Consider the following 111,263-nt stretch of genomic DNA (forward strand, 5'->3'; position numbering starts at 1 on the left):
CCAGAGCCCCCGGGCGGCCCCAACCCACCCCCCCCTGGGGCGCCCCCCCCGCTCCCCCCCGGCGCCGCCCCCCCCGGGGGCCCCCCCCCCCCCCGGGGGGCGCCCCACCGGCTTCCATCGCCGAGAGGTGCGAGCTGCGGCGGCAGGTTTGCGCAGCCATTCCCGAGAGGGTTCCCCGCCAAGGAAGCGCAGCGGCCCCCTGGGGCAGGTACGAACAGTGACATCATTGTCACGGAGCGGCCCCAGTGCTGGTCAGCCAGGAGCCCGTCTGTGACGCGATGCTCCGGGGGCTCAATCCGCCCAAACGGGGGCGCTGCGAGGGGAGGGGGCTGGATGCGGCAGGCGGGTGTGCTCGATGTCGGCTGCCACAGCGCTTATCTCACTGTGGTGCGGTGGCGACCAGGTGCCCCGTTGGAGCCCGTCTTCTCGCACAAGGTGCGGCTGAGACTGCACAAGGCACTGGACGAGAAGGGGCGCCTGAGAAGGGCCGGCGTTGAGAGCGTGTTCTGCGAGAGTTCGGCGATTCTCGTCGTGTTTGTGAGCGGGTTGTCCGATTCCGGGCTTCACGGCCGACGGAGGGTGCGGTCTGCTGGGAGGCGTGGGCGGACGTCAGCCGTACCCGAGTGATCTGCCGGATGAGGCATGGGAGTTGATCCGGCCGGTCATTACGGCGTGGAAGGCGAGGGATCCCTCGGTCAGCGGGCACGAGGGCCAGTACGAGATGCGGGAGATCGTCAACACGATCCTCTACCAGGCCCGCACCGGCTGCCAGTGGCGCTACCTGCCGCCGAAGAGCGCGGTGTACTACTACTTCGCCCTGTGGCGCGACGACGGCACCACCGAGACCATCCACGACCTGCTGCGCTGGCAGGCCCGCGAAATGCGCAAGCGGCACGAGGACCCCACCGGCGTCGTCCTGGACTCCCAGACCGTGCGGGCCTCGGCGAACGCACCGAAGGACACGACCGGGCTGGATCCGGGCAAGAAGAGCCCGGGCCGCAAGCGGGGCATCGCCACCGACGTCCTCGGCCTGATCATCGCGGTGGTCGTGACCGCCACGAGCGTGCACGACAACGCGATCGGGATCGCTCTGCTGGACAAGGTCGCCGCCGCGGCACCCACGGTGACGAAGCGCTGGGTGGATGCCGGGTTCAAGCAGGCCGTGGTCGAACACGGAGCCGACCTCGGCAACGACGTGGAGATCGTCCAACGTGAGCCAGGGGCAAGAGGGTTCACCCCGGAACCGAAGCGGTGGGTGGTGGAGCAGACGTTCGGCACCCTCATGCTCCACCGCAGACTCGTGCGGGACTACGAGACACTGCCGGCCAGCTCGGTGGCGATGATCCACTGGTCCATGACCGACGTCATGCTCCGCCGCCTCACCCGCACCGCCACCCCGACCTGGCGCGATGCACCCCAGGCGAGCGGGAGCGGGCGGTGAGACAGCTCCTGGACAAGATCGAGACCCGGCAGCAACTGGTGCGCGAGACCATCGAACGACTGCGCGCGCAGCTCACCGAGCTCACCGAGCAACTCGCCACTGCCGAGCACACCTTGGAGCGGCTGGAGATCACCCGCGAGACCGTCCTGGAACTGGCCACCGAGGACGGCACCCCTGCCCCTGAGTCGCTGCCGCCCGGCTACCGCGACATCCTGACTCTCTTCGAGCAGAACGGGGACGGGCTCCGCGCCAAGGACGTCTGCCACACGCTCGGCCTCGGCATCGAGCCGCGGCACACCGAGGGCATGAGGGCCAAGCTGAAACGCCTGGTCAACCGCGACCTCCTCACCGAGCCCGAACCCCGGCCTGTTCACCCTGACCCAGTCGGCACCGGCCGCCCCAGAGACCAACTCAATCTGAAATCAGACGAACACCCACAGAACACCCTCTCAGTCCCGCGTCATCGCTACTGACGTAGCGACAACACAAGTCAACCCGGCTCAGGCCGACTCAGGCCGACTCAATCCAACGCAACACAACTCAACACAACGCCCACTACTGCGGCTTGAAGGACCGGATCTGGTAGTTGCCCTGTAGGTTGCCGCCCGATCCGGCCCGGGTGGATCCGACCCGGCCGTGGTAGTTGGTCTGTGTGTAGTACTGCACCCGGTGGCCGGTCCCGTTCCACACGGAGCGCACCCGTTGGCCCCGCCGGATGAAGGAACAGTCATCGGCGGTGTTCGCCTTGCTGCGCTGCGACCACTGGCAACGGGTGCCGCCACCGTTCCAGTTGCTGTAGATGCAGAAGTAGCCGGGGGTGCAGCGGTAGGACGCCCGGTGGGTGGGCGCCGCGTGGGCGGCGGTTGCGGTGGGCGCGAGGCCGAACACGACCGCCAGGGCGGCCGAAGCGACGGCGAACGCACGCATACGACGCATGGCAATGCTCCTTGGTGTAGGCGGGATGGGGCCGTTGCCGCCGGCGACGCCGGACAGCCAGTCAAGGCACCGTCGTCAGTATCAGTCGGAGCCTCGGGCACCCGTCGGCGTTTCTCCGGACTCACAGCCCGTCATTGAGGCACGGCGGCGCACAGGCCGGTTGCGCCCCGGCGCCTGCGCCCTGATGTGCCTCCGCACGCCCGCCGACGGTCCGCCCCCGGCGCCACCTACGCTGGACGGGCAGCACACCCGCCGCCCCGTCACCCCGTCACCCCGTCACCCTGGTCGCACGGCCGCCGAGACCTCGGCGATCAGGGTCGCCACGTCGGCGCCCCAGCGGGAGCTGATGACGAGGTCGCGGGCCGGGTCGACCCACAGCAGGTGGCTGCCGCCGTTTCCCCGCGCACAGCGTCCGGTCGTCGGGGCCGTGGGCCAGACCGTCCGGTCGTCGTTCAACCACCATGACAGCCCGTAGTTCGGCTTGACACGGCAGGGGGTCCACAGGGCGTCGATCCAACGGCGGGAGATGACTTGGCGGTCTGCGTGGCGTCCACCTCGCAGGCAGAGGTGGCCGACCCGGGCGAAGTCGAGGGCGCTGATCCACAGGCCGCCGCCCCAGTGCGCCCCGCCGGAGACGACCGGTACCCGGCCGCCGTCGAGTTCGGCGTAGGAGGCGCGGTAGCCGTGCCACGACCAGGAGGAGGAGCTTCCGATCGGGTCCAGCACACGGGTGCGCAGGACGTCCGGGAGGGAGCGCCCGAACAGGACGGTGAGCGCCAGAGCGGTGAGGTTGACCCGAACGTCGTTGTAGGCCCACCCCTCCCCCGGCGGCCCGCCCGGTGACTCCGTCCCCTCGCGGGTGCTCTGTGCGTCAACGCGCGTGGGTTTTCCCCACAGCGCCCCTTCCCACTGGCTCGTCTGGTCCAGCAGGTGCCGCCAGGTGATCCCGCGCCCGTGCGGGTCGGCGAACTGCGGCAGCCGGACGGACCGGTACACCGGCTCGTCCAGCGCCATCACCCCGTCGTCGAAGGCCACCCCCGCCACCAGCGACAGCACGCTCTTGGTGGCGCTGAACGCCATCTCCACGCGGGTCGGGTCGCCCCAGGACGCCACGATCCGGCCCCGGCGGACGATCACACCGCTGGGCCCTCCGCCGTTCAACAGTGGTCCGACCACCTCGCGGTGGGAGGTGTCCGCCACCTGCTCCGCGAGGTACGTCGCCATGTCCTCGACGCCCAACACCGGCCGCCCTGCCTGCCCTCGGACGGCCCGCGCCAAAGCGTCGGCGTCCACCCCCGCCCACGGATCGCCACCCGGAGCCTCGTCCACCTGTGCCTGCATCACGGCCTTCCCCACCTCCACAGTCCGGGCTGTCCAATATCAACTCCCCACCCTAGAACGTGGGATGGCCGCATCAGCGGGAGAGCCTGGTGGTCCGGGCGCCGGGGAGTCGACGGTCGTCCGGTGTCGCGGTCCCCAGGGGAGTCTCCTGCCGGGGCGGGGATGCCTGGCGCACGCCGTCCGGGGTCTGCCGCCCGGCCGTTCCGCCGTCCAGTCGTCCTCGTTCGTTCGCCCCGGCGCCACCACGCCCTCGCCGGAACACCGCACGGGAACGAACGGGAGTGACTGGCCGGGCCCTGGACCGGCAGGACGGCAGGCGGCAGGCGGCAGGCGGCAGGCGGCACAACCATCTTCAACCATTCACCCGAATGGCGGCCCCGAGATGTCTGCGAAAGCACCCGAGTGGCGTACTGGCAGGAGCAGCTGCCAGCAGGAGGGAGACCGCTGTGAACTGGACGATGGCGGCAGGTACGGCTTCCAGCACACCACTGGCCATCGCGCCACTCGGGTTCAAGCCCGAGGCATATGTGGGGTTATTCCTGATCATCTGCGGCACTCTGGCGGGTGCCTGGTCGGCGCGGCGCTGGCGGCGCCATGGCACGGTGCTCCTGCCGGCGGCCTGCGGGGTGCTGCTGGCGCTGGCGGTGATCGACATCCTGCCGCGCGCGATCGATGACGCCGGGGAGTCCGGGCTGCCTGGATGGGCGGTGCCGGTCTCCGCCGTCGCCGGATTCACCGTGCTTCCCGGGTGCGGTGTCCTCCTGGCCCGATGCGGCGGGCGCGGGCAGTCCTACGGCAACGGGACCGCCGCCGCCCTCGTACTCCACCGGGTCGTCGAAGGCATGACGGTGGCGCTGTTGCCGACCTTCCCGGTCGTCGCCGCGTTGGCGCTGCACTCCGGCAGCGAGGGCCTGGCCCTGACCACCATGTTGGAGACCGACGGTCGCCGCCGGTTGTTCCCCTGGCTGGTGTTGGCCTGTCTGAGCCCGCTGCTGGGCGGGCTGGTCACCGAGGTCGCCCCACTGCCGGACGGTGTGCACGCCGTACTGATGGCCGTCGTCGCCGGCGTCCTGCTGCACGGTGCGGTGGCCGGCCTGGCCTTGCTCAGACGTCGGTCCGCGACGCCACAACGGACCGTCTGGCGGCTTGCCTGCCTGGCCATGGGTTCGGCGCTGGCCGTCACGACGATGGCCGTCATGGTCCTGCACTGACGGCACGGATCGGGTCCCCAGACAGGCACGCGGGCCGCCCCTCGTAGAGCGTCCGCCCCGACGCGCGTAACTCCACAGGTCCCACCCTCCCCGGTCCGGTCCGGCTCACCACGGACGTGCGTCGGACACCTGCCACAACCACCAGTTCCACAACCACGAGCACCAACCACCAGTTCCACAAGCACGAGCACGAACGCAACCACGAACACAACCACGCGCACAACGACAGGAATTGGAGCGTTCCCGTGAACGACGACATGAACGCCAACACGAACGCCAACCCGACCTACCGCATGCGTCGCGACGTCTCGACGATGGCGAGCGACCCGGAGAACTGGCACCCGGACATCCTCTGGTACGCCTACGCCGTCGGGGCCATGATGAACGGCTACGACGAGGACCCCCGCAGTTGGCGCTGGCAGGCGAACGTCCACGGTTCCGGCAGCCCGAACCCCGACGCACCGCCCGTCGGCGGCGGGAACCCGGAGTGGAACCAGTGTCCGCACGGCGGGTGGTTCTTCCTGCCGTGGCACCGCGCGTACCTGTACTACTTCGAGCAGATCGTGGGCCAGGTGGTCAAGAAACTGGGTGGCCCGGACAACTGGGCACTGCCGTACTGGAACTACACCCGGGTGGCGAACAACGACCCGGCGAGCAAGGAGTCGATGGAGTTCCGCAGGCTTCCGGCAGCGTTCCGGCAGCCCAGGATCCCGGATCTGATCCAGCACACCGGCGGGCCGAAGCAGTACATCGACAACCCGCTGTACGACTGCATCAAGCGGAGCGAGGGGGCCAGCAAGGGCTACGCCGTGGCCTGGGAACTGGTCGACCCGACCATGGCCATGGGGGCCAAGGTGTTCCCAGGGGTGCTCCCGAAGTACTTCGGCAGCAAGGACACGGGAACGCAACTTCCGCATGACGAAGCGGACTTCGGCGCCCTGGAATCGATCCCGCACAACAAGATCCACCTGTTCGTGGGTGGCTGGATGGGCATCTTCGTCTCGCCCCGCGACCCGATCTTCTGGCTGCACCACGCCAACATCGACCGGCTGTGGCCGGCCTGGCTCGCCCGCGGCGACGGCCGCAAGAACCCCGAGAGCACGGACTGGCTCGACAAGCCCCTCACCTTCCGCGACAAGGACGGCAACAAGGCCAGCAAGCGGGCCCGGGACATGCTCACCACCGAGCAACTCGGCTACCAGTACGACTCGTTGGAGGTCTGGACCAAACCGACGGTCGGCGTCCAGCGTCGCAGTCTGCAACTGACGGCCGCCGTGCCGGGGAACCCTGACCGGGTGCTCTGCCGCGCGGAGACGGGCGCGGTACTGGGCCCGCAGCCGCAGGCCGTGCCCTTGGAGGCCGAATTCAGCGCGATCGACACCCTCAGCACCGCCGCGCGCAGCGACACCCCGCAGCGGGTCCTCCTCACCATCGGCGACGTACGTGCCGACGAGTCGCCCGGGACCACGTACCGGGTGCTGCTCGGCGCCAACGAACAGGACACCGATCTTGGTCCGGACAGCCCCTACTTCGTCGGGTACATCGACTTCTTCGGCGCGGTCGGCGGCGACATCCACCACCACGGCGGCACCGGCCTGACGTTCCGCTTCGACGTCACAGACCAACTGGCCCACCTGCGCGAGGAGGGCAGGTGGGACGGCAGCAGCGTCCCGCCGGTCGTGCTGGCTCCCGTGCCGCTGGAACCCTCCAGTGAGGACGTGAGCCTGCCCACGGTCCCGCCGGCCAGCTCCCGTCCGCGGTACGGCAGTGTGCACCTCAGCGCCACCTGAGAGGGGTTGACCGACTGGCCCCGGTGACGACGGCCAGAACTCCGGGGCAGAAGGGAACGGCGGCAGCCAACGGTGGTCGAGAGGCCACCGGCGGCTGCCGCTCGTGCCTGGAGCCGCAGTCACGCCAGGGACACCGGCTACCCGATGTGCACCGCAACCCTGGCCAGGGAACCGGTCTCCAGGGCGCACCACAGTGCACCGCGGTGTTGGACGATGCCGTGCGGTTCGCAGGCGGGGCGGGGCAGGTCGTAGCCGGTGATCTTGCCGTCGGTGTCGATGCGTCCGATCCGGTTGCCGCCCCACTCCGTGAACCACAGGGCCCCGTCGGGGCCGGTGGTGAGGGCGTGCGGCCGCGCCTGGCGGTCGGGCAGCGGGTACTCGGTGACGGTGCCGTCCACGGTGATGCGGCCGATCTGCCCCGCGCCGATCTCGGTGAACCACAGCGCGCCGTCCGGTCCGGCGGTGATGCCGACGGGGGCGGCGGACGGCGTCGGCAGCGGGTACGCGGTGGTCCGCCCGTCCGTGGTGATCCGGCCGATCGCATGGTCCTGGTTGAGGGTGAACCACAGGGCGCCGTCGGGCCCGGCGGTGAGGGCGGAGGGGAAGGCGCCGGGTGACGGGTACTCGGTGATCTCGCCGTCCATGGTGATCCGGCCGATGCGGTCGGCGCCGGACAGCGTGAACCACATCGCCCCGTCCGGGCCCGCCGCGATACCGAACGGCCCGCCGTCGGCGGTCGGTGGCGCGAACGAGGTGACTTCGCCGTCCATGGTGATCCGGCCGATCCGGTGGCTGCCGTACTCGGTGAACCACAGGGCGCCGTCGGGCCCTTGGGCGAGCACGGTCGGGCCCGCGCCGACCGGGTGGACGGTGATCCGGCCGTCCGCGTCCCGCCGGCCGATCGCACCCTGGTGGACCAGGGTGAACCACAGCGCCCCGTCCGGACCGTCCGCGAGGGCGTACGGCCCGGCCTCCGGACCGCTGACGGTGAACTCCCGGACCGGGTCGGCCAGCCACCGGCCGAGCCGTTCGAGGAGTACCTCGCCGGGCTCGGAGAGGTGGAAGGCGTGCGGCATGTCCTCGTACTCGTCCAGGCGCACGCTCACTCCGGCGGCGTCGGCGGCCTCGGCGAAGCGGCGGGCGTCGTCCAACAGCACCTCGTCGGTGCCGACGGCGACCAGCAGCGGTGGCAATCCGCGCGGATCGCCGTACAGCGGCGACTGCGGCGCCTCCTTCGCGTGGGCGCCGGCCAGGTACTGGCTGGTGATGGCATCGAGGACGGCGTGACTGAGCACGTCCTTACCGTCGTTGGCGGTCAGTGACGCGCCGGTCAGGGCGAAGTCGGTGACCGGCGAGATCACGACCGCGGCGCCGGGTTGCGGGCCCCCGGTCCGCTTGAGCTCCAGCAGGGCGGACAGCACCAGCGTGGCGCCGGCCGACTCGCCGACGAAGACGACCTCGGGAGCGGCGATGCCCTCGGCCAACACGGCCTGCCAGGCGGCGAGCAGGTCCTCCAGCGCCGCGGGGTAGGGGTGGGCGGGCGCCAGGCGGTAGTCCACCCGCAGGGTCGGCCGGCCGGTTGCCTGTGACAGCCGGTAGGCCATGACGCGCTCGGCCTCGGGCATGGTGTGGGCGAATCCACCACCGTGTACGTAGATCACCGCACCGCCCCGGGCGCCCGGCGCGCGGACCCAGTCGCCGTGCACCTCGGCATCGGCCGGGAGCGGGGCGGCGATCAGTGCGCCGGCGCGGTCGCGGGCGGCCTGGGCATGCCCGGGCGCCGCGGGAACAGCAGTGACGTTCAGCAATGGTCCTCCGTCATGGGTGGTGGGCGTCTCGCGAGGTGGGAGGGCCGCGGAGTGTAGGCGTACTGCCGTGAACGCGCCTGCCCCGGGCGGGACTTGGGCATCGGATCGACGCCGAGCACCGTCGCGACTCCCCCAAAGAAATTACGACGGGCATAAATTTACTCCCCGCGCAAGCTGAGCGTCAACATCATTCGGTCGGTCGGAGCAAGGTGCCGTAGCGCCACAGCCAAAGGACCACACACAGCCAGCGAGTGCCACCACATACAGCCGCGCCCCCCTCACCGCTACCCGGTTTGTGGGAAACGGAGTTGCGCACGCCGCACGTCGAGCGGAGGCCGCGTTCCAGGCAAACAGACAAACAGACAAGCGGGCTCAGCACCCGTAACGCGACTGCGGCCACCCGGCAGGTAGCCTGCTGCACCGGCCAGCTCCCGCCGACCTCCGTCTCTACTCTCCACCGTCACACCTGGGGGATCCGCACCATGTCCGCACCGCCGCCCTATCAGAATCAGAACCAACCTCCGCAGCAGCCGTACGGGCATCCGCAACAGCCCTATTCCGGTCCCCCACAGCAGCCCTACGCCGGGCCTCCGCAGCAGCCGTACACCGGGCCTCCCCAGGGGCCGTACACCGGGCCGCCGCAGTCGCCTTACGGTCACCCGCAACAGCAGCCCGCGCCCGTTCAGCGGCAGCAGCCCCAGCGCAGTCCGATGCGCGGGCTGATCACCACGGTGATCCTCCTGGCCATCTTCGGCGGCGGCGCCTGGTACGTGTGGGACTACAACACCAACCCCAACGGCGGCAAGGCCAAGCAGGAGGCCGCACGGGACGCACGGAACGCGGAGCGCAAGACGCACGATCCGCAGGTCGGTGACTGCGTCAAGGTCGACCACCCGACCGGCGAACCGCTGCCGACGATCGTCGACTGCAACTCCCCCGGCGCGCAGTACAAGTTGGGCGAACGACTCTTGGGCGCGGGCAAGAAGTGCGCCTCCTCCTACGACTACAGCATCCAATTCACCAGCAACCGCAGGACCGACTACACCATGTGCTTCACCAAGGTCTGAGCCGTCCCGCCTCCCCGCCGCCACTCGCCCGCCGCGGGTGGCGGCCGCGCGCCTCTCCGTACCCGACATAATGCGCCCATGAATCACACGACCGCACACACGTTCGTCGACTCTTGGGTGACCGCCTGGAATGCACACGACCTGGACGCACTACTGGCGCACTTCACCGACGACGTGACGTTCCGTTCCCCGGTAGCCGCGCAACTGCTCGGCGGCGACGGCGTCATCCGGGGCAAGCAAGCCCTGCGGACCTACTGGGCGGAGGGCCTGCGGCTCATCCCCGACCTGCGGTTCGAGGTGCTCGGCAGCTACGTCGGCGTGGACTGCCTGGTCATCAACTACCGCAACCAGAAGGGCGGCCTGGTCAACGAGGTGCTGGTCTTCGACGGCCCCCTGGTGGCCGAGGGCTACGGCACGTACCTCGGCGCGGACACCAATCCGGCGGGGGCTCGCGACGCGCAGCGCTGAGCGACGTTCCGGCTGACAGCGACCTGACCTGCACCGGGCACCCCCTCCTCACCGCAGCACGATCTTCGCCCGGAGCACCGGCGACCGCGCGCCCTTCACCCGCCACGCCCCGCGCGCCAACTGGTGCCACCCGGCCCCACCGAGCACCGGCTCCACCGCCCCACCCTGCATGAAAACTCGGTGAACTCGCCCTCCGGATCGGCCAGCCCTGCGTCACCTATCGGACCGGCCCCACCGACCACAGCACGACTACGTCCACGTGCCACTCACCCGCTTTGTGCGCCTTTTCACCGAGCCCGTGGCGATGCCGCACCGCAGTTCAGGCGGCCGGTCCTCGGAGGCCGGATCGTATGACGCCCTGTTGACGGTTCGGGGGTGGGCGGACAGGGTGGGGCGAACGCGGAGCGTGTGGAAATGGACACATGCAGGCAGCGAGGGGAGGGCGAGGTGCTGACGGTCTTTGCTGGTCAGCGAGTTGAGGTGGAAACGGGACGATCGGTGGAGAGCACTCGGGGGCTCTATGGCTGAAGCACGCGGGGATGCACTGTCAGTGGCAACCCCTAGCATGTCTCACATGTCCCCAACTCCTTCTTCCCATGCGGGTACGCCCGTTCCTGCCTCCGAGGCCAACGATTCGATCCGGCGTTTTGTCCGCGCCCGGCACGGTCTGGCCTGGACGGCGCAGGACATGGCGGAGTATGCGGTGCTGCTGGAGGTCTGGACGGTGGCGGTGCGCGCCGAGGTCACGGAGGTCGTCGAGGCCGCCTAGTAGGGCACCCACGCACGGACGAGTGCACATGCGCAACGGCCCCGGCATCCCGTCTCCGACGCCCCGTCTCAGACGGGCAGCCGGGGCCTTCCCACAGCCCTGACGGACCTCCGAGCTCCCGCCCGCGAGCATGTCCGATCCGGGCCTACACCGCCGGCTCGCCCCCACGCCCTTCTCATCCTCCACGCCGTGGTTCTCGGCTTCACGCCGCCCGGCCCAGCTCGCCTCGCCACCGCACCGATCGAGCCCTGGCCGGCGTCATCCGACCACCTCACCCCGCTCCCGCGCCCAGCCGGACCACCACGTCCGATTCCCGCCAGTCTCGGCGTCCTCAAACCGGCACACTCAGAGAAACCCCAGCTAACAGCACACTCCCGAGGACGCGCCATGAACACCCAGAGCACCCCCACCGCCACACCCACTCCTGCCACCACCACCTACTGCACCACTCTCGACAGCCCGCTGGGCGAGCTGCTGCTCGTAGGCATGGACTCACCCCTCACGCCCGGCAGTATCGCCCTGGCCTCGGTCTCCATGCCCGGACAGCGCAGCGCACCGACCGTACGGGCACCCTGGCAGCGCGACGCCCGCCCGTTCTCCGAGGCCATCCAGCAGTTGGGGGCCTACTTCGCCGGCCAACTGACCCGCTTCGACCTGGAGTTCCGGACCACTGGTACGGACTTCCAAGAGCGCGTCTGGCAGGCTCTGGACGACGTCCCCTACGGCACCACGACCACGTACGGTCGGCTGGCCGACACCCTCGGCGTACCCCGTACCGAAGTGCGAGCCCTGGGAGCTGCGATCGGGGCGAACCCGCTGCTGCTCGTACGCCCGTGCCACCGAGTGATCGGTGCGGACGGCACCATGCGCGGGTACGCGGCCGGCGTGGAACGCAAAACCGCGCTGCTGACGCACGAAGGCGCCCTCCAGCCCACCCTCATCTGACCGCCGTGCACGACACCCCACCCGCCTCCATGAGAGACCTCTCTCCGACGCCCGCCGGCCACGCGCCCTCTCCTCTCATCCCCCAGCACGAGGCGAACGCATACGGCCCGCTCCCCACCCCCGCCCCGCACACCGACACCGAACTGGCCACCCTGCTGCGTCTCTTGGCCACCCCGACCACCCTCACCATCGGCCACAGCCGGGACGCAGCGTCCGTCACGGCCGCAGCGTCGCTCGCGGAGGCATGGCGAGCAGCCGGCCGGACCGTCCTGGCCCTGGTCGACTGGCCGGAACACGCCGCGTCCTGGCTGCGCCCGGCACAACGCTTCACGGCCGGTCGACCGGACGCCTGGGTGGTCGCCGCCGCACCGCTGGGCTGGGCCCAGATGAGCCGCCGGCTCCGCCACAGCACCGATTGGGAGCCGACCCGCACCTACGGTTTCGCCTCCGTCGGTGACTCCCGCCTCGTCGCTCTCGCCGGGCCGGATGTCCTTCACGGCATGCGCGGCGCCACCGCGGACGGCGGCACCTGGCTCATCGACCGGGGCTGGGTCACTCGGCACACCCCGCATAACGCCCCCGGCAGCCCCTGAGCGCACCACCCTGCACACCCACCACCGGCACACCCTGCGACCCACCCATCACGGACCGACAATCACGGATCGAGATCGACACCCCACCCCATGGCACGCTGAAAGAAGGAGCTCACCGCAACCAGCCGCCACTTCGTCACCCCCGACCCCGCCCGTTCCCTGTCCCCCTCCCTCCCCCTTGCTCCCTCCCACCGCATATAGGCAGGTCACAAGCTCATGAGCACCCCACTCCCCGGCTTCGAGGACGTCGGGCAGCTCCAAGGACCCGATGGACCGAGCAGCCGCAACGGACTCGCCCGCCAGCCCGGGACGGCCGCCGGCCTCGAAGGCCGCACTCGCCGCGAGCTGGCGCCCGGGGCGGTTCACGTCCCCGATTGGCTGTCCCTGGCCGAGCAGCGCGAACTGGTCACCGCCTGCCGGGACTGGGCGCGCGGCCCGGTCCCGATCCGGCACACCAAGCTCCCGCGCGGGGGCGTGATGTCCGTCCAGACCGTGTGCATCGGCTGGCACTGGCAGCCTTACGCGTACCGACGTACCGCCGACGACGTGAACGGTGCCCGGGTCGCCGAATTCCCGGACTGGATGGTCGCGTTGGGCCGCCGCGCGCTGGTCGACGCGTATCAGGACGCCACCGCGGGCGACGATTACACCCCGGACAGCGCGCTGATCAATTTTTACGACAGCGAGGCCAAGCTCGGCATGCACCAGGACAAGGAAGAGCACTCCAGCGCGCCGGTCGTCTCCCTCAGCATCGGTGACACCTGTGTCTTCCGCTTCGGCAATACGGAAACCCGCACCAAGCCGTACACCGACATCGAGCTGGTCTCGGGCGATCTCTTCGTCTTCGGTGGTCCGTCGCGGTTCGTCTACCACGGCGTGCCGAAGGTCTACCCGGGCACCGGCGACTCCGCCACCGGTATGTCCGCCGGCCGCCTCAACATCACCATGCGGGTCACCGGCCTCAGCTGAAGTGGCCCCGCGGGCTTTCCCAGGGGGCAGACTGGACGCATGTGCCGCAGGACATCCGCGCCGCGGCCCTGCAGTACGTCCGCAAGGTCTCCGGATTCCGCGCCCCGGCCGCCCATAACCGCGAGGTGTTCGACCAGACCGTCGACGCCGTCGCGGCAGCCACCCAGGACCTCCTCGACGGCCTTCAGGTCCGCGGTTCCACACCCGCCCGCCGCCAGTAGGACGACTCCGTCGACCGTTACCGAAATCCGGGCCGTAAGCGCCTCACCAGTCGACCAGCGCCTGTACCGGAAGGTGATCGCTCGGGAATTGTCCGCCCATGGAATAGGTATTGATCGACGCGTATCGGGTCCGCACCGCCGGTGAGGTGAGGATCCAGTCGATACGATCCCCGTCCGGCACCAGCGGCCGATATCCGTGGAAGGTCCCGTACTGCGCGCTGCGCCCGTCGGCCGCGTCCCAGCTGTCGACGAGCCTGCCGCCTCCGAGCATGGCCTCGTACACGGGATTCCTGTGCGCCGCGACGTTGAAGTCACCGGTCACGATCCGCGGTAGCGCGGGATCGAGGGCGCCCAACCGATCGTTGATCAGCGCCACAGAACGCTCCCGCGAATACTGCACAGCGTGATCAAGATGCGTGTTCAACACATAGAATTCCCCACGCCCCCGACTTCCTCCACTCTCTTCGCTCCCTCCACTCCCCCCACTCTCTTCGCTTTGTCGAAGATCCCGGAAACGCACCCAGGTAGCCATCCGAATAACGGTGTTTCCCCAGGTCGTCGACCCGATCAGATACGGCGTGTCGGAAAGCCAGAAGTGTTCGCACTCCACGGGGGCGAGGCGTCGCACATCATAGAAAATCGCCGCGAATTCGTCCCGACTTCCGCCGCCGCGTCCGGTTCCCACCCAGCCGTAATGAGGACCGAGATCCGCCGCGATATCACGCAGCTGTCCGTAGAGCCCCTCCTGCGTCCCGAGCAGGTGCGGGGCCTCCCGGCGCAGCAGGTTCCGCATCACCGGTCGGCGTTCGCCCCAGGAATGCGGGCGGGTGTCCGACGCATAGCGCAAGTTGAACGTCATCACCCGCAAGGACCGCCCGCTGTCGTCAGCGACGGCGGCGTCAGCGGCGTACGCGGTCTCACTCCCGTACGCCGCCGCTGCCGCTGCCGCTGCCACAGCAGATCCGGCTACCGCCGTGGCGGCCGCTCCGCGCAACACAGCCCGCCGGCTGAACGCCGTGCCGGAAGCCCGCTCGCGGAAGTCTCCGGAGTCCGCAGATTTCCCGAATTCCCCTGGGGTTTCGCAGGCCCCGGCGGAACCACAAAACGGAGGTAATTCGCGCCCGGGAGCGGCATCATCCCCGCCGGACACATAGTGCCCGGCAAGTGAACCCGGTCCGGATTCCGTCCGTCCAGCAGCCCAACCGTCCACCAGTCACTCCCGACTCGCGACCGCCGATTACCGGCTGCCTTCTTCAGCAGTCGCCCTCGACCGCCCCGGACAACCGTCGCGGACCACGCTCCCGCATCCTCCGAAGCTCCGGAACTCCCCCGAAATGAACTGACGCGAAACCCTCGCCCGCGCCTCCCCGAGCACCGGGTTACTCCCTACCGGCGAGCAGGTCTCGGCTAACGGTCGGCCGCAGGACCCTGCCAGTCCTCGTGCCGGATGCGAGCGAGGTCGCGAACGCCGCTGACCGTCCCCCACTCGTTCTTCCCGAGCCGCGACAGCGGGCGCAGCTTGCTGATCTCCGGGTGCCCGTCGACCAGGACGTCGTCCGAAACCACGGCATGCACGACGCGCCCGAACACCACGGTCCCGTCACCGATCCGCAACGTGCTGTGCAGTTCACACTCCAATGCCACAGGCGAGGCGGCGACCCTCGGCGGCTTCACCCGGAGGCTCGGCTCGGATTCGATCGCGGCCGCCTCGAACTCGCTCACCCCACGCGGAAAGTCCGTAGCCGTGTCATTGATCTGCTCAAAAAGCTCCTCCGGCGTGAAGTTGACCACGAATTCGCCGGTGGCCTCGATGTTCCGCAGGGTGTCCTTGCGGCCGACGGAACTGAATTGCACCACGGGCGGCTTCACGCTGGCGATGCTGAAGAAGGAATGCGGGGCAAGATTCGCCGTCCCCTCCTGGGTCACGGTCGACACCCAGGCGATGGGCCGCGGCACGACCGTGGCAGTCAACAGCTTGTAGAAGTCATTGCGGGGCATCTCGGCAGGATTGAAGTCAACTCGCATGGTGATCAGTATCCATCTGAGGGGGCGCGGATTCTACGGGGGATCCGCGGCATCGCCCAGTCGCGGGGTTCGACGGACAGTGCCCGGTATCGGAGCCATCGAGCACCAGGAGCCGACACCACGCCAGCAACCGCCCTCAGCGCCGCCTGGGAGGACTTCGAAGTCCCCGCACACGCCCGCGGCGGACAGATCACCCTGAACCTCCACGACCACCTGGCCTCGTACGTTCCGAAGCGACCCGGCGCCTATCTCCGCATCTCCTCCGACCGCTTCGGCCTCGAAGCCGGCATCGACCGACAGCTTAAAGACGCCGAAGACGGCCGCACCCGCCTACGCTGGGGCCCCTTCGCGAAGATCTACCGGGAGAACAACACCTCGGCGTTCAAAAAGCGCAAGGTCATCAAGCTCGACGGTTCCATCGACTGGATCGTCCTGCGACCACAGTTTCACCAACTCCTCGCCGACCTCGCACACGGCGTCATCGACGGAGTCACCTTCTACGACCTCGCCCGGCTCGTCCGACAGCCGCGGGACCTCGAAGACCTCATCGACATCGTCGAATACGTCAAACGTCCCGCCACCGGCGCCACCGGAGGCCGCATGAACCTCATCAACGACAGCGACCGCCACATGGCCCGCATGATGTGCGTGATGGCGCTCAAGTCCTCCGAGGACACCGCCCGCCGCGTCGCCCGCCAGCACCTCTCCGCCGCGCAGAACGGACTCACCCAGGGCCCCATCGCCTGCAGCTGGGTCCGCAAAGGCGAGAACAAAGGGCGGCTTGTCTCGGAAGAGGCCGAAGCCGTCGTCCGAATCTTCCAGAAATTCCTGTCGGGTGAATCGGCTTACAGCATCGCCAAGGCATTCGACTCCGAGGGGATCGAGCCTCCTGCCGCCCGCACACGGTCGTCCACGATGCTGTGCAATCCACGCTATACGGGCATGGTCTCCTACGCCGGAAGGCACCGAGTGGAGACTGCCACGGCCGGGGACGGCTGGCCCCTCGTTCTCTTCGACGACGAAGGACGCCCTCTGCTGGGGACATGGGAGCCCCTCGTCACCCCCAAACTCTGGTCACAGGTCCAGTTCGAATGGCAGCACCGCCGCCAGAATGCCGGAATCAAACCCGGCGAATCAGGCACCGCACCAGTCAACAAATACCTTCTCTCCTGAATCCTTCGATGCCACAAATGCCAGCGCGGACTCGTCGGACACAAGTACAAGCAACGCAGGTCAGGAAAAATAATCCGCAACTACATATGCCCCCACCCGATCGAGACGGCTGCGGAGGAACAGCCATCGCGGAACCCACCGCTGACACGGCGGTCGACAGTGACGAATCGCTCGTTTCGTCGCTGGCATCCGCCTCCCACTGTTGGATGCGCTGGGCAGCCAAACACGGTCTCACTGGCCGCATGCCTCAGTCACGAGCAAGCGGCGCGCTCTGCGCTGGGTCACGATGCGGTGAGTGTCATCCGTTGGCCTCCGCGGATCCGTCTGACTCCCGCCATTCGTGATCGAGGATTGAGTACGTGATCGAGTCCCTCCACGCTCCTCGTACGAATACGTGCTCCCGGATGCGGCCTTCCTCCGTCATGCCGGCGCGTAGCAGGGTCTTGGCGGAGGCAGCGTTCAGCGGAGCGCGGGCGGCCCAGACGCGGTGCAGGCCAAGGTGGTTGAAGCCGAGGGCGCACATCAGGTGCACGGTTTCGGTGCCAAGGCCCGCTCCCCAGGTGTCCGGGTGCAGGGCAAAGCCGATGGTGGCGGCCTTTTGGGCGTGCGGGTCGAGTGCCAGGCGGGCGTAGCCCACCAGGCTCGCTTGCTCCTGGCGGGCCACAGCGAGGGCATATTCGGTGCGGGGTTGCTCGCCGGCGGATTGATTGCCCCGAGAAGACCTTCGCCGTATTGGCGAGCGGCTGGTGGAAGTCCCGAAGGCCCCGGGCCTCTGGGAGTTCGGCCGGTCATCACGCCGGTCGGTGCGATGGAGGGCACACGAGGGACGGTGTGCTGGGCGCTGCCCGCTCCGGCGCGGTGGCTGTTTCAGGCCGGGATTGCGAAGCCGAGCGAGCTGAGCGCGGTTTCTGCGGCCTGCTGGTCCTGCTCGTAGCTGCCGCCGGAGATGCCGAGACCGCCGATGACCTTGCCGTCCTCGATCACCGGGTAGCCACCGCCGACGGCCATCAGCCTGGGGTGGTGCATGAGAGGGGCGACCTGGGGGTTGGCGACGTAGGAGTTCCAGACGTGGGTCGCGATGCGGTAGGAGGCTGCCGTCCACGCCTTGTCGACGGCGACCTCGGCAGCCAGGAAGGGTGCGTCGTCGGCACGCTCGAACGCCTTCAAGTGGCCGCCGGCGTCTGCGACCGCGACGGCCACCTCGAACCCGATCTCCTCGGCGGCCGTGCGCACCGCATCGATGAGGGCGGTGGCGGCGGAGAGGGTGATCGAGGCTGCGGGCAGGGACTTCGCTTGCGTTGCGGTATTCATCAGGACCTTCTCTGGTGAGGGGGTTGTTTGTTGGGGTGAGTACCGGTTCTGCGGTGGAGCACGGGGCGGGTCCTGGTGTCAGCGGAGCACGGAAAGTGCTGTCGGGACCGCGCGGGTGATCACGGACTTCTCCGGGATCAGCAGTTGCTGCACGACGGGGCGGATCTCGTCTCGCCAGCGGTCGCTTTCGTAGACGGCGGCATACAGTTCCTCGCGCCGTGCCTCGTCGTCGAACCGACGGATCCAGAGGTAACCGTCCTGGTCCTCCTCGTCGATGAGGGAGGCGGTGACTATCATCCCCTTCGTCGTCTGGAACGGGATGACGACTTCTTCCATGTAGCGGACCCATTCGTCCCGGCGGCCGAGCCGGGTCTGGTAGCGCCGAAGCTCGTAGAACATGGCGGATTCCCTCACATCGTGGGATCGGTGGTGCTCGGTGGCCGGTCTTTGCGGCTGTGTGTGGTGCACCCTGACCGTGTCTGCCCTGCGACCAGGTCGGTGTGGTGGTCGGGTAGCCGGGTCCGACGTGTACCAGTCACCTGCTGCGGCCAGATGGTGTGGGCGGCGAGTGAACCGGGTCAGGAGGCGACGCGCAGGACGAGCTTGCCGCGGGTGCGGTCGCTCTCACCGCGGGTGTGGGCCTGGGCGGCCTGCTCCAGCGGGTAGACCTCCTCGACCTCCACGCTCACCTCGCCGGCGTCGATGAGTTCGGCGATGCGGGTCAGGGCCGGGCCGTCGGGTTCGACCAGGAAGGGACTGGTGCGCAGCCCGCGGGACTGGGCCGCGTGGAGGAGTTCGGGCGAGACGCCGGTGGGGATCGCGACGATCAGTCCGCCGGGGCGCAGCACGTCGAGCGAGCGGATGCTGGTGTTGTCGTGTGCGTCGCCGACGAGGTCGAGGACCACGTCGATGTCCTTGGCGGCGTCCTCGAAGCGGACGGTGGTGTAGTCGACGAGTTCGTCGGCGCCGAGTGCGGTGAGCCAGTCGTGGCGGGGGCTGCTGGCGGTGCCGGTGACGTGGGCGCCCAGGTGCTTGGCGAACTGGACGGCGAAGTGTCCGACGCCTCCGGCGGCGGCGTGGATCAGCACGCGCTGGCCGGGCCGGACGTCGGCGGTGTCCACCAGGACCTGCCAGGCGGTGAGCGCTGCCAGCGGTACGGCGGCGGCCTGCTCGTGGCTGAGGCTCGCAGGCTTGCGGGCGAACTGGCGGGCGGGGGCGGTGACGTACTCGGCGTAGCCGCCGGCCGCGCGGGGGAACCACGGCATCCCGTAGACCTCGTCGCCGGCCTTGAGGGTGGTCACGCCGAAGCCGACCTCCTCCACGACGCCGGAGACGTCCCAGCCCAGGGTGAACGGCGGCTCGCCGAGCACCCCGGCCATGGCGCCGCCGCCCCGGGTCTTCCAGTCGACCGGGTTGATCCCTGCGGCGTGCACCCGTACCAGGACCTCGGTCGGAAGCGGCACGGGCCGAGGCACCTCCTCCACCCGCAGGACGTCCGGGCCGCCGAAGGCATGCTGCACCACCGCGCGCATCGAGGACATGAGTCAACTCCCTTGAATCACATACATGAAACCTGCCGAAATGCCGTGTATCGGCCCTCGGCTCAACGGGGTTGACCGTATCCCCAGGGAGGTAGTTACCATCAAGGGAACCTACTTCCCGATGGGAAGCATGCTGTTGAGGAGCGTTCCACGTGACCACGGACTGCCACACCGGGCAGCACGCCCACCACGACGTCTACGCGGCCCAGTGCCCCTGCCGCGCCATGCTGGACCTGCTGGCCAACAAGTGGTCAGCCCTGGCCATCGGAGCCCTGGAAGACGGCCCACAGCGTTTCGGCGCTCTGCAACGCCTCCTGCAAGGGGTAAGCCCCAAGGTGCTCACCCAGACCCTGCGACGCCTGGAGGACGCGGGGCTCGTCGACCGCACCGTCTATCCCGCCGTCCCCCTGCACGTGGAGTACGCCCTGACCGCCCTCGGCCACAGCGCAGCCGTGCCGCTGCGCTCCCTGCGCACCTGGGTCGAGGACAACATCGACAACGCCGCAAGCGTGCCGGGCTACCAGGAGACGGGCCCGCCGCCGGCGAAGTAGCCGCCGGACGGGCCACCGGGGCCAGTCCAGTCATGGCCAGGCACACGACGCATCCGTGCCCTCCTGGACTCACGTGGAATAGGGGTACCGTCCATAGAACAGCCGGCCGTGACCGGGAGGTCGGCGGCTGGCCCTTCGTCCGTCGAAGGAGGTCACACCGGCCGCGTGGAGCGGGCCGCCTGGGCCGGTCCTGCGGTGGTCCAGGCGGGCCGGTGGGATACAGGGGTTCACCACGTTCCAGCCATCTGCCGCTGCTGAGCCGCATTCTTGCATCCAGCACGAGTGGGGGATGGTGCGACAGCTGAACCGTTGTACCGGGCTCACGCCGAAGCGTGGAACCGAGCCTCGCCCAGCGCGCGCATCACTTTGATCTGCGCTTCGTCGCGTTCGGCTGCCAGCGTGTCGATCGGCTCGTCGCTGACGGCCTGCTGGGAGAGGAGTTTGACGGTGGGGTCGTCGAAGGTGGGGGTGCCGAGGTCGTCCCACAGGCTCTGCAGGCTGGAGCCGAGGTGTTCCAGGAAGTGCGGCAGGCCGCCGGGGCCGCCGCCGAGGGCGAAGGTGCGGAAGGGGCCTTCGACGGCCCAGCGCAGGCCGATGGAGGAGGTGACGATGTCATCGAGTTGCGACTCGGTCACCACTCCTTGGGTGACGAGGTTGATTGCCTCGCGGAAGAGTGCCGCCTGCAATCGGTTGGCGACGAATCCTGGCACCTCTTTGCGCAGGACCTGTGGCTTCTTGCCGAGTGCGGCGTAGAAGGCGACGGCTCGCTCGACGGCGGCCGGATCGGTCTTCTCGCCGGGGACGACCTCTACGAGCGGGACGAGGTGCGGCGGGTTGAAGGGGTGGCCGACGACGAGCCGTCCGGCTGTTTCATCGCTTCGGCGATGTCGGTGGCGCGGATGCCCGAGGTCGAGGTGAGCAGCAGCGTGTCGGGGCGGGTGGCTTGCTCGATGCGGGCAAAGAGGTCCTGTTTCAAGTCGAGGCGTTCGGGGCCGTTTTCCTGGACGACGTCGGTGTTGGCGACGGTTGTGCGGAGGTCGGGTTCGAAGCGCAGGTTGCGGGTGAGGCCCGTGGTGGGCAGGCCGAGCGCGCTCAGTGCCGGGGTGATGTCGCGCAGTTGGTCTCGTACTTGCCTCTCGGCGTCGGGGAGTGGGTCGTTGACGGTGACGGGGTCAGTGGTTGAGGTAGTCGTGGACGACCTCGGGGGGTGCGAGGGTGAGGTCGGTGAGGACGTGGCGGGCCGAGAGGATTTCCAGGACGGGCAGGTCGGCCAGAGGGGCCAGGGCGTGCTGGAAGAGCTGGAGTGGGGCGGGGCCGGTCCAGGCGCCTTTGACGGTGATGTCGGTGATCTGGGTGCGGACGAGTTCGCAGATGCGTGGTCTGCCGTCGTATCCGGGCAGGAGTTTCAGCATGAAGGTGGGGGCGCAGATCTCGTCGCGTGCTTGGTTCGCGTCCAGTGGGGCGTGCTTGTAGCCCATGATGGCGGTGGCCACTCGTAGTGAGCCGTAGTCGAGGGTGCCGACCAGGGTGTCGGAGTCGATGGTGAGCGACGGGGCGCCGAGTTTCTTGGGGAAGGCGCTGATCTCGCGGCCGCTGGCGATGGCGGGGAAGCCGTTCACGTACATCGCGAGGTTGTATTCGCCTCGCTCGCCTTCGTAGTCGACGGAGAGCACCTGGCCGGCCTCGGTGTAGTCGCCCAGCCCGGTGGTGTCGGGCATCCGCATGACCTCGAAGCGCACGGTCGGTTCGGCGACGTGAAGGGGCTCGGGGACCAGGCACTCCAGGGGCCTGGGGTCGGTGCGGTAGGTGATGGTGAGGTACTCCCGGTCGGTGAAGCGGTAGGGACCGGGAGGGAAGGCTGGGGCGTCCAGCGGGGTGGTCAGTTGTTGTCGCACGTCTTGGATGCGCATGGTCGGACCTGAGTTCTGCGTGGTGTGCGGATCGGTGGCCCCGGTCGGCCGTGGAACGAGTCGGCTGGGGGGCTGCGGCGGGCGCGCGCCACGAGGGCCCACCGGGGGCCGGTTCAGCGGCCTTCCCAGTGAGGCGAGCGCTTTTCGGCGAAGGCGTACGCTCCTTCCTGTGCGTCGTGGGAGGCGAGGACCGGTGCGACGAGCTGGTCCTGCTGGCGGAAGGCGTCCTGGTCGCGGTAGGCGGTCCGCTCGTTGACCGCGCGTTTGACGGCGGCGATGGACAGCGGGGCGTTGCGCGCGATTCGGTGCGCGAGTTCCAGGGCCTTGTCGAGGGCCTGGCCGGGTGGGGTGAGGTGGTTGACGAGGCCGAGCTGTTCGGCTCGTGCGGCGGGCAGGGGTTCGCCGGTGAGGAGGATTTCCAGGGCGATGTTGCGGGGGATGCGTTCGGGCAGGCGCACGATGCCCCCTTCAGGGGGGACGAGGCCGAAGGTGACCTCGGTGAGGCCGAAGGTGGCGTTCTGGGCGGCCACGATCAGGTCGCAGGCGAGTGCCATCTCGGTGCCGCCGCCCAGGGCCCAGCCCTCGACGGCCGCGATGAGCGGGGTGCGGGGTTGGGAGCGGGTGAGGCCCGCGAAGCCACGCCCGGGTATGACGGGGGTGTCTCCGGCCGCGTACGCCTTGAGGTCCATGCCTGCGCTGAAGGTGCCGCCGGCGCCGGTGAGCACGCCGACTACCAGGTCATCGCGGGCGTCGAGTTGGTCGAACGCGTCAGCCAACGCCCGTGCGGTGGCGCCGTCGACGGCGTTGGGTACCTTCGGCCGGTCGATGGTGATCACGAGGATGCCGTCGTGTTCTCCGGTATGCACGGTGGGGGCGTCGATGGTGGGCATGGTGGTGATTCCTTGTCTTCCCTGTGCAAGGTGGGACGTTGACCGCTGAGGGCACAGGGCTCTTCGTCCGCGGTGCCGAGGTGCTCGTCGCGTGGTGTCGGTGCTGTCGGTTTCGGTTCATCGCTAGTGCGGGATCGCTTCGGCGGTCCGCAGGGACTCGATGTCGTCGGCGTCGAAGCCGAGTTCCATGAGGACAGCTTCGGTGTGTTCACCCAGGTCGGGTGCCGGGCATGGGGGGACCTTCTGCTCCTGGTCCAGGTGCACGGGGCTGTTGACGGTCAGGTGTGGCTCGCTGCTGCCGTCGTCGATCGGCACGAGGATCTGGTTGGCCAGGAGTTGGGGGTCGTGGGCGCATTCTTGGAGTGTCTGGACGACTCCGTAGGTGAGGCCGGCGGCGTCGAGTACCTCGCGCCATTCGGCCAGCGGACGGGTGGCGAACCGCTTGTCCAGCAGGTCGACGATCTCGGAGGCGTGGGCGCGCCGGCTGGCGGTGTCGTGGAAGCGGGGGTCCTCGGCGGCCTCGGGGTGGCCGATGGCCTTGAGGAAGAGGGGGACTTGCTTGTCTTCGTTGGCGAATGCGAGCAGGATCCAGCGGTCGTCCGCGGTGCGGTACGCGTTGGCCAGGGCGTTTGGTGGGTCGGAGCGGTCGAGGGGGTGGGGGGTTTTCGCGCCGAGCAGGACGGCCTGCAGCCACATGCTGGCCGCCCAGGCGCCTTCGGCGATCAGGGACGCGGTGACGCGTGCGCCCTGACCGGTCTTCTCGCGCCGGTAGAGGGCGGTCATGATGCCGGCGAACAGGCTGATCGCGGTGGGGTGGTCGCCGGAGCCGAACGCGTTCATGGTCGGGGGTGCGCCGCGTTGGCGGGTGACGTCCATCAGGCCGCTGCGTGCCCAGAACGCTGTGACGTCGAAGCCGGGCAGGTGGGCTTCAGGGCCCTGCTCGCCGAAGCCGGTGACGTCGGCGTAGATCAGCCGGGGGTTGAGGGGGGCCAGATCGTCGTATTCCAGGCCCAGCTCGGCCCGGGTGTGGGGCGGGAAGTTGGTGACCAGGACGTCGGCCCACCTCACCAGCCGCTCAAGTACGGGCCGGGCGCCGGGCGACTTCAGGTTGAGCTCGATGCTGCGCTTGTTGCGGCTGTCCAGTTGCCAGGGGTAGTTGACCCCGTCGACGTGGGGGTTGGGGGGTACTCGGCTGAGGGCACGGTAGCTGTCGCCGGTGTGTGGCGGTTCGACCTTGACGACGTCGGCCCCGAAGTCACCGAGCACGGTGGCTGCGGCTGGTCCGGCGATGAAGCTGGCCAGATCGACGACGTGCAGTCCCTCCAGCAAGGGCGTGTTCTCCATGGCTGGTTCCTCTTCCGCCGGATGTCCGTCCGGGTGTCGTTGCCCTCCTTCGCGGCGCTGTCTGCCTGTGGGCCGCCCAGGGAGCCGGGCGGCGCGGATATCACTGGCCGGGAGGCGTGGGGACGAAGGCGCTGAGTCCGGTGATGTCGCGGCCGACGATCAGTGCCTGCACCGTGTCGGTGCCCTCGTAGGTGTCGATGGCCTCGATGTCGCACAGATGCCGAGCCACGTTGTAGTCGAGCAGGATGCCGTTGCCGCCGAGCATGTCGCGGGCGTCGGCGAGGATGGCTCGTGCGCGTTCCGTGTAGTGCATCTTGGCCAGCGCGACCCGCGGCATCGAGAACTTGCCCTCGTCCATCAACTGGCTGAGCCGGTACTGCATGCACACCATGTCGGTGATGTCCGCCAGCATCCGCGCCAGCCGGTACTGGATGAGCTGGAAGGCCGCCAGCGGCGTCCCGAACTGCTTGCGCTGCTTGGCGTAGGCGAGGGCGGTCTCGTAGCCGGCCATCGCGGCGCCGATGGATTCCCAGGCCACACAGAATCGTGAGGCCATCAGGACCTTCTCGGTGTCGCGGAAAGTGTGGGACTCGGCCAGCCTGTTCTCGGCGGGCACACGGACGTCTTCGAGGGAGATCTGCGCGTTCTGCACACAGCGCAGGGCCGTCTTGCCCGCGATGAACTGGGCGTCGAACCCCGGCGTGCCCTTCTCGACCACGTACCCGCCGACATGCCCGTCGTCGCCGCGAGCCCAGACGATCACGTAGTCCGCGAACGTCGCGTTGCCGATCCACCGCTTGTGGCCGTTGAGCACGTACGACCCGCCGTCCTGGTGCGCGGTCGTCTCCAGCTTGACCACGTCCGTTCCGTGAGCGGGTTCGGTCAGACCGAAGGCGCCGATCTTCTCCAGGCGCGCCATCGGCGGCAGGAAGCGTTGCCTCTGCTCCTCTGAGCCGAGTAGCGCGATCGACATCATGGCCAGCGCCGAGTGCACACCGGAGAAGGTGGAGATACTCAGATCGCCGCGGGCGAGTTCGAGTATCACGATCCCGGCCGTCACATTGCTCATCCCCGGACAGCCGTAGCCCGGGATCTGGAAACCCGTGATACCCAGCTGCGCCAGCTTGGGGACCAGTTCGTGGGGGAACTCCGCACGCTCCCAGTAGGGGTTGATGATCGGGATGACTTCCCGGTCCATGAAGTCACGTACCCGGCGACGCAGTGCCTGCTGCTCGTCCGTGAGCAGATCGTTCAGCAGGTAGTAGTCCGTGTACTCGGGGCCACCCAGCACGGGGGGCTGGACGACCGGATGCCCGTTCCCGGGGCCGACGGTGATGATGTCGACGGGCATCATCGTGTCCTGGCGTTTCGCGTTCATCCGTCCGACGCTCCTTTTCGGATTTCGCTTCGTACCCTTCCGTAGCCCCCTCGACCCAGGCTAGGAGAAAGTGAAAAAGGAGCCATCAGGCGCAGAATACGAACTTTCTCAAGGGATTTGTGCGCACAACCCAATACACGCGTGGTGACCGTCCTGGCACAGAAAGGAGCGGGCCATGGAAAGGCCGCGCGTCCACTGCCAAGCGCCTGTCCGCCCTGGCGCACACTGCCAATGCCTCCACTGAGAAACACCGTTGAGGACCTTTGCCCGGGAGTGCCGGATGGCAGCGGTCCACACCAGCACTTAGGGTGGTGACATGGCCGGGGGCAGCCGCGTTGTCACGAAACGCCTATCGGTCGTGGCGTCGAACGTTGCGGCGCACATCTCGGAAGTCAGCCGAGACGCGTGGGAGCGCATTCTCGCCGAAATCCCACAGCTAAGAGGCGACGAGATAATCCTCAACATTCTCAAAGCGGGTGTCGAGGAAAACATCTCCACAATGCTGCACGTCTTTGAGAACGACATGCCGCTGGAGAATGTTGAGGGGCCGGCGTCGGCATTGGATTATGCGCGACGGCTGGCCCAGCGCAATGTTCCCATCAGCGCGCTCATCAGGGCCTACCGAATCGGTCACTGCCGATACTTGCAGTGGTGCCTCGACGAACTCCACCGCCAAGAACCCGATGCCGAAGAGGCCATGGGGCACCCACTCCATGAACGCCGCACCGACTTGGAAGTAGCACTGCTCGCAGTTCAGTACCTCGGCTCGCCTCTCCTTCTGCCGGCGGTCCCGTAATGATGTGACCGCTGACAAAGACCGTCTTGTCGGCTCACGTCCAGCAGCACTGCGATGCCGTCGCCAGCGTCGACCAGACGGCCGGCCGACACCGCAACGTCATCGAACGCCGCTTCAACCGGCTCAAGCACAGCAAGGCCCCGCCCACCCGCTACGACCAACACGCCCGCCACCACCGAGACCTGGTCACCATCGCCCGCCTCAGGCTCCGACTGCCCTGACAATGCGGATGGCCCAGGCCCTCGGTCAAGCCCGCCGCCGCCCCTTCCGGACCGGCGGGCCGGAGGACGGGGCGGGGAAGCGGTGGGGGGCCTGGTCGGCCACAAGGAGCTGGTACAGGCGGGCAAGGGCTGCTGTGAGGGCAGCCCGCTCGTCCTCGTCCGCAGCGGCGAGGGCCGCGGTGAGGGTCCTGTCGGCGCGCGAGGCCCGGCGTTTGCCGCCGGTGGCGCGGACGTCGTCGGTGAGGTCGACGAGGGTCTTGCGGCCGTCGTCGGGATCGGCCGAGGTAGCGGCCCAGCCCCGTTCGGTGAAGGTGCGGACGCTGGTGGAGACGCGGCTCTGGGCCAAGCCGGTGCGCTGCGCGATGTCCTTGATGGCGCTGCGGCCGTTGAGGAAGAGGTCTTGCAGGACGAGGAACTCACCTGGGGCCAAGCCGAGTTCGTTGGCGCCCATGTCTTCGAGGGCGATCTCGGCGAGGCGTCGGCCGAGCTGGTACAGGTCGCTCATCTCCATCCCGCCAAGATACATCTCGGCATATGCATCTCGATGAATCCATCTTGACAGATACATTCCATTGGATGCATCTTCGGAGATGTAGATGAGCGGTCACTCTTCCTGGAGGACACCATGAGCGTCAGCGACTACCTGCTCTACACCGGTCTGTTCGTCGCGATCCTCGCCACCCAGCTCGGCACCCGCCGCCCCGACGCCAAGCGGCTGTTGCTGCCCGTCGCGATCGTTGCGGGCGTCGGCTTCAAGTACCTGCGCGACATCCCCTCCGGGAGCACGGCCCGGCTGATCGAGGCGGGTGGGCTCGCCGCCGGGCTGCTGTTCGGGCTGGCCTCGGTCGCACTCATCAAGGTCCACCAGGACCCAGCCGACTCGCGCCTGGTGACCGTGGCCGGCTGGCCGTACGCCGCGCTCTGGACACTCGCGATGGTGCTGCGCCTCGGCTTCGCCTACGGCTCCACCCACTGGTTCACCCACGCCCTGGCGACGTTCTCGATCCAGCACCACATCCCCGCGGCCGCCTACGGCACCGCGTTCGTCCTCATGGTCCTGGCCATGATCACCGTGCGGACCGTGGGCGTCCTGGTCCGTGCCCGCGCCCAGGGCGCCACTGTGAACGTCGGGTCCCTGCGCGTCGCCCGCCGCCTCGTCCACTGAATGACGCGCCGGTACAGAACGAGGCGGTATGCCTGCGAATGCCCTTACGGGCAGATGGGCAGCACCGGCCAGACCGCTCGATCCCCCTGGTCCACCCGCCGCGCACCACTCCACCCGGGCCCCTCATCGGTGAGCGCGGGGCCAACCCACTTCCGTCGGGGAGCTCCCGTACGCTCTCCGCTGCGTAGGACAGGAGTCCTCATGCGTACCGTGTTCGCTTCGCGCGCCGCCGCCGTCGCGGCCACCGTCTTCCTCTCCATGGGCGCGGTCTCGGCCGCCGCCTGCCCCGGGCGCGGGGTGCCGCTGCCCCCGCACAACCCGTACGCGGGCCCGGACGGCACCGCCACCATGCACGCCGACACCGGCTCCTCGGACAGCACCCGCCTGCCCGGTCCCGGCACCGGCCCCCTCACCGCACACCTCGCCACACTGTCCGCCGCCTGCCCGACCGTGCTCGACGGAGCCGACGGCCACCCCGTCGCCCTGTGCACGACGCACGCCGGCCAGATCCCCACGGTGCACCTCCTGGACCCGTACACCGGTGACTCACTCGCCCAACTTCCCCTGACCAAAGGCTCGTTGCTCGGCAGCGTCTACGCATACCTCGACAACCGCGACCGCCTCGTGGTCGTCGACGGCAACCACGACCTGTTGCGCATCGCCCACCGCAAGAACGCGGACGGCTCCTGGCATCTGTACGTGGACCACTCACTGTCCCTGGCCGGAGCCGTCCCGGCGGGCGACGGGGTGGTGGGCTTGTCCCCGGACTGGCACGGGCGGGTGTGGTTCGCCACCGGAAACGGCGTCATCGGAACCGCCGACGACCGCACCGGGGTGGTCAAGGCCCTTGCCCTGCCGGCCGGTGAGCAGATCGCCAACAGCATCTCCACCGCCCCGCAAGGGACGTTGGTCTCCACGACGTACGCGACGTATCTGCTGGCCGCCTCTGCCGACGGCACCCCGCACGTGCGCTGGCGGCAAGCCTACGATCGCGGGCCGGGCCGCAAGCCGGGGCAGCTGAGCTGGGGCACCGGATCCACACCGACCTTCTTTGGCCCGCGCACCGGCACCGACTACGTCACCCTCGTCGACAACGCCGCCCCCACCGTGAACCTCCTCGTCTACCGCACCGGCGACGGCCGGCAGGTCTGCAAGATCCCGGTGTTGAAGGCAGGCGGCAGCGGCAGCGAGAACTCGCCCATCGGCGCGGGGCGTTCGGTGTACGTGGCCAGTACGTACGGCTACCGCTACCCCGCGCTACCACCGGGCTCCGGGCCGAGCGTGCCACCGTCGGCCGACTTCACCGGCGGCATGAGCCGGGTCGACGTCCGGAACGACGGGAAGGACTGCGACCTGAAGTGGGACAACACCGTCCGCTCAGCCGCCATGCCCCGGCTCTCCCTGGGCGACCACCGCATCCACACTGTGCTGCGCGAACCGGCTGCCCCGGGCTCGAAGACTCCCTCACCCCAAGACCGGTTCGCCTACGCCCAGATCGACCCCGGCACCGGCAAGGTCACCCGCACCGTGCCCCTGGGAGCAGGTGAGCCCTACGACACCCTCCAGCAGGTGGGCACCATCGCCCCCGGAGGCGTCGTCTACGAAGGCACCATCACCGGCATCCTGCGCATTGCCCCGCGCTGACGTGCCGCAACGGCCCCGACGGCGGCCGGCCGCGCACATACCGGGGCGGAGCGTCAGGCGCCGCCCCAGGGCATGACGTGTCCGTGACGACCTCAGAGTGTTCGCCGTACCGCAGACGACGCCATACGGTCACTCCTGCACGGCCCACGGCCTGACCGCGCATGTCCCGCGCGGACATGGTGAGCTTCCTGGACGCCTACGAGACCGAGTGCTTCGCCTTCAGCCCGGGCGGGCATCGGGTGGCCATGTCCCACCGCGACCGCCTGGCCAAGGACTTGCTGCCCCTACTGCCGCTTGCCGGCTCACGTACACCGTTCGACCCCCCGCTCCCGAGCACGTCCGGGCACCGCTCGCACTGCCAAGGCCCCACCCGGCCGCACACGCCGCCGTCGAGGTGATACTCCGATCGCGAGCGATCGCCGTACGCGCGCTGCCTCCCCGCAGCACGCCTCTGTCCGTCATCGATCCGGCCGCCAAACGCAGTTACCCGAACGGATACAAGATCGCCGAGGTCGGCCCCGTCGGGCGCCCGGTGCGGACGGGCGGTTGCCCGTACCTCGCCGCACCGCCGACCGACGCCTGGTGGAGAGGTCGTGTGACAGAGCACGAATGAACCGGGTGCCCAAGTCACAGCGCCGAGAGATGCCGGCGGTCGCACGCTCGTGGCGGCGTCGCCGGTCCGCGCGTCGAGCTCGCGTACCCGGTCGGTTCGGTCAGGCCCGCCGACGCTGATGACCACCCCGTCCAGCCACTTGAAGGCATCGCGGAACGCATGGCCTACAACATCGCCTTCTGGGGTTGCGTGGGCACCACGATGACCGTGGTGGTGCCGGCGGTCAGAGCCGAACTGAACTCCCGCTCCAGGTCCTGAGTGGTTTCCACGTCGACCGCACGGCATCCGAAGCCACGGGCCACGGAGGCGACGTCGATCCCGGGCAGGTCGAGTCCCGGCACTCCCGGAGTCTCCTCCAACACGGCGAACGACTTCAGGATGGAGTACTCGTGGTTGCGCATGACCACGTAGACGATCGGGAGGTGGTGCTGGGCCGCGGTCCAGATGGCCTGCACGGAGTACTGGAAGGAGCCGTCGCCGATCAGGCCGACCACCGGCCGTTCGACGCCCCTGCCCCGGTCGCCGAGTGCGACTCCGACCGCTGCCGGGGTGCCCCAGCCGATCCCTCCGCTGGCCGTGGCGAAGAACGATCCGGTCCGGACCGTGGGAAGCCACTCGACCTGCTGCTCCATGGTGGAGGTCGATTCGTTGACGATGACCGCTTCAGGTGGCCGAACCCTGCTGAGGGCGGCATAGACCTCCGGTGGCGTGAGCGGCCTGTTGGGCGTCTGGGGCAGCTTGTGGGGCCGCGCCATCGGCTCCGGAGTGACCCGGGTCGCTCCCTCGGCGACCATGTCCCCGAGCAGTTCGATCGCCGTCGTGGGATCTCCCAGGAGGCTGTCGCCCACCCGCGCCGCCGCGGCAACGGACGGATCGCCGGTGATCTGCAGGAGCTCCGTGCCTTCGGGGAGGTAGTCGCCGGGCACGTAGGGGTAGTACCGGAACACCTCCGCGCCGATCACGACCACCAGATCGTGTCCCGCCAACCGGTCGCTGATGGTCTTCACCGACATGCCGAGCGGGCCGCCGAAGAGGGGATGGTCCTCGGGGAAGGAGGCGCGGTCCAGCAGCGGGGCGCCGTAGACGGAAGCACGCAGCTTCTCCGCCAGGGCGTGTTGCCGTGGTAGGCCGCCACCAGGTTGCCGACGGCGTTCCCCAGTCCGGCCGAGGAGTGCACGTTGACCAGTGCGGGGCGGCGGGTCACCTGGGCGAAGGTGTCGGCCATCGCGAGGACGGACGCCTCCTGCAACGCCAGGACGTAGGTGAAGTCCTCGGGGAAATCCTGTAGGAAGGGCTGTTCCGTGGAGCCGGGATTGCCGAAAACCGTGGTGAGCTTCAGGGTCCGCAGCAGATCGTAGGTCACGCTACGGACGGTGGACTGCTCAGCCATTGTCGCCACCGACTTTCATACTGGAGTTGGGCGCCGGGTCAGCGGCCCCTCAGTGGGGTGAGTGCTGCTCGGTGACGGCTCCGGCGCGATCCTTCGCGTCGTGGACGCCCGGAACCGGTGCTCCAGTCTGATCCTGTTCGACACACACGTCCGCGTCGCGACACGCGATCCGTTCGGTGACGACATGTCTGATGACTGCCCCCAGCGGAGCGTTGTGCGCTTGACAGCCTCGACCTGTCGACGGCCTGCCCCATCCGTCATCCGATCCCGGCGGTCGTGGGACTGGCCTGAGACTGCCCCTGTCCTCTCCGTCGATCTGCGCCACGAGTGCACACGAGGCGTTGCGTACGCCACATCCCCGCCTGCCTGGAGGCGCCCCCATGCTCCGCAGACCGCGCCACTTTCTCAGCCCCAGTGTCAGGTCAGCCACGGGCAAAGGAGGCGTGGGCGGACCAGGGCTATTGGCGCCGAGGGCGTGCAAGCTCGGCGAGCGGCGAGCTCCCCTGGCCCACCCAACGGCCGGCCCATTACCCCACACGCTTCGACCTTGACCACTCACGGCCATGCCGTAACTACTCGGTGCGAGTCCTGTCGTTGGCCCACCCCTGGTGGTGCTCTCTACGTCTCGAAGGCCCTGCCCCGTGCAGCGTCCCCAAGCGCCCTGAGCCGACACGGGCCGGCGGACGCCGGGGACGTGGGTCACGTGCGGCCCCTCGCGTCGAGAGGAGCCGACACGGAACGGAATGTCCAGGTAGTGCGCTGTGCGCTGTAGGCGTCACCTGCTCAAGGCGAGTACGGGGTTCGGGGCCCACGATGAGTGCACACACCTCGCTACGTCCGTTACGGGGGCGCAGCATCACAGCGCCTGGCTGATGTCGCTCGGCAGCACCGGGCCTGTCTTGTCGTTCACGCCGATACGGGTCCCGTCGGGCCGGGTGCCAAGGCCCACGGGGCCGGGGGGAAGGTGTTGCCGCACGGTTCAAGAGCTGCCTGCACGCGTGGTGTGCGCGGCGGTAGGGGAGAGACCGCGGTCTTGGAGTTGCTGGGTGTAGAGACTGGTGGGGAGGGTGTGGGTGCCGGGGGGCTGGACCTGGCCATCACTGCCCTTTTGGAGAGTGCCAGTGCAGCCGATGGCCCAGTTGTGGGCGGTGGGGGGTTCTTGCACCATGTAGCTCCGGGTGGAGCAGTTGTAGGCGGTGCTGTTGGCGTCGGACCAGCCGTGGCCGCCGCCCCGGCTGCCGTTGTTGACCAGCAGCAGTGAGCCGTCGAGGGTGACGTTGTCGTACAGGGTGCCGCTGCCCCAGCGCTGGTGGCCGCCGGCGTCGTAGGTGTCCTGGACCAGGGTTGCCTTGCAGTCGGCGAAGACGTTCGGGCCCGCCTGGCGGCCGTAGGTGGTGAAGGCGTGGACCTCGGTGGCGGTCACCGCGCAGTTCTGCACGAGGTTCTGCTGGCCCTGGAGGAGATATGCCTCGGACCGGGCGGAGCTGCCGGTGGTGATCATGTCCAGGGCCTGGGTGTGTACGACGGAGATGCGGCGCGACTGCGGGCCGAGCGCGGTCTGGCCGCTGCCGCCGAAATGACGCCAGGTGACGTTCGTGATCCAGGAGTCCTGGACGGCGTGGAACTCCCAAGGGGCTGCGTTGTAGAAGGACTTGGCGTAGTCCGGAGCCGCCGCCATTGCCTGGCCGTCCAGGCTCAGGTTCTCCAGGCCCACATGGTCGATACGCGTGAACGTATAGCGGTAAACGCTGGCGTGCGTGTACTGCTTCTCCAGCGCGTTGGTCAGCGGCACGTCCAGCGTGAGGCGCTTGCCGTGGACGGCGGTGATCTTCCGCTCGAAGCGCAGGATCCAGTTCGGCGTGAAAATGCCATGCATGCCTATCGCGTCGATCCACGCCTGAGTGGTCGGACGTTCCACCACGACCTCGTCGCCCGCCTTGAGCCCGCTGGTATCGGCTACCGTCACCTCCCGCGCGCCAACGGGGACACAGGCGTCGGTGACCGGCGTCGGGGTGCCGACAGTGGTGTACGAGGCTTTGGTGCCTATCGTCACCAGGGTGCGGGCACTCGCGGTGTCGGCGACGAGCGTCGTACGGGATACTCCGGCACCACGCAGGACCACACCGCTCGCCTTGAGGTGCAACTGCCCTGCGATGTGGTAGCTGCCCGGGGCCAGTTGGACGGCGCCGCGCAGCCCGTGGGCGTCCGGTCGCAGCGCGGACGCCTTGTCGATGGCCGCCTGGACGAGGGCGGTGGCGTCACCCGCCCCCGGCGCCGGCACGGCCACCCGGACGGGCACCGTCGGCAGCGGCACGCCCCCGCCCTCGTAGCCCGCATAGGAGTAGTCGGGGATGCGGTTGCCCTGGGCATCGTGACCGTAGACCAGGCGCCCCCCGTTCAGGCCGAGCCACTTCCCGTCCACTGGGGCGGAGGCTGCGGGCTGGGGCCGGGGACCGGTGCTGCTCTGAGTGACAGTCTGGGTCAGCACGACAGCCACTGCCCCGGCCAGGAGGGCAGCAGCCGCCACATGTGCGGACCGGCGTCGGCGCATCGGGTTTCTGGCCTGAACCACGAGATGTCTCCTGTCATCGCAGCATGAGGGGAAGGTCATGCACGACTCAGGACGGCGGGCCCGAAACGAAGGTTCCAACGTCTGATGTTGTTCGCCCAGACTTTCTGAACATGGAGACAACCGTGACAGCCGGCCTGCGTCCGGGACCCGGGCTGGTGGCCGTAGCGTTGGCATCGGCCCCGGGAGCGGCCACCGGATGACTCGCCGCTTCAGATACGACGTTCGCCGCCGACGTGTCCCAGGTGCAGTGCCACCACCTGGGCCGCGTTGGCGGCCGGTGGGCTTGAGCGCCGAGCGGAGCTGGGCGAACGAGAGCCGTGCCGCCGACCTGGGGTCGGCGCACATCGCAGCATTTCGCGAGCCTCCGGGCGACACAGACCGCCTTGCCATCCGGAGAACGCGTCGAGGCCGAATGGGTTGAACTCCCGGAGCGGGGAGCGGAGTTGGTTGGCGATCCACTGACGGTTCCGGGGGGCTACCAGACCTTGCCCCTGAGGCCAACGTGACTGATCAGGTCGCGTCCCAGTCGCGTACTACGCGTCGTGAACACCAGGCTGTAGCTGTCATCGGGTCGTTGGTCGGCATGGGTCCCGTGAGCCGGCGTCTCGTCGAGCGGTCGCCGATCGACTGGGGGTGCTCGGCACCGAACTCCTCCGCAGCACCAGGGACAAAACTGACCGTCAGATTGCCCGGCCTTTATCCGGCGACGATACGTTGCGACAACGGGGCTGAGAGATTTCATTTGGGGGGACCCAATGGCACTGGAACTGCCCGACGCGGTGGTGTCGTTTCTCGACTTCATCGGCGTCCACTGGCCGAATGTCAATGAGGACAAGGTCAGCGAATTCGGCGGCCATGTAAGGGACTTCGCCAACAACGTCCAGCAGTGCCACCAGGATGCCACCTCGTCGGTGGAGCAGTTGTCCGAGATCTATCAGGGCGCCTCCTACAACGCCCTCATGGCCAAGTGGGGTCAGATGTCGTCCAGCCACATGAACGAGCTGGTAACCGCGTGCCACACGGTGGCGACCGCTCTGGACGCCGCGGCCGGTGTCATCGTGGCCATGAAGGCGGCGGCCATCGCCGAACTGGTCGCGCTCGCCGTGACGTTCGTCGCGGACCAGGCCGCCGCGGCTGTCACCTTCGGCCTCGCAGAGGTCGCGGAGGCCGGCATCATCGCGGCGGCCCGCAAGGCGACAAGCTATCTGGAACAGCAGTTGGAGCAGTACGTCATCGGCCAGGTGATCGAGGCCGCCATCACCCCGCTCGTCGACGTGGTCGGCAAGGCGGTGAGCGGACTCGTATACGAGAACACCGCCAAGGCACTCGGTGTCCCCACCGGCGGCGGCGCGGGAGAGAGCTTCTCCATCCACCCCGAGGAACTGCACGCACGCTCCCAGGCGTTGACCCAGCACGCCGAGACGATGGAGGCGCATGCCACGGAGTTCACGAACAAGCTGAGCGGGGTGAGCTTCGCGTGACGAACCGTATCGTCAAAGCGCTGGAGGACGGTGCGGTGCGGCTCGGCAAGACGCTGGGCGAGGACGCCGGGAAGGCCGTCAAGAACCTTTACCACGACACCGGCGACCGCCTGCGGCAGGTGGCGAAGAACCACGCTGAAACCGACGCCAAACACGCGTCGGCCATGGACGACATCCTCAAGGGCCGGCACGGTGACATGCCCAAGGCCCCTCACTCCGCGCCCTCCTCGTCACCCCACCCGTCGGCCGGACCGGAGGGCAGGGGCCCCAAAGGCTCCCCGAAGGGCCCCGGATCCGGTGGGCCGAACTCCTCCGGCCCCTCGTCGCTGCGGGACGGGGTGAACCGGGACGGGGTGGGATCGTCCAAGCCCGCGGGCGGCCGCTGCAAGGGCGGCGACCCCATCGACCTCGTGTCGGGCGAGATGATCCTCACCGAGACCGACGTACGCCTGCCCGGCCTGCTCGACCTCGTCGTCGAGCGCACCCACCTGTCGTCCTACCGCTGCGGTCGGTGGTTCGGCGCTTCCTGGGCCTCAACCCTGGACCAGCGCCTGGAGGCCGACGAGCGGGGACTCGTCCTGGCCACCGCCGACGGCATGCTGCTCTCGTACGACGTGCCCGCCCCGGACACCGCCGTCCTCCCCCACCACGGCCCCCGCCGCGAGCTGCGCTGGGACGGAACACCGGCCGGCGAGATCCGCGTCACCGACCGCGGCACCGGGCACACCCTGCACTTCCTGCCGGCCTCGGTGTCCCCGGAGGAGGCCGCGGCCGGCCGGATCACCCTCCCCCTGGAGGCCATATCCGACCGCAACGGCCACCGGGTCGACATCTGGCGCGATGACGACGGCACCCCCTTCGAGATCCGGCACAGCGGCGGCTACCGCATCGCCGTCGACACCGACGGCGCCCGCATAGTGGCCCTCCGCCTCCTCGGTACCGAGTCCGACGAGTATGACAAGGACGGCTCTCCCGGCACGGTGCTGCGCCGCTACGGCTACGACGACGGCCACCTCACCGCCGTCACCGACGCGCTCGGCCACACCACGCGCTTCCACTACGACGAGTCCGGCCGCATCGTCGAACGCGTCGACCGCAACGGCGGCTGGTACCGCTGGGAGTACGACGACGCCGACCGCTGCATGCGGGGCACCGGGTCCGACGGCTACCTGTCGTGCACCCTCGCCTACGACCCCCTCAACCGCGCCAACAGCTACACCGACTCCCTCGGCCGCACCACCGTCTACCGCTACGACGAGCAGCGGCGCCTGACCGGCTGGACCAACGCCGAGGGCCGCCGCACCCACCGCGCCTGGGCCGGCCCGGACCTGCTCGCCGCGGTCACCGACGAGCTCGGCCACACCAGCAGCTACACCTACGACGACGACGGCAACCTCACCGCCGTCAGCCGCCCGGACGGCCGCGCGACCCATGCCGCCTACAACGCACTGGGCCTGCCCGTTGAGATCGTCGAGGTGGACGGCGCGACCTGGCGGCACGAGTACGACGCCCGCGGCAACCAGGTCCGCACCACGGATCCGGCCGGCGCCGTCACCAGCTTCGCCTACGACCGCGGAAGGCTGTCCGCGGTCACCGACGCGCTCGGCCATACCCGCACGGTGGCGAGCGACCCGGCCGGCCTTCCGCTGGCGGTCACCGATCCGCTGGGCCACACCACCGTCGTCGAGCGCGACGCGTTCGGCCAGGTCAGCTCCTACACCGACGCCTGCGGGCGTACCGAGCGCTTCGGCTGGACCGCGGAGGGCAAGCCGGCGTGGCGGGAGTTCGCCGACGGCGCGACCGAGGCATGGGAATGGGACGGCGAGGGCAACCTGGTGGCCCACACCGACCGTCTCGGTCAGGTGTCCCGGTTCACTTACACCCACTTCGGGCTGCCCCTGACCCGCACCACCCCCGACGGGACCACCCACACCTTCGCGCACGACACCGAGCTGCGGCTCACCACCGTCACCGACCCGCGCGGCCACACCTGGGACTACACATACAACGCGGTCGGCCAGCTCGTCCGGGAGAGCGACTTCCAGGGCCGGACCGTGGAGTACCGGCCCGACCCCACCGGTGAACTCGCCGCCCGCACCAACGCCTCCGGCCACACCACGGTGTTCATCCGCGATGAGCTGGGCCGCACCGTCGAGGAGCACTCGGCCGACGGCATCGCCACCTTCGCGTACGACCCGGCCGGCTGCCTGCTGCGGTCCGCGAACGCCACCACCACCGTCACCCAGACCTACGACGTCCTCGGCCGCAAACTCTCCGAGGACGTCAACGGCCGCACCACGACCTGGACCTACGACGCCCTGGGACGGCGCACCGGCCGGAGCACCCCGAGCGGGGTGCTCTCCACGTGGTCGTACGACGCCGCGGGACGCCCGGTAGCCCTCGACGCCGGGGGTGACCGGGTGGGCTTCACCTTCGACAGCGCCGACCGGGAGGTGCAGCGGCTCATCGGCCCCGACCTCGTCCTGTCCCAGGAGTGGGACACCGCGGGCCGGCTCAGCTCCCAGGCCGTCACCCGCGGTGCCGACACCCTCCAGCACCGCGCCTACGCCTACCGCGCCGACGGACACCTCCGCGGCATCACGGACTCGGCGGGCGGCTCCCGGCACTTCGAACTCGCTCCGGACGGCAGGGTCACCGCCGTGCGCGCCCAGGGCTGGACCGAGACCTATGCCTACGACAGCGCCGGCAACGTCACCCACGCCGACACCCCGGGCGACGAAACGGGGGGCACGGAGCGCACCTTCGTCGGCAACCGCATCGAGCGGTGCGGACGCCACACCTACGCATACGACAAGGACGGCCGGCTGGCGCGCCGCACCACGCGGCTCCTCAACGGCCAGACCCGCACCGCCAGTTTCACGTGGAACACGGCGGACCAGCTCATCGAAGCCGTGCTGGCCGACGGCACACACTGGACTTACGAGTACGACGCGGCCGGCCGGCGCACCACCAAGCGCCGCCTCGCCAGTGACGGGCACACGGCCGAGGAGACCCGTTTCGCCTGGGACGGCACCCGGCTCGCGGAGCAGGTGACCGCCGACGGCACCGCCACGGCATGGGACTACCACTCCGGCACGCACCGGCCGCTCACCCAGACCGTCGTCCACCCCGGCGGCCGCCGCGACTTCCACACCGTGGTCACCGACGTCTCGGGCGCCCCGACGGAACTGGTCACCCCTGACGGGCGGATCACGTGGCGGCTGCGTACGACCGCCTGGGGCCGGCCGGTCGGCGAAGGGCCGGCGGACACCTGCCCCCTGCGGTTCCCCGGCCAGTACGCCGACGCCGAAACCGGTTGGAACTACAACTACTTCCGCCACTACGACCCGCAGACTGCCCGCTATCTCACCCCTGACCCACTGGGGCTGACGGCAGCCCCCAACCACTACGCCTACGTCGACAACCCGCTCACCGTCGCAGACCCCCTCGGACTCATGCCGCAGCGGGGACCGAACGGCCGCTTCATCCCGAACCCGAACGGCCCGGCCACCCACAACCGCGACACCGAGTACCCCAGCAGCTACCGGCAGTCGACCCACGACGCCATGGCGACCACGTGGACGGTCGAAGGCCAGACGCAGGGCGGTGTTCCCCGCTTCCCCGCCGGCCACCCGGAGGCCGGCCAGCGCATCCCGCGAGACCAGCTCACCTGGTTCAACTCCAAGGGGGAACCCGTACCCGCCGGCAAGGACCAGCTCACCTACGAGCATCTGCACCCGGTCGTCGACCACTGGAACAAGACCGGTTACAACTCCGACCGTCCCACCCGCAACGATTTCTACAACGACGCCAATAACATGGAGCCCATGTCCCGCAAGGACAACTCCAGCGGCGGAGGCAAGATGACCTCCACCTACCGCCAGGACACAGGCCCGAACTACTCCTGCACCTAAAGCAGGATCCCCACCGCAGAGGAGCCACCCACCATGGACCTGACGTCGAAGCTGGCCGCCCAGCCCGGCGCCGAGCCCGTACCCGGCGTGCCGGACGCCTGGCACTGGTCACGCATGATCTTCTCGTTCGACGCCGTGGTCGCACGGGACCGCGTGCTGGAGATGCGCGTCATGGGCGAGTACGACCCGACGCTCGCCCGCGCCGTACTGGAACTCGCCCGCGACCACGCGTCGCAGGTACTCGCCGGCGACCGTCCGCTCGTGGCACTGAACGGACTCGCCTGCCCCGGGTGGGACTTCGACACGGTCGCCGCCGTCGGCTCCGAGGTGCACGAGTACCACGGGCAGGAGGACGCCGACCTCCACAAGGCGACGGTGGCGCTCTTCCCCGCCTGGCGGCAGGAGTTCTCCGGCTCCGAGACCCTCGCGGAGGCCCGCCACCAATTCGACCGGGGCCTCCAGCCGACACGTCTGCGCCGTGACCCCGTCCCCTTCCTGCGCATGCGCTACCGCAACGAGCGCACCGGCAGCCACAGCGAAGGCCCGGACCGCGGCCTGGCGACCCTGGACATCCTGCGGCACGAACTGTCCCTCCTCCCAGGCTCCCCCGGCAGCCACGTCGAGTGGGAGAACCGCCTCGGCGCCGTCTACCTGGCGGAGTGCGGGGACGCCCTGACGGTGCACGGACCGGACGGAGCGAGCCGGACGACCGGGGACGACCTCGTCGCGCTCGCCGATCAGTCGGTGCTGCGCCCGGAGGAGGCTGCGTGACCGCCACCCGTGCACACACCGCCACCGGGGCCGTGCACGACAGTCCCGACGCGGAGACCCTCTACGACCTGCTCAGCGGGCTGAACCTGGCATTGCCGTTCCTCGTCGTGGAACGCACGGACGGCCGCGATCCGGAGCAGCACTACATCCAGGTCCACCTCGCGGAGGACGGGAGTTGCCTCGTGGAGTATCGCGACGGCGGACCCGACCGGCACTTCCGCGCCATCGTGGCGCCGCCGTACGCCATGAAGGGCCACGACGAGGTCGCGGCCCTCGTGACGAGCTGGGCACAGGACGACGGTGAATGGCTCCGGCGGGGCCACTGGCAGCGCGTGCAGGTGTGAGCAGCCCGGCGAGCGCTCACCGCGCGCCGACTCAAGCGCGGCTGCGGCTGCTCGCCTCGCCACCGCCCCACTGCGGGAACACTGGGCACCGCCCTCCGAGCAGATTCGCTTGCCTGCGTCGGCGCCTTGGGTGTTGGTGGGGACACTGGGGGCGGTTTTCACGCTCTCGGCGTCGATGACACAAACGGTTGGATCGGCGGCAGCCCGTGAACTCAGCGTCTCTGTATGGGCATTGCAGCGGGCGTTCGCGTCGGCCGAGGAGGCCGTCGTCGGGTACATCCGCCGCCGCAGGTTCGAGCGGGCCCGGCTCGAACTCCTCACATCGACGGTCCGGCCGAGCATCTCCGAACTCGCCGCCTACTGGCAGTTCGCCGACAGCAGCCACTTCGCCCGGGCCTTCAAGAGCCAGTACGGGTGCTGGAACAGATCGCGGGCGAGATCGGCATCTCGCGACGCTCGCTGTTCCGCTACTTCGGCACCAAGGAGGACATCGTGCTCGGCGACCACGCCGAGCACGGCGAGGCCCTGCGCGCCGCGCTGGAAGCGCGTCCAGCCGGCGAACCGCCCTGGGAAGCACTGCGGGCGGCCCTCAAGGCGCTCTTCGACTCGCTCCCCTACTCGCCGGAGGACTTCCTCAAGATCACCAGCATGCTGCACGCCTCGCCCTCCCTCCGGGCACGCCAGCTGGAGAAGCGTCAGAAATGGACGGATCTGCTCGTCCCGGACATCGTGCGACGCCTGGGGGCGACCACCGAGCCGATGACCGAGGTGCGGGCCCGCGCGCTCGCCGCCTGCGCCCTGGCCTGCTCGCCCGCCTCTCCCCGCTCCAGAACGACCACATCATCCTGGGCCGGTATGCCTTCACCCAGCCGCCGGCACCGGGCCGGCGGCCGCTGCGCGACCCGCACAGCGACGACGAGACGGACGACGGCGAGGACGGATAGCCGCGGGCCCGTGGAGTCGAAAGCGGTTCGGCTCGGAGTCATCACCTATGACTCCGAGCCGGACCGCCTTGTGCGTGACGGTGAGTCGAGGCGTCGGTGGGTCGAGGCGTCGGTGGGTCGAGTGCCTCACCGAGGCCGAGCGCAGAGCCGTCTCCCCCCGCTGGTGTGGACCTACGCGAGCCCTTACGGCCGCTTCGACTCACTTCGAATCAAGGAGGGCCCGGAAGGTACGCGGGGGCCGACCGGTGAGACGGTGGACGGTGTCGGTGATGCGGTCCTCCGCCCCTCCGGCGATGGCACGATCCATGTCGGCCAGCATTGCGGCGAACTCCACTGGGGTCTGCGCCGTGAGGCGATCGCGCATCTGCTCGTAGGACAGACGGCGGTGGACCACGGGCCGGCCGGTGACCTCGGTGATGATCGCGGCGATGTCGTCGTGGCTGAGTGCCTCGGGTCCGGTGAGGACGAGATCGGCGTTGGGGGCTTGCTCGTCGGTCAGAGCGCGGACGGCGACGGCGGCGATGTCCTCGGCGTCGACGAAGCCGACCCGGCCGCTCTCGGTGGCGGTCCATATGGTGCCGTCTGCACGGATGCTTACGGCGTGTGCGTGCGTGCCGGTGAAGTTCTGCATGAACCACGAGGGCCGCAGTACCGCCCACTGGTCGAACAGATCGGGCAGAGCCTGGTGCACCGTTCCCACCGCCGGGCCGCCCTCGGGGATGGCCGAGGAGCTCAGCAGCACCGCGCGGTGCACGCCGACGGTGCGGGCCTGATGGAGGAACGGCAGCATGATCGCCGCGGGATCGGGGTCACCCGGGGGCGGTATGAGGTAGACGCGGTCGACCCCGCCGAGGGCGGCGGCGTGGGTGGCGGGGTCGTACCAGTCGAAGCGGACCGGCTCGGTGTCGGCGCCCGGGGCGGCCTGACGGCTGGCGGCTTTGACGCGGTGGCCGGCGGTCGTCAGCTGCGCGGCGGTGCGGCTGCCGGTGGTGCCGGTGGCGCCGATGACCAACGTGGTGCCGGTGGTGGTCATCGGTTGCTCCCGGTGAAGTCGGTGCCGGGTTCAAGGACGGCGAGGGGGTTCCAGTAGTCGCGGTAGGAGGTGATGCGGCCGTCTCGAACGGTCACGACGGCGATGTAGGTCATGTCGAAGGGGCTGTCGGTCTCCACCAGGCGGCCGACGCCGCGCATCTCGACGACGATGGTCTCCGGGGCGGTGGTCTGGTGGATCCGCAGGTCGGGGAAGTCGTGCAGATCGATGTGGTCGGGGTAGTGGCGCAGATAGGCGGCGACGGCCTCCTTGCCCTCCAGACGCTGGGGCCAGCCCTCGGGGGCGAAGGGGAACTCCATGAGGCCGTCCTCGGCCCACAGGTCGACCCACGCGGGAATGTTCTTGTCGAGCAGCAGTCGCAGACCGTGGCGGTACAGATCCGCCGCAGAAGTCGGCGCGGACATGGGTATCCTCCAGCTCTAGAATACGGACCCTGGGTCCGGTTCGACGATACGGACCACGGGTCCGGTTTGCAAATGAGGAGCAGCATGACCGAGCGCAAGCCCCGCAAGGACGCCGCCCGCAACCGGGAGGCCGTACTCACGGCCGCCGACGCCCTCTTCGCCCGCTGCGAAAGTCCCGCGGACGTCACCATGGCCGACGTCGCTTCAGCGGCCGGCGTCGGTAAGGGCACGCTCTTCCGGGCCTTCGGCGATCGCACCGGGCTGCTCCGCGCGCTGTACGAGGCACGGCTCGAACCGATCAGACAGGCCGTCGAAGCCGGCCCACCGCCCCTGGGACCCGCGACCCCACCGCGGGATCGCGTGCCCGCCCTGCTCGACGCCGTCCTGTGCTTCAAACTCGACAACCGGCGCCTCGCGCTGGCGTTGGAGGAAAGTGGAAGCAGCAGCCCGTACCAGGCGGAGCATTACGAGCGGTGGCACAGCATGCTCCAAGCCGTACTGGAGCAGATCCCCGGCCTGACCGACAGCGACTTCACCGCCCACGCCCTGCTCGCCGCCACGCGAGCCGACCTCGTCGAGCACCTGGCCGGAGAAGAGCGCGTGCCGCGGGAAAGAATGCGGGCACAGTTGGCGAACTTCGCCACCAGAGTCCTGGCCTCCGGCCCACTGCAAGGTTGACCGCCGAGGAGTGATCGGGATCGGGCTAGTCCTTGAAGAGCGGGGCCTCTCGCAAACGACGGGCGTCGAATGCCGGTGCATCAGAACCTGTCGCAGGTTTCGCGGTGGTAGTCCTTGTCACCGGCGGGCTCGAGGTACAGATCCCGCCGGACGATGCTGATCTTGTCGCCCCATCCCCGGCACGCCTTCTTCATGCCCTGCTCGGTGTACTCGATCACCAACATGTGTCGGGCACGCGCGTGTAACTGTCGTAGTTGTCCGGCTCGATGGCCGTGTAGCTCTTGGCCGCGCATGCGTCGATCCAGGCGTTCACCTTTCGCGCGATCCGCTTGCGCTTGGCGTCGGTGTGCACGTCCAGCATCGCCTCCCCCCAGTCCTTGTCCATGACGACCGCGCCGGCCTTGTCACGGAGCAGCAGGTCGGCATCCCACTCCTCCTCCCCGCCCGGCTGGGCCTGGAAGGCGTTGACGTAGCAGATGTTGTAGAGCCCCCGCGCGGGCGACGGCGTGTGGGCACGGACGACGACGGACACCCCGCTCGGCCGGGTGTAGGGACCGCCGAGCTGATAGTCGAAGTCCGCGTGCACAGGATGAAGCGTCACCTTGGACGATCCCTCGGCCGGTTTCCCCGGCGCCGCGTCAGTCCCTGTCGACGCGGCAGCGGACGAGGACGGTGCCTGCGCCGTCTCCCCGCCGCGCGAACAAGCAGTGGCGAGGAGCGAGGCGACGGCGGCCGACGCCGCGAACGTCGCAGCGGACCGGCGGGGAAAGACCCGGTTACGCATGGTCGACAAGCTCCCCGTAGAAGGGGGGCATGTTCACGCCTCGGACGCTGACAGCGATCCGGGCGACTTGACTGCCCTGGTGTGACATGGCGATTCACGGTCGGAGAGGAAGGACGTCACCCGAAAATGCCGGGGTCGCTCGCGACACCGCCATGGACCGCTGCCCACCTGATGCGGTCAGTTCTCCAGGACAATCAGTATGCCGGCGCCGAGGAAGGCCAATCCACCGAGCAGCAGGGACACCGCCGGCCCCATCATGTGCCGCCACAACTGCACCCGTGCCGTCTGGGGGTGCCGACCTTCGTACACCACCGGAACCTCCCGCCCGGTCGCCAGGCCCATCCCGGTTCCACGCATCCGGGGTGAGAACTCCACGCGGTGTCCCTGCTGGTCGTGGAAGGCTATGACCGGCACCCAGATGTGCCCGTCGTCGTCGGCGAGCTGCGTGTTGTCGACCACGACACCCCGTGTGGGAATGCCGTCCCGCCGCAGCCGACGCACCACGGCCGCCTCCCGCCACGCGAAGCCGAAGAGCAGCACGGCCACCGCAGCGCACAGCACCGCGCACAGAGTTCCGTTCGACATCGACTGCCCTTTCCGTTCCGTCCGGCACGCCGAGTCCTCGCAGTCGGGGAGACGCAGCCCCCCGAGGGCCGGTTGCCACCCCAGGTGACCCGGCTCCGGGAGCGCCGGATCATCCGCACCTCGCTCCCTCACGACCACGCCGAAGGGCCCACCGATGCCGGTTTCGGAGCAAGTCCAACGGGCGATGGGGGGTGATCTCGAATCCCGGACAGAACGAGCCGGGCTCACGCAGCCGTTGGCGTCATCGGTGAGGATCCGGTAGGTCGTTGCCGCAGAGAGGGTGATCGCCGTCCAGTGCTCGTTCCCGCTCAAGCAACCCTCGCGAGCGCCGGGCGGTCTTGCCAGATGCCGAGGTCGGGGCAGAGCCCTTGCCTGCCGTCGGCATACGGGCAGAAGAGGATGTGCCGAGTGCCTGAGCGAGGGTGGAGATGACGAATCTGAACACCGTGGTGACGTGGGTTGACACCCGCGAGAGGCTGCCTCGGAGCGGTACACCGGTGGCAGCAGCGATCACAGGCCGGTATCCGGCTGACAGCACCACCGAGTCCGAGACTGCTACGGCGTTGGGTGAGGAATTTTGGCTGGTGAGGCCGATGGTCTTCACGACTCTGCACTGGAGTGAGGACGGGACAGAGCACCGGGACTGCTTCGTCGACTCCGACGGCGTTGTCCGTCTGCCTTATGGCCTTACCAGTGAGGAAACCGTGACCCACTGGGCTGAACTGCCCACCCTGCCAGGCGGGATGACGCACGGCGTTCTCGGGGAAGGCGTGGAGTCAGCTCTCCGGAACGCGTGGGGCGCTCGTACCACCACCTGACCCACGGCGCGCTCGGACACTTCACGCGAGCGCCTCGCCCTCCCGATGGGCCCGGGCCGTGGCCATCAGGCCGCCCAACGCGGCGCGGGTCCACACGAGTTCATCGATGTGCTCGGAGAGCCGGTTGCGCCCAGTCCCGGGTGACCGATCAAGTGGGCGTCGGCCGCGGACCGGTTACAGCACCCCCGCGTCCCGTGCCGTCCACACCGACGGGACCAGCGGGCGGTAGCCCAGTTCGTGACGGATGCGGGCCGTCGACATCACGCTGTGCCAGGGGTCCGGGGCGTCCTTGTCGTACGCCTCCTGCGGCACCGGCAGGCCATGGAGCTGGAAGAGGTCGACCGTGGTGACCGGGGCGTCGTCGGCGATGTTGTAGACGCCGTGCGCCCCGGGCGCGTACAGCAGCCGCTGGAGGCCCCGCGCCACATCCATGTGGTGACCCATGTGTAGGCGCTGCATGGCGGGCCAGTTCGGCGCCCACTCCATCGCGTTGGCGAGATGCGGGTCCCCGTCGCCGTACACGAACGGCAGCCGTCCGATGCGGAGGTCGTTCAGGCCGTCCAGCGCTCCGAGCGCACGTTCCGCCTCCCATTTGGACTCGGGGTAGACGCCCCAGAAATGACCGCCCGGCACCGTCTCGTCGTCCTCGACCAGCGCCCTACCCCGCCCCGCGCCGTACACGAGTCCGGTGCTGACCTGCACAAACCGGCGCACGCCCGAGGCCACCGCGGCCCGGCCGAGCTCGACGGCCGCGTCCCGGTTGACCGCCCGCGCCTCCTCGTCCGCCACCCCGCGGAACGCGGCGGCGACGTTGACCACCGCGTCCACACCGGCCGTCGCCTTGCCGAGAACCTCCGCGTCGCGCAGATCGCCGACCAGCACCTGCGCGCCGAGCCCGGCGAACTGCTCGCCGCGCGCCGCATCCCGCACCAGAACCCGCACCTCGTCGCCGGGCGCCGCGCTCTGCAGCAGCCGCGGCACGAACCGCCGCCCAACCTGACCCGTCGCTCCTGTCACCAATGTCAGCATGGCCGCCTCCTCGTCGTCGTAGCCATGTCTGAAGCGTGCGGGAGCGACGGGAACAGCGGGAGAGACGCGGTTATCCAGGGACCGGCGCTCCCTGGATGCGAGTCCGGGTCCGAGAGATCCTGGAACCGTGGACCGAACCGAACTGGCCGACTTCCTGCGCCGCGCCCGCACCCGCCTGGCCCCCTGCGACGTGGGCCTGAGCGCGGGTCCGCGGCGCCGCACCCCGGGCCTGCGCCGCGAGGAGGTGGCGCAGCTCGCCGGAATGTCCACGGACTACTACACGCGCCTGGAACAGCGCCGCGGCTCCCACCCATCCCGGCAGATGCTCACCGCTCTCGCCCGCGCCCTGCGGCTCACGGACGTCGAGCGCGACCACCTGTTCCACTTGGCGGGCGAGGAGCCTCCGCGGCCCGGCGGTTCCTCGGGCCACGTCCGCCCAGGGCTGCTGCTGATCCTGGACCGGCTGCACGACCTGCCGGCGTCGGTGCTGAGCGACTGGGGCGAGGTGCTCGCGCAGAACACGATGTCGGTGGCCTTGACCGGTGACCAGGCGGGGACGAATATGATCCGCCGCTGGTTCACGGTCCCGGACGCACGGGCCCTGTTCCCGCCCGAGAACCACGAGGCGCACGCCCGCGCCCATGTGGCAAGCCTGCGGGCGGTCACCGCGGCCCGCCCCGACGACCCGGGCCCGGCCGCCCTCGTGGCGGAACTTCGGGCCGCGTCAAGGGAGTTCGAGGAGCTCTGGAAGTCGCACGACGTCGTGGTGCGCCGCCCATCGCCCAAGCGGTTCCTGCACCCCGTGGTCGGAGTCCTCGACCTCGACTGCGAGGTGCTCCTCAGCGACGGTCACAGCCAACAACTCATCGTGCACTCGGCACGGCCTGGCACGCAGACCTACGAGCGGCTCGAACTGCTGCGGGTCGTCGGCCTCCAGGACCTGACCCCCAGCTCGTAGGAGAGGCCAGTGCCGTAGCAGGATCATCCACAGCTGTATCAGCTAATGGCGAGACCACCATACAGACGACCGGTTGAGCTCGTCCTACGTACCGTCGTCGAGAGAGCCAACCTTGTCCAAGCTTGACTCTGTCGGGGATCTTGGATGGTCGGGCTCAGGTACCGAGGGTTCGCCAGGACTTCGGCCGGGGGATGTCGTTCTGGTCCAGGAAGGTCTGGAAGGCGGTCGGCGGTCTCGGTGAAGAGGCTTCCTCGGTTACTGACCGGCCGCTGAGGCGTTCGATGTTCACGGCGATGGCCGTGAGTTCGTGTTGCAGGTGGGCTTTCGGCTGTCCTCGGTAGCGGCAGTGGCGCATGCCGTGTCCGTGGGCGAACTCGTTGTTGGTGCCCTCCACTCCGGACCAGCACTCGCGGTCCGTGCAGTCCTCTGAAGCTGGTCATGGGATCACCCTCGCTTCGTCGGCCGCATGCCGCATCCCCAAGTCTGCGCGGCCTGGGGCCATGGAGCGCATCTGCCACCCCGGAAACCGACGCGGTCGAGATCCAGGCCCGGCGTCTTTGCGACCAAGCTCCACGACGCACTGCTCGCGAGCCCCGAGGCCCGCGACGAGCTCGGCGGCGCCTGGGTGAGGGAAGACCGTCACCCGTGCGCCGACTTCGACTCCCAGTGCCATCGGTGTGTCCGGGCCGATGGCCTCCACCACGCCGGTGGCTTCGACCCCGGCCGGGGCCGGTTGTCCGTGTTCCCTGGATACGCCTCGGCGGCCTGGAGATCACCAGGTGCACCGGAACGCGGTTGTGCGGACGAGAATTTGACCGGTCACCGGCGCTTCCGGCTCCGGCTCCTCGACGACGGGCAGGACGTCGGCGGGCGACCCGCCGCGGGTGTAGACGACACGACGGCTCATGACGCTCCTCCTGTGTGTGCTGCGCGTACGTGCCGGGGGTGACCGAGGTCTGGGTCGTCAGCCGGCATCCTGAAGCAGGAAGTGCCGTGTGCAGAGCGGGCCGTCGAACTGCATCAGCCACCCGCCCTCTCGCAGACCACCGAGGTCCAGTGCGGCGAACCCGAACTCGTCCAGCAAACCGGCCACGGCCGCCTTCGCGTCGGCGTCGTCGCCCGCGTACAAGACCACCTGGTGGCCTTCCTCGTGCTGGGGGTCGGCGGCGATGAACGCGGCGAACAGGGTGTTGAACGCCTTCACGATCCGCGCGCCGGGAAGGCGCTCGGCGACCCACTCGCTGCCCGTGAGGTCACCGACGTCGTACCGGCCCCGCCAGGGGTTGGCCGCGGCGAACTGATTCGTCGTGTCGACGACGATCTTCCCGGACCACTCGGTAAGGCCGGTCAGGTCCGGTACGGCGAAGAACGGCACCGCGAGGAAGACGAGATCCGGCTGCGCCGCCTCCTCGGCCGTCACCGCACGGGCCTTCGGCCCCAGCTGCGCCACGACCGCCTTGAGTGTCTCCGGGCCCCGCCTGTTGCCGATGAGTACCTCATGTCCGTGACGGACCGCCTTGTCGGCGACGGCCCGGCAGACCTCTCCCGCGCCGAGAATGCCGATGGTGCTGTGTGCGGTCATGCTGCTCATCCTTGATCGTGTGTCAGGCCGTTCCGGCGGCCCTGCAGCGGCCGTGTGATCGACTCCGGCCGCTTCCCTTCGGGGTGGTCCCGGCCTCAGCGGCAGGTGCGGCGGCGCCTACGCGCGATGCGGGTGGAAGTCCAGGAGGACCTTGCCGTGGTTCCTGAAGTACGCGAGTGCCTCGGGGAAGTCCGCCGCTTTGTAGACGGGCGCGGAGGGCAGGACGAGTTTTCCCTCGGCGACCAGCCGCGCGGACTCCGCGTTCAGAGCCGGAAGGCGGGGCAGAAACTCGTCCTGGTACATCCAGAACTCCGTCGTGGTGATGTTCTTCGTCTTCAGCGCGTCCGGGTCGGGCGTGAACGGCCGGCCGCTCAGGTACCCGTAGATCACCAGCAGCGCGCCGTCGGTCAGCACGTCCAGCAGGAGCGCGGTGGCCGTTCCGCTGACGCCATCGAGGCCGAGTAGTACCGGATCGGAGCCCACACCACCGTGCCGACGCCCTCGTTGCCGATGGCGGTGGGCAGTTCGGGGCGAACGGGGTAGATACCCTCCGCCAGGAGGAGGTCGTGGTGGTCGAGCGGGGCGTATTCGATCTGGATCAGTGCCAGCCCGGCGGTGGGAGCCGGGGGCTCGGGCACGTCCACAACCTTCAGGCTCTTCTCCGGCTCCCCGAACCGGGGAAGTTGAATGGCGAGCATGGGACACGACTCCTTGTTACGAGACGTCGGGTGCAGACGAAGGCATTGCCCAGCAACGCGCTCTCATCGCAGCTTGAAGCTCCCGTCTCGGCAGCCCTTCAGACTCGCGCCTGTTCTGGGCCGGCGGTCCTGCGTCGAATCGCTGCTGAGCGCAACGGGCATGCAGGCCGTGTCGATGTCGACGTGGTCGCCATAGGCGTCGCTGTGCGTCAGAGGACGTCATGAGAAGTGCACGTCACTCAGGTCGATGCTCACCATGACGTGATCGTGGTCAGGACTTCCGTCGGGCCCGCGCAGATACGCGCGACGCCTGATCGGGAACTTGATGCCGTCCGCTTCCTCGATGTCAGTGACGTACTGGGCGGCCGCGAAGCCGCCGGCGATGTCCACGTGGTAGTCGTGCCGTCTGAGCAGAAGGTCGTCCCCGAAGTAGAAGTCCTGGACCGTGCTGTGGCTTGCGATGTCGTCCGGGAACGTGACCCGGAGACGGCGCCAGCGCTCGGCCGGCGATTCGGTCCAGGGTTCCCTTTCCTCGACGGTCATGCCATCCATGATCATGAAGAACGGTGTGGTCAGGTACGTCCACAGCGCGTACCCGTTGAAGTAGGCGCGGTCCAGCGGATCCCAGGGGGTGTCCAGGACGTGCCCCGAGAACGACTTACGCGGGTCGAGACGCTCGGCCACGACCGTGCCGTCACTCCGTACGATCGCTATACGACCGGGCGTGAAGTCGGAGTGCTGATCGGAGGAGCCGAAGGGGCTCACCGACGCACGTTCCTCATGCAAGCTGAGCGTCATTCGGCGCGGCTGGAGGTCCTGAGACAGACCCTTGGACGCGAAGAGTTCGCCGTCGCTGACGATGGTGGCCGTCGCGGTCGTCAGCCGCTCCCACCGCTTCACGCCGCCGTGAGCCTCGAGAATGTCCGAGAGCAGGCCGCTCATTCCTTCCCCTCAACCCGTTGGTACCGGAGGCTGCGGCCCCCGGGAACCGGGACCGCGTGGCTAGCCCAGGCTCGGGCCCGCTGCGCTCCGTCTGTGTCGGTGGGGCGTCCGTGCCCGCAAAGTCTAGGCTCGGGCGGTTCCAAGGGCATTGCGCAGGAACGCTGTTGCCTGGTCGATGGCTCCGCGGGCGGCTTTGGACTGACTCAGCGAGTTGAGCAGCATGAAGTCGTGGACCGTGCCGTCGTAGCGCACCGTGGTCACCGGAACGCCGGCGGCTCGGAGCTTGGCGGCGTACGCCTCGCCCTCATCGCGCAACACGTCTGCCTCGTCGACGATCAGCAGGGCGGGCGGCAGGCCGGAGAGCTGCTCGATGGTGGCCTGATTGGGAGACGCGGTGATCTCCGCGCGTTGGTTCGGGTCGTTCGTGTAGGCGTCCCAGAACCATTCCATCAGCTTGCGGCTCAGGTAGTAGCCGGTGGCGAACTGGTCGTAGGAATCGGTGTTCATGGCTGCATCCGTCACCGGGTAATACATCGACTGCTGTACGAACGTGACGTCACCGCGCTCCTTGGCCATGAGGGCGAGTGCGGCGGTCATGTTCCCGCCGACCGATTCCCCGGCCACGGCCATGCGCTGTGCATCCAGCCCCTTGGACGGCCCCTCGCGGACGATCCACTGCGCGGTGGCGTAGCCCTGCTCGATGGCCACGGGATAGTGCGCCTCGGGCGACGGCGTGTACTCTACGAAGGCCACTGCCGCACGGGCGCCGACCGCCAGCTCGCGCACCAGGCGGTCGTGAGTACCGGCATTGCCCAGCACCCAGCCACCGCCGTGCATGTACAACACGACGGGCAGCGTTCCGGTGGCGCCCTGCGGCTTGACGATGCGTACCCGTACATCGCCCACTGCTGCCGGAACCGAAACCCACTCCTCGGCGACCGGCAGCTTGTCGACTGGCGCGGCCTGGAGGTCGTCGAGCACCTTGCGCGCTGCGGTCGGATCCAGCTCGTACAGGAACGGATGTTGCGAGGTTGCGTGGGCGAGCTCCTGTGCCTCGGGCTCAAGGACGATTGAGGCGGTTTGACCAGCCATGAGAATGCTCCCTGGGAAATCCGAGAAGCGCATGGTGACGTGCGCGGGGTGCTGAAGAGCGCCGCGCTGCGTTCTGCGGGGCGGTCGGCAGAGCCTCTACCCCTACGCATGCCCCTTATGGGTGTATGTGTCCATTGTAATTGCCGATCCTCCGCAGATGCATTCCAGGGAACCGCCTCACCCGTCCCGCGCCGGCGCTCGGCTCGGTGACGACACGGCCTCCGCACGTTGAAGGACGTGCGCGCGTTGCCACTTCACCCATAGAAGCGGAAAGCCACCTGCTCACTCCGGGGCACGGGGCGACGCCCCGCAGCTCATCCTGGTCATGGAGGGTGCACGTGCGGCCCGTCCAGGCGGTGGTCATCCGCGCACTCGTCCAGATCATCTGGGCGGCGACGCGGCGTACTCCTCGCGCCGCAACCGCCGTTACGTACGCCGACGCCAGATCAAGCACACCATCCCCGAACCGAGGAACCAGCGGACCAACCGACGCAGCCGGGGCGGTAAGAGCGGTCGCCCCACCGGCTTCAACAAGGAGATCTGCAAGCGCCGCAACGAAGTCGTGCGGACGATCGATGCCCTCAAGTGCTTCCGCGCGGGCATGCGCTGACCTTTCAGCCGCTCCTTGGCCGGCGTCGAGCCGTTCCCGAGCTGCCGCCGTCAACGGGCTCGGGGTGGAGCAAGCTCTCCCAGGGGACCAGGTGCGACCCTCGTACCGGCCGCTGGACTCTGCATACCCGCCCCAAGGACGGCGAGTACCCCGGCCAGCTTCACGGCTTGTACGGAGAGGCGATCGACCTGCCCGCCCCGCTGCCGTCCCCGCTCGACACCGACGTCCTCCCCCATTACGGCTCCTGACCAAACCACCCCGGGCCGTCTGGACACTTCGGCGGCGAACGTCAGTCCGTCGGCCTGCTCCGCGAACGTCGCCTGCGGGCAGTCCTATTGAGCACGGCGGAACCGCCGGACCCGTAACTCGATCAGCGCCGAGCGTCCGGAGACCGCGCTGTCGGCGAGCCGGCGGATGTACCGGCTGCGCACCCGGACCGGTTCCACACGCTGGATACGCAGCCCATTCCGCGGCCGTCCGGGCCCGCACGACCACCAACTCGTCGTCGGACACGGCGCCTTCGATCACGACACCGTCGACCTGGTGGAACCACAGGCCCTGAAGGAGTACGTCAGCCACGGTCGTTCATGATCGCGGTTGTGGCTCCTGGACGAAGATTGTCCGGCACCAGATGGTTAAGGGCAGAGCGTCCGTCGACGACCCCGCCCTCACCGACTACTGGGCCGAACGGCGTCGCAGACACAAGCCAGCACCTTCAAGCGCCTGCGAGTCTGCGGGGCTTGCTTGAGCGGCGTGCTCGGACAACGGTCCCGGGGGACCGCCGCAGCAATGCGGCGGTCCTACCCGACCAGAGCGCGAAGCAGGAGTGCGGCCTGGACGGACTACCAAGTCCGCCGCTACCCGAGCTGGCACCGTCACATCACCCTGACCATGGCAGTCCACGCCTGCCTGACCGTGCTGCAGGCCCGCGAACTCGACACTGAGAAAGCAGAAACGGATCCTCCCGACTGATCCACCTCAGCCTCGCCGAGATCAGATCGTGGGCCGCAAGCGCAGCATCGTCACCGATACCCTCGGCCTGCTCCTGGCGGTTGTTGTCACGGCCGCGAGTGTGCAGGACTCAGTGGCCGGCACACACCTGGTCAACGCCGTGGCCGCCGCCCATCCCACCATTCGGAAAGTCTGGGTGGACGGCGGCTACCGCCAGCATCTCGTCGAACATGCAGCCCGCCTGGGCATCGACGCGGAAATCGTTCAGCGCACCCCCGGAGCCAGGGGCTTCATCCCCATCCCGAAACGATGGGCTGTCGAACGCACCTATGGATGGCTGATGTTCCACCGCCGCCTGGCACGCGACTACGAAGCCCTCCCCGCACGCTCCGAAGCCATGATCCACCTGGCCATGACCGACCTCATGGCCCGCCGCCTCACCGGCGAAGCCACCGTCTCCTGGCGCGACCCCATAAACCAGCATCAACCACAGATTCCAGGATGAAACAACGGGAGAAAACGACCTCTTACAGCGACACCGTCTTCGGATTGCTGACCCTGGCCGGGTTCGCGTACGCGCCGCAGTTGGCGGATCTGCCGGACCAGAAGATGTGGCGCATCGACCGCACCGCCGACTACGACGCTTTCCAGGACGCCACCCGCGGCGGATCGCGCACTACGGGCGGATCGCCAAGACCCTGCACATCCTGCGCCTCGCCGACGAGCCCGGCTACCGGCGGCAGATCAAGAGCCAGGCCAACCTCCAGGAGGGCCGCCACTCCCTCGCCCGGAAGATCTTCCACGGCAGGCACGGGCAGCCCTACCAGCGCTACCAGGAGGGCATGGAGGACCAGATCGGGGCTCTGGGGCTGGTCCTCAACGCCCTCGTGCTGTTCAACACGCGGTACATGGACGCTGCGGTGAAGCAGCTGCGGATGGACGGTTTCGACGTCCATGACGAGGACGTGGCTCGCCTCTCACCGTTCGTGCGGCACCACATCAACATGCTCGTCCGGTACTCCTTCCAGCTCCCTGACCTGCCCGGCGGCCTGCGACCACTGCGTGATCCGGACGCTGCCGAGGCGTGAAGCCGCAGGCACCGTCGCGGGGCCCGGACGCTGTGCTCCGCACTACCGGGCCCAGCGGTCGGGGGCTGGGGTGCGCGATCGTAGGCGCTCCCCCTGCGGCCCGAACATGATCAGGTATTCGACCGGTCCGCCGGGTCCGGCGTTCGCGACTCCGTGGGCGGTGCGGGTGTCGAACTCGGCCACGTCCCCGGCGCTCAGCACGAGGTCCTGCTCGCCGAGCGCCAGCCACAGCCGCCCGTACAGGACGCACAGCCATTCGTACCCGTCATGGGAGACCTGCCGCGGCCGCGCCGGCGGCGCGTCGATGGCGGGCAGGACGTGCTTGTGGGCGTGCAGGCCCCCGACGTACCGGGTCAGCGGTAGCACCGCCTTGTCGTTGCCGGAACGCTGCGGCACCGGGGTGCGCGGTCCGGCCGCCGCGGCGGGTGCGGTGCCGGCCAGCTCGTCCAGGGAGACGTCGTACGCCTTCGCGAGCTGCAGCAGCACCTCCAGGGTCGGCTTGCGCCGGCCGGTCTCGATCCGCGACAGCGTGCTCAGCGAGATGCCGGTCGCGCGACTGACGCCGGTGAGTGTGGCGCCTTGCTGCTCGCGCGCGGTCCGCAGCCGGGGGCCCATGGCCGCCAGCGTGTCGGCTATGCCGTCGTCCGTCACCGTCGCCCCGCTCCCTCCGGCCGTGCCGCCTCCACCGCCCTGTCCTGCCAGTTTGCCAGGATGGCAAGAGTGCTCGCGTCGCCCGGTCGCCACGCCGCATGATCGGTGGGTAACCGCGGCCGCCCGTGAACCGAGGAGAAGCGATGCACCAACCCGCGCCGTCCGCCGACCTGCGCCACCGCACCATCGAGGCACCCGCTGGGCGCCTGCACCTGGTCGAGCAGGGCACCGGACCGCTGGTCCTGCTCGTCCACGGCTTCCCCGAGTCCTGGTACTCCTGGCGCCGCCAACTCCCGGCCCTCGCGGCGGCGGGGTACCGGGCCGTGGCGCTCGATGTGCGCGGCTACGGCCGCTCCTCCAAGCCGGCCGCGACGGACGCCTACCGGATGCTCGACCTAGTGGAGGACAACGTCGCCCTGGTGCGCGCCCTGGGCGAGGAGAGGGCGGTGGTCGTCGGGCACGACTGGGGCTCCAGCATCGCGGCGGCCTCCGCCCTGCTCCACCCCGAGGTCTTCCGCGCCGTCGGACTGCTGAGCGTCCCCTACGCGCCGCCCGGCGGCCCCCGCCCCACCGACGTCTTCGCGCAGATGGGCGGCGACCAGGAGTTCTACGTCTCGTACTTCCAGGAGCCCGGCCGGGCCGAAGCAGAGATGGAGCCCGACCTCCGGGGCTGGCTCGCGGGCTTCTACGCGGCCATGTCCGCCGACACCATGCCCGCCCAGGGCGAGCCCGACCCGCACTTTGTGGCCCGCACCGGCGGCCGGCTGCGCGACCGCTTCCCCGGCGGCAAGCTGCCCGCCTGGCTGACCGAGGACGACCTCGACGTGTACGCCGGGGAGTTCGAGCGCACCGGCATGACCGGGGCCCTCAACCGCTACCGCAACATGGACCGCGACTGGGAGGACCTCGCTCAGTACGGCGGAGCCCCGATCAAGCAGCCCTCCCTGTTCATCGGCGGCGCCCTGGACGCTTCCACGACCTGGATGGCCGACGCGATCGACGCCTACCCAGCCACCCTCCCCGCGCTGGCCTCCATCCACATCCTGGACGGCTGCGGGCACTGGATCCAGCAGGAGCGTCCCGAGGAGGTCAACCGCCTGCTGACCGCCTGGCTCGCCTCCCTCCAGGGCTGAATCGGCGGGTGTGCCGGCCGGCCTCCGTCGCAAGAGAACCCCGGTCGGCACACCCGAGGGCAGCGCCCGAACCTCACGCCCGCTCAGCGCCGCACGTCCCCCGGCGCGAGCAGGCTGGTCACCTCGGCGATGGCCTCCGCCGACGGCTTGAAGTACCGTCGGACGTTCTCCGCCTTCTTGTGCCTCGGCTTGGCCATCAGCATCAGCAGGGACGCACCCTGCTCCCCGAGGTGGGTCAGTGAAGAGTGCCGCCACTCGTGCAGGTCCCAGCCGGTGCCCGGCCCGGCCAGCGCGGTGTGCTGGTCGAGCAGCGCGCGGGCCTGGCCGTAGGACAGGCGGGCCAGGCCAGTGTCGGGGCAGACGTCCCGGGCGGAGAGCACCTTGCCGGGGCCGGGGCGGCGGTGGGTGACGAAGACCGGCCCGCGCGTGCGACCCTTGAGTAGACGGGGCAGGAGCCGGGCGGCGCCGGCGTCCCAGAACACCGTCTCCAGCACGAAGTCGGCGCGGGTGGCGCCGCGGCGGCGCACCTTCGGCTGCGCGCCCTTGGCCTTCACCGGGCAACGGCGGGCCGGCCAGGTCCAGGTCCTCGATGTTGACGTCCAGAACCTCCTCCGAGCGGGCGCACGTCTCGTAGAACATCCGCCACAGCGTCTTCTCCCGCAGGTGGACGTCGCGGCGGGCGATCAGCCGGTCGATCGCCATCTTCGAGCGCACCGGGGTGTCCGAGTCCGGCGCCGCCAACCGCTTCGCCCACACTGGCACGCTCGGCCCGTCGTAACCGCGCTCGGAGCACCAGCCGGTCCAGGACAGCACCGCGCCCCGTCGGGCGTTCCAGGTGTTCACCGCCGAGCCGCCCCACAGCAACTCCAGCGCCTCGCCGATCTCGTCGTCCGCCACCGAGACGAGCGGCCGGCCCTCGCCGATCCGCTCGGCGGTCTTCCCGACGGCGATGCCGTAGTTCCGGACGGTGTTCGGGTTGGCGAGCGAGTCGAGGAAGGCGTCGGCCGCCGTTCGGACCGTCAGCGCCTTCCCGGTCGGCAGTAGCACGACGGCGGACACGGCATCTCCCTTGCCACAGATAACAGGGCCGCTTCACGCAGCGTGCGGAAGACGTTCCCGCAGGTCGCGCTCAGTGATACCGCAGATATAGGGCGATATCCGTGGGACGACTTCAGACCGGCCCCGCGGCCGACACCCCGTCAGCCGCCCACCAGGGCCGACGAAGGCTTAGCGCCTGTTTTCGTTCCGATGTTCCTCAACCCCCTAGTTCGGGGGCGACGCGCTCCTCGTCCGGGGCGGGGGCTTGGGCGCTAGGAACTAGCCCGGCCAGGCGGTAGGCGTGCCGGCACGCGTCGGAATCCAGGTTCAGGGCCCGCGCGAGGGCGTCGACGACCTGGCCGGAGGGATGCCGCTCGCGGCCCTGTTCCAGACGGGCGTAGCAGTCGGCGCTGACCCCGGCCAGGACGGCGACGGTGCTCCATCGTCGATGCCGTCAGCTGGTTCGGGGCTTCCAGGCCGCCGGATCCGCACCGTAAGGGCGAGCCGCTCAGCGCGCGGCAGAGGCAGGTTGGAGAAGGCCAACGGCGGGGCGAGGCTGATGACGGCGCCGTAGGACGTGTCGAACGTGACCGTCCGCGCTGGGTGGGTGTCCCTCTCCGGCACACCCTCCAGGAGTTGTTCGTCGACAAGGCCAAGCTCCTGTACCCACATCGCGCTGCGGGTGAGGGAGAGCCGCACGTGGTAGGAACCGCCCTCCACGGACCCGCGCAGCAGGGCGGCCATCATGCCTGCGGCGGCCAGGTATCCGGTGATCAGGTCGGCCAGGTAGAAGACCGGGGAGAAGCGGGGCCTCCCCGGCGCCCCCTCGCGCGCGGCGAAGCCGGAAGCGACCTGCCCGTTCTGGTCGAATCCTGGCCGGCGAGCCCAAGGGCCCTGGTGGCCGTAGGCGTTGGCGCTCATGTACACGATGCCGTGCGCACTCCCGGCCGCGAGCGCGGCGGGGGTGAGGCCGAACCGATCGTTGACGTCCGGGCGCCAGGTGGTGGTGAACACATCGTCCTCGGTGGCCAGTTCCCTCATACGGCTGAGCTGGGCGGGCTCGCGCAGGTCGAGGTACGCGCAGTGCTTTCCGACGTCGACGCCAAGGTGCTGGGCCATGGTGTCCGCGTACTGCGGGGCGCTGATGTGGAGCACCTCGGCGCCGTATTCGGCGAGAGTCCGTGCGCTGCGCGGACCAGCAAGGACGTGGGTGAAGTCCAAAACGCGCAGCCCGTCGAGGGGGAAGGTGGCGTTCGGCGTCCACGGCACGGGGGCGGTGTCGGCGATCTTCACGATCTCCACGACGGGGGTGCGCTCCAGCAGTCGGCCCTGCGGATGCTCCAGCCACTGCTCCCTGGTGAAGGCTCGGCAGCAGGGCAGGCCCACCGCGGCGAGAGCCTCCTCCAGGTCTTCGGAGTGCCAGCGCGCGACCTTGCGGGCGAGGGCCTCGCGGTTGTTGCCGCAGTCGAAGAAGTTCAGGTAGCCGTCCAGCAGCTTGGCGTAGGGAGGTCCTGCCTCCAGCATCACGTAGCGGTCGTCGGCGCACGCGAACAAGCCGTTGGTGGCGACGCGTTCGGCACCCACGTCGATGGCGTGGCCGGACTGGCGGACGAAGTGCGTGGGGTGCAGGTAGTGCAGGGCGTACTCGATGTCGATCTCCACGTCGCCGATCTGGCTGGTGCGCCGCTCCCAGATCGCGGACACGGCAGCACCGATGGCGAGTTGGGCCGTGGCGGATGCCTCGCCGAGGCGGTGCGGCGAGCGGATGACGCCGGAGCCGGTGCCGGTACTGCTGGTGCGTACGCCCTACAGCAAGGAGACGATCGGGCAGTTGGGTGGCACCTCACCGAACTTGTTCGCGGTGATGCGCGCCGGGTATGCCGTGGCCTTTCAGGACTGTCGGGGAACCTTCGGCTCGGACGGGATCTTCGTCCCCCACGTCCACGACGCGGCGGACGGCGCCGACACGATTTCGTGGCTGGCGGCCCAGGAATGGTGCAACGGCAACGTGGGCATGTGGGGGCCGTCCTACCTCGGGTTCGTGCAGTGGCAGGCCGCCGCGACCGGCGTGCCGGCGCTCAAGGCGATCGCTCCCGCGGTGACCTCTACCGGGCGCCGTGGCACTCCCGCGGTGGCGCCTTGTCGCTGGACACGACGCTCGCCTGGGCGACGATGATGTCCCTCAACGAAGCCCGGCGCGCCGTTGCCGAGGGACGCGACGCGGGGACCGCGGCTTCGGGATCACGGCGAGCACGGACGCCGCGCTGCTGACCGAGCCGCAGATCGCGTTCTTCGACCGGTGGTTGAGGGGACAAGCGGACGCATTGGACGGCCGGGAGCCGGTGCGCCTGTTCGTGATGGGCGTCGATCAATGGCGCGACGAGCCGGACTGGCCGTTGCCGGACACCGAGTACACGGCCTAATACCTGCGCGGCGCCGGGCCGGCCAACAGCTCGGCCGGCGCGGGCGCGCTCTCGCCGGCCGAGCCGACGGACGAGTTCGTCGACACCTACCTCTACGACCCTCGCCGACCCGTGCCCTCTCCGGGCGGCACGATGATGAACATGGGCGGCTACGACGGCCCGACAGATCAGCGGCCGCTGCACGATCGCGACGATGTGCTCGTGTTCGTCTCCGACGTGCTGGACGAGCCGCTGGAAGTCACGGGACCCATCACGGCCACGCTGTTCGTAAGCTCCTCGGCGCCCGACACGGATTTCACGGCGAAGCTCGTCGACGTGCATCCGGACGGCCGCGCGATCATCTTGTGCGAGGGGATTCAACGGATGCGCTACCGGAACTCGCTCACGGAGCCCGAGCCCATCACCCCGGACACGGTGTACGAGATCGGGATCGATCTGATCGCCACGGCCAACGTCTTCTTGCCGGGCCACCAGATCATGGTGGAGGTCTCCAGCAGTAACTTTCCGCGCTACGACCGCAATTCCAACACCGGCAAGATCATCGCGCAGGAGTACCTCTCCGAGATGGCCGTCGCGGTCAACCGGGTCCACCGCGGCGCGGAATATCCCAGCCGAGTCACCCTGCCGGTCATCCACCGTTACTGAGCTTGAAAGCGTGATGTCGTTGCAAGAAGGCGGCCCGGTCGGTTCGGGACCGCCTCCTTGCGTGTTGCGCTGCGGCCGGTCGCTGTCGGCTTGGCCTAGGCGTCAAGGGACTTCGCCGCCTCACGGATCACATCGAGGACGAAGTCGGGATGCGAGAACATGGGAACGTGGCTGCTGTCCACGGGACGGATTTTGGCGCCCATGCGCTCGGCGGCGGACCGCTCCAGGTCGGGATGCACGGTGCGATCGTTGTTGGCGACGATGTACCAGCTTGGCTTCGTCCGCCAGGCGGTGCCGGGAACCTGCTGATTGAACAGGTCCGCCACTGGCACAGCGCCCGTCGCCAGGACGAGCTTCTGCTCCGCTTCCGGAAGGTCGCCGCAGAAGTGCGGGACGCCTGAGGGCTTGAGCCACACGCGGCCGTCAGCGACGTCGACGTGCTCGAAGATTGGCGTGCGGGGGAATTTGTCCTGCTGTTGCTGCGACGTCTCGTCCTCGTCCGGGGCGAGCGCGGCGATGTACACCAGAGCGCCGACGCGGTCGTGGGTACCCGCTTTGGTGATCAGGGTCCCACCGTAGGAGTGACCGACCAGCACGATCGGGCCGGGGACATGGTTGAGCGTGAAGTTGACGCACGCGACGTCGCTTTCGAGCGAGTCGAGGCCGTGCTGTGAGGCGAAAACCTCGTGCCCTTCAGCCTGGAGCGTGGGAATGAGCTTGTTGAAGCACGACCCATCCGCCCAGAGTCCGTGGGCGAAGACAATGCTGGGCTTACCCGCCATGACATTTCCTTCTACGGAGAGATTACATATGCAAGATTGCACCATATTGCACGTTCAGCGCCTATTTTTGCGTGATGGCCAAGTATGTCGCCCCATCCCCATCGTTGGGCCTACAAGGTTGAACGCGTTCTCGTTGTAGTCATGTGCTGATGATCAGGCCCGTTTCGGCGAGGCAGCCGCCTATGAGGTCGCCGTGGTACTGGATGTGGCGCAGGCCGCGTCGGATGTGCTGGATGAGGTGTTCTGGCGTGCCGAAAGCGACGTTGGAGAGCCAGCCCCGCCGCAGCAGGGACCAGATACCTTCGACGGGGTTGAGGTCGGGCGCGTAAGGCGGCAGGTAGTAGATGGTCAGCCAGTCGCGCGAGGCGGCGAACTCCCGCAGCCCGGCGGCCTTGTGGACGTTGAGGTTGTCCCAGACGAGCACGATCGGGCCGCCGAATTGCTCTGGTGGGCTGCGATCAGCAGGTCCCGGTAGTCGCGCCAGGAGAAGCTCCCACACCTGTCGCGTCGGTCGTCGTCCCGGCGCGGCCGATGGATCAGCCGGGATCGGTGGCCGGGTGCAGCAACAGGCGCCGCACGGCGAGCGCGGTCTGTACCCGCAGCCGGCCCTGGGGGTCGCGGACGGGGAAACCGAGGTCGCGTTCGATGGCCGCGATCCGGTCGGTGAGCGTGGAGTGGTGCAGGTAGAGCGCTGCCGCCGCGAGTCGGAGGCTGGCGTGCGAGGTGAACTCCACCAGGGTGCGGAGCACGCCGGGACCCGATCGGGCGGCTCGCTCCAGAGTACGGACATCAGCCGGCGGCGAAGCCGGGGCGAGCCCGTCCGCCAGCAGCATCACGGCGCCGAACTCATCGGCATAGACCGTGCTCGGCCCCGGGTCGTCGTCCGTGCCCTCCGCCGCGAAGCGCAACGCCGTGCGCGCCTGGACCCACGAACGCGGCAGGTCCGGCAAGGACACGGTCGGGCCGAAGCCGACCCGCCCGATGCCCTCCCACCGACGTGCCGCGCCGTTGTCGCTGGATGCCTTGTCGGCGGTGACGATCGTCGCGGCTCCGTCGGCGGGAGCGACCGCCCGGGCCATCGCGTCCTCCGGCAGGTCCAGCAGCTCTGCCGCGTGCCGGCGATCGTCCTCGCTCGCATCGCTGTCGAGCAGTAACCTCGAGAGCGGCGGGATCGTCGGGGAAGGTCCCCAGGGCCGCACGAGACACGCCGCGGGTGCGACGCAGCACCTCTCGGGCGGCGAAGGCGCCCCGGTCAAGGACCATGCCCGCCAGCAAGGAGGGCCGGCCGAGGTGTTCGAGCCACAAGGCCGGTGTGCCAGCGGGCTCCAGCGGCGCCGCCGGCCAACGAGGATCGGCCGGACCACGCGCCCTCGCGACACGCCCCTCCACGTCTGCACGCAGAGCGACGCGGAGGCGCGCGTCGATCAGACGCGCAGGCGAGCCGGTCAGTCCCGCCACCGCGGCGAGGATCGGCTCCAGCCCCGCGCGGCCCGCGACAAGCTCGTCGAATCGCCCGATGACACGAATCGCTGCGCACGCTTCCGGGTCGAGAGCGTCGAGCCTGGCCACAACCTGATGCATAGAGGCATCGTGCCTTCCTGGGTCCGAAGCGCCAACCAACCCGGACGCCTGAGGTCCGGCCCACGACCGCGCGGGCGTAGACGCCGCACAAGAACGCCACGTAGGCCCAGCCGGTCCAGGTCGAGGTTCTTGAGTGCGGCGTTGTCCCCGTAGTTGCACTCGGGCCTGACCAACACCGATGTGTCACTCCTCGCGATCGTCGCGCCCTGGGCGACGAGGCTACGGCCGTATGGCTGGGAGCGCGTTGTTCAGGGGCGCATTGCCAAGGCGACGCCCCAGGAGTCCTCGAACATGTAGAAGCGGCTGATGCGACCCTCGGCGTTGACGACGACATCCACCGCGAACGGCGTGTCGATCACCTTGCCGGTCGAGCGAACCGCGACCCGTGCCCGTCCGATCAGCACCGCGTTGGGGCCGTCGATGATGACGCGCTCGACGTCGAAGAGCTCGCGGACGGTGAGTCGGTTCATCGCCTGGAAGAAATCCGGGATACCGGCGACCGTACGGCGGCCCGCCCAGGGGACGATCTCCGGGTCTCCGGGGATCTCCCAGTGGGCGTCGGCTGCGAACAGCGCGACCACGGCCGGGATGTCGCCCTCCCCCATGCGCTTGAGGAGCTCGTTCACCACATCGCGTGTCTGGTCACTCATGATCGTTTCCACTCCTGCCGATCGGAGCCGGCGTCTCGAACTGTGTTCTTGCGTCGTTCATGTAGAGCTGGATCCCGGTCAGGCAGCGCCCGGTGCGGGCGAACCCGCCACCAGCCGGCTTCGTTCCGTTCCCGGGCCTCCGCGGTGTCCGATCCAAGTCACCTCGCCCCCGCCGCGCCGGCGCGCCCATGCGTGGTCACCGGAGGGGTGTGGAACGAGCAGCCCGGTCGCCCTCGTCGTGGTTGACCTGTTCCAGCAAACGCCGGTTGGACTCTGCGACTTGGCCGGTGAGATCCCTGTAGGGCTCGTCCCATGGGTCCTTGAGTCCGAAGCCGCGTTGCGGGTTCTCCAGCCAGCCGCACCAGTGCCAGCCCAGGCACCATGGGCGCGCCGCGAACGCCTCCGCGGAAGCGGTGTACCCGGCACCGCGTTCACGCTGGTCGCGCGCGGACCCCGTGCGACCGGGGCTCATCGCCGTGGGGCACCAGTTGCCGGTGTCGGCGATCAGGACGGGGCGCTTCGTCCGCTCGTGCCAGCGGCCGATCTGGTCCAGGGCCGCGTCCAGGCTCGCGGGGTCCAGTCCCGGAAAGGTCTGCACCGACAACACGTCGACGTAGGGAGCCATCGCGTCGAGCACGACTTCGGGCACGCCGGCCCGGGTGCCATAACGGTCTCCCAGGATCAGGTGGTTCGGGTCGTGTCGTCGGATCGCCTCGGTGGTGATGCGGTAGTAGGCCTCGGCGATCGCCGGGAGTTCGGAGGCCGGGTACCCGGCGCCGGCAGGATGGCGGTTCCAGCAGGGTGCATCGACGAGGAAGTAGCCCAGAAGGTTCGGGTCGTCCGGACGGCACACCGTCCTGGCGAGGTGATCGCACCACTGGGCGAACGCGGGGTCGCGGGGGTCGCGATAGGCGGGGAAGCCGTTCCAGTACTCGATCTCGACTGCACGCAGCGACAGTGTGTAGGGGATGCCGGCGCCGGCCAGTTCTTCGGGCGGCAGGCCCTCGGAATGGCCCAGGTCGACGACAGCGCCCTCCGAGGCGAGACCCGCGCCGCTGACGTACTCCGACGTCCAGCCCAGGGTATTGAATCCCCAGTCCTTCAGGTCGGGAACGAGGCCCTCTTGCAGCCACCGCTGTCGCGAACCCCCGTACCGGGACTGGTAGATGGCGAGATTGTGCGGATAGCGCAGGTTGGTGTCGTCGGCATGGACGATGCCCACCGACAGGAACGGGTCGCCGTCCGGCGTGCGCAGTCGCCAGCGGTGTCGGCGGTCGACAGTGAAGGCGGGGCGGGTGGGGCGCGTCATCGGGTGCCGTCCCCTCGGGTGGACAAAAGCTTGCGCTCGGCCCGAGCTAAGCACCTGGATTCCGCGATGGCAAGACGAGATGCCTCGTCTCGCTTCCTTGTATGGTAGGGCCATGCCTGCTGAACCCGATCCCGCACGACGCAGCCACGAGTCCTGGCGCGCCATCCTCGACGCCACCTTCGAGCTACTGGAGGAGGGCGGCTACGAATCGGTCACCATGGGCGCGATCGCGGCCCGGGCAGGCGTGGGCCGGCAGACGCTCTACCGCTGGTGGCCCTCCAAGGCGGCAGTGGTCTTCGAGGTCTTCCTCGATAAGACGAACATCGGCCCGTTCCTGGACGGAGGTGAGGACTTCCCCGCGCAACTACGCGCCTTCGCCCATGGATTCCGGGCCCTCTATGTGGAAGGGCCCGCGGGAACACGTCTCCGGGAGCTGATCGGAGCGGCGCAGACCGATCCGGACCTGGCCCGCGCCATGGTCGGGCAGTGGTTCGAACCGCGCCGCGCACCAGTCCGGCAGGCGCTGCATGAGGCCCAGAATGCGGGTGTCATCCGGGCCGACGTAGCAGCAGACGCCGCACTCGATCTCGTCTTCGCACCGCTGCATTACCGCTTGCTGGTCTCGGGCCAACCCGTGGATGCCGAGTACGTGAATGCCATCGTGGACCTCGCCCTTGCCGCCTTGGCACCTGGAGCTCCCTCGGCGTAGGAGCGGGACCCCGTCGGGCTTCGGCCGCTCCACGGCCCGCGTCGAGTCCTGGCCCAGATCGATTGCCACCGTCCTCCTCCCCTGAACAGCCCGCCGCACCGCCTCTGGCGGAGGTAGTAGCCGTGTACATATCCCGCAAGCGGAAGCCCCGACGATCCACCAGGAAGTGCGCAGGCGACTCGCCGACGATTGCGGCGTCGACCCGAGTTCGCAGCTCCGGGCGACACAGCGCGAGGTGCTTCGGCAGTCGCAAGACGTGGGCAGGAAAGGCGCTTCCGGCCACTTCGGCGACAGCCCCCCGCTTCAGCCCTGCAGGTCCGGCCGCCACATCAACTCCCCTCTGCATCCGCGACTTTCGTTGGTCGGCGACAGATGACAACCGCACGGTATCTGCTGAGCAATACGGCGACGGAGCCCGCCGGCGCGGGCGTGCACTGCACCATCGCGGCAACGGATCTGACTTGACGTCAGGCGATCCTCCGGACGCTGTCTGTTCTCTCAGGCCGTCTGCAGCAGTGCCTGCATCATGACTGTGTCTATGACGTAGACGCGGGTTGAGAAGACCTTGTTGAGCAGGAGACGGTGGGTGTCGGGTACGACTGGAGCGAATCCCTCACCGACCCCAGCTGCGACCACGCCGTCAGGGGCGTTGACCTCGCCCTGCCACCCACGATCTGGTACCCCGCCCGCGGCCTCGCCACGGTCTGGGACACCGACACCACCGCCCCGCCCGCCGCCCTGGCCGACCTGCTCTGCCGCACTCGCGCCGGCATCCTCGACCACCTCGCCCAGCCGACCAGCACGACCGAACTGGCTCAGCGATGGGGAGTCACTCCCGGTACGGAGAGCCAGCGCCTCGGCGTCGTACACCGCGCCGGACTGGTCATCCGGGCCCGGAACGGACACCTCGTGCTCGACCTGCGCAGCCTCCTCGGCGACCAACTACTGACGTGACGCGAGCCCGAAAGAACTACGGGACGCACGCGGACAATCGGCCGGTGACCAAGCCCCGAGCATCACACAGCGCTATATGTCCGTTCGTCGTAGTTATACGAGAACAGGGCCGGGGGTAGGTTGTGTCCCGTCTCCCTGTAGTTGGCGGATTCTCACTCGGTCTCATCCGAGTTGTCGGATTCTCAACCAGGCTCGGCCGGCAGGACCGGCTGTGTCCGGTCTCACCGGACCGTGATGGTCGGGGGACGCGCTCCCCGACACCTTCCTGCCAGCTGGTCCGGTCCGGGTGGCGAATCTTCGCCGGGCCGACTACCGGCATACGCGGCGCGCCGCGGCGCCCGGGACCGTCACTGCGGCGAGGGTGGCGGCACCTGTGCCCATCCGAGACCACGGCCCCGAGGCGGCCGGATTCCCGCGCGGCTTTTGACGCGTGTCTTCAGTGCACCAGGAGTTCGATGGCGACCTTCAGGCGTTCGAGGTAGAACTCCCGCGATGTGGCCTGATGCTTGAGGCCGATCGATGTGCTGATCATCGTCTGTGCGACGGGGGTGGCCGTCTCTTGTCCTGACTCGACGGCGATCGCGTCTGTGATCAGTTCCTCGAAACGTCGCGGGGTGCTCTCTGCGATCTCTCCGAGGAGGTCGTGGTTGTCCTCGACGACCACCGCGACATCGCGCGTCAGTGGGCCGACGTAGCGGCCCGCCCACCGGTCGAAGGCTTCGACGAGGCGCTGCGGAAGAGGGCGGTCGACATCGGCTAGGACATGTTCGACCGCTGCGATGTCGCGCTCCAGGGCCTGGGTGACGGCGGCACGGAACAGAGCCTCCTTGGAGGAGAAGAGGAAGTAGAGCCCGGGGCGGGAGATGTGTGCCGCCCGCGCCACTTCCTCCATCGAGGTCTTCCGGTAGCCGAATCGCGCGAACGTGGCCAGAGCGGAGTCCAGAACCGTGGTCCGACGGTCGGTATGGGTGGTTGGCGACGAGAGGGGGCCGGCCTCGGGGCTGCTCATGAGGCGACCTTAGGAGCAGGAATCTAGCTATACAAGTTCAGTCCAGTATGTATAGCCTCGCTGTCATGACGGCTCGCGAACGCCTCTCCACCTCCTTCACCGCCTCCAGCACAGCGGACGAGGTGGTGCGGGGCGTTGACCTCACCGGCATCCGCGCGATCGTGACGGGAGCTTCCTCCGGAATCGGGATCGAGACGGCTCGCGCGTTGTCCGCAGCTGGGGCGCAGGTGACGCTCGCCGTGCGGAACACGGCTGCGGGTGACGCCGTCGCTGGATCGATCGAGAGCTCGACCGGAGCGGTCCGCCCCCGAGTCGTCCGGCTGGACCTCGCCGACAGAGCCACCGTCACGTCGTTCGTCGCCGCGTGGAGCGGTCCGCTTCACCTGTTGGTCAACAACGCGGGCGTGGTCACCGGTGGCCTCGAACGAACCCGCGAGGGCTGGGAGTTGCAGTTCGCGACAAACCATCTGGGTCACCTCGCACTCGCCATCGGCCTGCACGACGCCTTGGCCCTCGGCGCGTCCGACCGCGACGGGGCACGGATCGTCTCGGTCAGTTCGACGGCGCACATGCGTTCCGGCATCGACTTCGACGACCTCCACTTCGAGCGGCGCAGCTACGACCCGCAGATTGCCTACGCCCAGTCGAAGACGGCGAACTCCCTATTCGCCGTTGAGGCGACCCGCCTGTGGGCGTCCGACGGCATCGTCGCCAATGCAGTGAACCCCGGCGGTGTCGCGACGGGTCTGCAGCGGAACTTCACCGCGCAGCAGAAGCAGTCTCTCGATGCGGCCGAGGCCGCCGGAGTCTTCAGGTACAAAACGGTCCAGCAGGGAGCCGCCACCACCATGGTCGCGGCCGTCGCCCGGCAGTTCGCCCACTCCGGAGGCCACTACCTCGATGACTCGCAGGAGGCCTACACCGTGCCGAACGACGCCGACCTCGCGCAACATCCGCACGGTGTAAAGGAATGGGCGCTCGATCCCGCTGTCGCCGAGCGCCTCTGGGCGGTCTCGACCGACCTGCTCCGCGTCTGACCTCTCGACGCCACGACACTCCCACGTCCGATCTTCCCCGGCATCGACGAGCCCCTCGGATTCCGCAGAAGCCAGGTGCACTGAAAATCCCGCGCCGAGCGTTCTCACTCCGCCTGGCAGCCCCGCAGCTCAGCACAAGATCCACAGACAAGCTCGACGCGACAGGACAGGTTGGGTTGCCTGATCGCTGAATCTTCGTCAGCGGCGCGTGTAGGGCGCCACGAGCGTTGCCGAGGCGAAGGCTCGCCGCTTGATCTCCTGCAGGGTCCGGGCAGGTGGCGTGCTGCCGTCGAAGGAGGTGGGCATCGGTTCGTGGAGCGCGTACAGCGTCAGCTCGTACCTGTGGGTGCTGCCGTGCGGTGGGCATGGCCCGTCGTAGGTGGCCTCCCCGAAGTCGTTGAGTGCCTCACGGGCGCCCGGGAGAAGGTGGTGAGCGCTGATTCCGTGGGCACTTGGGGGGATTCCGAGTTGGAGCCAGTGAATCTTGTGGATATCGAGGTCGACCATGGTCAGGGCGAGTTCCCGTGTTCCGGTCGGCACGTTCGCGAAGTTCAGACCTGGCGAGTAATCCCTTGGATCGTCGCAGGTCATGAGCGAGGCGAACGCTCCGGTGCGGTCGAATCCCTGTCCCCGGGTGAGGGTGAGGGGGCCAGCGGGCGCAGTGGTGGTGCGCGTGGTGGCCGTGGAGGACGTGTGTGTGCCAGGGGCGGGCTCTGACGTGCCGGAGCAGGAAGCGCATGCCAGCAGTGCCGCCGTGGCCGCGACGGTTGCCAGGGGTGGGTGTCCTCGCATGCGGCCCACTGTAGAGAGGCGGGTGCGCAAGATGAGTCATCCACGCTGGTCCGCCCCCAGCGGTGTACGTGCGGCGGTCCCCGATCCATGGCGGGGACCGGCCTTACTCGACTCCTTGCGATGGGTGCTGCTGCCCGGCGTCGCGGATGGCGCGGGCGGCGTTGATGAGTCCGATGTGGCTGAAGGCTTGGGGATAGTTGCCGAGGGCTTCTCCCGTGGCGGGGTCCGCCTCCTCGGCAAGCAGGCCGACGTCGTTGGCGTGCGCGAGTGCGGCCTGGAACACCTGTCGTGCCCGGACGACATGGCCGGTCAGGGCGAGGGCGTGGGCGAACCAGAAGGTGCAGAGCAGGAAGGCTCCTTCCGCTTCGTCGATCTCGTCGCCGAGGTAGCGGCGGACAAGGCCGTTGCGGTCGGTGAGCTGGGTGGCGACGGCGAGCACGGTGGACTGGACGCGAGGGTCCTGCGGAGGCAGGAAGCCGACGATGGGCAGCATCAGCGCCGAGGCGTCCAGTTCGTCACTGTCGAACGCCTGGGTGAAGGCGCCCGAACGGGGGCTCCAGCCGCCCTCTTCGATGGCTTGGCGGACGTTGTCTCGCTCGTGGCGCCAGTGGGTCACGCGTTCGTGGGCCTGGAGGGCGGGGGCCATCGAGATGGCACGGTCCAGGGCGACCCAGCACATCAGTTTCGAGTGCAGGAAGTGTCTGCTCGGTCCGCGTCGCTCCCAGATGCCCTGGTCGGGCTCGGTCCAGCGACGGGCGGCTGTGTCGGCCGCCTGGACCAGGAAGGCGCGGGTGGGCGGGTCCAGGCGCTCCCCGGGTGGGAGGCACTCGTGGGCGGCGTCGAGGAGTTCGCCGTAGACGTCGAGTTGGCGTTGGCGCCAGGCGTCGTTGCCGATCCGAACGGGGCCGCTGTTGCGCCAGCCAGTCAGGTGAGGCAGGAGCCGTTCGCTCAGATCACGTTCGCCGCCGATGCCGTACATGATCTGCAAGTCGACGCCGCGGTCGAGTTGGGTTGCCGCGGCCCGGGCGAGGAAGTCGAAGAACCGGTTCTTCTCCTTCTCGCAGGCGGCCGTGGCGAGCGCTTGCAGGGTGAAGCTCGCGTCGCGGACCCAGGTGTAGCGGTAGTCCCAGTTGCGCGTCCCGCCCGCCTTCTCGGGCAGGGAGGTGGTGGCCGCGGCGACGATGGCCCCAGTGGGAGCGAAGGTCAGTGCGCGCAGCACGCGTCCGCTGTGGCCCACCTCGTCCTGCCAGGGGCCGACGTAGCCGCGGTGGAGCTTCGACCAGGAGCGCCAGCCTTCGACGGTGTCGGCCATGCGGTGCCGGATCCGCCCCGGCCGCCAGCCCACCGACTGCCTTTCCCAAGCCGGCACGACGTGGAGGGCGAATCCGAGGCGGTGCCCGGCCGAGAGCGGGATTCGGCCGTGCGCTGTGGAGCCGCTCGCCCGCAGGTCGACGGGGCTCGACAGCAGCAGAACATGGGCGCCTCCGTACGCCGCGAGCCCGCCCCGCACGGCTGACAGGAGGGGGTGGACGAGTCCGAACTCCGGGCGCGGCGCGTAGGCGATCTCGATGTCCACCCGCCCTTCGGTGCAGGTGATCTGCCGCAGGAGCGTTCCGGGGGACGCGGTGCCGAGCGCGTGTCCGCGTTCGCGCCGTCCCAGGGCAAGGGCGTCCCGCAGGACCGCCGTGCCCCCGGGCGTGCGGAAGACCGTCTCCAGAACGAGGGTGTCCTCGAGGTAACGGCGGCTGGTGTCGACCGGGCCGGTAGGGCGGATGGACCAGTGGCCGGCGTCCTCGTCGAGGAGCCGGGCGAAGATCGCCGGGCTGTCGAACCGGGGCAGGCACAACCAGTCCACCGAGCCGTCGGAGGTCACCAGCGCGGCCGAGCGGCAGTCGGACAGCAGGGCGTGGTCACCGATCGGCCGCGTACTCATGCGTTGCCGCCCGTCCGCCTTGGGCCGGACGAGTCCCGGCCGGGACGAGGTGAGCAGTTGCCTGGGCCACAGGTCTCCCCAGGTGCCTGACGGGTGTTATGGATCCCAGCCTCCCTGAACAGCGGATTCACCTCCAGGCAATCAGCACGGTCGGTGCATCGCGCGTGCTGGTTGCCGTCAGTTGCCCCGACCGGGTGGCACGGCCGGGTGCCGCGCCCCGCACTCGGCGTCCGGTCGGCGTACGTGGTGTCTCCGTGCTGCCGCGTGGCGGGGCGGCCCCGCTTCATCAGCGAGGTCCCGAGGCCGAGTCCCGGCGGCCGAGGACGAGGAAGCGTCTGTGGCCGTATCTCCATTGGTCGGTGACGCTGAGGGCAAGGCCCTCGGCGATCCTGTGGAGCGCTGGTGCTCCCAGACGTGCCCAGGGAAACGGCGGGCCCTCGCGGCCATGGATGTCTTCGAACCGGGCGGTGCAGCGCTCCTCGACATCGTCGGGGTCGACCTCGACGAGGAGAAGCCCTGTCGGGGCGGTGAGTTGGATACAGCGGCCCAGCAGGGCGCGCGGGTCGCCGCCGATGCCGATGTTGCCGTCGATGAGCAGGACGGTCTGCCAGCCTCCCTCGGCCGGCAGCCGGTCGAACACCGATCGGCACAGAGCGATTCCGCCGCGAGCGACGGCATGGGCCGCCGCGCGGGGGGTTACGTCGACACCGAGCGCGAAGACTCCGCGACTCAGGAGTGCCGTGCACAGCCGACCCGGTCCGCAGCCGACGTCGAGAACGGGGCCGACGCAGCGGTTGAGCACCGATTCGTCGGCCCCGGTGGGATGCGCGTACCAGCGATGCACCGGCATCCGGATCCGGCACCCGTCCGCCAGCCGCAGGTACACCGGTCCGCGGCCGGCCCGAAGGGCGAGCGCATAGGGGTCTCCCTTGGCGCAGGGCGAGCCGTCCTCGTCGGTCGTCACGATGCAGCGTCGTGACCCGGTGCAGGTCGTTCCTCGTCGGCGCGGGCGGCCCGCCGGACGCGGCGGAGCTTGACGGCGAAGGCCACGGCGGAGGCGGCGAAGAGCACGGCGGTGATGGCCAGCCACCGGCCGAGGTAGACGTCCATGGACAACCGGGTGGCACCCGGGTAGGGGGTCGACAAGGCAAAGATGAGGGGGAACCAGACGAGCAGGAGCACACCGGAGAGAAAGCTGGGCACGCGCAGGTAGTTGATCCACGGTGGTTGCGGCATGCGGGTGGTGCGATGCCGCAGGACAGCGTGTGCCGACAGGTCGGCGAGCGAGTACAGGGGCAGCAGGACCAGGTCGTGGAGGATCGCCGCGCCGACGAACCAGATCGCCACCTCAAGCGGGCGGACGGCGAACAGGCGCACCATGGCGTAGCCGGTGATGGCGAACGAGGCGATCAGGACGAGAAGGTGGAGGGGGCCGGAGCCGTACCAGCGGACGAAGCGCGCCATGGTCAGGTCCTGAAGGTGAGCCGGTGCACCCACTTGGTGTTGTTCACGCCGGGGTTGGCCGGGACGATGACGCGGGCCGGGAAGCCGTGGTCGAGCGAGAGGTCCGCGCCGTTGACACGCAGGGCGAGTAGCGATCGAGGGTCGTGGATCTGGTTGCCCCTCAGTACCACCGAGCTGTAGGGGCCGGGTGGTTGGACGGATTGCACCAGGACGCTCCCGGCGTCGGGGAGGCCCGCCAGGGCGGCGAGGTCGGCCAGCCGAAGGCCGCTCCACTGCTGGTTGGGGGTGGACCATCCTTCCACGCAGGCGATCGGCAGTGCGGCGGCATGCTGGGGCATCGCGAGGAGTTGTGCGCGGGTGAGGACGAGCGTCGGACCGGGGCCGTGGATCTCCAGCCGCCAGGCGGGGCCGACGTGCGCGGGGGTGACGCCGACGGAAGCTGCCGTCTTGTTGATCTGGAAGCCGTTCGGGCCGCTGCCCGGAGTACGGTTGTGCGGCGCGAGAAGGGCGGTGCCGCGCAGCCAGCCGCCGATGCTCTGTCCTGCGGTGACCACGAGGAGGAGCAGCGATCCGCCCCCCACCATGGCGAGCGCGCCGCGCCGGGTCATCGTCGGCGGTGCGGGAGCGGTCGGGACCAGGCCGTCGGGGTCGGGGGGCTCGGGCCGGGTGTGGGCGAGGTCCGTGCGCAGTTCCGCGGCCAGGCTGCGGGAGCGCAGGGCGCGGGTCATCCGGCCGAGTCTGAGGCTCACATGGACGACGAAGGCGGCGATGAACACCCAGGCGCCGTAGAAGTGCAGGGTGTAGAAGGAGCCGGGAAAGACGTAGAAGAGCTGAATGTTGGTGATGCCGGTGACGAATTCGAAGATCACCCCGCCGACCAGCAGGAGCAGGGACAACCGCTCCAGTGCGTGAGCGACGGAGCGGACCGGCAGCCACTCGAACAGCTTCGGGATCACTGACCACAACTTGGCCAGCAGTACGGGCAAGAGGACCACGCCGAGCGTCACGTGCACGCCCTGGGTCAACCGGTACAGCCAGTAAGGATGAGTGGGCCAGGCAAAGAGGTAGAAGCCCAACAGGCCCTTGCCCGGTGTCTGGTCGTTGATGCGGTCGAGTCCCGGGTTGTAGGCGGCGTAGGAGAGCATCCCGGTGACGAAGATCAGTGGAATGCCGATCAGCAGCACCAGGCCGAACACGGACGTCAGCCAGGGCCCGCGGAGGGGACTGCGCCAGAAGCCGGGACGGAACGGCCCCGGGGGCGGAGGAGTCTGCTCGACCCGCCGCACGAGGGCCCGGGCACGAGCGGCCCCCGTGGCGCCCCACGCCGCCACGGCAGCGCGAACGCGCACGAAACGCCTCTGCGCATGCCCCTCGTCCGATCTCGGGCCCTGCGGCCCGCCCGAGCCCGGGGCCGGCGGCCGTCCGCCACTGCCCATCGGCTGCCTCCTCTGTCCCGGGCCGACTCTCGAAAGGGGTGGATCGAACGCCACCGCGCTATCGGTGCCCATGAAGTCGTCGGCTACAAACTGGCACAGATCGGGTCGGCTTTCCGTATCTGGCGTGCATGCGGGTGTCCGTCGCCCGACCGCACCACCCACCGGATCTCGTACACCAACATCAGGTTGACTCGGACCGGAGGTTGGAGCTGGGCCAGGACGTACATGAGCTACCTGTCCAGCTGTCGCGTCGTCTATCAGTCGCTCGCCGCCGCGTACCGGGAGCCGGCGCCGGGGGTGCTCTCCCCCGCCAGGTGCGGGTGCCGGAGCACGACCTCGTGGGTGGCTAGGACCGCAGGCAGCACGTGCTCAGTGCCCACCGAGTCGCTGCCGAGGCGGCGTGCCCTGCTCGTAGGTCTCCCTTCTGACCCACCAAGCGGGCCGCTCTTGCGGCAGGCGGCCACTGGACTTCAGCGTTCCTCTGGGAAGGCGTCGCCGTACATCGGCAGGCCGCTCGCGGACTGCTCCCGTGAGACTTCGTCCTCGATCACGTCCCAGTGCTCCATCAGAATGGCGTCCTCGACGCGGAGGAAGTCGACGGCGATCCACGGGGCGGGTTGGCCGTGTCCCGTGAAGCGCCCGCGCACCATGACCATGTCCCCTTCCGCCATGATCAGCTCCCACTCATGCTTCAGCTCGGCCGGGAGGCTTTTGACCAGGTTGAACAGGCCGTCGCGGCCGGGAGGGATGTGGGCGCTGTGTTGGATGTAGTCGGGGGACCAGAAGCGTTCTGCGGCGGGGTAGTCCCGCTGGTTGAACAGGGTGTCGAACGCCTCGCGGACAAGGGCCTTGTTCTGGTCTTCGGTGGTGCTCATGGTTGGTCACCTGCTTTTCGATGCTGGGAGGGTCGGCAGGGAGGCCGGGGTGCTGGTGGGTGCCAGGCCCAGCGTGGCGGGCGTTGTTGGGGGCACCACTGCGGGTTGGTGAAGTGCAGCACGAGGCGCCCGCGCACACCGGCAGCGGCGGGGCGCTCGTGTGGGTCGCCGTCGCGGGAGGCCGGCGGCGGGTCACCGACACGGAGGGGCAGTTCGCCGTTCTCCGCCTGGCGGGCGCTCCAGTCGAGTAGGGCGGTGTCGGTGGCGGCGCCCTGACATCGTCGCACGACCTGGTCGGCGCCCAGGTCCCGCGCTGACTTGTGTCCCGCGTCGGAAGGGTAGGCCAGCACGATGCTTCTTCTGTTGGCCTTCGCCAGTTCGACCGCGTAGCCGCCGACTGCTCCTGCGGCCCACGACGACGGGCGTCGCGCCGGGGCCCAGCGCGAGTGTGTCGAGGGACAGCCGTGCGGTGACGGCGTTGAGCAGCAGGGTGGCGGCTTCGGGCCCTGCGGGGCCGGCACCATCGATGCCTGATGGTGGACCAGTTGCTCGGCGCAGGTGCCGTCGTACGGACCGAGCGCGACAACGTAGCCGATGACGCGGTCTCCCACGACCAGGCGCCCGTCGGCGTCCGGTCCGAGCTGGTCCACCCCGCCAGCGACGCCCATGCCGGGCACGTACGGGACAAGGCGCGCTGCGAGTTGACCACTCGCCCTCCGGCGCGGAAGGTGAGGTGTGTGGGGTTGACCCCGGCTGCGTACCTCCCTGTGTCCGGGCTCGGGATCGGGCAGGTCGAACGCCTCGAGGACCTCGGGCCCGCCGAACTGCGTCAGTCCGATCGCCTTCATGACCTTGCGCACTCCTCTTCTCCCGGCAAGTCGTGTCGCGCTGCGGGCTGTGCATGGTGAGCCAGCCGGTGCGGCAGCCGCGTCAGGCGTTCGCGCCCGGAGCAGGCCGGCCATGGAGGTGTTCGACTCGGTTGATCAGGACGGTGTTCCCGGTGAGATTCATCAGGTGCCCCTTGGGGTTTCAGACAGCGGCCAGGGCCGGGTAGTCGGTGTAGCCGCGGGCGCCGGAGGCGTAGACCGTGGTCCAGTCGACGTCGGCAAGCGGGGCTCCGGTGGCGAGCCGGGCGGGCAGGTCCGGGTTGGCGATGAACGGGCGGCCGAAGGCCACCACGTCGGCGAGCCCCGCTTCGACCAGGTGGGCGGCCCGTTCCGCGTCCAGTTCGACGTTCGCGATGAGCGTGCCGTCGAACAGCGGCCGGATGTGGGCGAACATGCCGTCGCTGCCCAGTCCGTCGAGCGGGGTCGCGGTCAGGTCGTGCGTGGCGCCCATCACCAGCAGGTGTGACAGGCCGTTCAGGCGGGAGATGACGTACTCGGCGGATGGCAGGGTCTCGTCGTTGGCCTCGAAGGGGCCGGTCTCGTGCATCGGGCCGAGCTTGACACCGGTCCGTTCCGGGCCGACCGCCGTGGCCACCGCGTCGGCGATCTCCAGGGTCAGCCGGGCCCGGTTCTCGATGGAACCTCCGTAGGCGTCGGTGCGCTGGTTGGTGGCCTTGTTGAGAAACTGGGCCGGTAGGTAGAGGAAGTTGGCGAGGATCTGGACGCCGTCGAACCCCGCGGCGAGGGCGTTGCGGGCGGCGGTGGCGTAGTCGGCGATGGTCTGACGGATCTCCGCCGTCGTCATCGCGCACGGCGTGACCGTGGGCTTGCGGCCGCTCGGGGTGACGCTTCGCTGCTGCGGGTTGATCGCGGAGGCCGACAGCGGGAGCGCTCCCCCGCGCAGGTCGGGGTGGGAGAGGGCTCCGGTGTGCCAGAGCTGGGCGATCATCCGGCCGCCGGCGGAGTGGACGGCCTCGGTCACCTGCTGCCAGCCACGGATCTGCTCGGGGCTCCACAGGCCGGGGGTGTCGGCCCAGCCGAAGCCGTCCGGGCTGATCGCGGTCGCCTCGCCGACGATGAGGCCGGCGGATGCCCGCTGGGCGTAGTACTCGGCCTGCAGTGCGGTCGGCACGTGGCCGGGGTTGTCGGCGCGCATGCGGGTCAGCGGTGCCATCGCGATGCGGTTGGGCAGTTCCAGGTCGCCCATCCGGACCGGTGTGAACAGCGGCGCGACGTTCATGGTGTGCTCCCCTCACTCATTCACAATGTTGCTCGACATTGTTTTATGCCCGATCCGTGGCCATGTCAATGTCAAGCGACATCGTGTACGGTGAATGAGTCGGAAGGAGAGGTGCCAGGCATGGGTGTGTCGCGACAAAAGGCAGCACAGAACCACGAGGCGATCGTGGCCGCGGCCGAGACCCTGTTCCGCCAGCGCGGAACGGAAGCCGTCGGCCTGGTGGAGCTGATGGCGACGGCCGGGATGACCCGGGGCGGCTTCTACAACCACTTCGCTTCCAAGGGAGCGTTGGTGGACGAGGTGATCGCCAAGGCCATGACGAATGCGCTGGCCAACCTCGGTACGGCCCTGGACGCGTCCCGCGAGGGTGGGGACGACCCCGTGGACGCCCAGATCGACTGGTACCTGTCACCCGAGCACCGCGCCGACGTCGACCACGGCTGCCCCAACGCGGGCTTCCTCGGCGACGCCCCCCGCCTCGACGACGCAGCCCGCGCCCGCTACACCACCGGCCTGACCGCCAACCTGCACCGCTTCAGCCAGGCCGTCCAGGACGCCACCGGCCTGGACGAAGAAGAAGCCTGGTCACGCGCCCTCGCCCTCTTCAGCCAGATGGCCGGCGCGCTCCTGCTGTCCCGCGCGGTCGCCTCCACCGACCCGGAACTGTCCGACCAGGTGCTGACCGCCGCCCGCCAGGACCTCCACGCACGCGCCCACCACAGCTGAGACCGAGCCGTCGGCACGCAAGCCGTCAACAGCCACGGCATCCTCCGGCGGATGCCGCTGGGGCTGTGCTCGACCTCGTCTTCGCCGAGCACGTCGATCCGGCCTCGTACGGCGAGTCGGCCCGCTCGGGCCAGGCACTGGACGAGGCCCGGCCGACCGTGAGGTCAGGACCCGTCCCAGGCCCGGGAGGACGTGCGGTAGTTCCGCGAGTCGCACCTTCGCCGCCACCGCCCGCGCGCCAACTGCCCAGCGTTGTTGTGCTCTACCGGTGCCGGCAGGCCCCGCACCCGCTTCCGCATGCGCGGTCGGTACCTCAGCGCGCGCAGTGAGCCACCCCCACGAATCGAGCCCACCGGTGAAGAACCCGGCGAGTTTGTCCACTACAGCGCCGACGTAGGGCTCCTTGTCGTAGAGGTCGACATGGCTCGCGCCCTCGACCCAGAAGATCTCCTTGGGGCCCACCGCGCGCTGCAACGCCTCGATGCTCATCCACGAGGTCACCGCACGGGTCCCCGCGACCAGCAACAGCGGACGCTGCCCCATGAGTGGCAACTGGGCGAAGGCATCGAAGGCGGCCATCTTGTCGACGCTGATCCAGTCGAAGAACGACGCCGAGCGCGGGTGCTGGGCGCGCGGGGTGCGGTAGTACGCGAAGCCCTCGGCGCCGTGCTCACCGCCCAGCGCACGGCCTGCTCGACCGATTCGGGGAAGAGGACGAGGGCCGGCGGCTCCTCTCCACGAGCCGTGCCGGTGCGGGCGTTCGCCGCCGCGTCCAGCAGGTTCTGGAACACCGCCGGTCCTGTGTGCCGTCGGCACCGAGACGGAACTGGCGGGCGATGTCCACCGCGCTCACCGTCGCGACGGCCTTGATGCGGTGGTCGCCGCCTGCGGCGGGCAGGACGTAGCCGCCACTGGCGCGGATGCCGAGGGCGCCGATGCGGTCGGCGTCCACCTCGGGGCGGGTGGAGAGGTGCGACACGGCGGCCTTGAGGTCCTCGATGCGCTGGGCCGGGTCTTCAAGGCCGCGTGGCGTCCCGGCGCTCTCGCCCTGGTAGGCCGCGTCGAAGGCGAGGGTGACGAACCCCTGCCCGGCGAGTCGGCACGCGTAGAGCCCGGCCGTCTGCTCCTTGACCCCGCTGCCGGGGTGGCCGACGACGATCGCCGGGCGAGGGCCGGCGGAGGCGGCCAGCGGGGTGTAGAGGTGGCCGGCCAGGGTGATGCCGGCACTGTCGAACGTCACGTCGGTTCTCATCACGGGGAGTTCCCTTGCACTGTCGGAGTGAGCACCCGGTGCACCTCGGCGTCGGCATCGAGACAGGCGTCTGCCAGTACGGTGAGGCGGAAGTCCAGGTCGGAGGCTTGACGCAGGGTGGACAGGACGACGCCGCTGGTGGCGATGCCGGTGAGGACCAGCCCGTCGATCTCGCGGGCGCGCAAGAGCAGGTCGAGGTCGCTGCCCACGAAGGCGCTGACACGCGTCCTGGTCACGACGAGATCGGCGGGCCGCGGCGCGATGTCCCGGTGGATCTCGGCGCCCGGGTCCTCGTCGGTGAACCAGATGCCGTCGCCGAGCCCACGGAGCATCTTGTTGCGCGCGCTGACCTCAGGGTGCCCGGCGCGGAATCGGACGACCACGTAGATCACCGGCATCTCCGCGGCGCGCGCCGCCTCGATCGCACCGCGCAGGCGTGCCAGATATCCGGCCCCCTCGCCGAAGCGGTCCACGATGCCCCGCTGGACGTCCATCACGAGGAGGGCGTTGTGCGCCATTCTTTCCGTCCTCTCATCGCGTCGGCCGGTCCGGCTTCCTGACCGGCGGTAAGCGACGTTCCTGCGCGCGCTCGGCCGCCGCTCGGCCGTGGCGCGTTTGTTTGTACGCGTCCGCGGGCGTCCTCTGGCGTGCGGCGCTCGTTGGGCTCGCGGATCTGAGCCGCCTTCAGGTGTCGCTTCACTACGACGACAGGTCCACAGCTCCTTCTGGTGAGGAGCGGCTCAGTCGCGGTCGCGTTGGCAGGCGGCGAGCAGGAAGAGCCAGATCTCGCTGACGGTCGGGAAGCAGGCGATCGCGTGCCGGAGCCGCTTGAGCGGGATCTCGCCGACGACGGCGACGGTCGCCGAGTGCAGTAGTTCGCTGACCCCGGGGCCGACGAAGGTCACCCCGAGCAGGACGTCCCGGTCGAGGTCGACGACCATCCGCGCGTGGCCCCGGTAGTTGTCGGCGTGGAGGTTGGCGCCTTGGGCGGCGTTGAAGTCGAGGTCCACGGCCTTGATGCGGTGGCCGGCCTGGGCTGCCTGCTCGGCAGTCATGCCCACGGCAGCCGCTTCGGGGTCGGTGAAGAAGACCTGGGGCACGGCGTGCTGGTCGGCGGTGGTGGCGTGGTCTCCCCACGGGCCGTCGTCCAGCGGCAGGCCCGCGGCGCGGGCGCCGATGGCGTCTCCGGCGGTCCGCGCCTGGTACTTGCCCTGGTGGGTGAGCAGGGCCCGGTGGTTGACGTCGCCGACGGCGTACAGCCAGGCGCCGTCGCCCCCGCGGACCAGGCAGGTGGTGTCCACGTCCAGCCACGTGCCGGGGGTGAGGCCAACCGTGTCAAGGCCGATGTCGTCGGTGCTGGGGGTGCGGCCGGTGGCGAACATGACCTCGTCGGCCTGCAGTTCGCTGCCGTCGTCGAGGGTGAGGGTGACGGGCCCGGTGGGGTCCGGGCGGCGCACGGCGGTGACCTGGGTGCCGATCCGCACGTCCGCGCCGGCCTCGGTGAGGCTGCGCTCGACGAGCTCGCCCGCGAAGGGCTCCATGCGCGGGATCAGGCGACGGCGGGCGAGCAGGGTGATCTGGGCGCCCAGGCCCTGCCAGAGGGTGGCCATCTCGACGGCGACCCCGCCGCCCCCGACGATGGCTAGCCGGGCAGGGACGGTGCTGGAGTCGGTGCCGTGCCGGTTCGTCCAGGGCCGGGCCTCCTGGATGCCGGGGATGTCGGGTAGGAACGGCCGGCTGCCGGTGGCGATCGCCACCGCGTGGCGAGCGGTGAGCGTGTGGCGTGTGCCGTTGTCCCTGGTGACTGTGACCCGGCGGGGACCGTCGATGCGGCCGTGGCCGCGGTGGAGGTCCACGCCGATGGACTTGACCCACTCGGCCTGCCCGGTGTCGTCCCAGTCGGTGACGTAGTGGTCCCGGCGGGCGAAGACCCCATTGGTGTCCGGTCTGCCGGTGACGGCCTGCCGGGCACCATCCACGCGGCGGGCGTCGGCCACCGCGATGACCGGCCGCAGCAGGGCCTTGCTGGGGACGCAGGCCCAGTAGGAGCATTCGCCACCGACCAGCTCACGTTCCACGACGGCCACGGTGAGGCCGGCGGCGCGGGCGCGGTCGGCGACGTTCTGGCCGACGGGACCCGCGCCGAGCACGATCACGTCGTAGGTGCTGTTCCCCTGGCTCTCGCGTACTTCGCTCATTGCTCCCTCGCATTCGATCGGGCTCACGGTGGCTGTGTCAGTTTCTGAGGGAGCAGTTTCGTCGTGACTTCGGGAGTCGTTTCTCGGTGAGCGGCGTGATCAATGTCAGTGACTTTTGATGCCGCTCATGTGCTGCGGGGCCGTCCGCTTGGGCACGACGAGAACCGGAACATCCCGTCAAGCGGGCGCCGCGCCGCCAAGGCCGACGCGGCTTGCGCCGACCTCGCGATTCACGGGTTCGGGAACAGGGGCTCGCCCGCCATGAGGCCGCCGTCGACAGTGAGGATGTGCCCGGTGACGTAGCTCGCCTTGCCGGAACCCAGGTACTGGACGGCCTCGGCGATCTCCTCCGGGGTACCCGCCCGGTGCATGGGCAGCACCGCATCGACCGCGTCACGCGCCGTGTCGTCGCCGGTGAACCGCTCGTACATAGCGGTCCGGGTGAAGCCGGGCGCGACCGCGTTGACCCGGATACCGTGAGCGGCGCCTTCGAGCGCGGCCGCCTTGGTGATGCCGGCGACGGCGTGCTTGCTGCCGACGTACAAGGTCGCCCCGGGGTAACCCATCAGGCCAAAGACGGAGCTGACGTTGACGATGCTGCCGCCGCTCTGTTCCCTCATGACCCGGAACTCGTGCTTCAGGCACAGCAGCGTTCCCTTGACGTTGGTATCGAAGGTGGCCTGGTAAGCCTCGTCGGTAACCTCGGTGACAGGGCCGGGTGTTCCCTCCGTGCCGGCGTTGTTGAAGGCGACATCGATCCGCCCGAACCGCGCGACCGCACGGTCGACGAGGTCCCTCACATCGGCGTCGAAGCGGACGTCGGCACGCACGAACTCCGCCGGGGCACCGAGGTCGGCAAGCTCGCTGGCAAGCTGCTCACCCACGTCCTCGTGGCGGCCGGAGACGACAAGGTTCGCGCCGTGACGGGCGTAAGCGAAGGCGGTGGCGCGGCCGATACCGGTGAGCGCGCCCGTGATGAGGACGACGGGATCAGACACGTAGCGGTCCTTCCTGCAATCACACAGGTGAATGACGGGCAAGCGGTTCGGAACCCGCTCGACACCGGTTTTCTCTGCGGGCCGGGGCGTATCCCCCGGCCCGCCCGCAAGGAAGGTGTCCCAGCCGCACGACAGCCGCATCGGACCCGACCGCCGCATCCATCGAACAGCGGCACTCGATGACCCGTATGACCCACGGACGGTAGCCGGGGCAGACGGCCCGAAAGCGGTCACGCGGGCGGGAGGCGAACGCCGCCAGCCCGCGCAGTCACATCGAAACGACTCCCGCGGTCGCTTACAAAGCCAACCCTTGCCGTACCTAAAGGCGGTGCCGGCCCGTGGTGGAACGTGGCACGCCCTGCGCCCGCAGGCCGCTCGCGAGCGCGTTCGGGAGCGCCCCGGCCGGACCGGCGATCACGAGCGAGAACGGCAGCCCGATCGACAGGGCGGTGCCGGAGTTCTGGAACGCAGGGCGCATGCCCGAGGCGACGCCGAGCCGCTCGGGCGCCACGCTGCCCGTCATCTCCCAGGTGTTGGGCGCGGAGAACATGCCCTGACCAGTCCGCTCAGCACCAGGGAACTGCGGAAACAGGAGCTGGGACGGCGGCGGACAGTGGTGATGGGTTCGCCGTTGTGGTCCGACTCATCGCGTCGCCCCGCCGGGCAGGTAGGAGGCTAGGTTGGCCAGCACGGCGTGCGGATCGGTCGAAACCCCGTGGGCGGCCAAGTAGCCATCCGGACGGATGAGGAGGGGCGTCTCCAGCCCGTCGACGAACTGGAAGCTCAGCGGACCGATTCGGCTGCTCTCGGTCGGTTTGGTGGAGGGGTTCGGCAGGGCCAGGGTCCAGTCGAGACCTGCGGCCGGGACGAGCGTAGGGGAGAGACGTTGCCCGACGTGGTAGGTACCGTCGGCCGGTTCGGTCGCACAGCTGATGTCGAGCTGGGACAACCGCCTCGCCAGCCAGTCGGTGATACCAGGTGCCTTGGCCGCTGCGGCGACGATGTCGTTGCGCCGCTGGCACAGTTCCGGATCGCGAATCGTGGCCAGCGAAGTGATCTGGCTAGTGAAGGCGACCAGACCCGAAGCCACGGGATGGCGCTCGCCGTGGTATGTCTCCAGGAGACCCTCAGGGGCGAGCCCGGTGAGCACGGTATGGAGCTTCCAAGCCAAGTTGCCGGCGTCCTGAATCCCGGTGTTCATGCCCTGGCCGCCGCCCGGGCTGTGGGTGTGTGCAGCGTCCCCCAGGAGGAAGACCGGGCCGTCCGAGAGCCTCTCGGCCACGCGTTCCTGCACGTGGTAAGTGGATGCCGTGATGACCTCGACAACCTTCGGCCCACCTTGCCGCGGGCCGCGGGTGGCCAGCAGCGTCTCGGCCTCTTCGGCGGTGGGCGCCTTCGAACCGGGAGGAACGGACACAACCACCCGGTGCTGGCCCTCGGCCAGAGGGGACGTCAGCAGCATTCCCTCGGAAGAGAAGAAGAAAGTGGTGTCCTCCAGAAGCGCGGAAGCTGAACCCGACTCGAGGCGGACATCCGCCAATGCGAACAGCTGCTCTCGTGCCGTGCCTGGGAAGTCGATCCCTGCCGTGGAGCGCACCCTGCTGTGCACGCCGTCGGCTCCGACCAAGTAGCGGGCGTACACGGCACGCACCGAGCCGTCGGGCGCGGCGACGGCGGCGGTCACACCGGGAAAGTCGGGGCTGAAGGTGATGAGTTTGTGGCGGCGGTGGACCATGCCGCCCAGCTCGGTCAGGCGGCGATTGAGATGTTTCCTCGGTGGTCTGTTGGGAGACCAGCAGCAGCATCGGGAACGGGGTGTCCAGGTTGTCGTAGGACCCACGGAGCAGAGTGCGCGCGCCGTCGTGCACGCTGAAGTGGTGGCCTCGAATTCCTGCGGCCACCAGGCTGTCGGTAACACCCATGCGGTCGAGGTACTCCAAAGCACGGGGCTGAACGAAGGCGGCTTTGGCGCCGGGCTGGACCGAATCGGCACGTTCGATGAGCACGTGATCCACGCCGAGCTGGGTAAGACTGACGGCCAGCGTGAGCCCGGCGGGGCCTGCGCCGACGATCAGGACATCGGTCTGCGTGGGCAGTGCGGTCGTGCGCGTGGAGGCCATGACGTCGTCCTCCTTCGTTGGTTTGGTAGTCCGCCGAGCCGCTCGTCAGATGCCCGGTCCCCTCCCTGACAGTCTCGCGTCAGACGCCCCGAGCCGATCGGTTGCTCTGGCCGGGTACGACAGGCGAAGAGGATGATCTCAAGCGGACTGCCAGAAACGCCTACGGTGAGGAAGCGTCCTTCAGGGCCTGGGTAGTCGACGCGCTCCTCCAGACCGAGCTGTTCCGAATGAACCTCAGCGCGCGGCCTGGATCGGTGACATAGAGCGTCACGTACATGACGTTTGCCAGCATCGTTTGTCCCTTCCATCTGTCGGTCTGACGACCTTCATGCCAGGGTGCCGATCGACCTCGGAGTCCGAGTCGACTCTCGGCTACAACGGGTGTGTCGGTGGCCACTTCACTGACGGACACCGACGGGAGAATGCGACGGGCAGAGGGAAGAGCTTTGCGGAGTACTGGTTGTCGGCGTCGGCTGAGTTCAGCCGACGCCGAGACTGGTCCCACCCGAAGGCGGTTGCTGACCGGCCGCTGGGATCGTTGGCCGAGGCCGATGACGCCATCCATCCGTGACAGCCATGTCGTTTGAGAGGGCGGTATACGAGTTGATAGGCGATTCGTCGTCATCTGAACGTGTGGGACTGCGGCATCCAAGCCGGTCCGTGGACTCGGGCTTGCTGGGCTGGACACCGTGAGCGAGCTCAAGCCCTACAAGACCGACCTGTCCGACGGGCAGTGGGCGCTGATCGAGCCGGTGATCGCCGCGCGGAAGGCCGCACACGCCTCGGTCAGCGGCCACCAGGGCCGCTACGAGATGCGGGAGATCGTCGACGCGCTCCTCTATCAAGGCCGCACCGGCTGCCAGTGGGACCTGCTTCCGCACGCCCTGCCGCCGCGGAAATCCGCCTTCGCCAGCAGGAGCTGGTCGAGGCCCTGATCGGCACTTTCTGTACGCCAACTACTCACATCCGGACACGCACGAGCCCGCCACCACAGTGGCGGGCTCGTGCGTGTCCGACGTCTTATGGGCCGTTCGACCAACTGAGGGAACGGCGGGAATCGACCGGGACGCCCTCCGGTCGGCAGTGGCTGGAGACGTGATGATCACGGCACAGCCCACCACCCGGAGGGAACACCCGATGAGCGACACCACAGTCCCCCTGAAGCAGCGAGTCGGCCGGTACGGCGCCTGGAGCGTCGAACTGCGCTCGGAGGACCCGGCCCGGCGCGGCGAACTGGACGAGGCCGCGGCCGAGCTGGAGGAACTCGGGTACGGCGCCATCTGGCTCGGCAACAACAGCACCGCCGACCACGCCACCCCGCTGATCGGGGCGACGCGCCGCATCGTCGTCGGCACCAGCGTCCTGAACATCTGGCAGCAGGAGGCCGCCACGACCGCGGCCGGCTTCGCCGAGGTGGAATCGGCACACCCCGGCCGCTACCTGGTGGGGCTCGGCGTGAGCCACGGCCCGTTGGTGAAGGACTACAGCCGCCCGTACGCGGCGATGACCGGCTACCTCGACGAGCTGGACGAGGCCGGCGTCGCCGCCGACAGCAGGGTGCTGGCTGCGCTGGGCCCGAAGATGCTGAAGCTGTCCGGCGAGCGGGCGGCCGGCGCCATCCCCTACCTGGTCACGCCCGAACACACCGCCCAGGCCCGCGAGATCCTCGGCGAGGGCCCGCTGCTCGCCCCGGAGCTGAAGGTGGTTCTGGAGACCGACCCGGCCCGGGCCCGCGCGCTGGCCCGCGACGCCCTCGCCATGTACCTCACCCTGCCGAACTACACCAACAACTTCCTGCGGCACGGTTTCACCGAGGCCGACCTGGCCGATGGCGGCAGCGACCGCCTGATCGACGCGGTCTTCGCCTGGGGCGACGAGGACCGCATCCGCGACCGCATCGACACCTTCCATCAGGCAGGCGGGGACCACGTGGCCCTCCAGGTGCTCACCGGCACCCACAGGGACAAGCTCCCGAGAGAGGAATGGCGCAGGCTCGCTTCTCTATTGGGATAACGGCCTCGGGGAACACCGGAACCGTGGTCATCCTCGCCGAGGGCGAAACGGTCGAGCTCCCGACCTGGCTCACTTCGGGGCCTACGAGCCTTGCTCTGCGAGTGTGACCTTCCGGCCCGCGCGCGCCGCCTCTCGGATCCGCTCCAGCACGCGGTGTCGCCGGACGGCGTGCCGGAAGTCGGGAACGCCGTCCTCATCTGGCGCAAGGTTCCCGGTGATCTGGTCGCGCAGAAGCGCGTACTCGTGGGCGACGTTGCAGGCGGGCTCGGCGCATCGCTCGGTCCATTGCGTCAGCGACCGCTGATAGCGGGCGGGAACCGGTAGCTCGGCCAACGTGCCGTCCTCTCCCCGGGCTCCGTTGAGCCGCAGCCCCCCGTACCACCACTGAGCCTGGTCGGCCTTGACGACGAGATCGCCGTCCGTGCCGTTGATCTCCCAGTGAAACGCGGTGGCGCGTGACGTCCCACCGCGGATGTGCATTGCGGCTACGGCCCCCGACTCCAGCACCCCGGTGACGGCGATCTGGTCCTCTGCGGTCTTGGCCGCGACCGCCCCGCTGGTGACGTGGGTGACCTCCGGGCGCAGGTTTTCGATGAGAGCCGACACCTCGCGGAACTCCCCGAGCACCATGGTCAGCGCGTCGACCGAGTGCCCGAAGGGGATCGACAGCAGCGTGGCGCCGCTCGTGACGTCCAGCACGTACGCATAGTTGTCGTCGTAGGTGGCGCCCCCGATCCAGCCCGACCCGAGCATGCTGGTCGACAGCACCCGCCCCACGTAGCCGTCGGCGACCAGGTCCCGCAGATACCGAAGCGGCGGAGCCGACCGGGCCTGCAGGCCGACAGCCGTGAGCACGCCCCGCCGATGCGCGAGGTCGGCCAGTTCCTCGGCCTGCGCGAGGTCGGCACCAAGCGGCCACTCGCTGAACACCGTCTTTCCCGCTTCCAGCGCGGGTCGGATGAGCTCCAGGTGATGAGGAACCTTCACTGTCACCACCACGAGATCGACTTCCTCACTGCGGGCCAGCTCCTCCGCGCTGCCGAAGGTCAGCGGCACCGCATACTTCTCGCCGGCCGCACGCGCCGACTCGGCGCTGCTGGCGCTCAGCGCCCGCAACTCGTATCCGTCGAGCCCGGCCAACGCCGGCACATGGGCGGTGGCCGCCCAACCCCCGCTCGCACTCAGCCCCACGACACCGACACGAATCAGCTCTCCACGAGGGGAAGTGGACGTCATGTGCACCCCAGTGTTCGCGACCGCCTGCTCTCTCACTTCGAAACGGCCAATCGCCGTGGAGGACACGGTCCGAGCATCACGTTCAGCTACATGCCGATGGGGTCGCCGTTCGTTCACGGCACCTCAAGACCTCCGTGAGTTCACGGAAACTGAAGGTTCTTCAGCACGAACCCGAGGGTGTGTGGCTTTGTACACGGGTTGGGTTGCGACAGCAGATGTTCAGCACTTCGGGAGGCGTCCGGATCACGTCGTGTTCGATGTTCACGAGAATGAACAGCAGCCCGACTGACCGCCCTGTTCGCCGGGTCCGTACCGGATCCGGCGAACAGCGGAACGCCTCTGGTCGTCGCCAGGTTCGGGGTCCCTGTCTAGCGATGCTCGGCTGGCCACCCGACGGCCTGGAAGACGGCGACGGGGTCGAGGTAGTCCCGCCAGTGCGTCACCTGACGATTCTTGATGGTGATCACGGAGACGAAGTGGTTGTCGTAGGCGCGTCCGGTGTGGGCCACCTTCCCGTGCACGGCGTACTCCAGCACGACGACGGACGTTGCGGGGTCGTGGTGGACGGCGAGTTCATCCGCGCTGTGCAGGACCATGGTGTCGCCGTAGCCGCGGTACAGGTCGGCGACGGCCTGGCGACCTTCGACCCTGCCCGGGTAGCCGGGGACGGAGACCACGTACTCGACGACCACATCCTCGGCCAGGATGTCGAAGAAGTGCTCGCCGTCGACCAGGCCCGCCAAGCCCTCCTGGATGATGCGGAAGAACGGGTCCAGCGCCGCGAAGTCGGTGATGTCGTCCATGGGCCCGGTCACCGGCCCCCGGTCCAGGCGTGGGCGTTGCGCCGGGCGAAGTCGAGGAAGGCGGTCGGGGGCCGGCCGGTGACCTTCGCGACGTCGTCGTTGGGGGTGGAGCCGTTGCCGGAAATGATGGCACCGGTCAGCCAGCGCAGCATCACCGCGTAGTCGGCGGGGACGAGGCCGGCGGCGATGGCGCCGCCGATCCATGCCTCAGGGTCGAGGTCGTGGTGCGCGACGGTCCGACCGGTCACGGCGGTGATGGCATCGGCGACCTCGGTGAACGTGAGGGCCTGCGGGCCGGTGGGCGAGTACCGGGCGCCGGCGTGGGCGGCGGGGTCGAGCAGCGTCTCGGCGGCGACGGCGGCGATGTCGTCCGCGTCCACGAACGCTTCGGCGCCGCCGCCGGTGGGGACCGTGATCGCCCCGTCGATGACCGGCAGGTGGGCGTCGGCGAAGTTCTGCATCACCCAGCCGGGCCGCAGAACGGAGTGGGTGATGCCGCCGCGGGCGGCGAGATCGGCCTCGACGGCCCTGATGTCGACCTGAGGCGGTGCCTGGTCGGCGCCGTAGGTGCTGAGGAAGGTGACGTGGCGAACGCCCGCCGTTTCGGCGAGGTCGAGGAAGGCAGCCACCTGGTCGGCGTAGGTGACGCGCAGGACGGGGGTGACGAGGTAGAGCCGGTTCACCCCGTCCAGGGAGCCCGGGTGGGTGACCGGGTCGTCCCAGTCAAAGCGCACGTCGGCGCCGTGGCGCGCCGCGGTGCGGGCGTCCAGGCCGCGTTCGGTGAGCTTCTTCGCCAGAAGGGAGCCGGTGCGGCCGGTGCCGCCGAGGATGAGAGCGGTCTGCGGTGATCCAGTCATGGATCTATCGTGAGAGTGTCAAGGGAGCGGATCAATGCGTGGATCGCTCTATCTTTTACGTCAAACGATCGCCTCGTTGCCGGACACGGTCGCTTTGCCGATACTGGTCGGGTGGACATACTGCAGGATCACCTGGCGCGGGCGCGCGCCGGCGGCGCGGTCTTCGCCCGCACGGTCGCCGAGCCGCCGTGGGGGCTGCGGCTGGCCGGCTCGATCCAGCTGGCCGTGCACACAGTGGTCCGCGGCCGCGGCTGGCTGTGGCTCACCGACCCGGGCCGTGCGGTGGAACTCATGCCCGGCGAGGTGACGCTGGTGCGCGGCGGACCAGACCACTGCATCGGGCACGAGCCGGGCACCGACTGCCTCGAACCGGAGGAGTTCCGGGCCCGGCACGCCCACGACGCGCAGGCCGACAACCCCCGGGCGACCGTGTTCCTCTGCGGCGCCTACCGGTTCACCGGCGACATCGGCAGCGGACTGCTCGAGGCCCTGCCTCAGGTCCTGACCCTGCAAGCGGCGGTCGGCGACCCACTGCGCGACGTGATCGCACTGCTCTCCCACGAACTGGCCCACCCCGAACCGGGCCAGCCCACCGTGCTCGACCGGCTCCTCGACGTCCTCCTCGTCCTTGCCATCCGCAGCGACTTCCGCCGCAGCCCCACCGCCCCCCGCTGGTACCGGGCTCTGGCCGACCCTCGCCTGAGCGCCGCACTGCAGGCCATCCACGAAGACGCCGGCCGCGACTGGTCGGTCCCCGAACTCGCCGCGATCAGCGGCCTGTCACGCGCCGCCTTCGCCCGCACCTTCCGTGACGCGCTCGGCCAGACCCCCATCCAGTACCTGACCGACTGGCGCATGGCCCTCGCCCGCGACCACCTGCGCACCGGCGAACTCGGCATCGCGACCATCGCCCGCACGATCGGCTACAGCTCCCCCTACGCGTTCGCGGCCGCCTTCCGCCGCCACCACGGCGAACCCCCCGGAGCCTGGCGGCAACGGGAGTCGCTGCGCGAGCAGACGGTCTCCGCCGACGGCGCCCACACCCACGCACATTGACCCCGACCGGGATCTTCCCGGCTGGGAACTCCGCGGGTCGACATGCCGAGACGGGACCGCTGCCCCGGGTGCTGGCCAAAGCCGCGAACTGTTCGACTCGGCCTTGCTCCAAACCGTCTCCCGAACCGGTGAGCAATCGCTGTCGCTTCCCGCGAACAGAGCCACCCGTCCGGAATGCCTGATACATGCACCGGCGTTAGAGCACGTTGCGAGAACATTTCTACGACGAGGGGACGGATGTCATGCCTCTCGAGGGCGAGTATGAACCCGGCACGACGCAGTGGGTGCGCGAGCAAGTGGAGGTGTACGAGAGCTCCGGCGGCACAAGGGGGACGACGCTGTGGGACACGGGGTGGCCCGTGGTGGTGATGACCACCCGGGGCGCCAAGAGCGGAAAGATCCGCAAGGCGCCGGTGATGCGCGTCGAGGACGACGGGCGTTATGCGGTGGTCGGTTCGTTGGGCGGATCCCCCAAGCATCCGCTGTGGTACTTCAACGTCAAGGCCGATCCGCACGTCGAACTCCAGGACGGCCCCGTAAAGCAGGACATGACAGCCCATGAGGCTACCGGCGAGGAGAGGGTCGAGTGGTGGCAGCGCGCGGTCGCTGTCTTTCCGAGATACGCCGAGATGCAGAAGAAGACCTCGCGGCAGTTCCCAGTGTTCGTCCTGGAACCTGTCGTCGGGCAGTGAGCCCAGGGCGTCTCGGGGCCGTTGGAGGACATCCGACGATGGCCAACGTGGATAGCCGTCAACACCTCGACGGCAGTTCAGCGCGTTAAATCAAAACGGAGGCTGCAGGCCAGAAGGTGATCTCCGCGCTTCTTCGGCTACTGAGCGCCCCTCAAGGCGGCTTGGCACCGTCCATTGAGACGCCGCCGACCGCGTGGGCAGGAGGGCTTTGAACTGGCTCGCCAGTGCCTGCCGGGTGGTCGAGGTGCGGGCGTACCTGATTCTCACTGGCCGCTCCGTACGGGACGTGGGGCGATCGCGAGCGCCGGGCTCTGCCGCGCGGTCGGGTCAGGGCATGCTGGTGACGTCGGCCCAGTGGACAGCGCGTCCGGGTTCCTCGCGGTCGCCGTGCGCGGCGGTGAGGTGCTCGACAATCTTCAGTCCGCGGCCGTGCTCGTCGGGGGTGCCGCTGGCTGCCCAGTCGCCCTCCGTGGTGGCAGGGCCTCCGTCAAACACCTCGATGTGCACTCGCTGGGTGCCCGGGTCGCGGCTCAGTCCGAAGTGCAGTGGGGGCCGGGCATGCTCCACGGCGTTGGTGACGAGTTCGGAGACGGTCAGAAGGACCGAGTCGGCCGCGTCCTCGGCGATGCTCCACTGAGTGAGGAGTTCTTTGGTGATCTTGCGGGCTTCTCCGGCGGCTTCCGGGCGGTGCGCCAGAGTCCATGTGCCGACGGATGCCGACGGACTGCGAGCAGGACCCTGCCGTGGAGGTGCCTCTGGGGCGTAGGTGCAGGTCACGGTCATCACCTTCCTCCGACGCCGCCGTGGCGCCTTGGTTGTGACCAGAACCTCTAACAGGTCTACGACATTTATATCACCCACCTATATAGATTGTCTATATAGAGGTGGAATATAGACATCCTATATAGAAGGGTGATATAGGTATGGGTATGGATGAGACACCTGAAGAGGGTCACCAGGAGGTGGCGGCGGCGCTGAACGAGCTGGCCATCGGGATGGTCAGGCACCTTCTGTCGGAGCGGCAGAGCATGAGTCTGACCACCGCCGCGGCGCTCAGCCGGCTGGAGCAGGAAGGTCCGATCCGGCTGACCGCGCTGGCGGCGGCGGAGGGCATCGCGCAACCGTCGATGACCGCTCTGGTGCAGCGGCTGGAAGCCCAGGGCCTGGCCACTCGCGTGGGCCATCCCGAGGACGGGCGGGTCCGCCTGGTTGCCATCACGGAAGCCGGGCGAGAGCTGATGACCGAGCGCCGGCGCGCGCAGTGTGCCCGGGTGGCCGACATGCTGGCCGCGTTGCCCGAGCGGGACGTGCGGGCGCTGGGCGAGGCTATGCGCACGGCCCTGCCCATCGTGCGGCGGATGGTCCAAGCCGCCTCGCAACCAGGTGCTTCCGGCGGCGAATCGCGCTCCTGAGCCTCCTGGCTGCGCTCTTCGGTGTCTCCTCCTGCAGGCGGGACCTGCTCCGTCGCGCCCCACGCGCGCCGGGGCCCGGTCCCGGCACTGCCCCCATATCCGACTTCGGAAAGGGCGGAGAACCATGAGCACCTTCTCGGCACCCGGCACCGATGTGCCGTCGGCGCAGGTAGCGGACTACCCCATGACCAGGGCTGCCCGCTGCCCCTTCGATCCGCCGCCGGCCCTGCGCACGCTGCAGGACCAGGCCCCGATCAGTCAGGTGCGGCTGTGGGACGGCAGCACCCCCTGGCTGGTCACCCGCTACGACGACGTACGGGCTCTGCTGGCCGATCCCCGGATCAGCTCGGAGAGCAACCACCCGCACTACCCCCATATGAGCCCGGCCCAGAAGGAGCGCCGGAGGCAGTCGCGGACCTTCATCAACATGGACGATCCGGAGCACGCCCGGCTTCGCCGGATGGTGACCGCGACCTTCTCCATCAAGCAGGTGGAGGCGCTGCGGCCTGCCATTCAGAAGATCGTCGACGGCCTGATCGACACCATGCTCGCCGGGCCCAAGCCGGTGGACCTGGTCCAGGCGTTCGCGTTGCCGGTGCCGTCGCTGGTGATCTGCGAGCTGCTCGGCGTCCCGTATGCCGACCACGACTTCTTCCAGGCCAACAGCAAGATCCTGATCAAGACCACCAGCACCGTGGAGCAGGCGCGGGTGGCCACACAACAGCTGCTCGACTACCTGGACCGGCAGATCGGCGCCAAACTCGCTCACCCAGCCGACGACGTGCTCTCCACACTGGCCGAGCAGGTCAGGACCGGTGAGCTCACCCGGCGTGAAGCGGCCGGCATGGGGATGCTGCTGCTGACCGCCGGGCACGAGACCACCGCGAACATGATCGCGCTGGGCACCCTGGCCCTACTGCAGAACCCGGATCAGCTGGACCGGCTGCGCGAGAGCGACGACCCGAAGACGGTCGCCTCGGCGGTCGAGGAACTCCTGCGCTACCTCACCATCGTGCACACCGGACGCCGCCGGGTGGCCCTGGCAGACATCGAGGTCGGCGGCGTGACCATCCGCACCGGCGAGGGCGTCGTCCTCTCCAACGACGTCGCCAACCGCGATCCCGACGCCTTCCCCGCCCCTGACCAACTGGACATCGACCGCAACCCCCGCCACCACGTGGCCTTCGGCTTCGGCGTCCACCAGTGCCTGGGCCAGCCGCTGGCCCGGGTGGAGCTGCAGGTCGTCTACAGCACCCTCTACCGCCGCATCCCCACTCTGCGGCTGGCGGTGGATCTCGACCGGATCCCGTTCAAGCACGACGGGAACGTCTACGGCGTCTACGAGCTGCCCGTCACCTGGTGATGCGGCCCAAGTGCCGTAGGGAAGAGGAGGATTGTGATGAAGGTGATCGTCGATCAGAGCAAGTGTGTGGCCTCCGGCCAGTGCGTGCTGAGCGCGCCGGACGTGTTCGACCAGCGAGAGGAGGACGGCATCGTCGTCCTGCGCGCCGAGAACCCGCCCGAGGACCTGGTGGAGGACGTCCGGCAGGCCGTCGTCCTCTGCCCGGCCCAGGCGATCTGGCTGGAAGAACAGGAGAAGCAGGAGGACAAGGAGTGAAAGCGAAGGGAGGGAAGCGGATTGTCATCGTCGGAGCATCGGCCGCGGGACTCGCCGCGGCCGAGACCCTCCGCCGCCGCGGCTGGGACGGCGAACTCGCCCTGATCGGCGATGAGCACCATCCGCCGTACGACCGGCCACCGCTGTCCAAGCAGATCCTGACCGGCGCCTGGGGGCCCGAACGCGCCACCCTGCGCCCCCTGCCGGATCTCGCGCGGCTGCGGGCCGACCTGCGGCTCGGACAACGCGCCGCCGCCCTGGACGTCCCGGGTCGCCGGGTACGCCTCGACAACGGCGAGAGCATCGGCTTCGACGCCCTGGTCATCGCCACCGGCGTGGCTCCCCGGCGCCTGCCCGACAGCGATCTGGCCGGAGTCCACGTCCTGCGCACGCTCGACGACGCGCTCGCCCTGCGCGCCGCGCTTCGACCCGGGCCCCGAGTGGTCGTGGTCGGCGCCGGATTCCTCGGCACCGAAGTCGCCGCGGCAGCCCGGACCATGAACCTGAACGTGACCGTGGTCGACCCGGAGCCGGTCCCGGTACGGCGCCCGTTCGGGGACCGAATCGGCGCGCTCGTCGCCGAGTTGCACAGGGGCCACGGAACACGCCTGCGCTGCGGGGTGCCGGTACGCCGGCTGCTCGGCGCCGGCGGCCGGGTGACCGGAGTGGAACTCGGCGACGGCACCACGCTGCCGGCCGACGTCGTCGTCCTGGCCCTCGGTGCCGCGCCCGCGACCGGCTGGCTGGAAGGTTCGGGCCTGCGGCTGGGAGACGGGGTGGAGTGCGACGCGTATTGCCAGGCGGCACCCGGGATCTACGCCGCCGGCGATGTCGCCTCCTGGCACAACCCGCACTTTGGCACCCGCATGCGGCTGGAGCACCGGATGAACGCCACCGAACAGGCCATGGCCGCGGCCGGCAACCTGCTCGGCGACGCCACCCCGTTCGCTCCCGTGCCCTACTTCTGGACCGACCAGTACGACACCAGGATCCAGGCGTACGGGATCTTCCCGCCGGACGCGGAGATGCGGATCGTCGAAGGCGCTCCGTCGGACGGCCACTTCACCGCCGCCTACGGCCACCACGGGAACGTGGTCGGCGTACTCGGCTGGAACGCACCGCGCCAGGTACGCACGCTGCGCCGCCTGGTCGTCGAACGCGCATCGTGGGCTGCCATAGCGGCCACACCCGCACCCAGCCCGGCAACCGTGAACTGACCCGCTCGTCCCAAAGGAAGCAAGAAGGGAGGACAGCCGGTGACCACCGACCAAACCCCTCGCCCGGAAGGCAGCGTCCCCGGCGTTCGGCCCCGTGGCAGTCGTGTCTGGACACCGACCTCGGTATTGAGCGGCTCAACGACGTGCACGTGTCCGAGAAGGCCGATTGGGCTCCCGACGACGTGCTCAAGGACAAGGACTTCACACGCCAGTGCACTGAAGCCCTGACGGTCTTCGACACGTTGCAGAACGAACCGTATGCCTCCACGCAGGCGCCGTACCCCGACTTGGGGACGTATCCCCTGCACACGATGGCCGACCGCTGTGCTTTTGACTTCTACGACAATCTGCGATGGGACATTCTTGCTCCCCACGGCCCTCTGCGGCGTCAGCCGCCCCCACCGGACGAGATCCGGTTGCGGCCCGCCGCGGGATGGCTCCTGACCGGCCCGGCGATCGAACGGGCGTCGGAGCCAAAAGAACTCGGAACTCTGGTACCAGCGAAGGCCCGTACAAACAGCGGATGGATGCTTGATGCGGATCAAGGGCGGATCACCGTGACACCGGCAACCGCTGGTTCCCGGCCAGCTGCCACCGTGGAGTCGACGGCGCACGACCGAAGAAGGCCACCCCCACCGGGGAGAACGGCCCCGCCGTCCCGTTCGGGATCGTGGAGCGCTTCGGGCCGGGCGGCCAATGGGAGCTGTACGGGGCTTTCCCCTTCATCGTGGACACCGGTTGTCATGCGGCGGTGGCCGCCGTAGTTGATCGCTGCTCGTAGGCGATCGGGCTGATCTGGCCGAGGCGGGAGTGCCGTCGCCGGGTGTTGTAGCGGGTCGCCCGGCGGAAGACCGCGAGACGAGCCTCACGGGCCCCGTTCCACCGCTTCCGTCCCTGGAGCGTCTCGCAGCATCCGGCACAGCCGCGTGACGCCGAAGGCGTCACGTTGATCGTCGACGAACTGGAAGCGGCTGCTCACCAGCTGGTCTCCGCCGCAAAATACTTCGCGGCCCTCCGCAGGATCTCCCGCTCGAGTTCGAGTTCCTTGACCCGCGCCCGCAGTTGCCCGGTTGGCCGTGGACAGATGGGCGTTGACCACGGTTCCGGCTCCCACGGGGCAACCGGCGATCTCCGTATCCTCGGTTGCGACCCGCGGCAGGAAGGGGGCAGGCGGGTCCAGCCTCAGCAATTCCTCCACCGCAGCCGACCACAGGGACGGGTTGGCCACCAGTTCACGACGCCGTTCAGGGGCGCTCGTCAAGCGCTCCATCCCCAGGCTCAGTGCGTCGGTGACGGTCTCCAGACCAACCAGGATGAGCATCACGCGCAGGCCCATGGCTTCCGCGTCGGACAGCCGGTCCTCGCCCTCGATGGCCAGGATGTCGCTGAGGATGTCGTCGCCGGGGTGAGCGCGACGGCTCTGGATCAGCTCTGTCAGATAGCCGGCCGTGGCTATCGTCTGCGCCGTCCTCGCCGCCCGCTCCTCGCCGGTCAGGGCCAGCTCGCCCGCGGCGTCAGCGGTGAGTTCGACAGCCGCCGTCTTGCACGCGATGAACTGGTCGCGTTCTGTCCGGGGCAGCCCCAGCAGGGTCAGCAGCGCCTGTGCCGGGAAGAGGTGGCCTGGACCAGATCATTCTGGTGGGAGGGGAGGACGCCGGATGGATGATGGACGGCGTGCGCAGCGCCGGCGGGACGGCCATGTGCTCGCCCGACCAGGAGACCGCCGTGCAGCTGCTCCACTCGATCCTCCAGCCGGGCGACGTCGTCCTGGTGAAGGCAAGCCGCGGGGCCCAGTTCCAGCAGCTCGCGGACGCGCTGCTGAACTCAGCCGCCGACCGGCCGCAGACCGGCGGCGTCTGCGGCCGGGGCTGAGGCGTCCGCCGCTTTCTGCCGCAGGGCGTCGCGCTTGGCGACCTCCGCGCGCACGATCGGGATGACCTCGCGCCCGAACTCGACGGCGTCCTCCAGGTAGTCGTAGCCGTGGGCCGCGATGATCTCCACCCCGAGGTCGACGTAGTCGAGCAGCGCGGCCGCGACCGTCTCGGGCGTGCCGACCAGCGCCGCCACGGGGCCGCCGCCGCCGGTGGCGGCCACGGTCCCCGTCCACAGGCAGCGGTCGAAGCGCTCGCCCTGCGCGGCAAGCTGGCGCAGACGGTAGGAGGCAACGTCCGCGCTCTTGCTGAGCCCCTGCTTGCGGGCGTGGATCTGGTCGACGACGCGGTGCGCCTTCTCCCAAGCCTGTTCCTCAGTGGCGCCGAGGATCGGCCGGAAGGCGCAGTGCAGACGGGGCATCTCGGTGCGTCCGGCCGCTTGGGCCGCCCTGTACACGGAGTTGATCTGCTCGGCGGTGCCGGCCAGGGACTCCGCCCACAGGCCGTAGATGTCCGCCTCCGCGCCGCCAACCGCGTACGCCGCTGGCGACGAGCCGCCGAATGAGAGTGCGGGCCGGGGCTGTTGCGCCGGGAAGACGTCGCTGACGAAGTCGTGGAAGCGGTAGTGCTCGCCCTCGTAGTCGAAGGGTTCGTGCGAGGTCCACGCCTTCTTGACGATCTGCATGTACTCGCGAGTGCGTGCGTACCGCTCGTCCTTCTTCAGGAAGTCGCCCTCGCGCTGCTGGTCGTCGTCGAAGGCCCCGCTGATGAAGTGCAGGGTGAGCCGACCGTCTGTGACATGGTCGAAGGTGGCGAACGTGGTGGCTGCGAAGGTGGGATAGGACACGTTCGGCCGGTGCGCCACGAGGAACTCGATGTGGTCGGTGTTCGCGGCGAGGTATGCGGCGATCTGCGCGGGGTCCGGCCAGTTGGAACGGTAAGCGATCAGCAGGCGGTCCCAGCCGGCCTCCTCGTGTGCCTGGGCGAGGCGCAGCGTGTACTCCTTGTCGAACACCGGGCCGGAATGCGCGCGGGTCTCCGAACCGTCGTTGGTCATGGCAGAGCCTACGAAGCTCACGGGCATGGTTTGTCGTCTCCTCAAAGGGCGGGCCCCGGTCAGGGGCTGCCGGTCGTTCTTCGGCGCGAGGGGAGCACCGCTCGCGGAGGTTGTCAGGTTGTGGACGGCCCGACGGCGCGGGCGTCGGCCGCCGTCCGTCCATGTCGGCGATGGAACGCGGCTGCGACGATGCCGGCCGCCAGGAGGATCGCCGCGCCTCCGAGGACGAAGGGCGCCCGGCCACCGAGTGCGTCGGCCAGCCAGCCGGTCAGCGGGCCGCCGAGGGGAGTGCCGCCGAGCAGCACCAGCATGTAGAGGCCCGTGACGCGCCCGCGCACCTCGTCGCTCACCGACATCTGGACGGTGGTGTGTGCCGCGATGACGAACACCGTCGCTGCGGTCCCGGTGCCGACCAGCAGCAAGCCGAAGAGCCAGATGCCGGGCATGAGCCCGAGGGCCAGGTCCAGTACCCCCAGTAGGGCGGCGGACCGTACGAGCAGCACCCGCAGACGTTCCAGGGAGGTCTTGCCGCGCAGCGAGGTGATGATGGAGCCTGCCAGCATGCCCAGCGCCAGCAGCGTCGACAGCAGCCCGAAGGAGCCGGCACCAGCGCCGAAGACCTTCGCAGCGGCCGTCGCCACGGCGGTGCTGAAACTGGCGAGCGTGCCGACCACCAAAGTGAGGCCCATCAGGAGCATCAGATCCGGATCGTTCCAGGTGTAGTGCAGACCCTCGCCGAGCTGTCCGCGAGCCCGCCGCGCGGTGGGCCTGCGGTGCAGGGTGCTCGGGTCGGTCGCCATCAGCCCCGCGACCACCGCGGCGAAACTCACGGTGTTGCACAGGAAGACCGGCCCCGTGCCCCACCAGCCGATGGCCCAGCCCGCAAGGGCCGGACCGACGACGCGGGACACGTTGAACGTCGTCGAGTTCAGCGCGACGGCCTTGGACACGTCGTCCTTGCCCACCATCTCCACCACGAACGACTCGAAGATCGGAGCGTCCAGCGCGGAAAGGCAGCCCAGGGCGAAACACAGCAGGTAGACGTGCCAGAGCCGTACCGAACCGGTGAGCTCCAGCAGCCCCAGGACGAGTGCGCACATTCCCATCAGGGACTGCAGCACCATCAAGGCCCGGCGTACGTTGAGGCGGTCGGCGAGTACGCCTGCCCACAGGGACAGGAAGAGGACCGGCAGGAACTGCAGACCCGTCGCCACACCCAGCGCCACCGGGTCCTTGCCCGACAGTTCCAGTACGAGCCAATCCTGTGCGATCCGCTGCATCCACGTGCCGACCAGGGAGAAGACCTGCCCGGTCAGGAACCGCCGGTAGTTGGGCTGCCGGAGGATGTCGAATCCGCCGACGAGCCGCAAGAGCAGCGGCGGACGGGCGATGGGACCGCCCCGCCCGCACCGGCTCGTATCGGTGCCCAATCGAGTCTCCCTCACTGTTCCCCTTATCCGTTCGGTTCTCAGGCACCCGCGGTCCTCACCAGGTGGAGCTGCGAGCCGGTCGCGGACCTTCTTGGAGCGGTGGGCGCAGCGTCCGTCGGCGACGAGGTGAACCCTGTGGTCGAAGTGGCCGGCGATCCGGTCCGGGAAGCCGCACATCACCTCGACGGTGAAGGTCGTGGTGACGACCATGACGTGCACCCGGCCCCTGGTACTGATCGCCGACATGGCGTTCACCGAAGCAGTGGCGCCAGGCGGTGGAAGCCGCCGTCGTGGTAGAGCAGAGGCCCGCCCCGTCCCGAGGTACGTCCGGTGAGGGCCTCGGCGACGACGATGCGGTGGCCCGCAGCGGGCATGCGGGCGACGATCCGGCACACGAGCCGCCCGAGGACCCCGTCCAGCAGGGGCACGCCGTTGGGGCCGGGATGCCAGGCGGTGGAGGCGGCGAAGCGATCGGCTCCGCTGCGGGCGAACGTGGCCCCCAACTCCCGCTGGTCGACGGCCAGAAGGTGCACTCCCACGTACTCGGCCTGTGCGATGACCGGCCAGCAGGAGTTCGAGGTGCCGATGCCGAACGAGACCAGCGGTGGGTCCAGGGAGACCGAGTTGAGCGAGGTGGCGGTGAATCCCACGGGCTTGTCGCCGAAGGCCGTGATCACGGCGACGCCGGCCGCATGCTGTCGGAACACCGAACGCAGCAGCTCCGCAGTGGCCGGCTCTTCCGGACCGGCCGTTGCCGGGTGTGTCATGGGTTGACCGTTCTCCGTTCCGGGCGCCCAGGGGCGCCGTGGTCTGCCGGATGAGGGATCGTCTGTCGCCGTGCCGGGCCCTGCGCCGGGTCCTGGTGTGGCGCGGCGACAGAGGCGCCGGGCGGGTCCTCTGTCCCACTGCACGGATCACCGCGGCGGTGTCGACCGTCACCGCTCCGGTGCCGGGAGGACCTCGACCTCGACGTCGTACGCGTCCATGATCGTCCTGGCGTCCTGCTCGATCTGCGCGGTGCTCTCCCCCGCGAGGATGAACAGGCCACTGCCGACGAAGAGGCCAGGAGCGTCGTTGAAGACGGTGCCGACCTCGGGCGTCTCGGCGAGGATCACCGAGGCGGGATAGGTGTCGGGGCCCTTGACCTCGGTCACCCTGCATCTGGCCTCCTCCCGCAGCGCCGGGTGCACCCAGCCCGCGACGCCCCGTCCGGCATCGCGCAGGTCGAGGTTGGTGAGGGGCCTGTCCACGGCGGAGGGCAGGTTCATGCAGGCCGCGATGGACTCCCGGATGAGGTCGAGTTCATAGGCCACCTCGAAGTGGCGCCGGATGTAGCCGCCGCCGAACCGGCCCGCGATCTCCAGGAAGACGAGTCCGCCCTCCGGCGTGCGGAACGCCTCCAGGTGGAAGGCGCTGTCACGCAGCCCCAGGGTGGTCAGCACCCGCTGGGTGAAGTCGCGGATCGCCGCCACCTCGTCCGGGTCGTCCAGGGCTACGGAGGCGAGGTCTTCCCGGCGGTACTGGAAGCTGAAGCAGTCGCCGAGGTAGCGGGAGGCGTGGAGGAACCGGATCTCACCGTCGCGCACGAACCCGTCGAAGTGGCACACGTCTCCCTCGACGAACTCCTCGACATGGTGTCCGTCCTCGATGCCCCGGTCCCGCACGTGCCGCAAAAAGCTCTCGGCGTCGTCGAATATCTCCACGCCGAAACTCGCCGCCTGGCACTTCGGCTTGAGCACGACCTTCCCCGGCAGCGCCGCCGCGATCTCCGTCAGCTCGGCCTCCGTCGTGCCGCTCCCCACGCTCCAGTACCGCGGCACCCGCACCACCTCGCGCAGGGCCTCCTTCATGAGGACCTTGTCGCGGGTGAGGAGAGCGGTGCGTACGTCGGTTCCCGGCAGGCCGAACGCCTCACGCAGCCGGGCGGCGGGCAGCACGGTGTGCTCGTACAGGCCGACGACGGCTCGGGGCGCGCCGAGGTCCCGCGCGAACTCGCGGACGTGGTCGATCATCTGGCCGATGGACAGGTCGTAGTCCTCGACGTTGATCCGGTGGGGGGTGTCGATGATGCCGATGCGCGCGAAGCGGTCCCGCGTGTGCTGCGGCATGAGCGAGTGGTTGTACGCGTCCAGCAGCAGGGTGACGTCGTAGCTGTCGAAGTCGATGTGGGAGACGTCCTGGTCGGCGAAGCCGACGTGGACCACATGTTCTCTTCGGCTCATGACATGCCTCCTGTGGTGCTGCGGATCACGTCCGCGATCTCGTCGGTGTGGGTGTCGAGGTAGAAGTGGCCGCCGTCGAACACCCGCAGGGTGAATGGGCCGTCGGTATGCCCGGCCCAGGCGCTGACCTCGTCGGTCGTGGCCTGGGGGTCGTCGGTTCCGACGAGGGAGAGGACCGGGCAACGCAGGGGTGGTCCGGGCACGTACGTGTACGTCTCGACCGCCCGGTAGTCGCTGCGCAGCGCCGGCAGGATCATCGCCAGCAGCTGCTCGTCCTTGAGTATCTGGCTGTGCGTGCCGTCCAGGGCCCGCAGCTGGTCGACGATGCGCGCGTCGTCGACCAGGTGCAGCAGGGGAGCTCCGGAACGCGTGGTCGAGGGGGCCCGGCGGCCCGAGGTAATCAGGGCGAGGGGCCCGGTTCCGGCACGTTCCTGTCTGCGGGCCGTCTCAAAGGCGATCACGGCGCCCATGCTGTGGCCGAACAGGATCGTCGGGCGTGGTCCGGCGGCCCGCAGCTCGTCGGTGACGAGGTCGGCCAGCCGGGTGATGTCCCCGACCGGCGGTTCCGTGCGGCGGTCCTGCCGTCCGGGGTACTGGACGGCCACGACCTCCATGGACGGGTGCAGCACGCGGGACAGCTTGAAGTAGTACGAGGCCGATCCCCCGGCGTGGGGGAAGCAGACGAGTCGCGGCCCCTCCTCGGGGATCGGATGGAACCGTCTGAGCCAGCGGGCGGCCGAGGTGGCGGATGCGCCTGTCATACGTGCTCGTCCCCTTCGCGCGCTTCGTCGGCGTCGTCGGCGGGTGCGTCGGCGTCCGCCGGAGCGTGGTCCGCGTGGCGCCACGGCTGATCGCCGATCCGGAAGTCCGCCGTGTGCGCGACGTGTTCGATGACGCGGCCCAGTTCGTCCGCCATGGACTGTGCGGTGGACGCCTCGAAGGCGTGCGCGTCGTACTTGAAGAACAGCTTGTAGCCGTCCGGCCCTTGGTAGATCTCGATCGTGACCGGCATCTCGCCGCAGTCCGGCAGGTCGTCGAAGGGCCTGAGGTCGAGCGGGCCGGCCTCGGCGCCGCCGGCCCCGGTGAACACGGACGCCCCGTTGAAGTTCTGGAAGATGAGGTTGGTGGTGAGCAGAGGGGTCACCGGGCGACTCTCCTCCTCGGACAGCGCCCGCTCGATCTCCAGCAGGGGGTAGGCGCCGTGGTCGATGCCCTGGACGACGGCCCGACCGACGCGGCTGACAAAGGCGCTGAAGTCCTCCTCGCCGCTCAGCGTGGACCGGATCGGCAGGAAGTTGATGAACTGGCCGATCACGTTCTTGAACCGTTCCTCGTAGCGGGCTGCCGTGGTGAAACCGACGACGAGGTCCGACTGACCGGTCAGAGCGTGCAGGTAGACCGTGTACGTGGCGAGGAAGAGCGCGGCGACGCTGGACTGGTGCGCGCGGGCTCGCGCGACAAAGGTCTCCGTGACGTCCGGGGTCAGTTTGACGAGGACGAAGCCGGTGCGGGGGGCGAGCCCGGCGGTGTCCCGGTGGTCACGGGGCAGCGCGAGATCGCCGCGGGCGCCGCGCAGTTCACTCAGCCAGTAGGCGCGGTGCCGCTCGGCCTTGGGGCTGTTGAGCAGGGCGGCCTCCCAGGCCACGAAGTCGGCGAAGGTTGTCTCGTCCGGGTCAGGGGCGGGGGGCTCCTGGGAGTGCAGCGCCGCGGTGTAGGCGTCCTTCAGCGACTGGACGAGGAGCGCGGCGGAGGTTCCGTCCATGACGACGTGGTGGACCGTGACGAGCAGCAGGTGCCGCGGGGCGCCGGACCCGGAGTCGAGTGTGACGCGGTGCGCCCGCGCGAGGGGTCCGGCCTCCAGGTCGAACGGGCGGTTGACCAATTCCCGTAGCTCGTCGAGCTGTTCGTCCCGCGAGGCGGCCGTGACGAGCACGGTCTCGAAGGACATCTCACGCGTCCGGTCGATCTCCATCTGGGGCACGCCGTCCTCCTTGCGGAAGACCGCTGCGAGCATCGGGTGGCGTCGCGGCTGCGTGCGGCACGCCTGTTCCAGCGCTTTCTCGTCGAAGGCGCCGTGTATCTCGAACAGGAGGGGGGTGTTGTAGGTGGGGGCGTCCGGCTGGCCCGTGTGTCCGTGCCACAGCCTGCTCTGGCTGCGGGACAGGGGCCAGCGTTCGCTGCTGCCCGCAGCTGGCTGGGGCGCCACGAGGGCGTCGACCGCGTCGGCGCGTCGGGCCAGGAAGTGCGCCACCAGGCCGTCCACCGACTCGACCTCGAACAGCAGCGTGGACGACACGTCGTCACCGAGGTCGGCGCGGATCAGGTTGGTCAGTTGCAGGACGAGCAACGAGTCCAGACCGTAGGACGTGAGTGGGACCGCGGGATCGATCCGCTCCGCCGGGATGCCCAGTATCTGGGCCGCCATTTCGCTCAGGTGGCGGGTGAGGGCCTCGGCGGTTTTGGGCCCGGCCGGGTCCGGCTCGGCCTGGACGCGCTGGGCAGGCTCGCGCCCGGCAGGTACACGCTCCGCCGGTACGGTCGGCGGCGTCTGCGGCCGCGGGGCCTCGCCGGGCGCGGCGTTGCCGGAGATCACGACGGTATGCGGCGTCGCGGCGGGGTCGGGCACATCGGCCGGAGTCGCGGTGTCCGTCTGGGAGACCGTCACGGCACCGGAAGACGAGGCCGGTGCGACGTGTGGCCGGGGGGTCCGTCCGGGGACCGGCTGGCGCGCGGTGCCGTCGCTCTCCGCGGCGATGATCTGCTGGCCGAGTTCGGCTGCCTGGGGCAGCACGGACGCGACGGTGGCGAATCCCTCGCCGCGCAGGACCTCACGCCAGCCGTCGGGAGAGAGCGCGGGCGAACCGGGGATGCGCAGCGCGGTGTCGTCGGACAGCCACCAGCCCTCCAGCAGACCGAAGGTGAGATGGCTGAAGACGTCGAACTGCGACAGCTCGTTCAGCACCAGCCAACCGCCGTCGCGCAGAGCGGCCTTGGCATTGCGCAGCGTGCGGCGGATGTTCGCGGTGGCGTGCAGGACGTTCGCGGCGACGACGATGTCGAAGCCGCCCTCCTCGATGCCCTGGCCGGCCAGCGGCCGCTCGACGTCGAACTGCGCGCAGTCCAGGTAGGGCACGTGGGGACCGTGCGTGGCGCGGGCGTTGTTGAGGAACGCCTTGGACAGGTCGGTGTACAGGTACGTTTCGATGCTGTCCTCGAAGGGCTTCAGCGCCCGGAACAGACCGACGCTGGTGCCTCCGGTGCCCGCACCGATCTCCAGGATGCGGATCTTCGCTCCCCGGTCCTGGCTCAGCCACTCGGTCACCAGGCGGACGACTGTGTCCTGCACGGCCCGGTTGTAGGCGTCCGCAACCGGGTTGTCGCGATAGCAGCCCTCCACGAGCCCGAAGGAGCCTCGGGGGAACATGACGTCAGTGGGGCGCCTGACGCCGGTCAGAATGCCGGGCAGCTCCCGCAACGTCGCGTCCACCAGCTCCAGTTCGGCCTTGACGCCCGCGTCCAAGGACCAGGCGCGCCGCCGTTCGTCCCACTCGCGCTCCACGGTCTGCAGCGGCGGCGCGGTGTCCGGGACGACCCGCAGCGCCTGGCGCAGCCAGGGCCGGTAGCGTTCCAGGATGCCCGCACGTCGGCAGCGCACACCGGCGTCCGCCTCGGCGGCGGTGCCGGAGGCGTCCTCGCGGACCCGCTCCTCGGGGTCGAGCGCGCCGAGGGCCACGAGGTGCGCCCGCAGGACGCGGCCCAGCATGGGGTCGCGCTCGTTCTCGCGCCATGCGGCGACGGAGCCGAGTACCTCCCGTTCCTCGCGCGGCGTCCCGTGCCCGGTGAGCGCGTGGGCAGGCACGCGCTCGGCGGCGGGTGGGCGCAGGGCCGCACGCACCGACGGTTCGGCGGCGGTCAGCGCGTCCGTCCCGGTGAGCTTGACGAACGCCATCTGGCCGTACGGTCCGCCGAGCAGTACGTCGAGGGCCGCCATCGCCTCGGGGGCCTCGATGGAGACGAGGCCGGCCTGACGCATACGACGGCGGTAGTACGCCGACGAGACGCTGCCCTGGCTCCCCCACCAACCCCAGTTCATCACCTTCACCGGGCAGTTCCAGTGCCGATCCAGCAGGCGCGCGTAGGCGTCGAGGAAGGCGCTGCCCGCCGCGTAGTTGCCCTGTCCGGCGGTCGTGGCGAAGGACTGGACGGAGGAGAAGAACAGAGCGAAGTCCAGATCCTCTCCGCCGAAGACCTCGGCCGTGGTGACGACGGCGTCGACCTTCGCGGAGAGGCTGGCGCGCATGGTCTCCTCGTCCATGGTGGCGAAGCTCTGGTCGCGCAGGACGAGGGCCGCGTGCACGACACCGTGGACTCGCGGGAACTCGGCGCTGACGCGGTCGTACGCGTCCTGCAGCGAGGCGCGGTCGGACGCGTCACCCCGCACGTAGTGGACGCTGCCCCGGCCCCGGACGGACGCGAGGGCGGCATCCACGGACGCGTCGCGCGGGCTGCGCCCGATCCAGACGACGTGGGCGCCGAAGTGCTCGACGACGTGCCGGGTCCAGGCGGCGCCGAGACCGCCGGCCCCGCCGATCACGACGTAGACGCCGCCTTCGCGGTAGCCGGCCGGGCGGGTCCCCTCGACGTCACAGGGCGCCCAGCGCCGGGTCAGCCACTGGCCGCCGCGGTGGACCCAGGAGTCCGCCCGGTCAGGTACCGGCAGGGCTATGAGGTCCTCGGGCCAGGGGTCGTCCGCCAGGTCGGCTCGCCGCACGGTCCAGTTCGGGTACTCCTGGGCGAGCGAGCCGAACAGCCCGTGCAGCCCGGCGTAGGCGGGCGAGGCCGGCTCGGCAGAGTGGGTGGCGAGGGCCCATCGGGTGACCAGGGTGATGCCGAGCGGCCTACGGTCGTACTCGGCGCGCAGCAGTCCCTTGATCATGCGGAAGGCCGCGTACACACCGTCGGTCTGCGCACCCAGGAGGCCGGCCGCGTCCATCGCCGCGGGAGCGGTCTTGGGGGCCGCCCACACCAGGTGGTCGACCGGGTCCATGGCGCGCAGCGCCCCGGCCACCTCGTCAGTGGACGCGGTGGGCGGCAGGTGCCACGCCGTGGTACGGGCGCAGCGGCCGGTGATCCGGGAGAGCTGTTCGGCGTCGCCGCCGACGACCAGGACGTGGTCGTCGTGTTCGGGAGAGGACGCGGTGAAGTCCTGTGCCGGGAGGGCGTCCCAGACGGGTGCGAAGAGCGACGGCGGCGCCTGCGTGACCTGGCGGGCGGTGTAGCCGGTCATCCGCACGCACACCTCTCCGGCGTCGTCGACCAGGTCGATGTCGAGGCGGCTGAGCGGGCTGTCCGCCGCCGGGTCGTCCGCGGTGCGGACGACGGCCCACATGGACGGTGCGCACACGGCGAAGATGTCGAGCTGTTCGAGCGCGAAGGGCACGGCGGTGCCCTGCGGCATGCCGTCGCCCGCCATGTTCAGGGCTACCGATGCCTGGATGGCCGAGTCGAGCAGCGAGGGGTGCAGCAGGAAGGGGACCGCGGGCGCCGGCGCCGCATCGGGCGTCCGCAGCTCCGCCAGCACCGTGCCGGGACCGACGTGTGCCTCGTGGAGGGCGCGCAGCGCGGGGCCGTGGTCGATACCGCGTTCCACCAGCGCCTCGTGGACGCGTTCGCCTGCCACCGTGGTGGCACAGTCGCGGCGCAGTCCGGGCAGGTCGGTCCTCGGCGGGCGGGACGCGCCGGTCGAGGTGGCCCGGCCCTCGCAGAACACCGCGTCCTTGGCACCGGCCGAACGGAACTCGAAGGCAGCGCCGCCGGGCGCACGACGCACCCACAGCTCGATGTCCGCCATCGCCTGGTCCACTTGGTCCGCCTGGGTGCCATCGGCCGAGATCGGCCGTACCCAGGTGACGTTGCGCAGGCACACCGCCGCGTCCAGGTCCACGCCGAGGAAGCGCGCCGCCGCCTCCCGGGCCATTTCGAGGTAGACGACACCGGGCAGGACATGGCGCCCCTGGACCACGTGGTCGTCCAGGAACCGCCGGAAGTCGCCGAGGGTGAGGCGGGTCCGCTGCCCGTCGGTCGCAGCCGGGGCCCGGCCGGATCCGCTCGGTGCGGCGGCGTCCTGGGCGGTTTCGCCGGATGCGGCGGGAGTCCCGGCGGGGAGTTCCGCGCCGGCCCAGTGGCGGACGCGGGCGAACGGGTAGGTGGGCAGCGGTACCCGGCGGTGGGAGCCGGGGGCGAAGGCGACCTCGTAGTCCAGTTCGGCACCACCGGCGAACAGGTCGGCCAGCGCCTCCAGTTCCGCGCGCAGGGTGTGGGGGGCCACGGGGCCGGCGAGCCTGCGCAGGGACTCCTGCTCCATTCCGCCCGCCGCTTCCGCCACGCGCCCCGCACCGGCGTCGCCGATGACGGCACGGGGTCCGCCGGTTCCGGCGTCGAGCACGCGGAGCAGGTCGTCGTGGTCCCGGACGACGCAGGCGAAGCGGTACCGGAAGTGTTCCCGTCCCGCCATCAGCGTCCAGGCGATGTCCCCGGTGTCCTGGTGCGGGTGCGCGCGGCAGTGTGCCGCGAGGCGCCGCACCTGCTCGGTGAGCTGTTCGCGCGAGTGGGCCGACAGTACGACCAGGTGGGCCGGGCTCGGCTCACGCAGGGCGCGGGTGGGCCGAGGTGCCTCCTCCAGGACGAGGTGGGCGTTGGTGCCGCTGGCGCCGAACGCGCTGACCACGCCGCAGCGCGGCACCCCGGCGGGTGTCTCCCACGGCAGGGTGCGCGTGTTCACGTAGAAGGGACTTCTGCCGAGGTCGATGGCCTTGTTGGGTGCCTCGAAGTGGAGCGAGGCCGGGATGCTCCGGTGCCGGAACGCGAGGAGCACTTTGAGCACTCCGGCGATCCCGGCCGCGAACTGCGTGTGCCCGAGGTTGGTCTTCACCGATCCGAGCGCGCAGAACTCCGTGTCGTCGGTGCCGACGCGGAACGCGCGGGTGAGGGCACCGAACTCGATCGGGTCGCCGAGCCGGGTGCCCGTACCGTGTGCCTCGACCATGCCGATGCGCCGGGCGTCCACGCCGAAGGTGTCGTACACCTCGCGCAGCAGGCGTTCCTGTGAGAGGGAACTCGGGGCCGTGAGGCCGTTGGTGGCGCCGTCGTGGTTGATGCCGGAACCCCGGATGACACCGTGGATGTGGTCGCCGTCGGCGAGGGCGTCGTCAAGGCGTTTGAGTACGAGGACGCCTACTCCCTCGCCGGGCACGAAGCCGTCGGCACGGTGGTCGAAGGTGTGGCAGCGGCCGGATGGCGACAGCATGCCGGCGCGGCCCGCGAGGTCGTACAGGCGCGGTGTCGACTGCACGAACACACCGCCCGCGAGCGCCATGGACGTTTCGCCCGACCACAGGTCCTTGCAGGCGAGATCGATCGCCACCAGGGAGCTGGAGCAGGAGGTGTCGACGGCGAGGGCCGGTCCGCGCAGGTTGAGGAAGTAGGAGATCCGGCCTGGAATGACGGAGCCCATGGTGCCCCACAGCCCCTGCACGGGCGCGGACTCGCCTTCGCCTCCGGGGTAGTCGCCGGCCCAGCAGCCGACGTAGACGCCGCATCGCCGTTCTTCCATCGCGCGGGCCGGGTATCCCGCGTCCTCAAGAGCCTTCCACGTCTCTTCCAGGAGGAGGCGCTGCTGCGGGTCCATGCCGCGCGCTTCGACGCCCGAGATGTTGAAGAACAGCGAGTCGAACTCGTCGATCCGGTCCAGGAATCCGCCGCGGGGCGCGATCGTGGCGTCGCCCGAGGCGGCCATGTCCCAGCGGGTCGCGGGGGTGATCAGGTCGTCCCCGTCGGCCAGGTGTTCCCACAGGGCGTCGAGGGAGTCCGAGCCGGCGAACCGGCCGCTCATGCCGATGACCGCGATGGGCGGGCGGGCGACGGACCGGGAGGCGGGCGCGGGCGCGGGGTACGGCGCGGGCGCCTCGGTCGTGTGGACCTCCTGCGCCTCGTGGACTTCGTACGCCTGGGACGGCGACGTTCCGGGCTCCGTTGCCGTGGCCTCGGGCCGCGCGGTGACCGGTGCCACGGCTGCCGGGAGTCCGGGGTCCTCAGCCGGCCGGGACAGCACGATGGAGTCGCGGTGGGCCGTCAGCAGGTGGTCGGACAGGCGTCGGGCCGAGCTGTGGTCGAACAGGACACCCGTGTCCAGGTCGAGTGACAGCGCCTCGCCGAGTTCGTGCGCGACCCGTACGGCGAGGATGGAGTCGAGTCCGTAGTCGGCGAAGGCGGACGTGTCGGCGATGTCGGTCTCCGGCATGGCCAGCGCCCGCGCCAGAACGGCACGGACAACACGCGGGACCTCCGCGTCGAGCGGGGCGGGGGCCGCCGTGCGCGTGCTCTTCGGCGCGACCCGCGCCGGGGCAGGCGTCCGCGTCTCCGGGGCCGACGGGGACACGCCGGCCATTTCGGCCCGGAGCCCGGCCGCGGGCGACCGCGTGCCCTCGGTCTCGGCCTCGGTCTCCGCCGTCGGCCGCCCGGCCGGTGCGACGGGCGCGGCCACAGGCTCCTGAGCGTGCGCGGCCGGGCCCGCCCCGCCGCTCTGCGCGGAGACGGGGGCGAGGTCCCCGATCCAGTACCTGTCCTTGGCGAACGGGTAGGTGGGGAGAGCGACCCGGCGGCGGACGCTCCCCTCGTGCAGCAACCGCCAGTCGGCGTCCAGGCCCTGGACCCACACCGCGGCCAGCTTCGTCAGCTTTCCGGACCGGGCCCACCGTTCGGCCAGCAGCTCGCGCACGTCGTCGTCGGCCAGTTCTGCGACCAGGCCCGCCGCACCGCCTGTGGTGGTGCCGCGGTGGAGGACCGCGCCGTCATGGTCCGGTCCGGCTCCGGTGAGGAAGTCGTCCAGGGTGTCGAGGAGTTCGCCCTTCGAGGCGACGACGACGGCCAGCCGTTCGCTCATGGGCTCCCGGCCGGTCTGGAGGCTGTAGGCGAGGTCGGCGAGGTCGGCGTCGGTGCGGGCGACGTGCTCGGCCAGCCGTGCGGCGACGGCGGTGAGCTGCCCCGAGGTGCGCGCCGACAGGACGACGAGCTGCTCGGAGCCGTTGGCGGATGCCTGGGTCATCGCGGGAAGGTGCTCCTCGGTCTGTGG

Annotated in this window: 99 protein-coding genes and 21 pseudogenes (1 of these 120 only partly in view); 48 read left to right on the forward strand and 72 right to left on the reverse strand. The window is 69.4% G+C overall.

Annotated elements, in window-relative coordinates:
- The first annotated feature begins 598 nt into the window (after positions 1-598).
- Positions 599-1,441: an IS5 family transposase gene (locus tag ACFVT2_RS12995; RefSeq protein ID WP_390016079.1), complete on the forward strand. Its 843-nt coding sequence runs from the start codon at positions 599-601 to the stop codon at positions 1,439-1,441.
- Complete coding sequence (locus ACFVT2_RS13000) at positions 1,438-1,914, forward strand: hypothetical protein (RefSeq protein ID WP_390016082.1); 477 nt, start codon at positions 1,438-1,440, stop codon at positions 1,912-1,914. The genes ACFVT2_RS12995 and ACFVT2_RS13000 overlap by 4 nt, the downstream gene beginning before the upstream one ends.
- A gap of 82 nt (positions 1,915-1,996) precedes the next feature.
- Here the strand turns inward: ACFVT2_RS13000 and ACFVT2_RS13005 are convergent, their stop codons facing one another.
- Positions 1,997-2,377 carry a peptidase inhibitor family I36 protein gene (locus ACFVT2_RS13005; protein WP_390016084.1) on the reverse strand — a complete coding sequence of 127 codons (381 nt, stop codon included), beginning with the start codon at positions 2,375-2,377 and terminating at the stop codon, positions 1,997-1,999.
- Positions 2,378-2,653: 276 nt separating this feature from the next.
- Complete coding sequence (locus tag ACFVT2_RS13010) at positions 2,654-3,718, reverse strand: serine hydrolase domain-containing protein (RefSeq protein ID WP_390016472.1); 1,065 nt, start codon at positions 3,716-3,718, stop codon at positions 2,654-2,656.
- 446 nt (positions 3,719-4,164) lie between these two features.
- Here ACFVT2_RS13010 and ACFVT2_RS13015 point away from each other — a divergent pair, with 446 nt between their 5' ends.
- Positions 4,165-4,929: a hypothetical protein gene (locus ACFVT2_RS13015; RefSeq protein ID WP_390016087.1), complete on the forward strand. Its 765-nt coding sequence runs from the start codon at positions 4,165-4,167 to the stop codon at positions 4,927-4,929.
- 245 nt (positions 4,930-5,174) lie between these two features.
- Positions 5,175-6,719, forward strand: coding sequence for a tyrosinase family protein (locus ACFVT2_RS13020; protein WP_390016090.1), 1,545 nt, complete (start codon positions 5,175-5,177; stop codon positions 6,717-6,719).
- Positions 6,720-6,856: 137 nt separating this feature from the next.
- Here ACFVT2_RS13020 and ACFVT2_RS13025 read toward each other — a convergent pair whose 3' ends face one another.
- The gene (locus ACFVT2_RS13025) at positions 6,857-7,732 is read right to left on the reverse strand and encodes a virginiamycin B lyase (RefSeq protein WP_390016474.1); all 876 of its coding nucleotides are present in this window, start codon (positions 7,730-7,732) and stop codon (positions 6,857-6,859) included.
- Between the two features lie 57 nt (positions 7,733-7,789).
- Positions 7,790-8,425 (reverse strand): annotated as a pseudogene (locus ACFVT2_RS13030) (alpha/beta hydrolase); the annotation flags it as partial.
- A gap of 812 nt (positions 8,426-9,237) precedes the next feature.
- Between ACFVT2_RS13030 and ACFVT2_RS13035 the strand changes: the two are divergent.
- The 7 genes from ACFVT2_RS13035 (at position 9,238) to ACFVT2_RS13065 (ending at position 13,559) form a co-directional block, all read left to right on the forward strand.
- Entirely contained in the window at positions 9,238-9,594 is a 357-nt protein-coding gene (locus tag ACFVT2_RS13035) for a hypothetical protein (protein ID WP_390016092.1), read from the forward strand.
- Between the two features lie 78 nt (positions 9,595-9,672).
- Positions 9,673-10,062 (forward strand): nuclear transport factor 2 family protein, encoded by a 390-nt coding sequence (locus ACFVT2_RS13040; protein WP_390016095.1) that lies wholly within the window; start codon positions 9,673-9,675, stop codon positions 10,060-10,062.
- A gap of 574 nt (positions 10,063-10,636) precedes the next feature.
- Positions 10,637-10,831 (forward strand): hypothetical protein, encoded by a 195-nt coding sequence (locus ACFVT2_RS13045; protein WP_390016098.1) that lies wholly within the window; start codon positions 10,637-10,639, stop codon positions 10,829-10,831.
- Between the two features lie 387 nt (positions 10,832-11,218).
- The gene (locus ACFVT2_RS13050) at positions 11,219-11,776 is read left to right on the forward strand and encodes a methylated-DNA--[protein]-cysteine S-methyltransferase (RefSeq protein ID WP_390016101.1); all 558 of its coding nucleotides are present in this window, start codon (positions 11,219-11,221) and stop codon (positions 11,774-11,776) included.
- Between the two features lie 29 nt (positions 11,777-11,805).
- Positions 11,806-12,369: a hypothetical protein gene (locus ACFVT2_RS13055; RefSeq protein ID WP_390016104.1), complete on the forward strand. Its 564-nt coding sequence runs from the start codon at positions 11,806-11,808 to the stop codon at positions 12,367-12,369.
- A gap of 216 nt (positions 12,370-12,585) precedes the next feature.
- Positions 12,586-13,338: an alpha-ketoglutarate-dependent dioxygenase AlkB family protein gene (locus ACFVT2_RS13060; RefSeq protein WP_390016106.1), complete on the forward strand. Its 753-nt coding sequence runs from the start codon at positions 12,586-12,588 to the stop codon at positions 13,336-13,338.
- Entirely contained in the window at positions 13,335-13,559 is a 225-nt protein-coding gene (locus ACFVT2_RS13065; protein ID WP_390016477.1) for a DUF2277 domain-containing protein, read from the forward strand. Before ACFVT2_RS13060 ends, ACFVT2_RS13065 begins: the two co-directional genes overlap by 4 nt.
- A 43-nt stretch (positions 13,560-13,602) precedes the next feature.
- Here ACFVT2_RS13065 and ACFVT2_RS13070 read toward each other — a convergent pair whose 3' ends face one another.
- Together ACFVT2_RS13070 and ACFVT2_RS13075 are read right to left on the reverse strand one after the other, a co-directional pair.
- On the reverse strand, positions 13,603-14,418 hold the full coding sequence (locus ACFVT2_RS13070) for an endonuclease/exonuclease/phosphatase family protein (RefSeq protein ID WP_390016108.1): 816 nt from the start codon (positions 14,416-14,418) through the stop codon (positions 13,603-13,605).
- A 548-nt stretch (positions 14,419-14,966) separates the two neighbouring features.
- Entirely contained in the window at positions 14,967-15,557 is a 591-nt protein-coding gene (locus tag ACFVT2_RS13075) for a flavin reductase family protein (RefSeq protein WP_390016110.1), read from the reverse strand.
- Here ACFVT2_RS13075 and ACFVT2_RS13080 point away from each other — a divergent pair.
- Positions 15,450-16,757: a recombinase family protein gene (locus ACFVT2_RS13080; protein ID WP_390016113.1), complete on the forward strand. Its 1,308-nt coding sequence runs from the start codon at positions 15,450-15,452 to the stop codon at positions 16,755-16,757. The genes ACFVT2_RS13075 and ACFVT2_RS13080 overlap by 108 nt on opposite strands.
- A 298-nt stretch (positions 16,758-17,055) precedes the next feature.
- On the opposite strand, the gene ACFVT2_RS13085 is transcribed toward ACFVT2_RS13080, so the two are convergent.
- The 4 genes from ACFVT2_RS13085 to ACFVT2_RS13100 all read right to left on the reverse strand — a co-directional run bounded on the left by ACFVT2_RS13085 (position 17,056) and on the right by ACFVT2_RS13100 (position 19,609).
- Positions 17,056-17,628, reverse strand: a complete 573-nt coding sequence (locus ACFVT2_RS13085; RefSeq protein WP_390016479.1) for a GNAT family N-acetyltransferase — start codon at positions 17,626-17,628, stop codon at positions 17,056-17,058.
- Positions 17,625-18,068 carry a heme-binding protein gene (locus ACFVT2_RS13090; protein ID WP_390016116.1) on the reverse strand — a complete coding sequence of 148 codons (444 nt, stop codon included), beginning with the start codon at positions 18,066-18,068 and terminating at the stop codon, positions 17,625-17,627. Before ACFVT2_RS13090 ends, ACFVT2_RS13085 begins: the two co-directional genes overlap by 4 nt.
- 78 nt (positions 18,069-18,146) lie before the next feature.
- Complete coding sequence (locus ACFVT2_RS13095; protein ID WP_390016119.1) at positions 18,147-18,467, reverse strand: NIPSNAP family protein; 321 nt, start codon at positions 18,465-18,467, stop codon at positions 18,147-18,149.
- Between the two features lie 179 nt (positions 18,468-18,646).
- Entirely contained in the window at positions 18,647-19,609 is a 963-nt protein-coding gene (locus ACFVT2_RS13100; protein WP_390016121.1) for an NADP-dependent oxidoreductase, read from the reverse strand.
- Positions 19,610-19,761: 152 nt separating this feature from the next.
- On the opposite strand from ACFVT2_RS13100, the gene ACFVT2_RS13105 reads away from it, so the two are divergent.
- Positions 19,762-20,160 (forward strand): winged helix-turn-helix transcriptional regulator, encoded by a 399-nt coding sequence (locus ACFVT2_RS13105; RefSeq protein WP_390016124.1) that lies wholly within the window; start codon positions 19,762-19,764, stop codon positions 20,158-20,160.
- 320 nt (positions 20,161-20,480) lie between these two features.
- On the opposite strand, the gene ACFVT2_RS13110 is transcribed toward ACFVT2_RS13105, so the two are convergent.
- From ACFVT2_RS13110 to ACFVT2_RS13135, 6 genes and pseudogenes are all read right to left on the reverse strand, one after another.
- On the reverse strand, positions 20,481-20,870 hold the full coding sequence (locus tag ACFVT2_RS13110; protein WP_390016482.1) for a 3-hydroxyacyl-CoA dehydrogenase family protein: 390 nt from the start codon (positions 20,868-20,870) through the stop codon (positions 20,481-20,483).
- Positions 20,871-20,933: 63 nt separating this feature from the next.
- Positions 20,934-21,277 (reverse strand): annotated as a pseudogene (locus tag ACFVT2_RS13115) (3-hydroxyacyl-CoA dehydrogenase NAD-binding domain-containing protein); the annotation flags it as partial.
- Positions 21,278-21,332: 55 nt separating this feature from the next.
- Positions 21,333-22,070 (reverse strand): acetoacetate decarboxylase, encoded by a 738-nt coding sequence (locus ACFVT2_RS13120; RefSeq protein WP_390016127.1) that lies wholly within the window; start codon positions 22,068-22,070, stop codon positions 21,333-21,335.
- A gap of 113 nt (positions 22,071-22,183) precedes the next feature.
- Entirely contained in the window at positions 22,184-22,960 is a 777-nt protein-coding gene (locus ACFVT2_RS13125; RefSeq protein WP_390016129.1) for a crotonase/enoyl-CoA hydratase family protein, read from the reverse strand.
- Between the two features lie 123 nt (positions 22,961-23,083).
- Positions 23,084-24,304 (reverse strand): CaiB/BaiF CoA transferase family protein, encoded by a 1,221-nt coding sequence (locus tag ACFVT2_RS13130; RefSeq protein WP_390016131.1) that lies wholly within the window; start codon positions 24,302-24,304, stop codon positions 23,084-23,086.
- A gap of 100 nt (positions 24,305-24,404) precedes the next feature.
- Entirely contained in the window at positions 24,405-25,682 is a 1,278-nt protein-coding gene (locus ACFVT2_RS13135) for an acyl-CoA dehydrogenase family protein (RefSeq protein WP_390016134.1), read from the reverse strand.
- A 316-nt stretch (positions 25,683-25,998) separates the two neighbouring features.
- Between ACFVT2_RS13135 and ACFVT2_RS13140 the strand changes: the two genes are divergently transcribed.
- Positions 25,999-26,478: a hypothetical protein gene (locus tag ACFVT2_RS13140; RefSeq protein ID WP_390016136.1), complete on the forward strand. Its 480-nt coding sequence runs from the start codon at positions 25,999-26,001 to the stop codon at positions 26,476-26,478.
- 77 nt (positions 26,479-26,555) lie between these two features.
- Positions 26,556-26,699, forward strand: a pseudogene (locus tag ACFVT2_RS13145) (IS5/IS1182 family transposase); the annotation flags it as partial.
- A gap of 25 nt (positions 26,700-26,724) precedes the next feature.
- Here the strand turns inward: ACFVT2_RS13145 and ACFVT2_RS13150 are convergent.
- The gene (locus ACFVT2_RS13150) at positions 26,725-27,210 is read right to left on the reverse strand and encodes a MarR family winged helix-turn-helix transcriptional regulator (protein WP_390016139.1); all 486 of its coding nucleotides are present in this window, start codon (positions 27,208-27,210) and stop codon (positions 26,725-26,727) included.
- Between the two features lie 114 nt (positions 27,211-27,324).
- Between ACFVT2_RS13150 and ACFVT2_RS13155 the strand changes: the two genes are divergently transcribed.
- The 3 genes from ACFVT2_RS13155 (at position 27,325) to ACFVT2_RS13165 (ending at position 29,906) form a co-directional block, all read left to right on the forward strand.
- Positions 27,325-27,864, forward strand: a complete 540-nt coding sequence (locus tag ACFVT2_RS13155) for a hypothetical protein (protein ID WP_390016141.1) — start codon at positions 27,325-27,327, stop codon at positions 27,862-27,864.
- Between the two features lie 201 nt (positions 27,865-28,065).
- The gene (locus tag ACFVT2_RS13160) at positions 28,066-29,508 is read left to right on the forward strand and encodes a hypothetical protein (protein ID WP_390016143.1); all 1,443 of its coding nucleotides are present in this window, start codon (positions 28,066-28,068) and stop codon (positions 29,506-29,508) included.
- A gap of 161 nt (positions 29,509-29,669) precedes the next feature.
- Complete coding sequence (locus ACFVT2_RS13165) at positions 29,670-29,906, forward strand: hypothetical protein (RefSeq protein WP_390016146.1); 237 nt, start codon at positions 29,670-29,672, stop codon at positions 29,904-29,906.
- A gap of 379 nt (positions 29,907-30,285) precedes the next feature.
- Here ACFVT2_RS13165 and ACFVT2_RS13170 read toward each other — a convergent pair whose 3' ends face one another.
- The 3 genes from ACFVT2_RS13170 to ACFVT2_RS13180 all read right to left on the reverse strand — a co-directional run bounded on the left by ACFVT2_RS13170 (position 30,286) and on the right by ACFVT2_RS13180 (position 33,933).
- A complete protein-coding gene (locus tag ACFVT2_RS13170; protein WP_390016485.1) occupies positions 30,286-31,230 on the reverse strand; it encodes a thiamine pyrophosphate-dependent enzyme in 945 nt (314 codons plus the stop codon).
- Positions 31,125-31,484, reverse strand: a complete 360-nt coding sequence (locus ACFVT2_RS13175) for a thiamine pyrophosphate-binding protein (protein WP_390016148.1) — start codon at positions 31,482-31,484, stop codon at positions 31,125-31,127. The genes ACFVT2_RS13170 and ACFVT2_RS13175 overlap by 106 nt, the downstream gene beginning before the upstream one ends.
- A 1,006-nt stretch (positions 31,485-32,490) precedes the next feature.
- Positions 32,491-33,933: a peptidoglycan-binding protein gene (locus ACFVT2_RS13180; protein WP_390016151.1), complete on the reverse strand. Its 1,443-nt coding sequence runs from the start codon at positions 33,931-33,933 to the stop codon at positions 32,491-32,493.
- Positions 33,934-34,838: 905 nt separating this feature from the next.
- Between ACFVT2_RS13180 and ACFVT2_RS13185 the strand changes: the two genes are divergently transcribed.
- Genes ACFVT2_RS13185 through ACFVT2_RS13200 form a run of 4 tightly spaced genes read left to right on the forward strand, consistent with a single transcriptional unit; the run spans position 34,839 to position 40,593 of the window.
- On the forward strand, positions 34,839-35,564 hold the full coding sequence (locus tag ACFVT2_RS13185; RefSeq protein WP_390016154.1) for a WXG100 family type VII secretion target: 726 nt from the start codon (positions 34,839-34,841) through the stop codon (positions 35,562-35,564).
- Complete coding sequence (locus tag ACFVT2_RS13190) at positions 35,561-39,478, forward strand: DUF6531 domain-containing protein (protein WP_390016157.1); 3,918 nt, start codon at positions 35,561-35,563, stop codon at positions 39,476-39,478. The genes ACFVT2_RS13185 and ACFVT2_RS13190 overlap by 4 nt, the downstream gene beginning before the upstream one ends.
- A gap of 33 nt (positions 39,479-39,511) precedes the next feature.
- Positions 39,512-40,249, forward strand: coding sequence for a hypothetical protein (locus ACFVT2_RS13195; RefSeq protein ID WP_390016160.1), 738 nt, complete (start codon positions 39,512-39,514; stop codon positions 40,247-40,249).
- Positions 40,246-40,593: a hypothetical protein gene (locus tag ACFVT2_RS13200; protein ID WP_390016495.1), complete on the forward strand. Its 348-nt coding sequence runs from the start codon at positions 40,246-40,248 to the stop codon at positions 40,591-40,593. The genes ACFVT2_RS13195 and ACFVT2_RS13200 overlap by 4 nt, the downstream gene beginning before the upstream one ends.
- Positions 40,594-40,695: 102 nt before the next feature.
- Here the strand turns inward: ACFVT2_RS13200 and ACFVT2_RS13205 are convergent.
- Positions 40,696-40,791 (reverse strand): annotated as a pseudogene (locus tag ACFVT2_RS13205) (IS5/IS1182 family transposase); the annotation flags it as partial.
- Here ACFVT2_RS13205 and ACFVT2_RS13210 point away from each other — a divergent pair.
- A pseudogene (locus tag ACFVT2_RS13210) lies at positions 40,769-40,951 on the forward strand (DNA-binding protein); the annotation flags it as partial. The pseudogenes ACFVT2_RS13205 and ACFVT2_RS13210 sit on opposite strands and share 23 nt — an antisense overlap.
- Here the strand turns inward: ACFVT2_RS13210 and ACFVT2_RS13215 are convergent.
- Positions 40,951-41,250, reverse strand: a complete 300-nt coding sequence (locus ACFVT2_RS13215) for a hypothetical protein (RefSeq protein WP_390016497.1) — start codon at positions 41,248-41,250, stop codon at positions 40,951-40,953. The pseudogene ACFVT2_RS13210 and the gene ACFVT2_RS13215 sit on opposite strands and share 1 nt — an antisense overlap.
- Before the next feature lie 44 nt (positions 41,251-41,294).
- Here ACFVT2_RS13215 and ACFVT2_RS13220 point away from each other — a divergent pair, with 44 nt between their 5' ends.
- The gene (locus ACFVT2_RS13220; protein WP_390016501.1) at positions 41,295-41,537 is read left to right on the forward strand and encodes a hypothetical protein; all 243 of its coding nucleotides are present in this window, start codon (positions 41,295-41,297) and stop codon (positions 41,535-41,537) included.
- 199 nt (positions 41,538-41,736) lie between these two features.
- On the opposite strand, the gene ACFVT2_RS13225 is transcribed toward ACFVT2_RS13220, so the two are convergent.
- Positions 41,737-42,570, reverse strand: coding sequence for an NmrA family NAD(P)-binding protein (locus ACFVT2_RS13225; RefSeq protein WP_390016163.1), 834 nt, complete (start codon positions 42,568-42,570; stop codon positions 41,737-41,739).
- Entirely contained in the window at positions 42,567-42,992 is a 426-nt protein-coding gene (locus ACFVT2_RS13230; protein ID WP_390016165.1) for a nuclear transport factor 2 family protein, read from the reverse strand. The genes ACFVT2_RS13225 and ACFVT2_RS13230 overlap by 4 nt, the downstream gene beginning before the upstream one ends.
- 84 nt (positions 42,993-43,076) lie before the next feature.
- Here ACFVT2_RS13230 and ACFVT2_RS13235 point away from each other — a divergent pair, with 84 nt between their 5' ends.
- A complete protein-coding gene (locus ACFVT2_RS13235) occupies positions 43,077-43,670 on the forward strand; it encodes a TetR/AcrR family transcriptional regulator (protein WP_390016168.1) in 594 nt (197 codons plus the stop codon).
- 80 nt (positions 43,671-43,750) lie between these two features.
- Here the strand turns inward: ACFVT2_RS13235 and ACFVT2_RS13240 are convergent.
- Positions 43,751-44,454 (reverse strand): annotated as a pseudogene (locus ACFVT2_RS13240) (endo alpha-1,4 polygalactosaminidase).
- A 177-nt stretch (positions 44,455-44,631) separates the two neighbouring features.
- Entirely contained in the window at positions 44,632-45,039 is a 408-nt protein-coding gene (locus ACFVT2_RS13245) for a DUF3592 domain-containing protein (protein ID WP_390016170.1), read from the reverse strand.
- 428 nt (positions 45,040-45,467) lie between these two features.
- Here ACFVT2_RS13245 and ACFVT2_RS13250 point away from each other — a divergent pair, with 428 nt between their 5' ends.
- Positions 45,468-45,857: an AQJ64_40280 family protein gene (locus tag ACFVT2_RS13250; RefSeq protein ID WP_390016172.1), complete on the forward strand. Its 390-nt coding sequence runs from the start codon at positions 45,468-45,470 to the stop codon at positions 45,855-45,857.
- A gap of 174 nt (positions 45,858-46,031) precedes the next feature.
- Here the strand turns inward: ACFVT2_RS13250 and ACFVT2_RS13255 are convergent, their stop codons facing one another.
- Entirely contained in the window at positions 46,032-46,886 is an 855-nt protein-coding gene (locus ACFVT2_RS13255; RefSeq protein ID WP_390016175.1) for an NAD-dependent epimerase/dehydratase family protein, read from the reverse strand.
- Positions 46,887-47,013: 127 nt separating this feature from the next.
- Between ACFVT2_RS13255 and ACFVT2_RS13260 the strand changes: the two genes are divergently transcribed.
- Positions 47,014-47,844: a helix-turn-helix transcriptional regulator gene (locus ACFVT2_RS13260; RefSeq protein ID WP_390016178.1), complete on the forward strand. Its 831-nt coding sequence runs from the start codon at positions 47,014-47,016 to the stop codon at positions 47,842-47,844.
- A gap of 154 nt (positions 47,845-47,998) precedes the next feature.
- On the opposite strand, the pseudogene ACFVT2_RS13265 reads toward ACFVT2_RS13260, so the two are convergent.
- From ACFVT2_RS13265 to ACFVT2_RS13295, 7 genes and pseudogenes are all read right to left on the reverse strand, one after another.
- Positions 47,999-48,244, reverse strand: a pseudogene (locus tag ACFVT2_RS13265) (transposase); the annotation flags it as partial.
- Between the two features lie 372 nt (positions 48,245-48,616).
- Positions 48,617-48,751 (reverse strand): hypothetical protein, encoded by a 135-nt coding sequence (locus tag ACFVT2_RS13270; protein WP_390016181.1) that lies wholly within the window; start codon positions 48,749-48,751, stop codon positions 48,617-48,619.
- 57 nt (positions 48,752-48,808) lie between these two features.
- The gene (locus ACFVT2_RS13275; RefSeq protein ID WP_390016184.1) at positions 48,809-49,426 is read right to left on the reverse strand and encodes an NADPH-dependent F420 reductase; all 618 of its coding nucleotides are present in this window, start codon (positions 49,424-49,426) and stop codon (positions 48,809-48,811) included.
- 117 nt (positions 49,427-49,543) lie between these two features.
- Entirely contained in the window at positions 49,544-49,840 is a 297-nt protein-coding gene (locus tag ACFVT2_RS13280; RefSeq protein ID WP_390016187.1) for a hypothetical protein, read from the reverse strand.
- Positions 49,834-50,124, reverse strand: coding sequence for a hypothetical protein (locus ACFVT2_RS13285; RefSeq protein ID WP_390016190.1), 291 nt, complete (start codon positions 50,122-50,124; stop codon positions 49,834-49,836). The genes ACFVT2_RS13280 and ACFVT2_RS13285 overlap by 7 nt, the downstream gene beginning before the upstream one ends.
- Before the next feature lie 219 nt (positions 50,125-50,343).
- Positions 50,344-51,066 carry a hypothetical protein gene (locus ACFVT2_RS13290; protein ID WP_390016193.1) on the reverse strand — a complete coding sequence of 241 codons (723 nt, stop codon included), beginning with the start codon at positions 51,064-51,066 and terminating at the stop codon, positions 50,344-50,346.
- 123 nt (positions 51,067-51,189) lie between these two features.
- Complete coding sequence (locus ACFVT2_RS13295) at positions 51,190-52,158, reverse strand: alpha/beta hydrolase (RefSeq protein ID WP_390016196.1); 969 nt, start codon at positions 52,156-52,158, stop codon at positions 51,190-51,192.
- A gap of 278 nt (positions 52,159-52,436) precedes the next feature.
- Here ACFVT2_RS13295 and ACFVT2_RS13300 point away from each other — a divergent pair.
- From ACFVT2_RS13300 to ACFVT2_RS13315, 4 pseudogenes are all read left to right on the forward strand, one after another.
- Positions 52,437-52,756: pseudogene (locus tag ACFVT2_RS13300) on the forward strand (transposase); the annotation flags it as partial.
- A gap of 821 nt (positions 52,757-53,577) precedes the next feature.
- Positions 53,578-53,740, forward strand: a pseudogene (locus ACFVT2_RS13305) (IS701 family transposase); the annotation flags it as partial.
- Positions 53,741-53,762: 22 nt separating this feature from the next.
- Positions 53,763-54,224: pseudogene (locus tag ACFVT2_RS13310) on the forward strand (transposase); the annotation flags it as partial.
- 14 nt (positions 54,225-54,238) lie between these two features.
- Positions 54,239-54,807, forward strand: a pseudogene (locus ACFVT2_RS13315) (Tn3 family transposase); the annotation flags it as partial.
- Between the two features lie 42 nt (positions 54,808-54,849).
- Here ACFVT2_RS13315 and ACFVT2_RS13320 read toward each other — a convergent pair.
- A complete protein-coding gene (locus tag ACFVT2_RS13320; protein ID WP_390016199.1) occupies positions 54,850-55,458 on the reverse strand; it encodes a helix-turn-helix domain-containing protein in 609 nt (202 codons plus the stop codon).
- A gap of 143 nt (positions 55,459-55,601) precedes the next feature.
- Between ACFVT2_RS13320 and ACFVT2_RS13325 the strand changes: the two genes are divergently transcribed.
- Entirely contained in the window at positions 55,602-56,591 is a 990-nt protein-coding gene (locus ACFVT2_RS13325) for an alpha/beta fold hydrolase (protein ID WP_390016202.1), read from the forward strand.
- An 83-nt stretch (positions 56,592-56,674) separates the two neighbouring features.
- Here the strand turns inward: ACFVT2_RS13325 and ACFVT2_RS13330 are convergent.
- The 3 pseudogenes from ACFVT2_RS13330 to ACFVT2_RS13340 all read right to left on the reverse strand — a co-directional run.
- A pseudogene (locus tag ACFVT2_RS13330) lies at positions 56,675-57,650 on the reverse strand (tyrosine-type recombinase/integrase).
- Between the two features lie 205 nt (positions 57,651-57,855).
- Positions 57,856-58,074, reverse strand: a pseudogene (locus ACFVT2_RS13335) (helix-turn-helix domain-containing protein); the annotation flags it as partial.
- A 125-nt stretch (positions 58,075-58,199) separates the two neighbouring features.
- Positions 58,200-59,153: pseudogene (locus ACFVT2_RS13340) on the reverse strand (CoA transferase); the annotation flags it as partial.
- A gap of 241 nt (positions 59,154-59,394) precedes the next feature.
- Here ACFVT2_RS13340 and ACFVT2_RS13345 point away from each other — a divergent pair.
- Positions 59,395-59,805 carry a CocE/NonD family hydrolase gene (locus ACFVT2_RS13345; RefSeq protein WP_390016204.1) on the forward strand — a complete coding sequence of 137 codons (411 nt, stop codon included), beginning with the start codon at positions 59,395-59,397 and terminating at the stop codon, positions 59,803-59,805.
- Positions 59,806-60,055: 250 nt separating this feature from the next.
- Complete coding sequence (locus tag ACFVT2_RS13350; protein WP_390016487.1) at positions 60,056-60,697, forward strand: CocE/NonD family hydrolase; 642 nt, start codon at positions 60,056-60,058, stop codon at positions 60,695-60,697.
- A gap of 95 nt (positions 60,698-60,792) precedes the next feature.
- Here the strand turns inward: ACFVT2_RS13350 and ACFVT2_RS13355 are convergent, their stop codons facing one another.
- The 5 genes and pseudogenes from ACFVT2_RS13355 to ACFVT2_RS13375 form a co-directional block, all read right to left on the reverse strand.
- The gene (locus ACFVT2_RS13355; protein ID WP_390016207.1) at positions 60,793-61,479 is read right to left on the reverse strand and encodes an alpha/beta hydrolase; all 687 of its coding nucleotides are present in this window, start codon (positions 61,477-61,479) and stop codon (positions 60,793-60,795) included.
- Positions 61,480-61,618: 139 nt separating this feature from the next.
- Positions 61,619-62,037: pseudogene (locus ACFVT2_RS13360) on the reverse strand (transposase); the annotation flags it as partial.
- Positions 62,016-62,558: a helix-turn-helix domain-containing protein gene (locus ACFVT2_RS13365; protein ID WP_390016210.1), complete on the reverse strand. Its 543-nt coding sequence runs from the start codon at positions 62,556-62,558 to the stop codon at positions 62,016-62,018. The gene ACFVT2_RS13365 and the pseudogene ACFVT2_RS13360, both read right to left, overlap by 22 nt.
- Positions 62,559-63,308: 750 nt before the next feature.
- A complete protein-coding gene (locus ACFVT2_RS13370; RefSeq protein ID WP_390016213.1) occupies positions 63,309-63,710 on the reverse strand; it encodes a nuclear transport factor 2 family protein in 402 nt (133 codons plus the stop codon).
- Between the two features lie 196 nt (positions 63,711-63,906).
- The gene (locus ACFVT2_RS13375; protein ID WP_390016215.1) at positions 63,907-65,019 is read right to left on the reverse strand and encodes a hypothetical protein; all 1,113 of its coding nucleotides are present in this window, start codon (positions 65,017-65,019) and stop codon (positions 63,907-63,909) included.
- Between the two features lie 112 nt (positions 65,020-65,131).
- Here ACFVT2_RS13375 and ACFVT2_RS13380 point away from each other — a divergent pair, with 112 nt between their 5' ends.
- From ACFVT2_RS13380 to ACFVT2_RS13390, 3 genes are all read left to right on the forward strand, one after another.
- Complete coding sequence (locus ACFVT2_RS13380; protein WP_390016218.1) at positions 65,132-65,728, forward strand: TetR/AcrR family transcriptional regulator; 597 nt, start codon at positions 65,132-65,134, stop codon at positions 65,726-65,728.
- Between the two features lie 130 nt (positions 65,729-65,858).
- Entirely contained in the window at positions 65,859-66,104 is a 246-nt protein-coding gene (locus tag ACFVT2_RS13385) for a BTAD domain-containing putative transcriptional regulator (RefSeq protein WP_390016489.1), read from the forward strand.
- Between the two features lie 206 nt (positions 66,105-66,310).
- Entirely contained in the window at positions 66,311-66,682 is a 372-nt protein-coding gene (locus ACFVT2_RS13390; RefSeq protein ID WP_390016221.1) for an ArsR/SmtB family transcription factor, read from the forward strand.
- A 436-nt stretch (positions 66,683-67,118) separates the two neighbouring features.
- On the opposite strand, the gene ACFVT2_RS13395 is transcribed toward ACFVT2_RS13390, so the two are convergent.
- Positions 67,119-67,691: a TetR/AcrR family transcriptional regulator gene (locus ACFVT2_RS13395; RefSeq protein ID WP_390016223.1), complete on the reverse strand. Its 573-nt coding sequence runs from the start codon at positions 67,689-67,691 to the stop codon at positions 67,119-67,121.
- Between the two features lie 65 nt (positions 67,692-67,756).
- On the opposite strand from ACFVT2_RS13395, the gene ACFVT2_RS13400 reads away from it, so the two are divergent.
- Positions 67,757-68,728, forward strand: a complete 972-nt coding sequence (locus tag ACFVT2_RS13400) for an SDR family NAD(P)-dependent oxidoreductase (RefSeq protein ID WP_390016226.1) — start codon at positions 67,757-67,759, stop codon at positions 68,726-68,728.
- Positions 68,729-68,926: 198 nt separating this feature from the next.
- Here ACFVT2_RS13400 and ACFVT2_RS13405 read toward each other — a convergent pair whose 3' ends face one another.
- The 8 genes from ACFVT2_RS13405 to ACFVT2_RS13440 form a co-directional block, all read right to left on the reverse strand.
- Positions 68,927-69,520 (reverse strand): YbhB/YbcL family Raf kinase inhibitor-like protein, encoded by a 594-nt coding sequence (locus ACFVT2_RS13405; RefSeq protein WP_390016229.1) that lies wholly within the window; start codon positions 69,518-69,520, stop codon positions 68,927-68,929.
- A 103-nt stretch (positions 69,521-69,623) separates the two neighbouring features.
- Positions 69,624-71,453, reverse strand: a complete 1,830-nt coding sequence (locus ACFVT2_RS13410; RefSeq protein WP_390016231.1) for a glycoside hydrolase family 15 protein — start codon at positions 71,451-71,453, stop codon at positions 69,624-69,626.
- 286 nt (positions 71,454-71,739) lie between these two features.
- A complete protein-coding gene (locus ACFVT2_RS13415; protein WP_390016234.1) occupies positions 71,740-72,417 on the reverse strand; it encodes a class I SAM-dependent methyltransferase in 678 nt (225 codons plus the stop codon).
- Positions 72,414-72,917, reverse strand: a complete 504-nt coding sequence (locus ACFVT2_RS13420; RefSeq protein WP_390016237.1) for a hypothetical protein — start codon at positions 72,915-72,917, stop codon at positions 72,414-72,416. The genes ACFVT2_RS13415 and ACFVT2_RS13420 overlap by 4 nt, the downstream gene beginning before the upstream one ends.
- A 2-nt stretch (positions 72,918-72,919) precedes the next feature.
- Positions 72,920-74,353, reverse strand: coding sequence for a molybdopterin-dependent oxidoreductase (locus ACFVT2_RS13425; RefSeq protein WP_390016240.1), 1,434 nt, complete (start codon positions 74,351-74,353; stop codon positions 72,920-72,922).
- 470 nt (positions 74,354-74,823) lie between these two features.
- Positions 74,824-75,228 carry an ester cyclase gene (locus ACFVT2_RS13430; RefSeq protein WP_390016242.1) on the reverse strand — a complete coding sequence of 135 codons (405 nt, stop codon included), beginning with the start codon at positions 75,226-75,228 and terminating at the stop codon, positions 74,824-74,826.
- The gene (locus tag ACFVT2_RS13435) at positions 75,225-75,896 is read right to left on the reverse strand and encodes a hypothetical protein (protein WP_390016245.1); all 672 of its coding nucleotides are present in this window, start codon (positions 75,894-75,896) and stop codon (positions 75,225-75,227) included. The genes ACFVT2_RS13430 and ACFVT2_RS13435 overlap by 4 nt, the downstream gene beginning before the upstream one ends.
- Before the next feature lie 361 nt (positions 75,897-76,257).
- Entirely contained in the window at positions 76,258-77,355 is a 1,098-nt protein-coding gene (locus ACFVT2_RS13440) for an alkene reductase (RefSeq protein ID WP_390016248.1), read from the reverse strand.
- Between the two features lie 120 nt (positions 77,356-77,475).
- Here ACFVT2_RS13440 and ACFVT2_RS13445 point away from each other — a divergent pair, with 120 nt between their 5' ends.
- Positions 77,476-78,081 (forward strand): TetR/AcrR family transcriptional regulator, encoded by a 606-nt coding sequence (locus tag ACFVT2_RS13445; protein ID WP_390016250.1) that lies wholly within the window; start codon positions 77,476-77,478, stop codon positions 78,079-78,081.
- Positions 78,082-78,420: 339 nt separating this feature from the next.
- Here ACFVT2_RS13445 and ACFVT2_RS13450 read toward each other — a convergent pair.
- The 7 genes and pseudogenes from ACFVT2_RS13450 to ACFVT2_RS13480 form a co-directional block, all read right to left on the reverse strand.
- A pseudogene (locus ACFVT2_RS13450) lies at positions 78,421-79,336 on the reverse strand (alpha/beta hydrolase); the annotation flags it as partial.
- Positions 79,333-79,851: a cysteine hydrolase family protein gene (locus ACFVT2_RS13455; RefSeq protein ID WP_390016253.1), complete on the reverse strand. Its 519-nt coding sequence runs from the start codon at positions 79,849-79,851 to the stop codon at positions 79,333-79,335. The gene ACFVT2_RS13455 and the pseudogene ACFVT2_RS13450, both read right to left, overlap by 4 nt.
- A 222-nt stretch (positions 79,852-80,073) precedes the next feature.
- Entirely contained in the window at positions 80,074-81,531 is a 1,458-nt protein-coding gene (locus ACFVT2_RS13460) for a dihydrolipoyl dehydrogenase family protein (protein ID WP_390016257.1), read from the reverse strand.
- Positions 81,532-81,761: 230 nt separating this feature from the next.
- Positions 81,762-82,670, reverse strand: coding sequence for an SDR family NAD(P)-dependent oxidoreductase (locus tag ACFVT2_RS13465; RefSeq protein ID WP_390016260.1), 909 nt, complete (start codon positions 82,668-82,670; stop codon positions 81,762-81,764).
- Between the two features lie 178 nt (positions 82,671-82,848).
- Entirely contained in the window at positions 82,849-83,079 is a 231-nt protein-coding gene (locus ACFVT2_RS13470) for a hypothetical protein (RefSeq protein ID WP_390016263.1), read from the reverse strand.
- Between the two features lie 93 nt (positions 83,080-83,172).
- A complete protein-coding gene (locus tag ACFVT2_RS13475; RefSeq protein WP_390016266.1) occupies positions 83,173-84,369 on the reverse strand; it encodes an FAD-dependent monooxygenase in 1,197 nt (398 codons plus the stop codon).
- Positions 84,314-84,649, reverse strand: a pseudogene (locus ACFVT2_RS13480) (FAD-dependent oxidoreductase); the annotation flags it as partial. The gene ACFVT2_RS13475 and the pseudogene ACFVT2_RS13480, both read right to left, overlap by 56 nt.
- Before the next feature lie 689 nt (positions 84,650-85,338).
- On the opposite strand from ACFVT2_RS13480, the pseudogene ACFVT2_RS13485 reads away from it, so the two are divergent.
- Both ACFVT2_RS13485 and ACFVT2_RS13490 read left to right on the forward strand, forming a co-directional pair.
- A pseudogene (locus tag ACFVT2_RS13485) lies at positions 85,339-85,557 on the forward strand (transposase); the annotation flags it as partial.
- A gap of 229 nt (positions 85,558-85,786) precedes the next feature.
- A complete protein-coding gene (locus ACFVT2_RS13490; RefSeq protein ID WP_390016268.1) occupies positions 85,787-86,662 on the forward strand; it encodes an LLM class F420-dependent oxidoreductase in 876 nt (291 codons plus the stop codon).
- Between the two features lie 81 nt (positions 86,663-86,743).
- Here ACFVT2_RS13490 and ACFVT2_RS13495 read toward each other — a convergent pair whose 3' ends face one another.
- The 3 genes from ACFVT2_RS13495 to ACFVT2_RS13505 all read right to left on the reverse strand — a co-directional run bounded on the left by ACFVT2_RS13495 (position 86,744) and on the right by ACFVT2_RS13505 (position 89,558).
- Positions 86,744-87,898, reverse strand: coding sequence for a Gfo/Idh/MocA family oxidoreductase (locus ACFVT2_RS13495; protein WP_390016271.1), 1,155 nt, complete (start codon positions 87,896-87,898; stop codon positions 86,744-86,746).
- Positions 87,899-88,266: 368 nt separating this feature from the next.
- A complete protein-coding gene (locus ACFVT2_RS13500) occupies positions 88,267-88,701 on the reverse strand; it encodes a nuclear transport factor 2 family protein (RefSeq protein ID WP_390016273.1) in 435 nt (144 codons plus the stop codon).
- An 8-nt stretch (positions 88,702-88,709) separates the two neighbouring features.
- The gene (locus ACFVT2_RS13505; RefSeq protein WP_390016276.1) at positions 88,710-89,558 is read right to left on the reverse strand and encodes an NmrA family NAD(P)-binding protein; all 849 of its coding nucleotides are present in this window, start codon (positions 89,556-89,558) and stop codon (positions 88,710-88,712) included.
- Positions 89,559-89,669: 111 nt separating this feature from the next.
- Here ACFVT2_RS13505 and ACFVT2_RS13510 point away from each other — a divergent pair, with 111 nt between their 5' ends.
- Complete coding sequence (locus tag ACFVT2_RS13510) at positions 89,670-90,614, forward strand: AraC family transcriptional regulator (RefSeq protein ID WP_390016278.1); 945 nt, start codon at positions 89,670-89,672, stop codon at positions 90,612-90,614.
- A 242-nt stretch (positions 90,615-90,856) separates the two neighbouring features.
- The gene (locus ACFVT2_RS13515) at positions 90,857-91,306 is read left to right on the forward strand and encodes a nitroreductase family deazaflavin-dependent oxidoreductase (protein ID WP_390016281.1); all 450 of its coding nucleotides are present in this window, start codon (positions 90,857-90,859) and stop codon (positions 91,304-91,306) included.
- A gap of 327 nt (positions 91,307-91,633) precedes the next feature.
- Here ACFVT2_RS13515 and ACFVT2_RS13520 read toward each other — a convergent pair whose 3' ends face one another.
- On the reverse strand, positions 91,634-92,089 hold the full coding sequence (locus ACFVT2_RS13520) for an ATP-binding protein (RefSeq protein WP_390016284.1): 456 nt from the start codon (positions 92,087-92,089) through the stop codon (positions 91,634-91,636).
- 146 nt (positions 92,090-92,235) lie between these two features.
- Here ACFVT2_RS13520 and ACFVT2_RS13525 point away from each other — a divergent pair, with 146 nt between their 5' ends.
- The 4 genes from ACFVT2_RS13525 to ACFVT2_RS13540 all read left to right on the forward strand — a co-directional run bounded on the left by ACFVT2_RS13525 (position 92,236) and on the right by ACFVT2_RS13540 (position 95,553).
- Complete coding sequence (locus tag ACFVT2_RS13525) at positions 92,236-92,718, forward strand: MarR family winged helix-turn-helix transcriptional regulator (RefSeq protein WP_390016287.1); 483 nt, start codon at positions 92,236-92,238, stop codon at positions 92,716-92,718.
- Positions 92,719-92,842: 124 nt separating this feature from the next.
- Positions 92,843-94,081: a cytochrome P450 gene (locus ACFVT2_RS13530; protein ID WP_390016290.1), complete on the forward strand. Its 1,239-nt coding sequence runs from the start codon at positions 92,843-92,845 to the stop codon at positions 94,079-94,081.
- A gap of 36 nt (positions 94,082-94,117) precedes the next feature.
- Positions 94,118-94,336, forward strand: coding sequence for a ferredoxin (locus ACFVT2_RS13535; protein ID WP_390016293.1), 219 nt, complete (start codon positions 94,118-94,120; stop codon positions 94,334-94,336).
- On the forward strand, positions 94,333-95,553 hold the full coding sequence (locus ACFVT2_RS13540) for an NAD(P)/FAD-dependent oxidoreductase (protein WP_390016296.1): 1,221 nt from the start codon (positions 94,333-94,335) through the stop codon (positions 95,551-95,553). The genes ACFVT2_RS13535 and ACFVT2_RS13540 overlap by 4 nt, the downstream gene beginning before the upstream one ends.
- A 741-nt stretch (positions 95,554-96,294) precedes the next feature.
- Here the strand turns inward: ACFVT2_RS13540 and ACFVT2_RS13545 are convergent.
- From ACFVT2_RS13545 to ACFVT2_RS13555, 3 pseudogenes are all read right to left on the reverse strand, one after another.
- Positions 96,295-96,459 (reverse strand): annotated as a pseudogene (locus ACFVT2_RS13545) (IS3 family transposase); the annotation flags it as partial.
- A gap of 1 nt (position 96,460) precedes the next feature.
- A pseudogene (locus ACFVT2_RS13550) lies at positions 96,461-96,615 on the reverse strand (IS3 family transposase); the annotation flags it as partial.
- Positions 96,616-96,631: 16 nt separating this feature from the next.
- Positions 96,632-96,889: pseudogene (locus ACFVT2_RS13555) on the reverse strand (cytochrome P450); the annotation flags it as partial.
- Positions 96,890-97,215: 326 nt separating this feature from the next.
- On the opposite strand from ACFVT2_RS13555, the gene ACFVT2_RS13560 reads away from it, so the two are divergent.
- A complete protein-coding gene (locus ACFVT2_RS13560; protein WP_390016299.1) occupies positions 97,216-97,425 on the forward strand; it encodes a hypothetical protein in 210 nt (69 codons plus the stop codon).
- On the opposite strand, the gene ACFVT2_RS13565 is transcribed toward ACFVT2_RS13560, so the two are convergent.
- The 6 genes from ACFVT2_RS13565 to ACFVT2_RS13590 all read right to left on the reverse strand — a co-directional run.
- The gene (locus tag ACFVT2_RS13565; RefSeq protein ID WP_390016302.1) at positions 97,378-98,508 is read right to left on the reverse strand and encodes an LLM class flavin-dependent oxidoreductase; all 1,131 of its coding nucleotides are present in this window, start codon (positions 98,506-98,508) and stop codon (positions 97,378-97,380) included. The two genes, ACFVT2_RS13560 and ACFVT2_RS13565, sit on opposite strands and share 48 nt — an antisense overlap.
- Positions 98,509-98,594: 86 nt before the next feature.
- A complete protein-coding gene (locus tag ACFVT2_RS13570) occupies positions 98,595-100,157 on the reverse strand; it encodes an MFS transporter (RefSeq protein ID WP_390016305.1) in 1,563 nt (520 codons plus the stop codon).
- A gap of 5 nt (positions 100,158-100,162) precedes the next feature.
- Complete coding sequence (locus ACFVT2_RS13575) at positions 100,163-100,678, reverse strand: flavin reductase family protein (RefSeq protein ID WP_390016307.1); 516 nt, start codon at positions 100,676-100,678, stop codon at positions 100,163-100,165.
- A 168-nt stretch (positions 100,679-100,846) separates the two neighbouring features.
- The gene (locus tag ACFVT2_RS13580; RefSeq protein WP_390016308.1) at positions 100,847-102,133 is read right to left on the reverse strand and encodes an acetyl-CoA carboxylase biotin carboxylase subunit family protein; all 1,287 of its coding nucleotides are present in this window, start codon (positions 102,131-102,133) and stop codon (positions 100,847-100,849) included.
- Positions 102,130-102,894 (reverse strand): thioesterase II family protein, encoded by a 765-nt coding sequence (locus ACFVT2_RS13585; RefSeq protein WP_390016311.1) that lies wholly within the window; start codon positions 102,892-102,894, stop codon positions 102,130-102,132. Before ACFVT2_RS13585 ends, ACFVT2_RS13580 begins: the two co-directional genes overlap by 4 nt.
- Positions 102,891-111,263 carry the final stretch of an SDR family NAD(P)-dependent oxidoreductase gene (locus ACFVT2_RS13590; protein ID WP_390016314.1) on the reverse strand. The gene runs 12,720 nt beyond the window's last position, so 8,373 of the gene's 21,093 nt are visible here — the last part of the coding sequence; the start codon falls outside the window, past its right edge; the stop codon is at positions 102,891-102,893. Before ACFVT2_RS13590 ends, ACFVT2_RS13585 begins: the two co-directional genes overlap by 4 nt.

The organism is Streptomyces sp. NPDC058000 (genome assembly GCF_042886435.1).
Lineage (GTDB): Bacteria > Actinomycetota > Actinomycetes > Streptomycetales > Streptomycetaceae > Streptomyces.

Excerpts from the sequence above, each read along its gene's own strand:
- ACFVT2_RS13430 (WP_390016242.1), bottom strand. The coding sequence starts at position 75,228 with ATGAGCACCACCGAAGACCAGAACAAGGCCCTTGTCCGCGAGGCGTTC.
- ACFVT2_RS13290 (WP_390016193.1), bottom strand. The coding sequence starts at position 51,066 with ATGAGCGGCCTGCTCTCGGACATTCTCGAGGCTCACGGCGGCGTGAAG.
- ACFVT2_RS13325 (WP_390016202.1), top strand. The coding sequence starts at position 55,602 with ATGCACCAACCCGCGCCGTCCGCCGACCTGCGCCACCGCACCATCGAG.
- ACFVT2_RS13255 (WP_390016175.1), bottom strand. The coding sequence starts at position 46,886 with ATGCTGACATTGGTGACAGGAGCGACGGGTCAGGTTGGGCGGCGGTTC.
- ACFVT2_RS13515 (WP_390016281.1), top strand. The coding sequence starts at position 90,857 with ATGCCTCTCGAGGGCGAGTATGAACCCGGCACGACGCAGTGGGTGCGC.
- ACFVT2_RS13570 (WP_390016305.1), bottom strand. The coding sequence starts at position 100,157 with ATGTCGGCGATCAGTACCAGGGGCCGGGTGCACGTCATGGTCGTCACC.
- ACFVT2_RS13495 (WP_390016271.1), bottom strand. The coding sequence starts at position 87,898 with ATGACGTCCACTTCCCCTCGTGGAGAGCTGATTCGTGTCGGTGTCGTG.
- ACFVT2_RS13585 (WP_390016311.1), bottom strand. The coding sequence starts at position 102,894 with ATGACAGGCGCATCCGCCACCTCGGCCGCCCGCTGGCTCAGACGGTTC.
- ACFVT2_RS13455 (WP_390016253.1), bottom strand. The coding sequence starts at position 79,851 with ATGGCGCACAACGCCCTCCTCGTGATGGACGTCCAGCGGGGCATCGTG.
- ACFVT2_RS13040 (WP_390016095.1), top strand. The coding sequence starts at position 9,673 with ATGAATCACACGACCGCACACACGTTCGTCGACTCTTGGGTGACCGCC.
- ACFVT2_RS13045 (WP_390016098.1), top strand. The coding sequence starts at position 10,637 with ATGTCCCCAACTCCTTCTTCCCATGCGGGTACGCCCGTTCCTGCCTCC.
- ACFVT2_RS13470 (WP_390016263.1), bottom strand. The coding sequence starts at position 83,079 with ATGTTCTCCGCGCCCAACACCTGGGAGATGACGGGCAGCGTGGCGCCC.
- ACFVT2_RS13100 (WP_390016121.1), bottom strand. The coding sequence starts at position 19,609 with ATGTCCTCGATGCGCGCGGTGGTGCAGCATGCCTTCGGCGGCCCGGAC.
- ACFVT2_RS13140 (WP_390016136.1), top strand. The coding sequence starts at position 25,999 with ATGGCCGGGGGCAGCCGCGTTGTCACGAAACGCCTATCGGTCGTGGCG.
- ACFVT2_RS13295 (WP_390016196.1), bottom strand. The coding sequence starts at position 52,158 with ATGGCTGGTCAAACCGCCTCAATCGTCCTTGAGCCCGAGGCACAGGAG.
- ACFVT2_RS13125 (WP_390016129.1), bottom strand. The coding sequence starts at position 22,960 with ATGCCCACCATCGACGCCCCCACCGTGCATACCGGAGAACACGACGGC.
- ACFVT2_RS13560 (WP_390016299.1), top strand. The coding sequence starts at position 97,216 with ATGATGGACGGCGTGCGCAGCGCCGGCGGGACGGCCATGTGCTCGCCC.
- ACFVT2_RS13070 (WP_390016108.1), bottom strand. The coding sequence starts at position 14,418 with ATGACGTTCAACTTGCGCTATGCGTCGGACACCCGCCCGCATTCCTGG.
- ACFVT2_RS13095 (WP_390016119.1), bottom strand. The coding sequence starts at position 18,467 with ATGTTCTACGAGCTTCGGCGCTACCAGACCCGGCTCGGCCGCCGGGAC.
- ACFVT2_RS13565 (WP_390016302.1), bottom strand. The coding sequence starts at position 98,508 with ATGCCCGTGAGCTTCGTAGGCTCTGCCATGACCAACGACGGTTCGGAG.
- ACFVT2_RS13425 (WP_390016240.1), bottom strand. The coding sequence starts at position 74,353 with ATGGGCAGTGGCGGACGGCCGCCGGCCCCGGGCTCGGGCGGGCCGCAG.
- ACFVT2_RS13225 (WP_390016163.1), bottom strand. The coding sequence starts at position 42,570 with ATGACCACCACCGGCACCACGTTGGTCATCGGCGCCACCGGCACCACC.
- ACFVT2_RS13235 (WP_390016168.1), top strand. The coding sequence starts at position 43,077 with ATGACCGAGCGCAAGCCCCGCAAGGACGCCGCCCGCAACCGGGAGGCC.
- ACFVT2_RS13395 (WP_390016223.1), bottom strand. The coding sequence starts at position 67,691 with ATGAGCAGCCCCGAGGCCGGCCCCCTCTCGTCGCCAACCACCCATACC.
- ACFVT2_RS13420 (WP_390016237.1), bottom strand. The coding sequence starts at position 72,917 with ATGGCGCGCTTCGTCCGCTGGTACGGCTCCGGCCCCCTCCACCTTCTC.
- ACFVT2_RS13060 (WP_390016106.1), top strand. The coding sequence starts at position 12,586 with ATGAGCACCCCACTCCCCGGCTTCGAGGACGTCGGGCAGCTCCAAGGA.
- ACFVT2_RS13075 (WP_390016110.1), bottom strand. The coding sequence starts at position 15,557 with ATGCCCCGCAATGACTTCTACAAGCTGTTGACTGCCACGGTCGTGCCG.
- ACFVT2_RS13150 (WP_390016139.1), bottom strand. The coding sequence starts at position 27,210 with ATGGAGATGAGCGACCTGTACCAGCTCGGCCGACGCCTCGCCGAGATC.
- ACFVT2_RS13520 (WP_390016284.1), bottom strand. The coding sequence starts at position 92,089 with ATGACCGTGACCTGCACCTACGCCCCAGAGGCACCTCCACGGCAGGGT.
- ACFVT2_RS13490 (WP_390016268.1), top strand. The coding sequence starts at position 85,787 with ATGAGCGACACCACAGTCCCCCTGAAGCAGCGAGTCGGCCGGTACGGC.
- ACFVT2_RS13530 (WP_390016290.1), top strand. The coding sequence starts at position 92,843 with ATGAGCACCTTCTCGGCACCCGGCACCGATGTGCCGTCGGCGCAGGTA.
- ACFVT2_RS13090 (WP_390016116.1), bottom strand. The coding sequence starts at position 18,068 with ATGAATACCGCAACGCAAGCGAAGTCCCTGCCCGCAGCCTCGATCACC.
- ACFVT2_RS13465 (WP_390016260.1), bottom strand. The coding sequence starts at position 82,670 with ATGCGGCTGTCGTGCGGCTGGGACACCTTCCTTGCGGGCGGGCCGGGG.
- ACFVT2_RS13005 (WP_390016084.1), bottom strand. The coding sequence starts at position 2,377 with ATGCGTCGTATGCGTGCGTTCGCCGTCGCTTCGGCCGCCCTGGCGGTC.
- ACFVT2_RS13120 (WP_390016127.1), bottom strand. The coding sequence starts at position 22,070 with ATGCGCATCCAAGACGTGCGACAACAACTGACCACCCCGCTGGACGCC.
- ACFVT2_RS13380 (WP_390016218.1), top strand. The coding sequence starts at position 65,132 with ATGCCTGCTGAACCCGATCCCGCACGACGCAGCCACGAGTCCTGGCGC.
- ACFVT2_RS13080 (WP_390016113.1), top strand. The coding sequence starts at position 15,450 with ATGCGGGGCAAGATTCGCCGTCCCCTCCTGGGTCACGGTCGACACCCA.
- ACFVT2_RS13345 (WP_390016204.1), top strand. The coding sequence starts at position 59,395 with ATGACGCCGGAGCCGGTGCCGGTACTGCTGGTGCGTACGCCCTACAGC.
- ACFVT2_RS13275 (WP_390016184.1), bottom strand. The coding sequence starts at position 49,426 with ATGACCGCACACAGCACCATCGGCATTCTCGGCGCGGGAGAGGTCTGC.
- ACFVT2_RS13365 (WP_390016210.1), bottom strand. The coding sequence starts at position 62,558 with ATGGCCCGGGCGGTCGCTCCCGCCGACGGAGCCGCGACGATCGTCACC.
- ACFVT2_RS13500 (WP_390016273.1), bottom strand. The coding sequence starts at position 88,701 with ATGGACGACATCACCGACTTCGCGGCGCTGGACCCGTTCTTCCGCATC.
- ACFVT2_RS13230 (WP_390016165.1), bottom strand. The coding sequence starts at position 42,992 with ATGTCCGCGCCGACTTCTGCGGCGGATCTGTACCGCCACGGTCTGCGA.
- ACFVT2_RS13010 (WP_390016472.1), bottom strand. The coding sequence starts at position 3,718 with ATGCAGGCACAGGTGGACGAGGCTCCGGGTGGCGATCCGTGGGCGGGG.
- ACFVT2_RS13370 (WP_390016213.1), bottom strand. The coding sequence starts at position 63,710 with ATGAGTGACCAGACACGCGATGTGGTGAACGAGCTCCTCAAGCGCATG.
- ACFVT2_RS13505 (WP_390016276.1), bottom strand. The coding sequence starts at position 89,558 with ATGACTGGATCACCGCAGACCGCTCTCATCCTCGGCGGCACCGGCCGC.
- ACFVT2_RS13245 (WP_390016170.1), bottom strand. The coding sequence starts at position 45,039 with ATGTCGAACGGAACTCTGTGCGCGGTGCTGTGCGCTGCGGTGGCCGTG.
- ACFVT2_RS13535 (WP_390016293.1), top strand. The coding sequence starts at position 94,118 with ATGAAGGTGATCGTCGATCAGAGCAAGTGTGTGGCCTCCGGCCAGTGC.
- ACFVT2_RS13445 (WP_390016250.1), top strand. The coding sequence starts at position 77,476 with ATGGGTGTGTCGCGACAAAAGGCAGCACAGAACCACGAGGCGATCGTG.
- ACFVT2_RS13135 (WP_390016134.1), bottom strand. The coding sequence starts at position 25,682 with ATGAACGCGAAACGCCAGGACACGATGATGCCCGTCGACATCATCACC.
- ACFVT2_RS13195 (WP_390016160.1), top strand. The coding sequence starts at position 39,512 with ATGGACCTGACGTCGAAGCTGGCCGCCCAGCCCGGCGCCGAGCCCGTA.
- ACFVT2_RS13285 (WP_390016190.1), bottom strand. The coding sequence starts at position 50,124 with ATGCTCGCCATTCAACTTCCCCGGTTCGGGGAGCCGGAGAAGAGCCTG.
- ACFVT2_RS13525 (WP_390016287.1), top strand. The coding sequence starts at position 92,236 with ATGGATGAGACACCTGAAGAGGGTCACCAGGAGGTGGCGGCGGCGCTG.
- ACFVT2_RS13130 (WP_390016131.1), bottom strand. The coding sequence starts at position 24,304 with ATGGAGAACACGCCCTTGCTGGAGGGACTGCACGTCGTCGATCTGGCC.
- ACFVT2_RS13575 (WP_390016307.1), bottom strand. The coding sequence starts at position 100,678 with ATGACACACCCGGCAACGGCCGGTCCGGAAGAGCCGGCCACTGCGGAG.
- ACFVT2_RS13580 (WP_390016308.1), bottom strand. The coding sequence starts at position 102,133 with ATGAGCCGAAGAGAACATGTGGTCCACGTCGGCTTCGCCGACCAGGAC.
- ACFVT2_RS13355 (WP_390016207.1), bottom strand. The coding sequence starts at position 61,479 with ATGGCGGGTAAGCCCAGCATTGTCTTCGCCCACGGACTCTGGGCGGAT.
- ACFVT2_RS13155 (WP_390016141.1), top strand. The coding sequence starts at position 27,325 with ATGAGCGTCAGCGACTACCTGCTCTACACCGGTCTGTTCGTCGCGATC.
- ACFVT2_RS13160 (WP_390016143.1), top strand. The coding sequence starts at position 28,066 with ATGCGTACCGTGTTCGCTTCGCGCGCCGCCGCCGTCGCGGCCACCGTC.
- ACFVT2_RS13400 (WP_390016226.1), top strand. The coding sequence starts at position 67,757 with ATGACGGCTCGCGAACGCCTCTCCACCTCCTTCACCGCCTCCAGCACA.
- ACFVT2_RS13185 (WP_390016154.1), top strand. The coding sequence starts at position 34,839 with ATGGCACTGGAACTGCCCGACGCGGTGGTGTCGTTTCTCGACTTCATC.
- ACFVT2_RS13220 (WP_390016501.1), top strand. The coding sequence starts at position 41,295 with ATGGACGGATCTGCTCGTCCCGGACATCGTGCGACGCCTGGGGGCGAC.
- ACFVT2_RS13250 (WP_390016172.1), top strand. The coding sequence starts at position 45,468 with ATGACGAATCTGAACACCGTGGTGACGTGGGTTGACACCCGCGAGAGG.
- ACFVT2_RS13270 (WP_390016181.1), bottom strand. The coding sequence starts at position 48,751 with ATGAGCCGTCGTGTCGTCTACACCCGCGGCGGGTCGCCCGCCGACGTC.
- ACFVT2_RS13050 (WP_390016101.1), top strand. The coding sequence starts at position 11,219 with ATGAACACCCAGAGCACCCCCACCGCCACACCCACTCCTGCCACCACC.
- ACFVT2_RS13055 (WP_390016104.1), top strand. The coding sequence starts at position 11,806 with ATGAGAGACCTCTCTCCGACGCCCGCCGGCCACGCGCCCTCTCCTCTC.
- ACFVT2_RS13375 (WP_390016215.1), bottom strand. The coding sequence starts at position 65,019 with ATGACGCGCCCCACCCGCCCCGCCTTCACTGTCGACCGCCGACACCGC.
- ACFVT2_RS13165 (WP_390016146.1), top strand. The coding sequence starts at position 29,670 with ATGTCCCGCGCGGACATGGTGAGCTTCCTGGACGCCTACGAGACCGAG.
- ACFVT2_RS13410 (WP_390016231.1), bottom strand. The coding sequence starts at position 71,453 with ATGAGTACGCGGCCGATCGGTGACCACGCCCTGCTGTCCGACTGCCGC.
- ACFVT2_RS13440 (WP_390016248.1), bottom strand. The coding sequence starts at position 77,355 with ATGAACGTCGCGCCGCTGTTCACACCGGTCCGGATGGGCGACCTGGAA.
- ACFVT2_RS13035 (WP_390016092.1), top strand. The coding sequence starts at position 9,238 with ATGCGCGGGCTGATCACCACGGTGATCCTCCTGGCCATCTTCGGCGGC.
- ACFVT2_RS13460 (WP_390016257.1), bottom strand. The coding sequence starts at position 81,531 with ATGAGCGAAGTACGCGAGAGCCAGGGGAACAGCACCTACGACGTGATC.
- ACFVT2_RS13435 (WP_390016245.1), bottom strand. The coding sequence starts at position 75,896 with ATGGGCGTCGCTGGCGGGGTGGACCAGCTCGGACCGGACGCCGACGGG.
- ACFVT2_RS13405 (WP_390016229.1), bottom strand. The coding sequence starts at position 69,520 with ATGCGAGGACACCCACCCCTGGCAACCGTCGCGGCCACGGCGGCACTG.